Below are 115,343 nucleotides of genomic sequence, written 5' to 3' on the forward strand. Positions count from 1 at the left end.
AGTGTTATCTAAGTATCCGGTCGTTTGACATCGGCCTCAACCTCGTGATAAGGTCTAACCAATTTCAAACTAAAGAAATTAAACAGGATTTTGTTAGAATCTCAAACTATTGATTTGTCTAGGTTCTGACTCGATTCGGTTACGGTGTTCGCCGCTCCCGTCTCAAGCGCTTTACTAATATAGCGAGCTATTCGTCACTGGTCAACTCCTTTCTTGAAGTTTTTTCGGAAAGCCGCAAAACGCCTTAGAACAAGGCGTCGAAGCGAGTTTTGGCCATGCCCATCGTGACTATGACACAACTTTCTTTAGAATTTAGATGAAGCTTTTAGGTGTTTTGGTCACAGCTTTATTGCTGAAGCTGGCTTACTTACCAATCGATGGCAACTATTACTAGCGTGAGTTGTGTTGTTGACTTGAAGCTAGCTAGTAGACAGTGCAATCGTTTGTCTCTATCTCTATTTAAATAGGGTGAGCTTGAGCAGAAAAAATACTGTGAATATCAACTGGATCGGCTTAGATGATCAGCTAAAGCAATGGCTGCAAGAAGATATTGGTCGTGGAGATCAGACCACTTTAGGTTTAGACACCACAGGTGTAAGACAGGGAAGTGGGTATTGGATAGCAAAAGCATCGGGCGTCATCTGTGGACTTCTGATCGCTCGTAGAGTGTTTGCAATCCTGTCTGATTTAGACGGCACATCGGTTAATCAAATAGAGTTTGAGCCCTGTGTTGTTGAGGGCACATGGGTAGAAGCAGGCACGACCATTGCTCAAATGAGCGGTTCCTTCGCTCATTTGCTCACGGGTGAACGAGTCGCCCTGAATTTAGCAATGCATCTTAGTGGTATTGCGACTGCTACCCGGCAATATGTCGATGCAATTGCAGATCTGCCAGCTCAGCTCGTGGATACTCGCAAAACGACCCCAGGGCTTCGAGCCTTAGAAAAGTATGCAACTCGCATGGGCGGTGCGAAAAACCACCGTATGGGCCTTGATGACGCCTTGATGGTTAAAGACAACCATATTGCTGCTGCGGGTGGAATTGCGCAGGCAATTAAAGCTGTAAGGTTAGCTATGCCTTATCCGCTCAATATAGAGGTAGAGACAGAGAATTTAGAACAGGTTGAGGAGGCATTGAACCATGGTGCCGACATTATTATGTTGGACAACATGACTCCAAGTGTGATGGAGCAAGCAGTCTACTTAATTCGACAGCATAGTTCTCGGATCAAGATTGAGGGATCCGGCAACGTTACTCTCGAAACCATTCGTGAGATTGCATTAACGGGTGTTGACTATATATCAAGTAGCGCGCCAATAACTCGCTCATCCTGGCTGGATTTGAGCATGCGCTTAAAATGCGAGTGAAATTTAGCGAATTGTCCGTTTGCAAACGTTTGCAAACGGACAATTGCAAAATAACAAAGCTTCAAGCATTTTCTATTTGAGGAAGGCACAATTGAAAAGACTCAAAGAGTATGTGGGGTGTTGACCACCGTGAGCCATAGATCCAGCCAAGAAGTCAAAATCGTCAAGTTGGATATATTAGACACCGACTATGCTGCCATGGTTGCTGGTGAACCAATTGCTGATGAACGCAAGCAGCGGTTAGAATCTACCGACCCCCAGGCATTCAAATATATTAGTCGGCAAATCTCAAGATATCGCTACGGTTGTCACACTCAAGAGGAACGAGATGATGCTCTTTATAATATAGGAGCCATAGTTGGGTTGATGACACCTTCAGATATAGAAGACGTCAACGATCGCCTACGTCATACGGGCCATCTGTATCTCACTCAGGGAGAACGATTGCAAATCCTAAATTGGTTAGAAGATGAGTTGGCGGTTTCATTCGAACGTGGAGTTCATGAATAGGTAACCAAAGAGTTTAGTGGGAGAGTTAATCTAGGGTTATCTTTTCTATAAGGGTGGTTTATTTTAAAGCCCGTACCTGGGACACTAGGGATAGAAAATAATCCACCTTTTAATACTCTCCAAGTATATGTCTGCTGCTGTATCTCCCCCAGCTACCTATGATCAAACACTCCCTATGCTTTGTGGCTGGGAGTCATCTATTGAGGAGTTGAGTAGTTTCGACGAGCCAGTTTTTCTGGAACGCAGTAATCTCGATCTCAACAGCCTGTCGGCAGGGTTTGCGATCGCACTTCACATGCACCAGCCGACGATCCCAGCGGGGCCAGAGGGCAAGCTTATCGGCCATTTGCAATATATGTTTGAACACCACTATGAAGGTGACAATCATAATGCTGGACCATTTGCCTATTGCTATGCCCGCATGGGTGATTTTATCCCTGAGCTTGTGAGTCAGGGTTGCAACCCACGGGTCATGCTGGACTATTCAGGGAATTTGCTGTGGGGCCTCCAGGAAATGGGGCGTGACGACATTCTCGATAAGCTCAGAGGGATCACCTGCGATCCTCGGTACCAAACCCATGTGGAATGGTTAGGTACATTTTGGGGACATGCCGTTGCCGCTGCCACGCCACTACCCGATATCAAGTTACATATTCGAGCTTGGCAGCACCAGTTTGCCAGCATTTTTGGATTAGAAGCACTCAAGCGAGTTCGAGGATTCTCATTACCTGAAATGCAACTGCCGAATCATCCCGATGCTCTGTACACGTTGGTTAAAACTCTCAAAGAGACAGGTTATCGCTGGGTCATGGTCCAAGAGCATACCGTGGAAATACTGACAGGTGAGGGAATTCAGCAACCACATCTGCCTCATCGTTTGGTGGCTCGCAATAGTCATGGCGACACAGTGTCGATCACAGCCTTAATCAAAACCCAAGGTTCTGATACTAAGTTGATTGGTCAAATGCAGCCGTACTACGAAGCCAAGACTTTAGGTAAGATGCCCCTTGGAAATAAGTCAATCCCGCCTCTAGTGAGCCAAATCTCTGACGGTGAAAATGGTGGCGTCATGATGAATGAATTTCCAGGAGCCTTTAAACGAGCCTGGCATGAATCTCGCCATGAGCATACAGTTACCGGAATTAACGGTACCGAGTATCTGGAACTGTTAGCGGCAGCCGGAATCACAGAAAGTGATTTTCCTAACTGTCAGGCGAAAGATCAACATAAACTGTGGCAGGCTCTGGATGGCAACATTACACCAGAACAGGTGGGTGATGCGATCTCAAATCTAGCGGAGCAAAACACTAGATTTACAGGAGGCTCATGGACTAACGATCGCAGTTGGGTCGATGGATATGCCAATGTCATTGACCCCATAGAACGCCTAAGTGCTAGCTTTCACCAGGCCATTAATGCAGTGCCAGCAAGCAAGCAAGCCTACTTAGCATTAAATGCCAACTATCGCCAGGCACTCCTGCACAACCTAATTCTACAAACCAGCTGCTTCCGGTACTGGGGTCAAGGGCAGTGGACAGATTATGCCCAGACAATTTATCAGCGGGGCTGTGAATTTGTTGATCGAGGTTTTGTCTAAAAGGCTTTGACCTAGTTTTGACCTAAACTGTTATCCCATTCATACGACTGAGAAATGTCTGTAAACGCTCACTCTGAGGGTTCTGCAACACGTCTCGAGGAGCACCAGTTTCTTCGACTACACCTTGATTGAGAAATAGGACACGACTCGCGACTTCCCGAGCGAACTGCATTTCATGGGTCACTACGGCCATGGTCATACCATCTTCAGCCAGGGTGCGCATCACCTGAAGCACTTCGCCCACCAGTTCAGGATCTAGAGCGCTTGTGGGTTCATCAAATAGCAAAATGTCAGGTTGCATACAGAGGGAACGCGCGATCGCAACGCGTTGTTTTTGTCCACCTGAAAGCTGATCAGGATAAGCTGAGGCCTTTTCAGCTAAACCAACTTTATTTAAATAGACGTGTGCTCGCTCTTCCGCTTCCTTAGTAGAAAGCCGAAGCACCTTACGGGGGGACAGCGTCAGATTGTCCAAAACACTCATGTGAGGATAAAGGTTGAACTGCTGAAAAACCATCCCTACTTTTGCTCGCAACTGCTGTAACGCCTTAGCACTCAGATTAGGGGCTGATAAATTAATATTATCTACAACCAACTGACCACCACTGATGGTTTCTAAGCGATTAAAACAGCGTAGTAGCGTGCTTTTACCACATCCCGAAGAACCAATGATGGCAACAACTTCACCACGTTCAATTTGGCCATTAATGCCTCGCAGCACCGATAGGTCGCCATAGCTCTTCTGCAGGTTTGCAAAATAAATTGCGGCTTCTGTCACAACACACCTATCAGTAACATCTTGAAAGGCATCATACCGCTGACATTGTGCTGACGCTACGAATCACAATGTTTTTTAAGTCATGAATGTTTAACAGTAATCACTTACCCGCAGAAATTACGTATCATCGTCGGACAGGTAAGAGGTTTTATTGCTCGGGAATACTCCATGCCATCTCCAGAAACCATGGCTTTCAAAGATAGAATCGTTCACCAATTGAATCAGGTGGCACCTGTTACTGCCCGCTCTATGTTTGGTGGCTATGGTCTCTACGCAGACGGGATCATGTTTGCTCTGATTGCTTATGAAACGCTCTATTTCAAAGTTGATGATGACAATTTAGTCGACTATCTAGAAGCCGACATGGGGCCGTTTCACTATGAACGCCACGGTAAAACCATTCAAATGTCTTACTATCAACTACCCAAAACAGTCCTAGAAGAACCAGTAGAACTTTTGAACTGGATAGAGAAAGCTCAGGCAGCAGCTCGGCGCAGCAAAAAACCGAAGAAGGTAAAGAAACGTAAGCAACCATGACGCTACAAACAACACCGTTTTTTAATTCCTGGTAGTTTAAACTACACGTTTGAGTCAGATATCAGGGTGATTCAGCCCTAGCGTCTTATCTTCTGCGGTAGATCAGTGACGTCATAACAATAAGGAGCCGATTAAGCATTATGAAACGGTCTCAATTCATAAGAAACGCGTGTTTAAGTCTGGGAGCAGCTGTCGTACTGGCGGCCTGCGGTAGTGGTGGTGATGTCTCCACAACCCCCAGCGCTGATGGTGGCGATGCTGCTGGTCTATGGCTAGTGGGTACTGAGCCCGCCTTCCCTCCCTTTGAGTCTCAGGATGACAGCGGTGAACTTGTAGGGTTTGATATTGACTTGATGAAGGCCATTGGTGAGCAGGCTGGTGTCGAAGTTCAGTTTGAAAGCTTACCCTTTGATGGTCTAATTCCCGCTCTACAGGCTGGCACCATCGAAGCAGCCATTAGCGGCATGACCATTACTGAAGAACGGGCTCAGACAGTGGACTTCTCTCGCCCCTACTTCCGAGCTGGTCTAGCGATCGCAGTAGCTGAAGATGATACTGAAACCACATCATTCGAGAGTCTAGAAGGAAAAACCATCGCTGTACAGCTGGGTACTACAGGTGCAGAGATGGCCGGTACGATTAAGGATGCTAAAATCAGCACCTTTGATTCAGCGCCATTAGCACTACAAGAACTCTCTAATGGCAATGCTGATGCTGTGATTAACGATGCGCCGGTAACGTTGGATGCGATCGCGACTGGCAATATTGGCGGCGTCAAGGTTGTAGGTGAATTGATAACCGAAGAATTCTATGGCATCGCGATGCCCAAAGATTCGCCAAACCTTGAGGCTTTAAATACAGCCTTAGCCGAACTGATTGAAAACGGCACCTATGATGCCCTCTATGAAAAGTGGTTTGGCACCACTCCTGTCGGCACCTTACCGGAAGCTGGCTTTTAGAGGAGAGCTTGAACCTTAAAATTCCATGGAAGACACGGATCTTCCATGGAATTTGAGCAAGAATCTTAGCCTCACCCCAATATTCAGGTCCTAGCACTACTCCTTAACAGGTCCTCACAAGGGAACCTATCGACGTGGAATATATTATTAATGCTCTGCCCGCCCTACTGCGGGGTGCCTTAACGACCATACAGTTGACAGCCCTAGCCATCTTCTTTGGCTTTATTGGTGGCACATTGCTCGGCACCGCCAGACTCTCCAAGTTCTGGCCCATACGTTTGGCCACCCGTGCTTACATTGAATTTTTTCGAGGCACGCCGCTGCTGGTCCAAATCTTCTGGATTTACTTTGGCTTTCCAGCACTCTTCAAAAGCCTGGGATTAAGCTTTACCTTTGACCGGTGGTCCGCTGGCGTTCTTGCCCTGAGCCTGAATTCAGCGGCCTATGTAGCTGAAATTGTCCGAGGTGGCATTCAATCAATTGATCGCGGGCAGTGGGAAGCAGCTTCATCCATGGGTCTAGATGCGATTCAAACCCTACGCTACATTGTTTTACCCCAAGCCCTGCGACGCATGATCCCACCTTTAGGGAATGAGTTCACCACATTACTCAAGGACACGAGCTTGGTCGCTGTTATTGGCTTGGAAGAACTCTTTCGTCGCGGTCAGCTGACTGTAGCCACCAACTTTCGCGCATTTGAAATTTATACAGCTGTTGGTCTGACCTATTTGGCATTAAACCTGATGTTCTCCCAAGGATTTACATGGTTAGAGCATTGGACAGATCCGACCGAGAAAGCAAAACGCAACGCTTAACTCTCCCATCCACTATTTTCGCCGCCTTGATGACCGATGCTTACTCCCCGGCGGCGTCCGATGAGCACCAAAATATTTTTCGCTGCGATATCGCAACCAGACTCGTAGTTGCTGTGGCACTTTTTCCTTCTGCACCTTAGTAAGTTGGCTATACAACTTTAAGGCGCGCTCCCGCTCCCGACGACAGGCGGCATTATTGTGAGCATCCCAAAGTTTTTTAGCAAGACGAATGCGGCGATTAGTTTCCTTGATCAGAGCATCGCCTTGGAGGGGTTGGTCGGGCATATTGTCACAAGGTTAATTGTTGGTTTTGGTTAGGTGTGGCACCCTCATATAGTAAACACCCTGATGCATCAGGATGTTTGCGTGTCACATTGGCGGGACAACAAAACGCTTTCATCAGACACGCTTTGGCATAAGCAATGTGACCAATATCAAGTATGCATAATCATGGTTTTGGGGCTTGCGACTGCCCCGCAGAGACGTCGCCAGAGAAACTTAGAGTATTGGCCATTGCCCTCGTGATGGTGGCAATTTTTTCAGCGGTGGAACTGCGGGTGAGTCACCACAGCCACAGTTTATCGCTGGTGGCAGATGCAGGCCATATGATTGCTGACGTGTTTGCGATCGCAATGACCCTACTCGCTGCCTGGATCGCCCGCTGGCCCACGTCATCCCATGCGCCTTTTGGTTACCGTCGCGTGGAAATCTTAGCCGCCCTGGTGAATGGCATTGGTCTTTTATTAATTGCAGGTTGGATTGGCCAAGAATCCATTGCGCAACTACAGACACCGCCCAGTGAGATTTTAACAAAACCCATGGCGCTGACGGCGTTAGGAGGTTTAGGTGTTCATGGCATCAACGCCGTTTTACTCCATCACCACACTGATGATGATTTGAATTTGCGGGGGGCATTTCTACATACCCTGGCCGATGCACTCAGCTGTTTGGGGGTTTTATGTGTAGCGGCAGTTGTGCAGTGGTTTGGGTGGCAATGGACAGATGGGTTGGTAAGCATTGCGATCGCGCTGCTCATCTTTGCCGGAGCGATCCCACTGATCCGCCAGAGCCTCAGCATTTTGCTAGAGCAAACACCCAACAACATTAGTCTGCAAGAGATTGAGCAAAATTTGCTTATCTTTAAAGACATCACCAAAGTAGAGCAGCTTAAGGTTTGGACCATCGCACCGGGTCAAATTCATTTGACGGCAAACCTCACTGTAAATACGGCTAGTGCTGGTCGACGCGATGTCTTGTTGAATCGCCTCCAAACTTCACTGTTCAAGGACTTTGAGATTACTGAAGCAACGCTACAAATGACGTCTACAGCATCGGTTGCTCTATCAACGCTGCCCAATACTAAAATACGAGAGCTAATTCAGACGACATCTGATGTATCGGCCACCCCCAAGGGGAGCCCCTACCCAATGACGGAGCTGGATAGCGTTGTCTCTGCTGAAACCGAATCGAATGCAAGTCGCTTCTTGGAACGTTAACTCTGTTCGCACTCGTCTTGGCCATGTCACTGATTGGCTCAAGGCAAATTCAGACGTAGATGTGCTGTGTCTCCAAGAGACAAAAGTCGTTGATGCTGACTTTCCCAAAACCCCCTTTGAGGAACTTAACTATCACACTTACATATACGGACAAAAAGCCTATAACGGTGTAGCCCTCATCAGTAAAACGCCCTTAGACGATGTGCGCATGGGATTTGGAGCAATCCTTGATGAGGATACCGTTGGCCATCTGGACGATCAAAAACGAGTTATTAGTGCTGTGTTAGATGGCGTGCGCATTCTTAACTTATATGTGCCCAATGGATCTTCCATCGGTAGTGAAAAGTATGACTATAAGATGCGTTGGCTCGCTTTACTCAAACTGTATCTGACCAAAACTCTTGAGGAAACTGCCAAGCTCAATGTCTGTGGTGACTTCAATATCGCCCTAGAAAACAAGGATATTTATACCGATGAGAAGCGGGATAAGCACATCATGTCTTCTCCATTAGAGCGTAAAACTCTACAAGACCTGCTCACCGTAGGATTAGCGGACGCTTTTCGTAAATTTACCGATGAAGGTGGTCACTTCAGCTGGTGGGATTATCGAGCTGCTTCGTTCAGGCGCAATCTGGGATGGCGCATTGACCACCATTACTTATCGCCTGAACTGTATAAGCAAGCCAAACGCTGCTGGATTGATGTCGAACCACGCAAGCTGGAAAAACCTAGCGATCATGCCCCTGTAATTGTTGAGTATTAACCGATCAAACACGGGTACTTGATATAACGACCTACCCGGAAGCCAAGTAATACAATAGGTGCTAGGCTTTAAATGAGGGTAAAGCTTCTCCCTCATCCTGGGTATCTTGTTTTAAAAACAATCTGCGTAGCCCCTTAGCAGAAAGGCCCAAATCGTCTATGCAGTTTTCAGGTACCTTGTGAATACTTTTTTAGCTGGCCCAGATTGCCCAATTCTCGATCCACCCGAGTTAGAGACTGCCCTACACTTCTTAGAAATTTTTACAAATCTAGAAGACGAATTTAATCGGATAGATCTGGTCAATACTGGTTTATTTGATTTAGAGCATCCGGAAACTGCGCAACAACTGGACCTGACTGGTGCTATCAGAGCAATTAAAAGCAAAAGCCGACTTGCCAAAAACGTTCTCCGTTGGGTTGAGGACAATCATTATAATCTTGATAGTGAAGAGCTTACAGGAACAGAAGTTCTTACCAGTTAGACATCTTAGTCAAGGTAGTAAGCTTTAGTTTATCCATAAATAGTGTTTCTCTCTCTAAATCTCACAGATGCCGTCTTTAGCGAGCAATGAGATTTTTTAAAATATCTTTCCTTTACGGCCTACACCAGTGGTTTGAAGCAATGCAACGGCTGCTGCACTTGTTGAGGCTAGGAGCTTTATCTAAAATACAACAATCTCTTGAGTAAATGTAACAACAACAGAAAACAAAACAGAGATTATTGTTAGTGATACCAAGTCCGAGTGGGTATTGATGTTCATGTATATCCCTTAGCGCTGGCATTCCCTCCTAAGTCCCTTTAGGGTCGATGAATAATTCGCTCTAACACTCGTCGCTTACTGTTGGGATCAATACCAATCAAACGCACATAATCCTGGCCATGATCAACTAAGCACTGTGCAATTGCCTGAAGTGCCTGTCCTTCACTACCACCATTAATCACCGGGCAACTCTGCCAAGCATTGGTCCGAAAGCGACGCTTATCCACATATTCCATGCCGACCTGATAGCCCTGAGTCATTAGATTACGCACATTCTGCTGCACCTCATCAGGCAGAGAACTAGCAGCAACCACTGACTGCGACTGGGGTGTAGCAGGAGTGTTGTGTGAAGCACCGTTAGGTTCTTCTACCGGCTGTAACGGCACCGAGGGCGCAGGCTGATAAGCACGATAGTAGTTACCGTTGCCGTTGCTGCGATTCTCCCCGACCTTGTTCAGAGCCTGGTTATATTCCTGCACTAATCTCATTTCCTGAAGGCGACGCTGTTCGCGGACCAAACGCTGACCCACTTCAATCAGATGGCCAATACGGAAATCAGGCTTTTTGAAGCTGGGGGGAGTTTTCGTATTCACCACATTACGAGAAACATTTTCCACCCCTACACGATGAATAAAATCAATGATTTGCTCATCGTAGATTTGCGATCGCAGTGCCCCATAGAAATCAATTGCCTGGTTCGGAAACGTATCCACCAGGGTCTCAATATCATTACGACTTAGACCATCGGGTGCAAAGATTCCTCCCACAATTCCCAAACGATCGTCTCGGTTCGGCTCCCAGTAAAATTTCTGCATGCGCCCATCGCGAACTAAGGGAGCATAGAGCGTGGCAAAGTCATTACCCGTCACCACAATCGGAATACGCGGTAGCGGCGTTTCGTCATAGCTACCCGGCAGCTGCACATTGGTCGGATTATCCGCAATATTCATCAGGGTGTTATTCACCAGTTGCGTATTCACGGTGTACTGAGTCATGCCATCAAAGCGACCAGCTCCAGCATCCAGGTCATTGATCATCAGCACGGCCATTTCGCCGCGAATTTTGACCAGCTCAGCGGCTTCGCGGTAGCGCAAACGAATTAAACGAGCTGGGTCTCCCGCATCTGGGCTCTCTAGTTCGCCACCAGAAACATGAACTACATTCACTCCCATACGCTTGTACACCAGCTCACACTGAAAGGTTTTACCCTCCCCTTTGCGGCCATGGATACCGAAAATCAGCGGCAGCTTCACCTGGGGTAACTCCAAAAAGTTCTTAGTAATGTGAACTGCCAAAGCGTTAAGAAAACGGGGTGAGATGTAGTAAGCCACGGGGATAGAGAGTTCTTAGTTCTTGGTTCTAGGTTTTGAGTGGGTTGGAGGTCTTGACAATCAGCTCTGAATCCTGGCACTTAATCGAGGCCTCTCTCACGCAAAACTTAGAACTAATCCAGTATCTCGCCTGTAGGGGATTCATGTATAGGGATCAAGGCATTAAAACGATAGACGCTAAAAGAGGTATAGCCCTTCGTTTTCTCTGGAGCTATACCTCTTTGCTATTTGATGCTCTAGTTTTGAACTTACCTAACGATGTGTCGCTGGAATACGCTTCACTTTCTTAGCCCAGCCCAGACGCTCAAACAGCAGAATGGTGTACCAGGTAACATCGATCTCCCACCATTTCCAGCCGGTCTGAGCAGCACGAGGATAGGTGTGGTGATTATTGTGCCAGCCTTCACCGTAGGTGACTAGAGACACCCACCATAGATTACGAGCATTATCATCTGTATGAAATGTACGATAGCCCCAAGTATGGGTAGCAGAATTAACTAGCCAAGTTGCATGCCACAAACAGACTGCTCGGACAAAAACACCGTAGATAACAAAGGACCAGCCGCCAATAGCGTAGAGCAATAGTGCAAGCAGCACTTGAAATAATAGAAAATAGTTATTCAAAAAGCGGTAGAATGGCTGACGCATGAGGTCAGGCGCATACTTACCGTAGTAATTTTTATCAAAGTTTTCACGGTGGGGATACAGAATCCAAAGCATATGACTCCACCAAAAGCCGCGCTTGGCTGAATAAGGGTCTTTATGCACATCTTCTGTAAACGCATGGTGTTTACGGTGACCGCTGACCCAAAAGATAGGGCCCCCTTCCATTGCCAGTGTTCCTAGCACAGCGATGGGGTATTCCAACCAGCGAGGCACCTGAAAGCTACGATGGCTCAGCAATCGATGGAAACCCAGGCAAATGCCTACACCGCCACATAACCAGTGCAATAAAATGGCGACACCCAGTGCAGACCAGGAGAAAAACCAGGGTGCCAGCAGGGCAACACCGTGAAATACGGCAAAGAAACCAAACGTGACCCAATCCATAGGTGGGCGTTTAACCTCAGGTTGAGGATCCAGCCGCGGTTGGGTTAATTGTGCAGTCATACAGTCCTCACTGTCGTTGATATTGGCAAATTCTTAGAGGGTTTCAGCTGACAGCCGCTACTCTCTGAACACTTTGCAAGTATCGCTTGCATTAAACTTAGAGTAGCAATGATTCCTTTAAGTTGCAAGTAGCACTTGCAAGTCGTCCATGTCTCCGACTTCAACTCGCCATCGACTCACTCAGGCAGCGTTTGAACTTTTCTTGTCTCAAGGCATTAGCCACACGACAACTCGACAGATAGCCAATATGGCTGAGGTGAATGAGGCTACCTTATTTCGCAATTTTGGCAATAAGTACGGTCTGCTCCTGGCCATCTTGCAAGAGTCACCTGCATTAAATGCCCAGCCCCCGCTCCACGGCGAATATTCACCGGATGTCCTGCAGCTTTATTTGGATGAACACCTACAGCTACTGGAGCGATATCCCAACTTTGTACGCTCTCTCATTGGTGAGTCTGACCAGTATCCACCTGAACATCGCGCCGCTTTACAGCTACGGCTGGGGGAAATTCAACAAGCCATTGCTAACCATCTAGGGCAAATGTTGGATACATCATCTCTCCCAGCAGCAGAACTCACGCGGTTGATCGGTGCTGCTTTAGTGGGCTACACGGTGATTGAAACCACTAGCGGAGATTCTCTCTGGGAGGATCGAAGTCATTTTTTGGAGTGTTTGACTAAATTAATTAGCACTCCAAACAACGAGTCAATGGCAACTGTCTCTGAGTCAGCACCAGCCCTAGTGGTTGATTTGCCCACCAGCTGGGTACATCAGTTGATGAAGCAGACTCGAAGTATTGGGTTCCAGGATCATGCGATCGCACTTCTTCTCTTCGGTGCCGGGCTCCTACCGATAGAAATTACTCGATTGCAGCGCTCGCACCAAATTTGCGATAAATCCCAACACATTTTGCAGGTGACGGGGACCAACGGCCCTCGCCAGGTCACGGTTAACCAATGGATTTTAGGTAAACGCTACGGTTCTTACACCAGCAATCCCCTGACCAAATGGCTCAAAAACCGCAAAGACGATGCCAGCGCCATGTTTATTGATGAAGCGGGCAACCCTATGACCGTGACAGAGCTGCAAGAACGCTGGGAATTTTGGTGGCAAGGCCTGAATATGGTTGTGGAAATGCCTAAACTGATTCAAGCGCGACAAACTTGGTGTGTGGAAATGCTTATGCGGGGTATTAGCCTTGAAAATCTCAGCATTTTGACGGGATGTGAGGCCGCTACACTACAACCCTATGCTCAGCGGGCTAAGGAAAAGGGTGCGATCGCTGCCGCCGCCCAACTCGATCGAAAAGCACCGCCATCGTAATCAACCATTGCGCAACGCTCTAGTCTGGGTAAACTACACCACATACTAACCCATCAAATTTAATTGAATTTATGGCATCTTTCTACGATTGCGTCGTTGTAGGCGGTGGCCCAGCTGGTGCCACAGCAGCCTACCATCTAGCAAAAAATGGCCATTCTGTACTGATATTAGAAAAAAGCAAACTGCCTCGTTACAAACCCTGCGGCGGTGGCGTTTGCCCCAAGGTAGCTGAATGGTTTGATTATGACTTTGAACCAGTGATTTCGCAAAAAGTCACCCAGGTTCGCTACACCTACAACATGGAAGATGAAGTCATTTCTGAACTATCGGAACCCATTTGGATGGTGCGCCGCGACGAGTTTGACCATTACATGGTGCAGCAGGCCCAAAAGCAGGGAGCTGTTCTACAGGAAGCCACCAAAGCCACAGGCATCGAGTTTAAGGATGGTTGCTGGCATATCAGTACATCTGCTGAGCCAGTGGTAGGGCGATATCTCATCGCCGCAGACGGTGCTAAAGGTCCAATGGCAAAATGGCTGGGCTTTAAGCAACGCAAAACGGTTATGGCCGGGGCGATTGAAACGGAGCCTCGACTGCCAGTTCACGATGGCCACATCGTCCATTTTGAATTTGGCCTACTTAAAAATGGCTATGTCTGGAATTTTCCGAAGGCAGATGGCTATTCCTTAGGTAGTGGAGCATTTGTCTCAGCTAAACGCAAATCTCGTGATCTAGTGCAGCCTCTCGCCGACTACTCCAAACAATTTGGAGTGGAGATCGATGAGGAAACCAAACATGGACATCCTATTTTTCTTTGGGATGGTGATCAGACACTGCATACCACCCAAGCTGTATTAGCTGGGGAAGCCGCTTGCGTGGTAGATCCATTTACTGCCGAGGGTATTCGGCCCTCTATCTTTAGTGGCCTCAAGGCCTCTGAAGCAGTTCACAGCGCCCTCAGCGGCAACGAACAGGCTCTGGCTAACTATACCCAAACCATGATTGATGAATGGGGCAATGAAATGCGTTGGGCCGCTCGTCTGGCTAAGGCATTTTATTTGGCACCTAACGTTGGCTATCGCGTTGGCGTCAAACAACCCAAAGGCACGCAGATCATGGGCGATGTCTTCCTAGGGAAACTACGCTATTCCGATGTGGTGACACGGGGATTAAAGCGCATTAGCACAGGATTATTTTCAGCGTAAGCCAACAGTACTGCTGGAGTGCCATTACATGCAACGTCTGCACACCCAAAAGTTGGAGTCTAATTACACTTTGGAGTTCTTAGTTTTGAGTTCATGCCGGTGCCAATATCGAGCACGGAATTCAAAACTCAAAATTTATAACTAAGAACTCGTCACTGCCTACAAAATTCTTTCCCCGTACCATTATTGCGATTTCCGCTCCAGCGTGTTACTACAATAAGCAAATGCTGCGTTACATTAGTCGCAAACGCTCTGCCTCTGCCAAAGAGTACGCTCTATTGCTTTGATGATTTCAATACTTTTGGTTGCGTCTTGCCGACAGGCTTGGGAGGATTTTGGTTGCTAGGTTACCTATGCCGCCAAGTCAGGATGCTGGTTCCGCTACACCAGCATCTACTCTTCAGTGGACATCAACTGCATCCTCCTGGTCACTTGAGCAAACGAGACCAGATCAAATTATTCAGGACAGTACACTTTTTACCTTTCTGCGCTGTCAACGGCGGGCATATTTGGATGCCTATGGCGATGCAGACCTACAATCAGAGCCCAGCGATTATCTAGTCAAGCTGAAAAGCGATAGTGCCGTCCATCGACAAACTGTCTTAGCAGACTTTCACCCCGTTAATCGCCCCCCTCGCCATGCAGGTAATGTTGCTGCTACAGCCCAGGAAACATTTACCCTAATGCAGCAAGGGGTGGAACATATTTTTCGAGGAACTGTAGCCGCCATCAATGCAGATGGCTCCATTGGCTATGTTAGCCAGCCAGATCTTTGGATTAAACAACCAGGTGTTTCATGGCTGGGCAATTGGTACTACGTTCCCTTAGACATCAAGTTAGGTAAAAAGCCTAAGCAAGAATATCAGCTGACAGCCGCCTTCCATGCCTATGTATTGGCAGCCTGGCAAGGAGTCGTTCCAGCAGAGGCCCATCTACGCCTTAAAGAACGTCATTACGTTATCGATCTTGAGAAACAATGGCCAACGCTTCTGGAGCTTCTAGACACCTGTGAAACTGTATTGACATCAGGGGAGACACCGGATGTTTTTATCAGCCGGAGTCGATGTGACATGTGCGTGTGGCTCAATCATTGTTATGAAGTCGCCCAGCAACAAAATCATTTGTCTCTCCTGCCTGGGGTCACCCTCAACCGCTATCGCCATTTAGAAAAGCTTGGACTCACAACGGTTGAAACCCTGGCACGAAACCAGCCCGCCACGTTGGCTCAGGCCTCAGGTTTTGAGTTGAAAGTGGCAGAAAAACTAGTGCATCAGGCCCAGGCAAAACTTTCGGGAGCTGCGATCGCACGTACCGACGCCAACAATAACTTCACTCTGTCTCCCCAGGAATTGCCCAGTGCCCCCATCGAACTATATTTCGACATTGAAGCCGCCCCCGACAAAGACCTGGTTTATCTCCACGGGATTTTGGTTGTCGACACCCAAACCCATAACGAAACCTTTATCCCACTCGTAGCCCGAGAGCCTGAGGGCGAAGCTAGTGCCTGGCATCAATTTCAACATGTGATTGCCCACTATCCAGACTCGCCGATCTACCATTTTTGTCCCTATGAAGCCCAGACCGTAAGACGCCTAGCCGAACGATATGGCAGCATTATCGATATCGATGAACTGCTTAGCCGATTTGTCGATATCCATAAACGCATCGTCGATTCCGTCACCTTACCGATCGAAAGCTATGCCCTTAAGCACATTGCCCGCTGGATTGGCTTTGAATGGCGAGACAGCAGTGCAAATGGAGCCCAGTCTATCTGCTGGTATGACAATTGGCTATCGAGCCAGAATGAACAATATCTCAATGATATTTTGAAGTATAACGAAGACGACTGCCGGGCCACATTTTGGGTCAAACAGTGGCTCGCTAACTTTGCAGCCCCTATTTGGAAAGACAACGCAGAAGCCGGATAATCTCTGTAGGGTCCCTATTTAGCTATAGGGTCCCTATTTGGAAAGACAACGCAGAAGCCGGATAATCCCCACTGCCTAAAAAAGTTGCACTAACTGTTTGACAAAGTACCCATAACTAAGCAAAATAGAGATCGCTCGTAAGGGCCTGTAGTTCAATTGGTTAGAGCACCGCCCTGTCACGGCGGAAGTTGCGGGTTCGAATCCCGTCAGGCCCGTTAAAATTAAGTTTAATTTTGTAGAGAAGCTCCATAGAACGTCTCTAATTTTTTAAATAACTACCAACACAACACTGATTAGAATCAGCGCTGCCAGCATTAGCCACCCGGAATATTTACGCCACCACGGAATTGTATAGATCTTCGAAGCTTCGGGCACTGGCTTTTGAGCAGTGTCTACATACAGGGTGCATGTAGTGGCTTGAGGCCGCTGTGGAAACGTGCAGCTATCATCTTGATGATACACACAGGTATCACACAGATAAGTGCCACCCTCAGAACGATGCAGGTCAATGCCAGGATGTCCATGGGCTTTCAGCTCTAACCCACAGTTAGAGCAAGTGACTGCATTAATGAATACGGACTGATGACATCGAGGACAGCTGGGCATATGCGTTTGCTCTAAACTACGGAGCCTTTGGACCTGGAACGATAAATTCTTTAGATTCCATTAGATCATAGTCAATGCCCAGGGCCGCATCAAAGCGCTGATTGATTTGTTCGAGCTCCTCTTCAGGAATTGATTTCCATTGCTCACGAGTAGCCCAAGCAATGACAAAAATTACTTCATCATCGTGGTTCGGGTCTAGCCAAGTGGTCTTATCTAAAAAACCGGGATAGGACTCGAGAGCTGTGGTCCAAATTTCCTCGTCAATTTCTAGATAACGACCACGCTGAGCAGGCTCTACTCTGAATTTTAGCCATTCAATCACCATAGACGGCTGAGGATTAAGGGTCGCTTCAGCATGGACGGGAGTACTGGCCCAGACAATCACCGTCCAGACAGCCATTAAACACCATAGAACTCTCTGAACCATACGGTTAACCGCCCGTCGAATACGTCAATAGTTTGCCAGAATAAGTTTATCTAAGCCGACAGCGCATCCAAAACTGTAGAAGGTGTGGGTTACATTTCGGGGTTTCCTACAAGTTTCCTACGACTGCCGGTTCGATAAGTCTCATCATCCATCACCTAGAGTTAAGCTATGGACTCATCCAATCTATTTCGGCAACTTCTAATGTTGGGCATTGGCACTACATCACTCGTTGCTGAACAGCTACGGCAGGTGACTGAAGATTGGGTCAAAGATGGCAAGCTTAATCCAGAACAAGCCCGCGGATTCGTCGATGACTTCATGTCTCAATTCAACATCGACCAGGCCGCTATCGATGAACAACTCCAGCGTCAGATTCGTAATATCATGCAAGACTTGGGTGTGCCACGCCAGACGGAAATGGATGAACTGCGGGGCCGCTTAGATCGCCTGGAGCGCCAACTTAGAGATTTAGAAAATAAACAATGGCGTTAGAGCCTAGTAATCTATTACCTGTACCGGCACTAAATGTGACATGAGTCCTACCTAATTTTTAGGAATCGTAACGTACAATTTGGATGCAGGTTACGAGCTGATGCATCAGCTCTTGCGCTATCGCACTGGGAGAACGAACTGTGAAAGAAGTTTTTATTAGCCTGGGGGTTTTCACCATTTGCTGTGTAGTTGCACTAGCTACTCAGCTACGAGGAAGTGAAGCTGTTGCCGGTAACTTGACCGTAGACATAGGCACGACCGATTCTGTCACGTCTACGCTTGTCGCCCAAGCAGAACCTGACCCACCCACCGAAGAAACAACCGAGGAACCTACGACCGATATGGCCGAAAATATGACAACTACGGACTCCGGCCTAATGTACGAAGACCTTGAGGTCGGTACTGGAGCTCTACCTACACAAGGTCAAGCCGTGACAGTGCATTACACTGGTACTTTAGAAAACGGTGAAAAGTTTGACAGTAGTCGCGATCGCAACCGTCCTTTCTCCTTTACCATCGGTGTTGGCCAGGTAATCAAAGGTTGGGATGAAGGTGTTGCTACTATGCGTGTGGGCGGTCGTCGTAAGCTAGTCATTCCCCCCGAACTAGGTTACGGTGCCCGTGGCGCAGGGGGTGTTATTCCCCCCAATGCCACACTCATCTTTGATGTAGAACTGATTCGCGTTGGTGGCTAAGAAATTAGCAAAAATCAAGTGAACGGCAAAAAGGGCTGCTCATATGAGCAGCCCTTTTTGCAGACACCGTATCTAAAAAATATTTGCCCCCTTGCCCAACCAATGGTCAGCAATCACCCATGAGGAAGCATCAACCATGGGTTCTGCAAAATAGTTGTTAACGTCTCTCCTAAAACTACGAGACTGTAAAGTTCGACGACTACTTTACCGTACAAGACCTGTATGCTTCACCTGAGCAGTGATTGAATTATTTCACGATGACTTCAAAACCCTGATTTTGAAGAGATTCCAACATATTATCCGACTGCAAGACTTCAGTGGACTCTTGATCAATGGCTGCGATCAGTTCTTGCTTATTGTCTGCAATACTTGCTCCTTGAATATTCACACGGTAGCGCATAGGAGAGAGAAAACTCTGAATTCCCAAGGCACGACATTGCAAATGCAATTTACTCAACGCCACATGAGGATCAAAGGCCATATTTGGATCGTTATCCAATGTTTTTAGATATCCTTGAAAGCCTAGGAATGCAATACGATAGATCATTGATTGGGTAAACTGTCCCTGGAAATAGCCTCCATGGACATCTCGTATTCCGAACACTCCATCCACCATCAACATTAGATAATCCCACCAATTCAGAGCTTTTCTACGGTTAGCACGGGTCAGAAGCCCCTTTGTCTCTTCACTAGTGGCATCTTCTTTTACTGAGAAGGTAAAGTCTTTATAATCAGTGCAGTCAAAGTAAGTAAAGAAATCAGCAATCGTAATTTGAGCAGTCGTTTGAGATGGAGAATTATTTATCGTCTCAGATTGACTAGCTTTGATACAATCCTGCGATATTTTAGCTAACGTATTGTAGCCATCTTTTTTACACCAGTTATAGGTAAGGAATAAATGCTCCATAATCTTGTAAGGATTACGAGCAATAGAATCCGCTAAAGACGAACCTGGGAAAAAACATTCATCTAAAGCTGACAAGTTAACAATGCCGTAATCCTTAGAGTTGTTATGATCAGCTTTCAACGAAACATTCCCTAAACGATAACCCATTGCTTCTGTCGTACTAGGAAACGTAAAGTAATTAGCTGTCGCCGAAGCAATCCGCAACGCCAAATCGCCTTCACTACTGAATAAATAGGACTCTGAAAATCGTCTTAAAGAAGATGAGAGAAAATTTACTCGGCTCGACACAATAGTCAAAATCGGAATATCCGGAGACGTTAAAATCAGCCGCTCTAACCGGAAAACAGATCCAATATCGGCTGGAGGTTTGTTACTAATGGAGCGCGTATCAAACACATCGGATAAAATCCGTACCACATTGGTAACCACAAAACCACCCATGCTGTGTCCTAAAAACGAGAGTTTTATTTTACGATGGGTTTGTTTCCAGAATTGGACTGCTTTGTCACAAGGATATTGCTCGTTGGGATTTTGTCGCTTGATATCAGCAGCTTTTAAGTTCACTAATTCCCGGTCAATTTGGCGCAGCAATTCAACGAGATCCAGAACTCCAAAGTTGTGAGCTCGGTAGCGATCGCGAAAATAAACCACCATGCGCAAAATAACCAGTGTAATAATTATGGTGGATAGGCCTAAGAACAAAAGCAATAGAGGTACTACTATTAGACCCGCCAGCGTTTTATCCCAGGCCATAAGTTCTACAATTAGCAGAATTAGCGCCCCACCAAACCCTAGAAACATCAAGGCTCGCGGTAAAGGAGGCAGCGCTTTGCAAGCTTCCCCTAAACGCCGAAACTCAATATTCTCTGACGGCCAGCGATAGCCGATGAAGACCTGGTTGCCTTGCCCTGGAATCACTGTGTCGTATCGGTTAATATATTGAAAAATATTCTTATACCAATCTCGAACAGAGCTGCGACCACTGTTATATCCGTGAACAGAAATCATGAGTTCAGGGTCAGGTCCCTCCTGTTTAGAACAGATATCGTAGAGATGCCGGGCAATTTCCTTCACACCCCGTGCCGCTGCCTGCATCTCTGACTCTTGCATGGCTTTGGCATTTTCAATATTTGGTGGTGCGCTACTCATCACAAAATAGCCAGGAATGGAAGCCCGCTTACGTTCAGGGGTCCCAATGTGCACAAGCCTGACCTGGGAAGCATCTTGACCTGCGTCAATATCTTGATCCACATGGGATTCATGGTCTTGTGATAGCTCGTCTCGAAAGACAAACTTTCGTAAGATCACTGGCAACGGTTTAGAGTCCATGGTGTTCCCCCTGACAGGAGTCTAGATATCTAGATAATTTTCAGCTCTAATGCACAGTTGTCTGCCGCAAGGTCATGGTGATGGGTAGAGCCGTACGTCCTTCAACACTCAGGCAATTACTTGAATCTACAAGTTCCATTTGATATTTTCCGTAGTGCGATGGGCTGGAATAATGTGCACTCTCAAAATTGCACTCAACGAGCGGTTAACTTACAGAGTATAAACTGCTCTAAAAAACGTACATCAAAGGCCACGTTGTTTAGATTAAATCATTCCAATGATCAGAAACCTCCGATTATTGCAGCCAAATTTCGTACACCGACAGCAGAATCTCCACCAAAATCAGGATAACAATGTACCATTCCACCCGATGACTGCTGCCCTGCTGCAATATGCTCAACGCAGTTTCTACACTACGGGAAATCAAAGCGAGCTTTTGCTCCAGAATCAAAAGTCGCTCCCGCAGTTCATATTCGTCCTCTAGACGCAGATAGAGCCGGTTTAAATCCGGGAAATCCCAAATCGGATCCGGTTTATCACCCACCTCTACAATGCCCAACATTTTTTGCTGAATTAGTAACGTTCCACCGATGTAGCATAGCAACTCTTTCTCTTTTGGTGCCCGTTCTTTAGGGTTTTGAATCGCTGTTGTAAACGGCTTAATTTGATTAAACAGATCAAAAACCCTTTGCTCGTAGTAGTCCAGGACAACGCTTTTTGCGAGGGCCTCTGCCACAATTTGCAAACGCTCTGCACTAGAGTCCCGCAGCCATAATGTATCTTGCTCTAACCGTTCTTTCGCTGTGGGATGAAATGCTAACAGCAGATCCTCAAATACATCTTCCGACGATGGTTCTTTGATTAACGGCTTGAGCGACTCTAAATATGCAGCTTCTTCGATAGCATTCAGATTAAATACGACAACCACACCGTAACGTAGCAGTACGGCACAGCCGGACTTCCCAGCCCTAACAATCAACGGATTGGTAGACAACGCATCCTTGGTTTCCAATGTTTTCACAATCAGGCGCTCACCGACTAAGTGGGCACGGGCCACGATGCGATCTTCTGTTGACCACCCTAAAGGGACGGGTGATAGCTGAGGTAGTGATGCATTCGATGATTGTGGAGTATTGAAATCAGCAGGTGGTGTGCTTAGAGAAACCATACAAAGGCTGAGCGTTTAAGAAATACACAGCTATATAATATGCCTGGCCACCTGTTTCAGTAGACTCGTGCCTGCTTTTTCAGATGATTCAATAGGGACCAAATATAAAGTTGGCCGGAGCAGAGGGCTCATTTATATAGAAAAAATCATGAATCAACGTCAGCACTTCATCCTGATTGAGAACTCCATCCTGATTCACATCTAGATTAAGAAATATGGACGATGCATAGATTGGCAGCACATTGAACACTGACAGCAGACTGATCCATTCCTGTTCGCTAATCTGACCATCGTTATCCTGATCAAAAGCGGCAAAGAGCAACGTTACTAGGGCAATCACTCGACTGGCATATTGCTTAATATCATTCAGAATCTGCTCGTAATAGGTTAACCATTCCCTCAAGGTAATCCGAGCATCACAATTTTGATCTGCTGCTGCACACAGGCAGGCCCAGTCCTGCTGGAAATGGGTCAAAATTTGCTCTTGATGGGATGCAGCTTGCACCTCCTGGCGCAGGTTTGCCAGGCGCTGAGCCAAGGCAATAAAATCCTGCTGCACCAGTACGCCATCGTCATTGGCATCGTACAGATGAAAGAGCTTAGTTAACTTACGCGTCTGAATATCGGTCAGCATGGGCTAGTAAGCATTGGTCAAACGATTCTAAACGCTAACAATGGATTTGTGGATTTCCTAGATATCTTAGAGATTGCATCTAAGCATGCATCATAAGATTAATCAGAGTTCTAACGGTTCAAAGGCCCCATGACCGCATCCGCATCTAAAACCAACAGCCAACGTTCTGGTAATACCCCCCAAGACATTGGCATTCCAGAACGGTTGCTTAAACATACGGTGCGGTACACCGACTATCAAGAGATCAAACGCGACGACCTGACGCCAATGATGCGTCACTACGCTGAGGTAAAGGATGCCTATCCCTATGCCCTTTTGCTCTATCGCGTTGGGGACTTTTTTGAGACGTTTTTTCAGGATGCGATCTCAATTGCCCGTGAACTAGAGCTCGTCCTGACCAGCAAAGATGCTGGCAAGGCTATCGGTAAAGTCCCTTTAGCAGGCATTCCTCATCATGCGCTAGATCGCTATTGCGCACTATTAGTGGAAAAAGGATTTGCGATCGCAATTTGCGACCAGGTAGAAGATCCAGCCCAGGCCCAGGGACTGGTCAAACGAGAGGTCACCCGCGTTATTACGCCTGGTACCATTCTTGAAGAGGGTATGCTCACCGCTAAACGCAACAACTTTTTAGCCGCCCTAGTCATTGCCGACAAACATTGGGGACTAGCCCATGCCGATGTCTCAACAGGAGAGTTTTTTACCACCCAGGGTACAGCCATTGATCAATTGTCTCAGGAATTGATGCGACTGCAGCCCGCAGAGGTACTTGTGCCCACCAACGCCCCTGATTTAGGTGCACTATTGCGGCCAGGAGAAACCTCGGACAACTTACCTGAAGGCTTACCAGCACAATTTTGCTATACCTTTCGTTCCCAAACACCGTTTACCCATGCTGAAGCAAAACAGCGTCTACTACAAAGCTACCGCGTACGCTCTTTAGAAGGTTTTGGTTGCGAACATTTACCGCTCGCAGCGAGAGCAGCTGGCGGTTTATTGCATTATGTCGAAGATACTCAAAAAGAGAGTTTGGCACCACTACAGCCTCTATCGACCTACACCACCACAGAATTTCTGGTGATTGATCATCAGACTCGACGTAATTTAGAGATGACTCAAACTGTACGGGATGGTATCTTTCACGGCTCATTGCTGTGGGCTTTAGACAAAACCACGACCGCCATGGGCAGTCGAGCGCTGCGACGCTGGTTATTGCAACCGCTTTTAAGCATCGAGAACATTCAGGAGCGCCAAGAAACGATCAGTGAACTGGTAGACAACGGCACGCTACGTCAGCAGCTACAGCTGATCCTCAAGCAAATTTATGATTTAGAGAGACTGGCCGGGCGCGCTGGCTCTGGTACTGCCAACGGTCGTGATTTAGTAGCCATGGCTGAGTCATTTGAAAAGTTACCAGATCTGGCGGCACTGATGGCCCACGCCCAGTCACCGCATTTAGTGAGACTACAGATTGTACCGTCAGAACTGGAGCAGATGGGACGCAAGCTCAGAGCTCATTTAGTGGAGAGCCCACCGCTCTACCTCACAGATGGTGGCCTGATCCGCGAAGGCGTTAATGCTCACCTTGATGGCCTACGAGATCAAGTCAGTAGCGACCAGCGCTGGATTGCCAATCTGGAAGTTACCGAACGGGAACGTACCGGTATTTCTAACTTAAAAGTCGGTTTCAATAAAGCCTTTGGATATTACATCAGTATCTCTCGGGCCAAGAGCAAACAGGCTCCTGACAACTACATTCGTAAACAAACGCTGACTAACGAAGAACGCTACATTACACCAGAACTAAAGGAGAGAGAAGCTCGCATCCTTAACGCAAAGGATGAGATTAATCAAATTGAATACGAGATTTTTCTAGAGCTACGGGAAGACGTTGGCCAACATGCTGAACTCATCCGCAAGGTGGCCGTAAATGTAGCGGCAGCAGACGTGCTTTGTGGCCTGGCGGAGCTGGCTATCTACCAGGGATATTGTCGCCCTGATATTGTGCAAGATCGGACTCTAGCGATTGAAGCTGGACGCCATCCAGTGGTAGAACAGTCGCTGCCTGCGGGCTTTTTTGTGCCGAATTCGACGGGTCTTGGTTATGGGGAAACACCCGATGGGAGGGGGGGCAAGGCCCATCCTCCGGACTTGATCATTTTGACGGGGCCAAATGCCAGCGGGAAAAGCTGCTATCTGCGACAGGTGGGGCTCATTCAGCTGATGGCCCAGGTAGGAAGCTTTGTACCAGCGAAGAGTGCAGTGCTGGGAGTGTGCGATCGCATCTTCACCCGCGTTGGTGCCGTAGACGACTTAGCCACCGGGCAATCCACATTTATGGTGGAAATGAATGAAACCGCCAATATTCTTAACCATGCCACCCCTCACTCCCTCGTCTTACTCGACGAAATTGGTCGAGGCACAGCCACATTTGACGGACTCTCCATTGCTTGGGCGGTGGCAGAACACCTGGCTAGTGATATTCAGGCCCGCACTATTTTTGCCACCCACTACCACGAGCTCAATGAGCTCGCTTCACTATTAGAAAATGTGGCCAACTTCCAGGTAACGGTGAAAGAAATGCCAGACCAGATTATCTTTCTACACCAGGTACAACCTGGCGGAGCCGATCGCTCTTATGGAATAGAAGCCGGTCGCCTAGCGGGATTGCCCCCCAGCGTCATCAAACGAGCCCAACAGGTCATGGGTCAAATTGAAAAACACAGTAAAATCGCCGTAGGCCTCCGCAAAGGGAGTGTAACCAAATCGTCTAAAAAATCAAAAGTTCGAGAAAGCAGCCCTGATTCTCAACTCAATATTTTTGGATAACAGTCTTTTCTGTAGCGCCCTGATATACCGTCATCCCAACTAAAATACAATGTACAGACATTTTATGGAACGCCTCCACCAAGCGTCTAGTATTAGTCAACCAGTTGAATTTTACCCAGACTCAGCTCATCAAAAATATGATGTACCTGCTCACGCTGTTTAGGGGTTAAATCCACAATGGACAGTAAAAAGGAAGACAATCTGACATGATCTTTACGAGTAAGTTTGTGGGTATTCCAAACCTGCTGCAATATAATCTCGGGTGTTCTTTCTGTCTTTCTAACGGCAACCATAGGACTGCTCTCGCGTTAACTGTTAGGGAACAACGTTTCTGTACTGCCATGATGGCTAGTCCGTGGTGATATTGGTCGCGCAAATGCGCGTAAATTACTCAGCAAAACCGTGAATTGTTCGTGAGTAGGCAACGTATAATCACTGACACTAGCCACACTGACCTCTACACTGTTATCTAGTTATCCCAGGAAAAGTTCCCGACATTGGAGCAAAATTAGACAAAAGTTTGACAAAGGTAGGGGAGCAGTCGGTCATGTGGAATGCACAGTGCGAAAAATCACATAATCTTCACAGCCTTCGGGTTGTCATCACAAAAAATTCATCTCCTGTTTCCTATGCAACAGTTATAGATGCCTGGCAAAAAGATAGTGGTTTTCGTAACTTTTTCATTGACCTATTGGCAAAATCTCCTTTTGCCAGCTTTCGTTGGGAAACACCACCAATAACGACAAAAACGGTTAATACTCCTTTTGAGTGTGTGTTAATAGACAGCCCGAGCCTGTCACGCCCCCCTGATCGGCAGACGTTTTCACCCTATTTCCCACCTGATCAACCGGTTGTTAATTTTTTGAATCTGGGCAAAGATGCTGTGCTAATTGTCCCCTGCCCTACAGATGCTGATGGCGATTACAGTCATCTCGGGGCGTTTGTACAAAATGCGCCGAGGCCTCAGCAACATGCCCTATGGACTTTAGTCGGTGATACTATGGCCCAACGCATTAGCGATCAGCCAGTATGGCTTAGTACAGCAGGTGGTGGAGTCGCCTGGCTACATGTGCGCCTTGATAACTATCCTAAGTACTATCACCATCATCCGTATCGTCAGATTCCTGAAAGCCTGTAATTTTACTCATCCTAGGGCTTATATCCGTTGCCCATAGAGGTACATCATGCATTACAGACTCCAACTCGCATCTACGGACAACCTGCAACAGCTATTGCCGCTGGTGGAGGCCTACCATGAGTTTGAACGCATCCATATGACGGGCAAGAACCGAAAACAGGCTATTCATGGCCTGCTATCCGACTCTTCACTCGGGGGAATTTGGTTAATTGTTGTAGATATTGCGATCGCAGGGTACATTGCCCTCACCTTCGGCTACAGTATCGAATTTGGCGGTAAAGATGCCTTTATCGATGAGTTTTATATCCGGCCCGAGTTTCGTGGCAAAGGTTTGGGAAAACAAACCCTGAGGCAGATTCAGCAAGAAGCAAAAGCCCTGGATATTCATGCGCTGCACTTAGAGGTGGCGGCATCCAATACTAGGGCACAGCACCTCTACGCCCAGACTCATTTCCAAGCCCGCAGCAAATACATGCTGATGTCTGCCTATTTAACAGAGACTAGCGTTTAAGCCACTTCAGCGGAAGACTTAAACAATGGTGTAATCCACACAGTCACTACATGGGATAAAAGTCCCATAGGTCCAGCAAACAAACATAGCGCCAGGGAATGACGAGTAAATAATTGTTTCTCTTGTCCGTGCAAGTAAATCCAGCGGCCCACAAAGAGATCCATCACTAAGAAGTGCACCCATCCCGTCGTCATCACCTTTTCATCTGAAAATAAGTTGGCCAACACCGCCAGGGTAGGGTTAGCAAACTCCTCGAGTTTGTCAGGATCAAGACTGGCAACAAAACAATAGACATAAAGCGCCGCCAACACCACAAATGGAATGTAGGATGCCATGATTTTGCGGGTGACGTCCCAATTGGGCAATAACACCATCAAGGCCCAAAATGGGAGCACAAACAAATTACCGAAGTTAAAAATATATTCAAATACCATCGCCTAACCTGCTCACCAATTAAAAGATACTGGAGCCATTGTAAAACGATGATATTTGAAAAGGAGGATCGAGGTGCTTGCTGATTAAGGGAAAGATTCGAACCGGCAAAATTGCCCTACATCGACATTTTTCAGATTTACTCTCCTCTGAATCAGCAAGGCCAAAGCATCTAAGCTACATCCAACAAATCCGAAGCTAGTGCTTTCACCAGACTCTAAATGAGAGTTCTAACCTTGCGCCCTAAGCGTGTAAAGATTGCCATCACGTTCAAGGATTTCTCCATCCCAAAGGCTCTATATATCTCAAGATGGTTTCAGACGATGCACCCAATTATGTGTCTTGTTCCAAGTATAGAGCAGATAAAGTAGAATTGTAGAGACGTCCAAAAACGAAATTATTTATAGTCTGTAAAAAATGTAGAAATTATCCAACCATTGCTCGGGAGGAACGTCTTAGGGACTGACCTCAATTAGCAACCCTCATAATAGTGATTATTCAGCACTTATTTTGCTGTCAGAGTTTGTTTTTGACTCAACATCTGTCAGGCTGTAACAGCGCCTATATTAAGATTTAGATAAATGCCAATGGATGTGGAATCGGCTCCAAGCTTTAGTGAGTTGTCTTTAAGTGAGCCGGTACTAAAGGCTTTGGAAGGTTTGGGCTATGAAAGTCCAACACCCATTCAAGCCCAGACTATTCCCCATGTATTGGCTGGTGTGGACCTGATTGGGCAAGCCCAAACAGGTACTGGCAAAACAGCGGCTTTTGCGCTGCCATTGTTATCCCGCGTCAATATTGAGCAGCGTTTGCCCCATACCCTAGTATTGACTCCCACCAGAGAATTAGCAATTCAGGTGGCAGAAGCCTTTCAAAGCTATGCATCTCATATGAAAGGCTTTCATGTGCTGCCCCTATATGGGGGGCAAAGCTATAGTATTCAACTTCGTAAACTAGAACGTTCGGTACATATTGTCGTGGGCACCCCTGGCAGGGTCATGGACCACATGAAACGCGGCACCTTGGACCTGAGCGCATTGCAGTGTCTCGTATTGGACGAAGCCGATGAAATGCTGCGCATGGGCTTTATCGACGATGTGGAATGGGTATTGGAGAAAACCCCAGCGTCTCGACAGGTCGCTCTCTTTTCTGCCACCTTACCCAAAGAAATTCGCCATATTGCCCAGCGACATCTCAATAATCCCACCGAGGTCCTGATTAAATCCAAAACATCCACCGCTGACACTATCCGACAGCGCTATTGGATGGTTAGTGGGTACCACAAGTTAGATGCCCTGACCCGCATTTTAGAAACAGAGACATTTGACGGCATGATCGTCTTTGTTAGAACCCGTCTGGCCACCGTGGAACTGGCGGAGAAGCTGGAAGCCCGAGGCTATGAAACTGCCCCGCTTAGTGGAGATGTTTCACAAATGCAGCGGGAGCGTACCGTCGAACAGCTTAAATCAGGCAAGCTGGATATCGTCGTCGCCACCGACGTAGCTGCCCGCGGCTTAGACGTGGATAGAATTAGCCATGTCATTAACTATGACATGCCCTATGATACCGAGACCTATGTCCATCGAGTAGGCCGTACAGGGCGAGCCGGGCGTAATGGTGAAGCAATTTTATTTGTAGCCCCTCGTGAGCGACGATTGCTGTATGCCATTGAGCGGGCAACCAAACAAAAAATCTCCAAAATGGAGATGCCAACGACCGAGATGGTCAATAACAAGCGCATTGCTCGGTTTAAACAGCAAATTACTGACACCATTGCTGAGGAGAATCTAGAGTTCTTCAACAATCTCATGGAGCAATATGAACAGGAGCATAATGTGCCTGCTATTGAGATTGCAGCGGCCTTAGCCAAGTTGGTGCAAGGCAACGAGCCCTTATTGTTGGAAGAACGCAAGCGCAGTCGCCCAGAGCGCGGCGACCGGCGCGAGCGACCCCAGCGACGTGAACGCAGGGCATCCCCACCTGAGCAAGGCATGGGACGCTATCGCATTGAGGTCGGTCATCGGCATCGGGTGAAACCTGGCCATATTGTGGGCGCGATCGCAAATGAAAGCGGTCTCGAAAGTCGCTACATTGGTCGCATTAATATCTACGACAGCCACAGCACCGTAGATTTGCCAGAGGGGATACCCAAAGAAATGATGCGACACCTTAAAAAGGTATCCGTTGCGGGCCACCCTTTGCGCATTAGCCGAGTAGAAGGGGAAATGACGGGCAAAGGCGGTGGCAAACGACGACGCCCCAAAACCAAATCTAAGGACAATTAAATCGATTTTGGTATTCGGCCTCAGTCAAAATGTCATCGGGATGCTCTACCCGGTCAAGAAAAACCTTGCCCTGTAGATGGTCGTATTCGTGTTGAAAAATTCGCGCCACAAAGTCTTGCAGATGCTGACGATGGTCATGGCCATCGCGATCCAGGTAAGTTACTTCGATCTCGCGGTACCGAGGAACAAATCCCCGCTTCCCTGGCACGCTGAGGCACCCTTCCCAGCCTTTGACTTGATCGTCACTGTGGTTAAGGATATGCGGATTAATCATGGCGACAGGCTCCATAGTCGGGGCCTCGGGGTAGCGTGGGTTCGGGCGTGAAGCCACAATAAACAGCTGTAGGCCTTCAGCAACCTGGGGTGCGGCAATACCCACACCATTTTTGGCCGCTGCGGTAGCTAACAGATCATCAATTAGCTGTTGCAGCTGGGGATCGTCTAAATGCTGAATGGGTTGGGCTTGCGATCGCAATCTCACATCACCCAATTGAATAACCGACCGTATGCCCATCTATCGTCGCTGCTGCGGTAACGCCTTTGTCATTACATCCAGAGCTATCTGACGACCACTCCGGTCAACCTCTATCCCAATCGACTCGCCTACGCCTAAATCTTGAACAATTTGCTGTACTTGCTCAGCCGCTGTGATCGATTTACCATTCATGGCCACAATCACATCACCCACTTCCAAACCAGCTTCTAAGGCTGGAGAATTACGCATCAGGCCCAAAATAATTACACCTTCGTCAGCAGATAACCTCAGATCATTACGAGGATCGCGATTGATTTGTTGGCGTAAATCAGTTGTCAGTGTACGCATTTGAATACCCAAATAGGCATGCTCCACCCGACCTTTCTCGATCAGTTCTTGAGCTAAACGCTGAGCTGAATTAATAGGAATCGCAAAGCCTAATCCCTGGGCACCTCCGATGATGGCCGTATTAATACCAATTACTTCACCGCGCTCATTTAGTAACGGCCCACCAGAATTTCCAGGATTAATTGCTGCATCAGTCTGAATAAACTGCACCCGTTTATCTGGCACTCGAATCTGAGCACTTGTGCGTCCCGTTGCACTGACAATGCCAGCCGTAACAGTATTGTCTAACCCCAGTGGATTGCCAATGGCAATAGCCCACTCCCCTGGACGCAACTGCTCTGAATTGCCAAGGGTTACTGTCGGCAAATCCTGAGCCTGAACTTTAATAACTGCCACATCCGTTAGCGGATCTTCACCCACCACCTCACCACTAAATTCACGGCCATCCCTAAGCGTGACCGTCACCGCATCGGCCCCTTCAACCACATGGGCATTAGTCCAAATCACACCATCTGACTCGACGACAAAGCCAGAACCCTGGCCACGCTCAACCCGAGACGATGGCTCCTCCCACATATCGCCAAAAAACTCTCGAAAGAACGGATCATCAAACGGTCCAGACCGACGAGTCACAGTTCGCGAGGAATCAATCCGAACCACAGCAGGTCCCACATCATCAGCCACGGATGCAATAAAGCTACTGTCCGTCAGCAAACGCCCAGACCCAGAGGTAGGCGATTGGGCCGTTGTTGGAACAAGTTGTGCTGTCGTGAACACAGCTGCCGTTGCACTACAGGCCGCAATAAACCCGTAAAGAGCTAACGACCTGGCAAAACGAACGGTTGAGGAGCGTAGTTTAGACATGGCATCAGGCATGGGAACTTTGCAATGACTCTGGTTGGACAGAACGCCTCACAAGCATCTACACATTGCCAGCGTTCTATTGACTAACCCTTATCTGTATAGCGTCTACAGCTAAATTCAACCATGTAACCTGTGCCAGTTCACCCTCGTCTCCATCAAGTTAGATCATTGCATCCTTTAAAGAAGGTTATATCTATGGTGCAGATTACTCTGGTGTGCTTGCTGGATATGTGAACAACAACAGGTTAGTGTATTAGAGCTCATTAGTTTTCAATGTACTAAAAGTTATACCTACGCATTTAAATATTCCTAGTCCTTTATGGGGAATAGCCCTCGTTAATGGGTGCTTGTAAGGGAAAACGTCGATAAAAGCCATACACTATCCATTCAATTCAGGTGTGTATCCCTAATCCAGGGTCGTTCAACCAAGAGCTCGCCTAAGAGTAGGTTGACATCCTGCTGAGATCGTCGATTAAGAGATGTTAGAGCACTGTGCCGTCATCAGCTTCAGTTTTTCAGCCTTAGCCATGGGGAATCGATTAATGTCTAATTTTGCGTGATTACTGATAAAACGGTTCTTAATACAGAACCTGTTGAAAACCATAGTTGATTATTCAATCAACTATGGTTTTTAGGACCTTATTAAATAGTGTTCCAAGTTCAGCACTGTCCAATTGTTTGGGGGTGTTTAATTTTGAGGTCCTTATTCTTGTAATGTTCCATTACGGAGCATTCAGAGAAAATACTGAGCTTGAGATTGCAGAGTTACTCACCGTTTGGAGGGTTAGTTGTGAACAAAGTGGATGGTCTCTGGAATGAAGTTCTCAATAAACTTCAGGACCAACTCAGTGGTCCCACGTTTGAAACGTGGATCAAACCCACACGACTTCAAACCCTAGCGGATAGTACTCTAACTATTTCCACACCGAATCCTTTTGCCCGTAATTGGGTGCAAAAGCACTACATTCAAGTCATTTCTGACGTAGCGCAAGAACTGTTGGGCCAAGACATTAACGTGGTCGTCACAGTGAGTGAACCAGTTGATGGTGATACGAATCGGACGGATAATGCTGCCGCCTGGCCTTCACCTCAAACCACAGAACGCATCACTACCAGTAAATCAAGTCCACCTGACCTCAACCCAAAAGCTGTTTTTTCCCGATTCGTTGTCGGGTCCAATAACCGCATGGCCCATGCTGCCGCCCTGGCCGTCGCCGAATCGCCTGGCCGTGAGTTTAATCCCCTATTTCTTTGTGGCGGGGTTGGTCTTGGCAAAACCCATTTAATGCAATCTATTGGTCATTACCGTCTAGATATCGATACCGCTGCTCGCATTGCCTATGTATCCACCGAGCAGTTTACGAATGACCTCATCACAGCTATTCGGCGGGACAGCATGCAACGCTTCCGTGAACAGTATCGAGAAGTCGACATCATCATGGTTGATGATATTCAGTTTATTGAAGGCAAAGAATATACCCAGGAAGAATTCTTCCATACCTTCAACACGCTTCATGAAGCAGGCAAGCAGATTGTCCTAGCATCCGATCGTCCGCCCAATAAAATCCCCAGGCTCCAGGAACGGCTATGCTCCAGATTTTCCATGGGATTGATTGCTGACATTCAACCGCCTGATTTTGAAACCAGGATGGCCATTCTACAGAAAAAGGCTGAATACGAGAGCGTGAATTTAAGCCGTGAGGTAACTGAGTATATTGCTTCTAGCTACACATCCAATATTCGTGAGCTAGAAGGTGCTCTCATTAGAGCTATTGCCTATACCTCTATCTCAGGACTGCCCATGACCATCGAGAATCTGAAGCCGGTTCTTGATGCCCCCACAGGCAAAATCGATGCGTCTCCCACATCGGTGATAGATATTATTTCCGAAGTCTTCAGTGTTTCCGTAGAAGACCTCAAAGGCAATTCTCGCCGCCGTGAAATCAGCCAAGCTCGACAGATCGCCATGTACTTAATGCGACGACATACGGATCTTAGTTTGCCCAAGATCGGCGAAGTTTTTGGTGGAAAAGACCACACTACAGTTCTTTACAGCTGCGATAAAATCGCTCAACTCATTAAAAAAGACTTGAACATGGCTCAAACGGTACGTGAGCTTAGCGATCGCATCAGCTTAAGCAATCGAGCATAGCTAGATCAAACAAATCATACAAAGTCGTCAATCTAGGGCTCAGACAAAAAAGAGGACATACGTGCTCTGCCCCAGGCATCCTGCGTAAAAGGATCAGGCAATAATAGTACAGAAACCGCACCAGGGATATGACCCTGGTGCGGTTTCTGTTGACTAGTACATTGAAAACTTTTGGCTGTGGAAAACAGTACTGACGATCTACTTAACAATCAAACCATTACGTCCGAAGGCTTTGAGAATATTAAGTTTGATACCAAAATCCAGAAATATCGCTTGTGGAAAACTCTACTTTAGCTGTGGAAAAGGTGGGGATTAACTGGGGATAATAGGACAGGCGATGGGGAAAAAGATTTAGCCTACTCAGATCTTGTGGAAAACGGCTCTGAATATCCACATTTTTTCCACAGGCCAAAAAAGATTCAATAGCCTGATAGAGAAGGGGTGTAAAGATGTTTTCCACAGTTTCCACAGGCCCTACTACTACTATTGTTTAAATTTAAAGAAAGAACTTATCTATAGAACAGAGCAAGAAAATTTGCTTAAAATAAACGCTTTCCATCGTTCTGTTGGGGTGTTACGATTGGCCAGCATTCTTGATAGACATATGTCAGCCATGAAGTTCGTGTGCTCCCAGGGGGATCTCAACACACATCTCTCAATTGTCAGCCGGGCAGTTCCTTCCAGGCCCAATAAGCCCGTATTGGCAAATATTTTGGTCAAGGTAGATGAAGATGCACAACGCATTACCCTAACGAGTTTTGATGAAACACTAGGGATCCAAACCAGCTTTTCTGCCCATGTTGAAGAGGGGGGGATGCTGACAGTTCCTGCCAAACTATTGGGAGATATTGTGGCTAAACTGCCTCCTGAAGATTTGGATTTTAGCCAATCAAATACCGAACCAGTGATTACCCTGACTTGCTCAGCTGGTGAATATCAAGTACGTGGCATGGAAGCCACTGACTATCCAAACCTTCCCTTAGTGGAAGATGGACAGGTAGCGAGTGTTTCGGCAGAATCCATTTTGGAAGGTCTACGGGGAGCTCTATTTGCTACCAGTTCTGATGAAACCAAACAAGTGCTCACAGGTGTTCATGTCGTGGCAGAACCCGAAAATTTAGAATTTGCTGCTACAGATGGCCATCGCTTAGCTGTAGTTCAGAGTGTGGATGATTCGGGCATGAACTTGGCCATTGATGTGACAGTTCCGGGCAAAGCCCTACGTGAGTTAGAACGGTTACTACAGTCTTATCAGGGAACAGAGCCAATTTCCCTAAGATTTGATCCGACTCAAGTCGTTTTTGAGTTAGGGCATCAGCGCATTACGACTCGTCTTTTAGAAGGGCAATACCCCAATTACCGCCAACTAATTCCTAAGCAGTTCGAGCGGCAGTTGACAATAGATCGAAAGCAGCTGATGTCTGCTTTAGAGCGCATCGGTGTACTAGCCGACCAACGCAATAATATTGTCAAACTTTCCATTGCTGGCTCAGCCCAAACCTTGGCTTTGTCAGTTGAGGCCCAGGAGGTGGGTAGTGGCCGAGAAGAGATGTCTGCCCAGGTGACAGGAGAGGATCTCGATATTGCCTTTAACGTGAGGTACTTACTAGAAGGCCTTCGTGCTCTACCGAGTCCTGAAGTGCAATTACAGTGCAATTCAGCCACTAGTCCAGCAATTCTGACTCCCGTTAGTGGTTTACAAATGACATACCTTGTGATGCCTGTGCAAATTCGTAGTTAAGCACATCAATAAAGTTCAAGGAAAATTTATCTAAATCCTCGCATTAGGCTTCAAGAAAGGGCAATCTGGTAATGGCCTAAAAAATTAAGCGAGGATTTAGATATGGATATCACATTAGCTGCTCTTGTTTTTGGAACAGTATTTGTCCTATTTAGCCGTGAAGTCCTGGGTGACTAGTACCCTGGGGCGTAAGTTTGCTCACTATCCAATCTGGATGAGTCGATGGGTGCATAGGTGCATGAAATTTCCGCCAAATTTTTGCCATTGGGTATACTAGCCAGAGGTAGAAATTATTTAAATCCTACAGTGAATGCTTGTGTTGCTTTGCTGATGTGATAGCAACACATAGTCCATCAAGCTTAAAGCCTAGTTTAAGTAGATATTTAGTACTCTGTCCTGGAAGTTGCTGTTCTAGCTAGAACAGAGGTTTTATCATTGCCAAACCAGTCTCTATACTTTGGTGCAATGGGTGCTCTTACAGGGGAGACTGCCTTGAAGGGCATCAGTTTGTAGTTCCAAAAAAATCAATACGATAATCGGTAATCTTCAGACCGGTACGTTGCTCAACTTCTTGAATAACGGCACGCGGTAGTTCGATATCAATATCAATTATTTTCTGAGTGTCTAGACAATTGACATGGCTATGAGAACTATTGAGATGGCCATATAGTCTGCCATCTGAGCGTTCAACACATTCAATTATGCCTTGATCAAAGAGTGCTTCTAAATTCTGGTAGACCGATGTGTGGCCAATTTTTTTGCCTCGACGGTTAAGTTCGTCATAAATTTCCCGTGCAGATAGATGCTCCTGCACATCCCAAAGCAACTCCAAAATATAGCGACGCTGACGACTGAGGCGCATACCTAATGCTTGACACCTTTCAATGGCGTCTGAGAGCGATGAAATTGGATAGGATGAGGGTTGCATGATCTTGACGCGGTCAGCCGACACCAGTCTCACTCTAGCTTGCTTTTTTTAATGTTGTCTATTTACTGATTCAAACTAACGTTTGTATGTAGAGCGATTAGCCAGCAATTTCCTCTGGATCTGATGTTGGAGCTATGGACAACCTTTGATCTTGAGAGTCATCTCCACGTTTTAAGGTGTCTTTTGCCTGAATGGCGTCAGTCTCATATGTCTTAGCTATGGGCACATCTCTGCTCTGAATTTCTCGACTCGAAGACTCCCAATCATCATGAATGCTGAATGCTAATGATGTTGAATCTGTGGGTTGAGTCACCAATAATTTCTTTTCTTGCGAGGTCTTATCTGTAGAAAAGAGGTTAGTTGAAGGTTCTGGAGCTAATGCTAATATGGGGGTCTTCAAGGTTTCTTCTGACGGGGTATTTAGATCGTCTCGCTGGGCTTGATAACTGTTGAAGGCTGTGGCAACAGCATCATGGCGACGGCGTTGATCTCTACGAATGCTGGTTAAGGTGTTGCCTAGTCCAGGAGCATTCCACCGCTGTGTATCTGGGTCTAAGTAAGAGTATGTTCTTGCCCAGACAATGGCATCGTTGTTTTTCATTCCTTTATGTCTAGCTTGGACAAGACGATCGACATAACCACCACGCTCTAAGGCCGCCCTAGGCGATTGATTTGCTAAGTCTAAACCATTAAGAACTTCCCCCAGGGTCATGGATAATTCTGCTTGATCAGCCTGGTTTGCAATGGTTTTCCCCTGTCTTTTGAGTCTTTTGAGTTGCTTCTTATCAGCTTCTTGAGGAGAACTTGCGCCGTGCTGATAGGAAAACGTTCCCATGTTCCACACACCGTTACCTGGGTCGGTGTGGCCGTAATAAGCTTGAGTGGGATTTCCGTTGGCAGTGCGTGTTCCTTCGGCGCTGCCAATAACCCGAGCGACTAATGAGTTGGAACCACCTTCATACATCCAATTGGGTAAAGCAGGCTGCTCCTGAGCTTTTGTTAAGGGTTGAGGTGGTGATGGCTCTGATGGCTCGAAGATAGATGCGTCCGGAGTAAAGTTTAAGGCAATAGCCTCCTTCTCTGATGAATCATGGGGTATGGGTGTAGATGGAATAGGGTTGGGTGAGAGTACCCGTGAGGTTGGCAAAGCGCTTGGCGGTGGTGGGGTTAATACCCGCGCAGATGCGATCACATGGCTCGGGAGCGTAGACTTTGATCTTGTAATCCGAAGCGGAGGCTGACTAGCTGTAGGTGGTATAGGCAGTGGCTTAAAAACTTTCACTGCACTGGGAGAGTCTGTCTCTGGTAAACCGGGTTGGCTGTCGGTACGTTCAGAACTGGAGGACGTCTGAGATCTTTTGGATGATGTCTCTAGGTCAAAGTTCAAACCCATGGCTTGGGCAGGACGATGACCTATGGTAGTAACCAAAAGAGAAAGGGCAAAAAGGTGGTGAAGCTTGAAGCGCAGCATAGTGATCAGGACTCCGAGGGCGGAAACACAAGGTGAGAGAGGTTGCCAGGAAACATTTGTTAGTTAACAGATTTTTTTCCTTGTAGTGTCTGAGATGATTTGACTTGATCCTGACTTGTCTCATCTTTAGTGGGAGATCTGGCAGGCTTATGTTGGGAAATGGCTCGTTCTAAAACTCCGGTAGAGGGTTCAACAATAATCCAAGTGCCATCGGGCTGACGGCGCAATGTGGCAAATTGTATGTGACTTCCTCCACCCATGGTTTGCCCGGCTTTAATGTTGCCAAATCTGGGCCTTTGCAAACCACAAAATCGAAACAGGTAAGCTGGAATTTCAGGGGTGGAATAAATTACGCACTGTTCGAATGTGCTGGGCTCCACTTTGCCTGGAAACGGTGCTCTTAAGGGTTGGCGCTTAAGCTGAATGGAAATATCGCCTAAACTGCCAACGACGAGATGGTCTGCAATCTTATCGCCGGGTTCCAGTTCCCACTGTTGTTGGATATTAATGACTCGTTTGGGGGGTGTTGCTTGGGATTGACAACTACTTAGTAATAAGCCAAAGAATAAAATCCAAACCCTGTGCTGAGACCTACTCAAAGCTGAAACGATAACCTGCATACTCATTATTTTCGTAGAGAATCACAAGGGTTGTACCAGGATCAAATGCGAGGGGATAGGCTTCTCGTTCCGCATCCACTCCAGATCGAACTCTTAGTGTGGGTAATGCACAATAGGGTTCGCTGACGACTTGTCGAACTCTCTCTTTGGCATCTCGTTCTGGGATGGTGAGGAGTTGGGCTAACTGTTCTCGAGATAGTTTGGCGTCATCACTTACTACATCATTACAATGGGCTTGTTGGCTAGCTGTACTAGCGGATGTAAAAAAGTTTTTGATGCCATTAAAATCGATCAGTAAAGCTGTGAGAATCATGGCTAGACTAGCTGCCACTAGAGGTTTGGGACCTAGACTTTGTGACCGAGGGCGATGGGGAACATTGTTGGGGTAAACCATGGGAGACCTCTTGGGAAAGAATGAAATGAGTAGGAAAGAAACTGCATGACAAAACTAACTACACTGCTTTTAGTGAAAATGTATAAAAGCTCTGATATCTGTTGTAGTGATTGTGGTTGTTGGGGTTAGGCAAAACGACCGCCGACCAGCAAACCGAGGATGATCATAAGTGTGCGATACCCTAATACTGGATCGGGGTGGGGGCTAAGAATAGCTCTGTAAAGACTGAGGGTAATGCCAGCAATGAGAATAAATGCTACTGGCGGCCATAGTGCTGGGTTAATTTGAAACAGTTGATTTAGAATCAGCCGGAAAATGGCTGCACCAATGCACCAAATTGCACTGTCTAGGAGGGTAAATTGTGAAACCCGTGTTTGTTGTCTAGAGTGTAGATAGCGGCGTGTCCATCGTTGGATAGATCCAGACAGTTGCTGATAAACACGCCTGAGGTCGCTCACAAAGCCTGTGCCATTGGTTTTGCGATAATCCTGATCGTCAAAACCATTAGAACGCCCTTGTTCTTGATGGAGCGGGTGTTTGAATAGTGACTGAGATCGCAACCTTAAGGTTTGTGCATTTGACGTAGCGTCGTGCTCAGCCTGGTGAAAATCGACCGTATGATAGATCAATTCTAAATATCCATCGGCATCACGTTGAACAGTGGGGATCTGAATGGCCTGGCATTCTGCTAAAAAGCGAGTGATGTCATCAATATCTGGCGATGTACCCGGTTGGATGTGTTGAATCAGGCTATCACCTACGGACTGTAATCGTCGCAAGGCTTGTCGTTGCTGCTGTGCCAGCTGCTCAACGGCACCAAGCGCAGCATCAAACTGCTGCAAACTAGAACCAGGAACTGGAGACGATGACAGTGTTTGACCTGAGCGTTGCCGTAGGGTCTCAATTGCCGTGGTCACCTGGGCTAAATTAGGGGAAGGCGCAGTCAATCGTGACGGGCTCCAAGGAGCTGCCATTGTTTCGGGAGGAGATGCTTTCAGGGTTTGTAGCTTCTGCCGAATCGTCTGAAGTTCCATATCTAAATCGTTCATATTGCAGAAGAGGACGAGGAACTAATAGAACATATGCCTCATCAACTAATACAAATGTATCATAAATCTCGTTTAAATGATCATATTTCAGGTTGATTTTAGGTGTGAATTTCCTGGCTATGTCTGCGATTGAGCTGGCTAACGGCTGCTTGATCCAATGTTCTATATTTCTAGGGTTTAGGGACGATTGTAGTGACCTGTATGGGGAATTCGGTGCCTCAAGTCTGCTGACATGTGGTTGCTTTTAAGCACAGCAGGGGCGGCGTGAGCGCAATTCTTTAATGAAGTAGGTTGTTTGAATACCCAATTCTCTTTCAATGAGCAAATAGATCAGCACCAACTACCGTGGCTGATCTACCATGCTTGAATTTATTACCTTGCCTGATGCACTACCTCCAGTTGCTCCTTACTCCCATGCTGTAAAGGCTGGAGATTTTCTCTTCGTGACAGGGCAGTTATCTGAAGATCCTGAGTCTGGTGAAGTCTTAAAGCTGGATGTTGAAGCGCAAACGCGGCAGGTGATGGAAAACCTGAAACGGGTGTTAACCCATGCGGGTACAAGCTTTCAAAATGTTGTGATGGTTCGAATTTTTGTCACGGACTTTCGCTACTACGAGATTGTTAATCAAGTCTATGCGTCTTACTTTGACCAGGCGCGGTTACCCAGTCGAACCACTGTGGGAATAACCGCTCTGGCCGGGTATGGCGATGTTGAAATTGATTTAATTGTTTACTGTGGTAGCTGATGTGTATCCTACTGCTTCTGTCTGTATCGGCCATGAATTCTCAATTTATTGGGTTTAGTGCTCGGATATAGTGTTGGGCGCAGTAATGTCAGTGACTAAGGAAGGACCTATATGCGAATTTCTGCTAGCTTGCTTTTAAGCTCTTTTGGTCAGCGCCTCTTCTCGGCCATTGGTCTCTTACTCCTCCTGGCTAGCCCGTTGGCAGCCCAGCCCAATCGTATTGAGCAAACTGAAAGCTGTGATGTCTTGGTGGTTGGTGGTGGCCTTGCGGGGGTGTCTACCGCCTACGAGAGTTTGCACGCTGGACGAACAGTTTGCCTGACAGAGATGACTGACTGGTTAGGGGGGCAGCTGACGTCTCAGGGGACAACGGCCTTAGATGAAGCTAGAATGCAGCGCCAACTTTTGTTTTATGCGTCAGGTTATAAAGACCTGCGGCAACGGGTACTGGATCTCTATGGTCGCCAGAATCCAGGGGACTGCTGGGTTAGTGCAGTTTGTTTTTTGCCCGCTGATGCCCACGATATTTTGGTGGATATGCTGAATGAGGCAGCCCGTGAGGGGGATGGAACCCTGAAGTGGTTTCCTTCAACAGTGGTGAAGGAGTTGGATATTGATGGCTCCATGATTGAAAGTGCGATCGCAATCCAACACAGCCCAGCACCGGGTACACCTCCCCTCAATACCGAGCCGTTATCTGCCTTCTACGAAGATGTCTATCGCTACGAAGATTCAGAGCGTTTAAGCAAAAACATTATTCGCTTTCAGCCTACTGGCAATGAAGGACCTGCTAATTGGTACGTGGTTGAGGCCACCGAAACGGGCGAATTGATTGCACTGTCGGGGGTGCCCTATCGGTTAGGCCTAGATCCAAAGTCCTATCTCAACCCGTCTTCGCCCACCTTGACGGGCGATGCCTACTGCACCCAGGGGTTTACCTATACGTTCGCAATGGAGCGGACTGAAGAGGCCCAAGTGCAGGAACGACCAGAGTATTACGACATTTACGCTCCATATTTCAGCTTTGAACGCGAGCGCGACAACACCAACTACATTGATTTTGTCTTTACTTATCGGCGGCTATGGGCACCGGGCAACCGACCCGAGCGCCGTATTTTTGGAGTTAGTGATATTAAGCCCGGCGATATCTCCATGCAAAATTGGACCTGGGGCAATGACTACCGACCAGGTACATTCGTAGACAACCTGATCTATTCCCATGAGCAGCTGGAAGCTACAGGCCAGCTAGAACCTGGCGGTTGGCTAGGTGGGTTGCGTGTAGATACTCTGCGCCGGGGTGAAGAAAATGCCTTCAGCTATTACCACTGGTTGATTGGTGGATTGTCAGATTCTCAGCTGGGCTATGGCATTAAAAGTGTGGATCTTCGTCATCGATTTCTCACCGGTTTTGATGCCCCTATGAATACAGCCCACGGCTTATCCAAGCATCCCTATATCCGCGAGGGTCGTCGAATTATAGGACGACCTGCTTATGGTCATCCGGAGGGATTCATGATCAATGAGATTGACATTTCCCGTGTGGACTATAGCGATGAGTATTACCAGACTCAGTTACCCGATGGTATGTATCTACAATTGCGCCGGGCATTGGCTGGTTTAGAAACCGCTGCCGCTATCGGAGAGAATAAGGCTGCAACAGATATCCCTCGCCGCACCCGTTCCACTATCTTTCCAGATTCATTGGGCATTGCTCAGTATGCCATCGACTTTCATCCTTGTATGGAGTTAGCACCGCCTGAGCTGCCAGGCAATACTGAACGGGCTGGTGTACGGCGAGCCCATGGGCAGAGTTATCCTGGTCAGATTCCCCTGCGGGCGCTGATTCCCCAGGAGATCGACAACATGCTGGTTGCGGGGAAGAGTATTGCCACCAGTACGATTGCTGCTGCCGCCTATCGTGTTCATTCGTTTGAGTGGTCGGTGGGCATCGCTGCTGGTGCAACCATTGACTATGCGCTGGAGAATCAACTGTTGCCCTATAGCTTGGTGGATGATTTACCTCGATTTGAGCCTGAGCTTTTGGAGCTACAGCAACGGTTGCAAGAACGTGGCAATCCTACCGCTTTTCCTGATACGTCTATCTTCAACCTTGATTGGGAAGACTGGCGAGTTTGGTAATACCAAATCCTATTTATTAGGACAAAGGGGCAGGCATAAGGTGCTGCCCCTACGCAGGGATGGGATTTTGAGTCCGTGTTAAGCGGCGTGGCTGTAGATGATTTGCGCCAGGTCAGGAACGGCAGCTTCTACGTCATTCTTAACGGATTTACGTAGTTTTTTATACGTTCCGCTAACGACGCCATTGCTGGTGTTTTGAATACGGGCATCGGTCACACTTAAGATGCTGTCAGCGGTGCGATCGCTATTTTCACTGAGGTATTTGACTGGGTCACCCGCTGCTGCACCTTCTTGCCAAATAGGTTCAAGGGCTTTGCATGCATCGGGGAGTAGTCGATTAATGGCACCAGGGATGTAACCTGCGCCAACTCCTTTGATCACACCGTAGGCAGTTTTCATGGCCATGCCAGTGAGGCCACCTTTAGCAGCTACTTGCTTATCAATTAATTTAGCGCAGTCATCGGCGATGCTTGCTCGTATAGCTGCATCTTGAATCTTTTCACTCAGCATAAAGCTTGGCCCTAAATATCAATATAAATCGGTCTAATTCTTAGAGAATTATTGACACTATCATTGTTCCAACTTGGTGTTCTTTCTCAGACAACTTTGCGGGATCTTTAAGCAGTCTAAGTGAGTAGTCGTGCAAATAAACCATATAGTGCAATGACATCAAAGACCCCTGCTCCGCCAATGCTGAGATCACCAAGGGACAGGCATTCCATATCCCTTAGGTGTAATAGCTCTGCACGCACCAGTGTGCCCAAAATACCACCTCTAAAAGTAATGCTAGGAGGAGCTACAGCACCCAATAACCAGGCACAGATCACTGCTGTAAACGGTGCAACCTCTACAGGCTGCCATATAGTACGCTGATAGACCTAGCTGTTTCGTTTTTGGCACTATCAACCATGTCTGTTCGCGTTCGGATTGCTCCGAGTCCCACTGGCAATCTCCACATTGGGACAGCCAGAACCGCAGTTTTTAACTGGCTTTTTGCTCGTGCCCAGGGCGGTACGTTTATTCTGCGAGTAGAAGACACCGATCTAGAGCGTTCTAAGCCTGAGTACACCCAGAACATTATGGATGGCTTGCAATGGCTAGGTCTGACCTGGGATGAGGAGCCCGTGTATCAAACCCAGCGCATGGGTCTCTATCAGCCAAAAATTCAGGAGTTGCTAGATCAAGGACTGGCCTATCGTGCTTACGAAACTCCCGAAGAACTGAATGAGATGCGCGAGCGGCAAAAAGCCCGTAGTGAAGCACCCCGTTATAACAATCAGCATCGCGATCTCACCCCTGAGCAAATTGCTGCTTTTGAAGCAGAGGGACGTCAGGCGGTGATTCGTTTCAAAATTGATGACGACCGCGACATTACCTGGAACGACATGGTGCGTGGTCCAGTCAATTGGAAAGGTCGTGATTTGGGGGGCGACATGGTGATTGCTCGCGCCTCCTCAAGTACAGAAATTGGTCAGCCCCTTTATAACTTTGTAGTGGTGGTCGATGATGCCGATATGGGCATTACCCACGTCATTCGTGGTGAAGATCATGTGGGCAATACTCCGAAGCAAATCTTGCTATACGAGGCCATGGGGATGCCTGTGCCCCAGTTTGCCCACACACCGCTGATTTTGAATGAAAAGGGTGCCAAGCTGTCCAAGCGTGATGGAGTCACCTCTATTTCTGACTTTCAGACGATGGGCTTTACTGCTGCAGCGCTGGCCAACTATATGACGTTACTGGGTTGGTCTGCCCCTGATGCCCAAGAGCTATTCACCTTAGATGAGGCTGCAAAGCTGTTTAGCTTTGACCGGGTCAATAAGGCTGGCGCTAAATTTGACTGGGATAAGCTGGACTGGATCAATAGCCAGTACCTGCATCAGAAATCCCCAGAGAGTTTGTTAGCACTGATGACTCCTTATCTAAAAGATGCGGGGTATGAATTTGATACAGAGGCTGATCAAGACTGGTTGCTCAAGTTAGCTGCCTTAGCAGGGCCGAGTCTGACTCGCTTAAAAGATTGTGTTGACCTGAGCCGCTTTTTCTTTATGCCGACCATGGAGTTCTCTGAGGCAGCGGTAGCGCAGCTTAAAAAAGATGGTGTGGCGGATGCAATGCAGGCTGTTTTAGATACCCTTAAAGCCCATGCAGGCCTAAATGAGGTGGGTGATGCCAAAGGTCTGATTAATCAGGTGACTAAGGCATTGGGGGTGAAAAAAGGTCTGATTATGAGATCCCTGAGAGCAGCCCTAATGGGGGATATGCAAGGACCAGACCTAGTGGAGTCCTGGGTGATTTTGCACCAGCGTGGTTTTGATCAGGGGCGTCTGGAACGTGCGATCGCAATAGCTACTAGTTAATGGTTTTAGACCGACTAAACAGCTAGCTTGTGATCACCCGGTAACATAGTGACTACGTAACGGATTGCCCGTATCTGAGAAATTACGTTACATTTAGTAAACAATGTAGTTAATTAAACCTAATCGACTTAAGAAAATGCCATTGGCAGGCTTTTAGTCAACTCACAGGTTTTTATAGCTTGCTTTAGAACTTGCTTTTCAATCTGCTTAGGCAGTTAGGACTGTTAATCAAAACGAGGCCACCGAGATATGAAGCTTTCTTGGAGAGTCATTTTGCTCTGGACATTGCCAGCCCTGTTAATTGGGTTTTTCTTCTGGCAAGGTTCCATGGGCGGAGACCCCGCAAACATGAGTCGTAATACGGCAAGTACCCGTATGACCTACGGCCGGTTTTTAGACTATATAGATGCTGGTCGAGTGACAGCGGTTGACCTCTATGATGGTGGCCGAACAGCCATTATTGAAGCGGTTGATCCACAACTAGATAACCGCGTTATGCGCTGGCGTGTGGACCTACCCGGTAGTGCGCCTGAGCTCGTTGAGCGTCTCCGCGATTCTGACATCAGTTTGGATTCCCACCCACCTCGTAACGACGGTGCTTTGGTTGGTATTCTGGGCAATCTGCTATTCCCGTTCTTGCTAATTGCAGGTTTATTTTTCCTATTCCGTCGCTCCAACGGTGGCGTTGGCGGTGGTCCCGGTCAGGCCATGAACTTTGGTAAATCAAAGGCTCGTTTCATGATGGAAGCCAAGACCGGCATCATGTTCGATGATGTGGCAGGTATTGATGAAGCCAAGGAAGAGCTGCAAGAGGTGGTGACTTTCTTGAAGAAACCTGAGCGCTTTACAGCTGTGGGTGCTCGCATCCCCAAAGGTGTTTTGCTTGTTGGCCCTCCTGGAACTGGTAAAACGCTGCTAGCCAAAGCAATCGCTGGTGAAGCGGGTGTGCCGTTCTTCAGCATCTCTGGTTCTGAATTTGTAGAGATGTTTGTGGGTGTTGGTGCGTCTCGTGTTCGCGACCTGTTTAAGAAAGCGAAGGAAAATGCTCCTTGCATCATCTTTATTGATGAGATTGACGCCGTTGGTCGCTCCCGTGGTTCTGGTATCGGGGGTGGTAACGATGAGCGCGAGCAAACCCTCAACCAAATGCTGACCGAGATGGACGGTTTTGAGGGCAACAGCGGCATTATCGTGATTGCAGCGACTAACCGTGTCGATGTACTTGACTCGGCGCTGTTACGTCCCGGTCGCTTTGACCGTCAGGTATCGGTTGATCCACCTGATGTTAAGGGCCGTATTGCGGTTCTGGAAGTCCATGCCCGCAATAAGAAGCTGGCGGATGAGATTTCCTTGGATGCGATCGCACGTCGCACACCTGGTTTCACAGGTGCTGACTTAGCCAACTTGCTGAACGAGGCGGCTATTCTTACCGCTCGTCGTCGTAAGGAAGCCATTACGATGCTGGAAATTGATGATGCCGTTGATCGCGTCATCGCCGGTATGGAAGGCACACCTTTAGTCGACGGTAAGAGCAAGCGTTTGATTGCATACCACGAAGTTGGCCACGCACTGATTGGTACCCTGGTTAAGGCCCATGATCCTGTGCAGAAGGTGACTTTGATTCCCCGGGGCCAGGCTCAAGGTTTAACTTGGTTTACCCCCAGCGAAGACCAGATGTTGATTTCCCGTGCCCAGCTTTTGGCTCGAATTACCGGTGCCCTTGGGGGTCGTGCCGCTGAGGACATCATCTTTGGTGAGGCTGAGGTTACCACGGGAGCGGGGAACGACTTGCAACAGGTGACGTCCATGGCCCGTCAAATGGTTACCCGCTTTGGTATGTCTGCTGAGTTGGGGGCGTTGGCTCTAGAGAATCCTCAGGGTGAGGTTTTCCTTGGCGGCAGCTGGGGTAATCGTTCTGAATATTCTGAAACCGTCTCTCAGCGCATCGATGAACAAGTTCGCACCATTGTTGAGCAGTGCTACGACGATGCTAAGCGCATGGTTCAAGATAATCGTGCAGCTGTGGACCGCGTGGTCGATATTCTCATTGAGAAAGAGACTCTTGACGGAGATGAGTTCCGTCAGATTGTGGCTGAGTATACTACAGTCCCTGAGAAAGAGCAGTTTGTACCTGTTTTGTAATAAGCTACTGCTGGCCAATTCATTGTCAGAACTGGCCATAGAGGCTCTCGTTACATAAATCTGTGAGTGGTGAGGTCGTTTAACGACCTCACCATTTCTGTTTTTATGGATTGTCCATTGGCCTAGAACAGAAAAGCGGTTTGGTTCTGGAAGAACTTGGTTCAGGTTTAATGAACTCGAAGTTGGTATTACTCAAGTGTTGGTTATTGTGCTCCTGAGACCGGTGGTTCAGTCGCCATAGACGTGGCCATTGCGATCGCATCCTCAAACGACAGTATATCTGTACTGTAGTTCAATATATAGAGCGTGCCATCCTGCATCCATTCCACAGATGCAAAGCCCATGGCTTCAGCGATATAGCCTTGAATACCGTTGCCTAAGACAACGGGTGTCAGAGGCGTTAAACGATTTTCCTCTGGAGTTGGCCAGGTGTTGGGCTCTGGGATGGTCACAATGTTAAAGGCCAGACAACGCTCACCTGAACATTCAGGTGAGGTACCAACAGTGAGGATATGGAACCCAGGATGTTTGTTTCGAGTAAAGGGATGTAGTTCCACGTCGGTGGGTACAGACGTGGGAAGGCGTACAGCAAAGTTTGAAGTGGTAAGTTCATCAAGAACCGGCTCAAATATAGGTGCAGGAGATGCTAAAGCAGGCATCACCGCGACAATATTATATATGCCTACTCCTAGGCCTAGTAATCCAAGCTGAAAGAGTTGCTTGCCATCTATTTTCTTTAAAGACATCATTCGCGCTTTCTTGAGAAGACACCTCTAGCATGGCTTTTGAAATCACAGCTCGCATCACCCAGTTGGGCATATTCTCAGATCAGAAGTTTGAGGAACTTGGTCAGTGTATAATTGATACAATCCGAAATACATACACCAGTCAGGAATTTATAGCCTTAAGTAGCAATCCCAATCCAGGTGTGATGGATGCTGCAATGCTGAGGATCGCTGAGCCATGTGTGTATAAAGCCTATGCTTATCATTAAGGGATCTCCTGTCAGCGCATACGGTTTGACAAAATTCCAAGAGAAATTATCATCGAGAATCAGACTCTTCCAAGAAGATGATTCTCGATGACGATGATTAGCACTAATTTGTAGTATGAGAAGTGTCAACTTAAGCCAGGAGATCCTGGCTAGGTAAAGTATCAGATGTCAGCATCCAAAACCTCACTAACGCAATACTGGAGCCTTTATTTATTTGTTTGCAACTTCCCAAATGCCTGTGTTACACAACCACTTCGTCGATTTCAGTAACAAAGATGTCGTTAATGTTGTTTTCAAAGACACTGGCAGATTGCCAGCTAACGGTCGCTAGTAGGTTATTGCCTTGATAGATTTTAGCGCCGTCACTGCTCCCTTGAACGTTTAAGTTCTCAAGGTCATTAACAACAAAAGTAGTCCGACCTAGTTGAAAGTTCTTGATGATGTCGTACTTACTATTGTTTGCATCGAGAACAACAGTCTCGTCACCACTGAGCCAGATTGTATCAATACCATCACCACCGTCAATCAGATCGTCACCACCGTTGGCGTAAATCGTATCTTTGCCGCTGCCACCCAGGATGATGTCAGCTTGATTGCTGCCGTAAATTTTGTCAGCACCACGACCAGCCGCGATAAAGTCTCCACCGCCGTTGGCATAAATGATATCTCTACCGCTGCCACCCAGGATGAAGTCTGATTGGTTACTGCCATGTATGCGATCAGCACCAGGACCACCGATGAGGATATTCCAACCACCGTTGGCATAAATAGTGTCTCTACCAGGACCGCCAAAGATAAAATTGCTTTCAGATCCACCTGCAATGGTGTCGTTGCCGCGATTGCCAAACAGTAGGTCAAAACCACCGTTGCTGTTAATTGTATCAGCGCCACGAAGGCCGATAATCACTTCGTTATTTTCAGTACCATTGAGCTGTTCACTGGCTGGTGTTCCTATAATCAATTCAAATTCATCAAATTCAAAAAACTCATTAAGTTCAAACAAGTTACCCAATTCAACAAAAGCGCTGCTCATGAGATTCTAAATATTACGGTTTGATGGACAGTGAATGCGATCAGCAGTCAACAGATTTGTCTCTACTGTTGTTACTAAATTTTGTCCCCGATGATAATTATCTTGATTGATTTCTAACGTTAAGGAGATGGCAATCCATACATTTCACTAATACTTAAAGGTTTTAGAGGTTTTTATGAGTTGTTCTCTAGGGGTTAAACAATTGTCACAATGCTCTTTCTGTAATTCTTGCAGGGTAAGGAGGATAGGTCACCCTAGTTACAAGCTTGAGTTAGCCTAAAATGATGATGGCGGTCTTTTAAACTTACGAAGATAATATGTGGTGTAAGGCTGAATTGTTAAATGTTAATAGAAAGAACAAAAGTTTATGCCTAAGCTTTATCTCGCAGTTACTAACCATGGGTTTGGCCATGCTACCCGTGCTGCCTCCATGGCAGCAACATTGCAACAGAGTCGACCCGATGTAGAGATTATTCTGGCAACGACGGCTCCCCAATGGTTATTGCAATCTTATCTACAGCCTGAGCAAGTGACCTATCGAGCGGTGAGTTTTGATATTGGTGTATTACAAAGTGACAGCTTGACAATGGATAAGGTTGCCACCTTGGAGAAACTTAAATGGATTTATGAGCATCAGGATGAGATTCTGGCACCAGAAGTTGAGTTTATTAGAAACACAGGCATTGACCTGATTATGGGGGATATTCCTCCTTTATTAACTCAGCTGGCTAAGGCTGTGAATTTACCCTGCTGGATGATGGGGAATTTTGGTTGGGACTTTATTTATCGGCCCTGGGGAGGTGAATTTGAGGCAATTGCAGACTGGATTGCAGACTGCTTTGGGGATTGCGATCGCCTTTTTCGTCTCCCTTTCCATGAAGATATGGTCGCTTTCCCTAACATCACTGATGTCGGTCTCACGGGGGGAAATCCTAAGCTGTCAGCCAATGTAATCAGAGAGAAATTTGGCATTACGGTTCCTATCGATCGCACCATTCTGCTGACGTTTGGTGGGCTAGGGTTATCTCAAATTCCCTATGAGACAGCATTACGGGCCTATCCCCATTGGCAGTTTCTCACCTTTGATCGCAATGCACCAGAGTTACCGAACCTGATTAAGATTGCGGAGATTGGGCTGCGGCCTGCGGACATCATGGTGGTGTGCGATCGCATCGTTTCTAAACCCGGATATAGCACCTTTGCCGAAGCCTGTCGTCTAGATCGCGGTGTCGTGACGCTGCCCCGTGAGGGCTTTGCCGAAGCCCCCTTGCTGATGACTGGTATCCAACGCCATGCCTATCACCAAATTTTAGATAGCCATACTTTCTTTAAGGGGGACTGGTCGTTTTTAGAGCAACCCCTGGTACCCCCTACAGGCGAGAAACTGGCCACGGATGGTAATGGTGCGATCTCAAATGCAATTAGTGATTATTTGAGTTAACCCTAAGCCACCTGCCTATTACAGGACTCTGTTTCGCTCACGGAATACTGGGTTGGCTCATACCCTTTGGGTAATTGCGTGCCAGCTAAAATAGCATGACTTAAATCGGCACCCGTTAAATCAGTATGGCGTAGATCAACGTGGCTCAGGTTGGTATGTTTCAATTTGGCATCTTTTAAGCAACCGCCTTGTAATGCAGCCTTGCTCAAATTGGCTCCACTCAGGTCAGCTCCTTGCAAATTTACGTTTTCCAGATTGGCTTCACTAAAGAGGGTATTGCGGCAGTCTGTTTGAGCCATGTTGCTATTTTGCAACTGCGCCTGGCAGAGTGTTGCACCCACAAGACTGGCCTCCGTCAAAACGGCATTTTGCACCTGGGCATTGCTGAGATTAGCCTTATTGAGGATGGTGAGCTTTAAATTAGCCATCGTCAGGTTAGCGTCTGCTAGCAAAGCTCCCGTTAGAATTGCCCGGTCTAAAATTGCCCTGGCAAAGCTGGTGTGACAGGCATTGATATCTTCTAAAATTGCCTGGGTTAAATTGGCTTCACGGAAGTCAGCTGAGGTGAGCTTGGCTTGTCGCAAGTTAGCCTGTTGCAGATCAGCAGTATAAAAAAGGCTGTTCTGCAAGTCTGTATGGCTCAGATTACATTGACTCATTTGCGCCATGCAGCCATCAACGCCTGCTAAGGATGCTTTGCAAAAGTTACTGTCGGTTAAGATGGCTTCCCTGAGGTTGCTACCGTGTAGATCCGCCATGGCAAAATTGGTGTGCTGTCCGTCCACTCTAATCAAGCTGGCATCCCTGAGGTTAGCTTCCCGCATGTCCACGCCTGTCAATCTGGCCCAATCCAACTTGGCCTGGGATAAATTTGCGGTGTAGAAAATTGCTTGCGAAAGGTTGGCTTGAAATAAATTAGCACCAGAGAAATTACTGATACAGCCGTCCACTTGACTGAGGTTAACCCTAGGTAACTCGGCTCGGATCAACAGTGCCTCTCTCAGTTGAGGTGCCTCTGTGTCAGGTGCTTGCATGCGACGCCAATGATTCCATGCAGCAACTCCCTGCATAATGACAATGATCGGGCTTGGAGGCAGCATTTAGGCTCAAGGTAGATGCGATGTCAAGGTCTTAAAAACACCCGGTATCTGTAAGCTCAAGATTCCCTACTCGGTAATTGATACAACGTTTATAGGTGGAAACTTTAGGTGTTAGGTAGCAAACCCATGTACCCTGGACTAGGCTTTGTTCTTGTCCAAAATGCTTGGCGTACCTTAAAAGAAATTACAGATTGCAACTTGGACGTGACTGTAAGTCCTGCTCTATGCTGAAAAGCATGATGAGTCTTTATTTCAGAGGGCATCACCATGATTCCTACCACGTCAACGTCCGTGCATTATCAGACTGTGCTAACCTTACAAACCCGTCCTAAATCATTGCAGCGATTTACGATGCAGGTGCAAGATGCTGTCCGTGAATCTCGGGTGAGAACCGGGCTTTGCTGTTTGTTTTTACGCCACACTTCAGCCAGTTTGGTGATCCAAGAAAATACAGATCCGGATGTGCTGGTTGATATGGAAAACTTTTTGGCCAAGTTAATACCTGAGGGTAATTACTATAACCACAGTGCTGAGGGACCAGATGATATGCCTGCCCATTTGCGGACGGCCTTGACCCATACATCGGAGCAGATTCCTATCATGAATGGTCGGTTGGCGTTGGGTACCTGGCAGGGAATTTACCTGTGGGAACATCGTAGCCATGGTTATCACCGAGATGTTGTAGTTCACATTACGGGTGAAACGTAAGGTGGTCTGCTGCCCACTGGGTAATGGAAAAGAGTTAATAGTTAGAGTTATAGAATAAGTATGGCCATTGATCTGGGGGGAGCCCCAACACCTCCACCGGGGTTTCGTTCCGGATTTGTTGGGATCGTGGGACGTCCCAATGTGGGAAAGTCAACGCTAATGAATACGATGGTGGGGCAAAAGATTGCCATTACTTCGCCCATTGCCCAGACGACGCGCAATCGCCTGCGTGGGGTGATGACGTTGCCGGAGGCGCAGGTCATTTTTGTGGATACCCCTGGTATTCACAAACCCCACCATGAGTTGGGCAAAGTGCTGGTCAAAAATGCCCGCATTGCCATCAACTCTGTGGATGTGACGTTGTTCGTGGTGGATGGTACCAGCGAGTTAGGTCGTGGTGATTTGTTTATTGCAGATTTGCTGAAGCGTAGTGAGGTGCCGGTTGTTCTAGGTATCAATAAAGCTGATCTACAGTCTGAGACTAAGGCCCAGATGATTGATATTAGTTATCAAGCACTGGCTGATGAGAATGGCTGGCCTGTGTGTAAATTTTCAGCGGTGACAGAGACAGGGCTGGCGGCTTTGAAATCAAGCTTGATCGAACGACTAGATGCTGGCCCTTATTACTATCCACCTGATTTAGTCACCGATCAGCCTGAGCGTTTTATCATGGGCGAGTTAATTCGTGAGCAGGTGTTGTTGCATACCCGTGAAGAAATTCCCCATTCTGTTGCTGTAACGATTGAAACAGTTGAGGAAACGCCTAAGATTACCAATGTGCTGGCGACAGTTTATGTAGAGCGCAAGTCTCAAAAAGGAATTCTCATTGGCAAAAAAGGGTCGATGATGAAGACAATTAATACAGCTGCCCGTGAGCAAATGCAAAAGCTCATTGCTGGCAAGGTGTACTTAGAGGTGTTTGTGAAAGTGCAGGATCGATGGCGGCAGTCGCGATCGCACCTGGCGGAACTTGGCTATCGAGTTGAAGAGTAAGTGAGGAAGTTCTCCTATGAATTTGGTTTAGCAAGGTTTCTAAAGAGAGTATATTGGGGTTCAAATAACAATTTTATGGTTCCTGTAGGACCATTACGGTGCTTAGCGATGATGACTTCTGCGAGACCTCGATCAGGGGTGTCAGGGTCGTAGTATTCTTCTCGATACAGCATCATAATTAAATCTGCATCCTGCTCGATAGATCCACTTTCACGAAGATCGGACATCATGGGGCGTTTGTTGGTACGCGACTCTACGCCACGACTGAGCTGGGAGAGAGAGATAATTGGCACATTGAGTTCTCTGGCAAGCCCTTTTAGCGATCGCGTGATTTTAGAGAGTTCTTGGACTCGGTTATCGCTACTGCCTTCCATCAGCTGGAGGTAGTCGATCAGGATAAGTCCTAAGGCACCACCATTTTCAGCTTTAAGACGACGACATTTAGAGCGCATCTCAGTTACTGAAATATTGGGGGTGTCATCGATAAAAATGGGGATTTGAGACAGAGAACTAATGGCATGTCCCAAAGGTTCCCACTCATGCTGCCCAATGCGCCCAGTGCGTAGGCGACCACTTTCAATTCTGGCCTCTGCCGATAGCAGACGATACACGAGCTGCTGTTTGGACATCTCCAAACTGAATATAGCGATGGGTTGCTTGTGTCCGCCTGCGATATTGCGAGCCACGTTCAGGACAAAGCTTGTTTTGCCCATGGCCGGACGTCCAGCAGCGATGATCAGATCAGATCGCTGAAACCCCTGAGTCATGGCGTCTAAATCGTAAAACCCACAAGATAGACCAGGCAGCACCATGCCCATGGAGCGCTGTTCGATATCGTCGAAGGTTTCAGTCAGGATGTCAGATGTCGCAGTGAGCCCTTGCTGGGGACGCTCTTGGGTAATGCCGAAGATCTTTTGCTCAGACTGGTCGAGGACCATTTCGATGGCAGTTTCAGTTTCATAGCCGAGCTGGGCAATTTCACCCCCGATTTGGATCAGTTTACGGCGGGTGTATTTATCCATGACCAGTTTGGCGTACTGGTCAATGTTAGCGGCACTGATGGTGCGGTCAAACAGCTGGGCCAAGCGGGCTTGCCCGCCAGCTTTTTCAAGCAAGTTGTGATCTTTGAGCCAGGAGGCAACGGTCATCAGGTCAGTGGGTTTGCCCTTAGCCTGTAGTTCAAGGGTAGCTCGATAGATTTCGCGGTGACTGGCAATATAAAAGGCATCGGGGACCAAAATTTCAGTAACACGACCCATGGCCTCTGGGTCCAATAAAATACCGCCTAAGATAGCCTCTTCAGCGTCGATGTTCTGAGGTGGTAGGCGATCAAAATCTGCTTGAAACTTATGTTCTTTAGCCATGATGACCTTCAGGCAATATGGTGAGGGGAGCTAAAAGAGGGGAGCGGCAAGCGGCATGAAAATATTTGAAGCGCATGCCGGATAGTTACGTAGCAGTCTATGCCACTCCCTGTTTATCAGTATCTTAGCCATCCACATCTAGCGTCAAGGGTGATTACAAAACGCTATAGATAGAGAAGATAACAGGGAAAACGAGTATTTATAACCTGGCTACAGGTTTTTTAGTTCATTTGTATTATATGCGCTTTGCCCTGACATGATCTAGTGTGTCAGAGTTCTCAGGGGGCTTTTGCAAAGCATTCATCCCCTTTCATAGTTAGTTCGCGTACGTTGGTTGCCCATAAGGAAGCCCTAGATTTGATGAGCAACCTAGGGCTTGATCGAATGATGAGTGCATTGTATTGCAGGCATTTAAGCGCAATGCTTGCAGTGGGTTAGATAACCTAAGCAACCCGTAGCCGTAGTTCTGCAGTGACTTCAGCGTGGAGCTTAACCAGCACAGTGTACTCACCCAGCTTATTGATGGGGGGAACATCAATATCGCGCTTGTCGATGTCTTTACCAGTGTTGGTCTTGATCAGCTCGGCAACTTCATCAGCAGTGACTGTACCGAAGATTGCCTCATTTTCGCCCACCTCTTTCTTGATGGTGAAGAGACCGATGGTTGCGATCGCAGTCTTCATGGCTTCAGCATCTTGCTTAATCTGCTCAAGGCGCTGACGCTCCTCTTCACGGCGGCGCTCTACCTGTTTGAGCACACCGGGAGTTGCCCGATACCCCAAACCACGAGGCAATAAATAGTTGCGAGCATAGCCAGGAGCTACTTCGACGAGGTCGCCCGTCTTACCTAGCTTGCTAATATCTTGACTTAGAACTAACTGAACCCGTTTTGCCATAATGATTCTGCTCGAGCCCAGATAAAGCGCGCTTTGAGTACGTTTTGGATGCAATCCTTCAACGTAAAAACGGTTTATGTGGCCCAGTCTCCTTCTTTGACCCGTAATAAAACTAGTGCAGTCTAACATTCTATAGACTCAGGTCCGCCTGAGGCAACTTTAAAATACGAAGTGACGAGCCTGGCACTTTTTGAGGTGTGGAGTTATTAGTCAATTGGTTATTAATACCTGACTTGGATCAGCTCTAGGGTGGTACAGGCGTTTGTTCATGACCAGCCTTTGGTAGAAGACTGTATTCCAATCAACAAGCACTGGCTCAATCACCCGATTGGGTGAACCGGTTGGGCGTAGTGATCATTAGAGTCTCAAAACTAATCTATAGAAACGTTAGGTAGCCCGATGTTCCGACCGACTAGTTTTGGAGACTAACTTTATGAGTATGCATAGATCTCGATTGATCCGTCGTCTAATGATGGAAAGTGTGATTGCCTTGAGTGCTATAGGAGCTGTGGGCATGCTGCCTGGCATGCCGGTTGCTGCCTTTGAACCTGTGGCTCCATGGCAACTTGCCCAAAGTTCTTTATATTCATCATCACCAGGACGTTTTGAGATCGCATTTCCCACACCTCCAGACGTCACCACTGAAGATGATGACATTGAAGGGGATCCGGTTGAAATCCATATCTTTGAAACGTCTAGTTCTAACAGTCAATATATGGTTGCGTATTCTGATTTGCCCACCACTTTTCTGAGCCAAGGGTCAGAGGTTGTTCTCAATAATCTAAGAGACTCATTTGAAGATATTGACCCTGCAGTTTTAAAGGCTGTAGAAGTGAACGTTCAGCTGGGGGGGCACCCAGGTCGGCGCTATCGCTATCGCCATGATGAAGGAACCATTGACATGCGTTTCTATCTTGTCAATGAGCGTGCCTATTTGCTATTTGCTATTGACGATAATGAGACAGATGTCGATCGGTTTATCAGCTCATTCGCGCTGCTATAAGTTGTTGGCTCAAGGGGGATGAAATGCATGACATTTGAAGTATGCTGTGGGCGTTGCTGAGCCTTGAGAGGAGTTAATCTGACAATGCTGATTCAGGGTTATTTTGTCCTCGCTTCATCCCTTCAATTAGAACGGTATGCTGTGAATTTCATGCCTGGATACGTTAGGTTGAGTTTGATTTGAGAAAATAGGCGTTAGTCGTTTTTGGATGCCATGTTACATTATGCGCGCGCTTGGTGGCGTCACTACTTTCCTCCACACGTTGAGTCACCTAGTGTATTGAGCGTTTATAAACAGTGGCGACAACAATTTTTCCATCAACGTCTGAGACTGTTGATTTGGCTATTGGTATTTGTGCTGGTCAGTTTTGTCTTATTTGAGACTTGGGTCTGGTTAACGGTGCCGGACTATATGGAACGGAATGACTTTGTGATTAATGGTGTGATTGGATTCGTGTTTGCCGTAGCACTGGGTCTACAGACGCTCCCATGGGGGAAACAACATCCAGGGTTAATCTTCTGGGGAATGTCAGCTGGAGTAACGCTTTCATTGCTGACTGCGTCCTTGATTGGCGGTAATATAGATGATTCTGACATCATCCTGTGGACCATGGTGTTTTTAGCTCAGTCGACCGTGGTGCCCGTGCGATGGCAACTGCATTTGCGATCGCAACTAACGCTTTTAATTCCCCTAACGTTGCTGATCACAGTTGCCTTTTTCAATGTAGAAAACGCAGCGGAGCGCTCTAACTTAATTCTGGGCTCGGTGGCCGCTTACATTTATTTGTTATGGGTGTGTTTTGTGGCAGACTTGTCTGTCTACCTCTACGAGCGATTACGCTACAAAGAGTTTGAAGCGCGGCAAGAAATACAAACCTTTTTGCATGCCGTTTCCCATGACTTACGTAATCCTGTAACGGGTACTCAGCTATTGCTCAAAAGCTTGTTAGCCCAGCCCGGAGACACAATTGCGATGCCTCGCACTTTGCTAGAGCAGATGCTGCAGGGGGGAGATCGTCAGCTGGTCCTAATCAATAGCCTGTTGGAGGCTCACAATAACAATTTAAAAGGTCTGGTGCTACAGCGACAGAATGTCTCGCTATGTTCTCTCGTTGATGCAGTTTGTCAGGAGGTGGCTCCACAACTACAAGAATCGAATATTATGGTGGCTAATCAGCTGTCTCCTGAGTTGCCAACCATTGCTGGTGATATGACTCAGCTGTGGAGGGTGTTTCATAATCTGATTATCAATGCCTTAAACCATAATCCACCAGGTATTTCCATATGGATTAAGGCTTCGGTGGAGTCTCAGCCTCAGCCCCATATACGTTGTTCTGTGCGGGATAATGGTGTGGGCATGACAACTGACCAATGCACCCATCTTTTTAGCTTATATTCCCAGGGACATCGTCGGCGTCATTTGAGCATTGGCTTAGGATTACACATTGCACAGCAGATTGTTGCTGCCCATGGTGGCACCATCGGTGTGGAATCTGACTTGGGGGCAGGCAGTACTTTTTGGCTAACGTTGCCCTTAACTAACCCAACCCCTTCTTAGGGCTAATACGGCTGCTTGCACTCGATCATTGACTACCAGTTTGTTCATAATGCCCTTCACATAGGTTTTAACCGTGTTGGTACTCAGAAACAACTTCTCGCCGATTTCTGGATTGCTATACCCTTCAACAATTAACTTGAGCACTTCCAGTTCGCGTGCCGATAGGGGATGATCTGGAATCGGAGCTGGTGGCTGGTGGGTTAAGCAGGTCACCACCTGCTGGGCAATTTGAGGATCTAGATAAATCCCTCCGCTGGCGGCAACGTTGATGGCCTGCATCAGGGTATCGATATTGGTTCCCTTAATGCAGTAGGCGTCGGCTCCGCTAGAGAGAGCGGCGATCACTTCAGTTTGATCGGTATGGGAGGTGAAAACCACAACCCGAATGTTGGGGAATCGCTGTTTAATTTCTTGTGTAGCTGCGATGCCATCCATGCGGGGCATGCCTACATCCATGAGGACAACATGGGGCTGTTCTGATGCGGCCATGGCCACACCTTGATAACCATCACTGGCTTCACCAATGATGGTTATCGTCTCCTTGTGCGCAAGGGAATGGGTGAGACCCAGACGCATCATGGGATCATCTTCGACAATCAAAATATTGAGCGGCATAGGACCATGTCACCTTGGTCGTGTGGGTTGAGAGTGGTCTGGCCTCTGAAAGGCTTAAGCTTAGCTACCAAGTATAGATGAGGGATGTTCCCGTGCTGAAATAGCGGCTGTGTAGGGAGACGCTAAATATTTTGGGCGAGAAGGGTGATGTGGATTGAGATCGCACCCCATTCACTACAGAGTTTGAAGTGTCAGGCTCTGTCGCGTCCATACCTGTCATACCGACAGCTGTAGTGGCAGTGGGTTGCCAAGTAGCCAACTGCCACAGGGAAGATTCAGCACGGGAGATGTGCAGGGGAACAAGCCAAAACGCAGTGAGGGCTATGCCACCCAGCATTTTGATAGCAAGGGAGGGGGCCAATGTCATAGGGAAGTGTGTCTACGCATTATGTCCCTAATGTATAAATTGGCGTCCGGCCTGACATCCCCCAACTAGATCACCCGATTGGGTGATGTGCTAGAACATATCTTTCATGCCACGAATACGCCCAAAAACGCGAGCAGGCTCTTTCATCTTAGCGGTTGCCTGGAGTGCGGGTTGGTCCCAGCGCAAAAAGGGATTAGTTTTTTTCTCAATACCTAGCCATGAGGGGACTGTGGCCTCCTGACGTTTGCGAGCTACTTGTACCTGTTGATAACGGTCTTGCAAATCTGCGTTTTGCCCATCTACGGTCACTGCAAATTTGAGATTGCTGAGGGTATATTCATGGGCGCACCAAACGCGCGTATTGTCTGGCAGCTGCCGTAATTTGCTCAGGGAATTGACCATTTGGGCTGGGGTGCCTTCAAATAGTCGTCCACAGCCACCGGCAAATAGGGTATCACCGCAGAATAATTCTCCCGGCTGATGCGCTTCAACCGGGGCAAAATAATAGGCAATGTGGCCTTTGGTGTGACCAGGCACAAAGAAGACTTGGCCGGTGCGTCCACCAAATGTGACGGTGTCACCTTCGTGGAGGAATACTGTTTGGCCAGGAATGCGATCGCGATCAGCTTCACTAGCGTAAACCGTTGTGTTAGGAAATTTAGCCAGTAGTTCACGATTACCCCCCACATGGTCACCATGGTGATGGGTGTTGAAAATAGCGATGAGTTCAGCACCCAATTCCTCAAGCTTACTTAAGACAGACTGCGCTTCAGTTGGATCAACAACGGCTGCCCTAGGTCCATCCTGAAGCAAAAAAATATAATTATCTGACCAGGCGTTGAGGCGATGGATTTGCATACTAGAAGTGGAAGCGCTACCACCTCTAGTATGACGGAAAGCTTCTCTATTGACCCAGGCTACCTAGCTGCCGCTCTCGCATATATAGAAAGAGGGGTAGAGAGCAGGACAAACCCACACCCAAGGTGCAACCTAAATAGAGCCATAGCCAACGTCGGGATAGGCCAATTCGCGATAGTTCGAACCAGGCGAAACAGAAAAAGACCAGACAAGAAATAGATAAGTCAACGGTGAGGGCGATACCCACTGGTGTAGAAAATGCTTGGGCAAAAAACTTTGAGGCTGAGGCAGTCCCTGAGAAGAGAAACTGATCCAGAAATATCCAAGGCAGGATGCTACCGATAACAGTTAGCGTCAGATACAGTTTGCACCTTAGAGGTCTGGATTGCTGGATAGAGATAGTGCTCATCATGAGTTTCCGTAGCGGTGATTGCACCGATTATGGCCTGCCCACATAATAGAAACAATTACCTTTGAGGTAATCGAATTAGTGAAACTTTGAAACTGATGTCAGCAGCGCCGTTCACAACATTGCTGAAATCCTGGCGGAAGCAGCGTGGCTTTAGTCAGCTAGCGCTAGCGCTAGCCAGTGATGTATCCCAGCGGCATCTAAGCTTTTTAGAATCGGGGCGTTCCCAGCCCAGTCGAGAGATGATTTTGCGACTGGGAACGGTTTTAGAAATACCGTTTCGTGATCAAAATACGTTGCTAACGGCAGCAGGGTTTGCCCCTGTTTTTGTAGAGAGCGACTTATCTGCACCGGAGTTAGCACCGATTCGGCAGGCACTGGATTTTATGCTGCGCCAGCAGGAGCCTTATCCGGCGATCGTGATGGATCGCTATTGGAATCAATTGGAGAGTAACCAATCGGCGCAACGTTTGTTGACATATCTGATTAAACCGGAGCAGCTGATGAACTGTTGCTCGGCCAGTGGGCAGATAAATTTAATGAAGGCGATGCTCCGCCCGGATGTGTTGCGGCCAATAGTGACTAATTGGGAAGCTGTGGCTGCTGTGTCAATCCGTCGGATCCATCGTGAGGCAGTGGCCGCTGGTGAAAATAGTCTGTCTGAGCGTCTGTTCCAGGAAATGTTGAAATTCCCTGACATCAAAACTCTTTGGCAATCAAACGATTATGAATCTTGGCAGGTGCCGTTGTTAACGGTCAAGTTTGAGAAAGAAGGCACTACCCTGGCATTCTTTTCCACTCTGGCTACGTTAGGCACACCCTACGATATCACCCTACAAGAGTTACGCATTGAGTGCCTGTTTCCAGCTGATGAAATCACAGCAGAGAAGATGCATGGCCTGGCAAAGGAGCAGGCAAATAAATAACCTAAGCGTTACTGATCCTCCTCTAAAGCAACAACGGCATCACTTAAATGGTGGCCAATTATCACTTTGGCTCATCATAGGTGTCATTTCTTTTTAGAGTGGATATAATTGTTGCTGAGCTGCTCATGGAGGTAGAGCTGCTAAGTACTTGGTCGTAAGTGTTAGAACATAGGCTGTTTAGCACTTTTGAAAATATTAAGGAACGTCACTGCTAGAAAGTGTGGCGACCTATGCTCTGAGGTTGCCCCTTAGCATAGCGTTATAACGCTTGAGAGTTGGCTGAGAGTTTGTGTTTAAAATTTTGTTCATTTTGTTGAGCACTGCTTACTACAGCGATAGCTTATGTTGCCATCTTGTCGGAAATTGTTTGGAGGATAGTGGCTACTGTCTATCCAATGTCAACTGTTGTCAATAATTTGGAGGTTTAGTTTATGTTTGAGCGGTTTACAGAAAAGTCCCGTGCCATTATTGTTCAGGCTCAGGATGAGGCTAGGAGAATGGGACACAACTTTGTTGGTACAGAGCAGATACTGTTAGGGATGTTGGCAGACGGTGACAATGCAGCTGCGCATGTTCTCTCAGAACGAGCGATAACCCTGGAAGATGCACGCCAAGAGGTGGAACAGATTATTGGTCTTGGGACAGGATTTATAGATACGCAAATTCCATTCACCCCTAGGGCAAAGCGTGTGCTAGAGATCGGTCTTGAAGAAGCTAAAAAGCTAGGTGATGAGCACATTGAGCCCAATCACCTATTGCTGGGCATCATCCTTGAGGATGGGGGTGTTGCAGCTTTAGTTGTTAAAAAGCTAACCAATGCCTCAGATAGTCTGGTTAAAAGTATTTACAGGCAGCTTTCTGGTCCAGGTTGATACTCTTAGATAACTCATTTTTTAAAACACAACAGCACCCAAAACAATCGACTGAAGAATTCTTCTAAATTCAACAAGACTTCTTAGAGTTGTCGTATGTAGGGTGAACCTACTATAAACAAAACTCTCTAGTGCCAGTAAGAAGAGATATCAGTGATTTGTTTGGGTGCTGTCTTTGATCCGTCAAACGATTCTATCGAGATATCTATCGTTAGACCTCCTTTCGTTTGGACCATGGGCCTTTCAGCTCATGTCCTTAGAGTATGTCGGCAGTGCTTCAATATCTCTGCTTTGATACAAACGTTAATGTTGTTTTTGTCACTGTTATCCTGATTAAGCAGTGACATAACTCTATGGAGACTGGGGTTGATGCCATGGTGAGCGGTGGAGCCATCATCTTTGCAGGAAGATTCTCAGCTGTCGAGAGAAATGATATTGCTGTAGCTACGCTTTATTCTGCCAATTCACGAGCATGATACCGGATAAGACAATCACACCACCTACCAATGAAACCAGGCTCGGTATCTCTCGTAACCATAGCCAAGCAATAAACAGAGCCGCTACAGGAATGAGCGATAGGTAACTGCCAGCTTGGGATGCCGGAATCTTAGAAAGCACATAGGACCAAGCAATGTAAGCAACTACCCCTGGAAACAACCCCATGTAAACAACCGATAGCGTTGGCCCAAAGGGCGCATGCAGTGTAGAAAACACAGCATGGGGTGCCAATAACACTAAGACTAGAGTACCTGCCCAGATAGCATAGGTCGTAAATTGAATTGCAGTGTAGCGCTGTAATAACGGTTTTTGGATGACTGAGTAAACGCTGATGCAAAGCGTGGCCATAAACACCAACAATGCTCCAAGGGAGAACTGTAAACTGCCGCTACTGGCAAGAGAAATGGTGGCTACACCAGCTACACAAAGGCTAATCCCGCACCAGCCTGCTTGAGTAAGCTTTTCACGATAAAACAGTGATGCCAGTAAAGCGATAATGCCAATTTCTGACGAGATAATAAAACTGGCCATGCCAGCAGACACTGTTAGTTGACCCGCATTTAAAAACACATTGTAAAGAGTAAATCCTGTGATCCCACAGAGACTGAGCAGCGGCCAGTCTTGTCGACGTGGTAATGGCATTCGTTTGAGAAGGGCATAAACTAACAGGATTGCAGATGCGACTAGGTAGCGTAAAACAGCTACCTCTAATGGGCTGTAGGCTGTTAACGCAACACTAATGGCGGGAAAAGCTGAGGCCCAAAGCAATATCGCGCTGAAAAGGGCTGCCATGACTAATGCACTGGGACGTTTAACAGGTTCACTCGCCTGAGGGCGAGGAGTCGCATGATAGAGCGGCTGTGATAGCACCATGAAGGAATTAACTCTTACGGTCAGAACAGCAATAGCTTAAATGCAATGTCCGTCACAAAACAATCTATAACTTTCATCGCATTGCTTTTAAGTTTTTATTAGCTAAAGACATCGGGAGCAGACGTTCTTGTGTTAACTCAGACGGCGTAGTTCGATGACCTATCCTAGCTAAGGCTCTATGGAGGTTGTTAGTGACTGACTCTGCCAAAAACTAGCTTGATGCAATTGTAGGATAATTGTGCAATTCAAAGTAGGGCGTTAGTCGTTGGATGATGCGTTGTTGGTGTTGTGCCACTGTTGGTATTAACTGGGTAGGTCGCTTTTTGATCAGTGAATCATAGTCGATAGCCACGTCTGGTTTGACGTCTAGAAAGTCAAAAATCTTTTTCAGTGTGGCTTGGGGCTGTTCACAAAGATCTTCAAATCGGATAGACATATAGACCGAGTCTGGCAGACTCTGAATGTTCTTCATAAAATAAGACGTAGACATCAAAGATTGTTGCAAGACTTTATTGAGTCCGATACCCAAGTATGGAAAATACATGATGCGGTAAATAAGTCGAAAAAGTGGATTTTTGAAGATCTTGTTGTATCGCTTGGAAACAAGTCCTGTGTAGGCATTCCATTCAGAGAGGACTTTATCCACTGTTTTGAGCTTTGAGTTGATTACATGGATGGGATTGCGGTGGATAAAGATAAATCTTGCATTGGGTATGGCCTGGCGAATATAGAGAAAGTGAGGATAGCACCAGGGATTTTTGAGCAGAATGGGTTTACCAGGATCGGAGATGCTCTGGATCTTGCGACAGGCTTCTAAAAACTTGGGTAAGCTTGCATCGTTGATATAAAGCTCGTGTCCGGCATTGCGAATAATGAAACCATATTCTTCGGGTAGTTCTGGAGAAACGGGGACTGCATCGAATTCGCGATCGCTAATCCCTAATTGCCTAAACTCTGTCTGTAGTTCTTGATATTTTTGTTTTTCAAGATGATTGAAATGGTTATGTAAGATCTCGTTGTACTTGATAATGTGATAGGCCGTCACCACATTAAAGTATTGTGTCGATGCTAGAGTCTGGTAAAGCAGAGTTGTTCCTGAGCGATGATCGCCAAGAATAAAAATTGGCTGAAAATTAATCTCCTGTATCTGATTGAGATAAGGCTGATCTAAAGGATTCATGAGTGATGCCCCCAGATAAATGTGTCCCCAGATTATATTGAAGAGGGTTAAGATTTTTGCTTCGTTAAAAGGGCTTTGCTCAGAGCCTATGGTGTAGTTTCACAAGATTATTAAAAATGACAATGACCTGAAGACTGGCTCAACACTAGCCTACAGGTGTTTCTAAATCTGTGATTTGAAATACGTGTGACAGAAGAAAATCAATAAATAATGTCGCTCTAAAAGCTTGATTTTATGCGGATATGCCGCATGGAGGCAATAGATCGCTGCAAACCTCCAATGCCTGAAGGATGTATAGAATGTTGTTTTTGATGTTTAAGCTCTTACCACGAGATCCTGTTGAAATATATATTTCAACACATTATGATTAACCTGTAATAAAGGAAATACCACTAGTATTTCAGCAATCTTCGTTTTTAATAATATATATCCTTTTGCTAAATTGATTTGCCTTAGATTTTCTTAATTAAACTAACGGAAGTAGATTGACCTCTTTTTATGGGTTGATGCGGGTGCTGCATGTTACAAAAACATGAAGAATTATGGCTGCTACTTTGAATGCATCAACTACAGTGGATATGCTTGCAAACAATAAGTGGTTTTATTAGAGCAGCATCTTTATTAAGTTTTATTGGCTCACGGCGATGCTGGTGAGCTGGCTTTTCGGTAACTTTCTCTGTTGTTGTTGAGTTGAGTTTATGTCAGATGTGATTGGCCAAGGTCGCTTGGTGGTGACAAATCCTGCTGCGCCAGAGAGTGCCAGGCATTTTGGGGTTCAAATCAGTCAGCTGCAAATTCAGTTTTATGATCTATCTGACAACACTCAATTGACCGCATTAGAGTGGTGGGCGCTGGTTCAGGAAAGTTTGGGCGGAGCTGCCAATGTGCAAGTGCCAGGGCATATTGTCTTGACGGGATTGCCAGCCACTCCCAGCCCAGCTTTCGTAGATATTTCTGTAGGGGTTAGTGATGTTGCAGGGCAGTCAGTATTTACATTAACGGTGCGTCAGGCAGCTCCGTTTGGTGTGAGCCCAAGTGGTCATGTAACGTTTCAAGATTTAGATCTCACCTTCACTCAAATGGCTGCTGATGTTGCAGTATCTGGAGGTCTTAAGGTTATATTGTTGTTCCATCTTTTGGAACAACCAGTGGCTCTGATTCCTGCATGGGACGATGGCCAATTAGTTTTCAATGCGACGGGTCCCAAGGTTTCAGTGGGCCAGGTTGGGGTGATTGAAGAGACTGAAATTACGGTGAAAACCCTTGCCCATCCGTGGCCATCTTTGCAGACGTTATATTCATTTGAAGCTGTTTCTGGGAATATCATTCGTGATGCGTCGGGCCAGGTGGCGATTGATTTGACGGTGTATACCCCTGATTTGGTCACCCTTGAACGGGGTGCTTTGCTTACCCAGGCAGATACTGAGATCGCAACCGCTCCCCGTGATGCGAGACAACCATTGCCTGCTCCTCGACCTGTGAGGCGACTGATTCAGGCCTGTCAAGATACCCAAGAAATTTCTGTGGTGCTGTGGTTTAAGCCAGCGCTGCAAAATCAAAGCGGTCCAGATCGTCTGATTACATTATCGTCAGATTTTTCCGAGCATAATTTTCTAGTTGGCCAACAAAAAGATCATTATGTGGTGCGTCTGCGGACAACTGTGACTGATAAAAATGGTCGCATAAATAAAGAAGATGTGCTGCACTCCCCAAATAAATCTGTTCAACTGCGGCCTACATGTCTAGTGTTTACTCGTTCTATGCCGGTAGCAGGAGAGCCTAACGCGTATCTATATCTTGATGGCAAGCCGGTTGACTCGGCTACTGTCGGTGGTGATTTTAGTACTTGGGGAGATTTTGAACTTGCGATCGCAAACGAATTCAAAGATCCCAATCGTTCCTGGCAAGGAGAATTTTATCGCATTGCTGTTTACAACAAAGCGCTGACTCCAGAGCAGGTACGCCAACTTTACTATCCCCAGGTACTGACAACAGGGGCCCTCAGGTTAACCGATATGCCAGCACCATTAGATCAGCCCCTGGCAACGGAAATCGTATATGAAGATGAGTTCAGTTTGATTCAATCAAAGGCAACGACACCTCGGTTGGCAACCCCCCAATTTCAGTTTGATCGCATTACCCTCTCCTGGAAAAAGGTCGGTCCCAATCCTTGGGCATTAGAGCAAAATAGCAGTGCCGTAGAAGCCACACTTTGGCAACAGAATAAGTTCACCCTAGGTACCAAGGATAATTCGGGCCAACCAGAACAGTTTTTACCCTTAATTCCGCAGCCTAATCAGCCACTCACATTTATTTTGCAGGATTTAGGAGAAATCACCGTTGAGAACTTTGAGCTACAGCCCAGTAGTTTTGACAATCGACCTCAGTGGGAGCTGATTGCTGATGTGCGGGAGTCTGAGATCAACTTGCCAAGCATTAACCGGCCCTTTGATTTCAAAACAGACTTTAAGCTTACCGATTTAGATCTTGTCATTGAATACGTGGAGGACCCGCTGCGAGCTGTTGCGGAAGATCGGGTGTTGCTAACGGGCAATTCTCTTAACCGCGCCTTTAATTTCTATGGACACTCTATCGAAGATCAGTTTGTCCTACGTAGTGCCATCCTCTACCAGTTACCCTTTAGTCTGACGCTGGGTCCCATCCATGAGCCATGCACAACCGTAGTCGTGGCTGATCAGGTGAAGGTCTGCCCGACACCAGGTTGCCGTCAAATCATGAGTTTGGATACTCTGATCGAACTCAGTGGTGCCGGATTTTTGGCTACTGTCAACGGTACGTTTCCCTGGGAAGATGAGTTTGGGCGACGTCAGGTACTCTCGGTACCGGAGTTTACAACATTTACCATTCCCACTACGCCCAATGCTTTACTTGCTGAGGCCACAGCACAGCTCAGTCGCTATGCCAACGAGGTTTTTGCTCCAGTTGTTCAATCTAAAGAAGATTTTTATATCATTGATGTTTCAGGTCAGTCGGTACTAATTTATGGGTCACAGGCAAGGTTCCCGGAAACTCAGACAACCATTTTGCCCACTGTCTTGCGTGGCGTCGAAACTATTAAGTCTGCCCGTGGACTATTTGAACTGATTCAGTCTGAGCAGAATGCACAATTGATATTGTCCTTATCCGGACGGTCTGACAGTGAGATTGCTAGCGACTACGATAACTTTCTAGGGCAGCTATCGAATCGTTCTGTGCGGCCCTCTAGTTTTGAACAGGTTAGACGACGACTGGCCAAACTGTTACCTGTGCCCATCACTCAGGCCCTGCAATATGTTTATAGTTACGATGCGCAGACAGTAGATCTAGTAGGCGGTATGCGTCTACGGGTTGAATACCAGAATTATCAGTTTGTGCATCCTGTGGATAGAACAGCTGACACGGGTTTTGTTAGTAGTGGGACAGCTTATTACACCCTGCATTTTGAAACGGACGGTGCACAGGATTTTTTAGGGTTTGATCCGTTTTTGTCAGCTGTGCCAACGGCGGTGGAGTCTACCAGTCAAGCGACCAGTGGTTTAGTAGATCTGTTGCGACCAGGGAATCGTAAGGCCTTCTATCGGTTGATGTATCCGGATGAGTTTCTACCGTCCCAGGGACGCATTGGGGCAGAGCGAGTGGCGTTGTTGATTGGGGCGAATGATTTCAACACGTTAGAAGAGGCAACAACCTATTATCGCAATCCCAGTGCTGCCAGGAGTCAACCGCCAACGAATATTGCATTGGTCTACTTCCGGGGGCGAGCCACCGTGGTGCCTGAGATTGCTATTTTTGTGCAAGAACAGCCAGCCTATGTGCCGGTGGGCACCACCTTGCGGCAAGTGGCGGAGCGCTATGGCCAGGCGGCTTTACGAGCCAGACCTCAACGGTTGGTTTATGAAGGGGTCGAGAATACACCAGACTATCGGTTTATAAATCTGGGAAATAATACGAATGCGTTGGATCTACCGCTGTTGCAGGGCGATCGCATCTACTTTTAGGGGGAAACATCATGGCAATTCCCCGTTTTGATGGGTTAGGGACTGGCTTTTATCGTCTGGTTAATGTGGCGGCTGACACTGGAGTGGTGACTACTCCTGCGGGTGTTGATGTGCTGTTCACGGATTTAGCACTCAATTTTGCCAATGGTGATGCGCAGGCTGACAATCTGGATTTATTAACTACCTGGTCGAGAACTGCTGGGATATATCTGTTTCTGCCGACCCAGGTGATAGATGTCGAGACCTTTGATTTTGTGACGTTGCGATCGCAACTCCTAGAACTGCGTCAATCTCCTGCCTATCGCCAAGTACGCTTTTTGTGGGTCAACAATCCCAGTGAGTCTCTTTCTCAATGGCAGTTACAAAGTCTCTCCATAGATGATGGGCGTGTTAGTCGTCAATCAACCTTTGACTTAGGGGGGTATGCACTGACGTTACCCAGGGGCACCACAATTGTCCCAAGCTCAGCCGGGTTTACAGGCACCACAGCCCTGGCCTATTTGACCACCGATTATGGTGCCCATCAGTTAAGGGGCGTCGGAGAACAAATCCAACTGCCGCTAGTCGGCCCGCGCATTGGTGCTTGGCAGTTTGACTTGACCTTAGCCCGATCTGCTAACTCTACCTATGCCGAACTGGCCTCTTTGGATATTGGTTTTCGGGTCTTTTTTGCGGACCCGTTACTTTCTAGCGATCCAGCTTTGTTTGGCTCAGCAGCATTTTACCAATCGCTGCGCTATCCTCTCTTTGATGAAACCGCAGCGGCGCAAGAGCGCTACCCAGCCGATTTGAAATTGCAAGGCTCATGGGATCCTTTGGATTGCGATCGCAGTTCCTTCACATTTGTACCACTATCAGGCAACACACTGCCCAGCCTACCTTCTGGCTATCGCAGTAACCTTGGTTATACCGTCTATCTGACGCCTCAAGCTAGCAGCCAGCTCGTGTTTGCAGCTAAGCCAGCCTCCAGTCTGGGGCCAGCAGAGGGGCTATATTTGACCCCCCAGGGTGAGTTTGGGCTGACCATCCCTCGCCATGACGACAACCCGGCTCGGCAACTGCCCGACTATGGCAACAATCTGATGTGTGGTCTCTCCGGGGTGGAGTATATCAAGCTGCTAGAAGCGGGCACCTATACCATTGGCTTTGTCCCTGGTCACCCTGCCTTTGCACCCCGCTATACTCCCAGTCAGGGGGTAACTCAGCGACTGCGAGATTTGGTCAATATCCTAACCCAGCGGTCAGTCAATGACTTGAACCAGCGAGAGACCCTGAGTAGTCTGTTTGACCCTAACCGAGCTGAGGAGATCTTATTCATTCGCGATACTCTGCTCGGGGAGTTTTTCCCGTTGGACTATCAGCTACCGTTAGAGGCAACGGAGGCATTACAACAACTCTCTAGTTCTGATCTGTCTACCTTAGGAGATTTTGAACAGTGGTTTCAAAATGCTTTACGGGCCAGCCGTGCAAAAGATGATGAGACAGGGATGACTGCAGCTGCTTTAACCACACAAGCTAGTGCAACGACAGCTTGGGCCTATGTGCGGCGCACTGACGGTTCTCCTACTTACTATGCTCAACCGGATCAGTCCATTCTCTATCAACCGTCTCGCCAGACATCTCTCATGAACTTTTTGGAGGTGCCAGCCACTGATTTAGAGAACGTATCCGCTACAAATCTTGCTGTAGCCAATGATGTCACTGTAGAGACCATACCCGATACGTTTCCGATCTTTCCCTATGGGAGTTTGGCTACCGCGATTACAGATTGTCGTGAATTAGAACTTCAAGTGGTGAACCCACTACGGCGGGCTAAGATCCAGCAGCATTATGAGCAACAAAGTGTGTCAGAGGCCCCGGTCGCTAACGTCAGAACGGCTGCTGTGAGTGCTGTGGGGAGTTCCTTTAGAACAGCGGCCAGCACTGCCGCTATCACGAGTTCAAACCTTGTCAGTGCTGCCGACACTACGACCGAAACTATTAGTGGTACAACGCCCCAAGGGCTATTGGCTCGTTTTACCACCGATTACAGTCTTATGAGAGAGCTGGTGCTGGCTCGGTCGACCAAGAATGAGCAGACTCAGTTTTTGAAATTCACCAACATTGAGAGAAGCTCGGCCCTTTGGAGTGCGTTCCAGGCTAATCAGTTATTGCTCGTCATTGACAAGGCTGAGGCACTGAAGTCTTCTTTTAATGACCCTGATGATCCCAATCAAACCATTACTCAACTCACCATTGATGGTTGGACATTTTATCTGGATACGGTGGATGATGCCGGAAACATACTCTGGCGTCCAGAAAGTATTCTGATCTTTAAGTACTACAACAAATCGCTGCTAGAGCTAATTGAGCAGCCGAGTCTCTGGTCTCAGGCGGCCACATTTGTGGGGGATGAGGCGAAGATTGCTGAGGTGCGGCAGCGGGTGCGGGCGAGTTTGGAGAGTGCGATCGCAAATGATACCGAAGACATCCCTTTGAAAACCCGTAAACGCTACGCTCCCTTAGCTAATATTGCCCGAAACCCCAACTGGTCCGGCATCATCGGCCTCAACATTCCCGTGCCCCCCGCCGAGGGGTTACCCCCAGAACTGGTGGCCCTAGCTGGCGGCATCAAAGAAGAAAACTTCTTTGCCCAGTATGTTGGCATTGATAGTACTCCTATTCATCCTGATGACAATGGCGCACTGGTGGTGGAACCATCGTCTCTGTTTGGCTTAATTGACTATGAAGACGATCAGCCACCTGAGCCCCACCCCTCTGGCTATAACTTTCAGGTACTGAATCTGCGGGTATTGTTTCAAAATTCTCGGGTAACAGACTTTGCCAGTCAAATTGCCGTTACCCTAGATAAATTATTTGAAGAACGGACTCAGCTCCAAGAAGACTTTAGCGTTAGTAGTCTTACCAATGTCTCTGGACGTAATTTGGTCAATCTCCAGGGGAGTGCTGAAAATCATAATGGTCGTACGACTTATGCGTTTAGCTTTAGCGGCAATAACCGCTTTTTAATGCCCAATAGTGCGATTTTTAACTATATCGATATTGTCAAAGCCCAGTTTTCCTCCGATCCAATTCCTGCTGGGGATAATCCTACTATTACAGGGCGATTCTCCTTCTGGACAAAATTCAACTTTCGTAAGTTGGAAAAATTCGATATTTTCTCCTTTGGCCCTGATGGTGACTTTCCTACCCAAACTGATGCACAGCAGTTTCTCAGTGCGGCAAATCTGGTGGTCACCTTATCGTTTCCCAGAGATGATGCTAATCAACGGTCCTTTGCGTTTGTTCCTGATGACCTCAGCTTTAATCTAAAGAGCAGTGACTTCCGCAACAACAGCCTCTATGCCAAATTTCCCATCACCTTGACCGGGTTTATCCAAGGTCAAGACAAACCCAAAGGCTTTTTACCGATAAAAACTGCCCTGGGCAATGCGTCGTTATCGACAGATGTTACCTGGTATGGTCTATCCTTTGATTTAGACCTAGGGAATCTTGGTGCCCTGGCTAGTGTATCCAAGTTTGTGTCTGACTTAGTGGTGCTCTGGTTGCCCAACCCCAATCCTGAGGCAGATACGCGCCCAGAGCCCCAAGTCTATGTGGGAATGAAACTACCAGGACTGTCTGGGGATGTCCTGGGTTTCCCACTGCAAAGTGTAATCAAACTCTCATTTAAGACGGCTGAACTCTTATTTGATCCAGCCGATGGGCCTGACAACTCCACCTACTTGTTAAAACTTAAAGCTATTGTCTTAAAGCTATTGGTGTTGTCGCTGCCCCCCAATGGTCAAACCGAACTGCTGATCTTTGGTAATAGTCAAGGTCGCGATCATCCCATCGGCTGGTATGCTGCCTACGCTAAAGAACCAGCCCAGAGACCACCTTAGGTTCTGCTCTATGGGTGATATGTACCCATCTTCCCCAAGATATCTCAACGTTTTTACTTCTATGAAAAATGGCTGAAGAAAATATCCTCAATGCTAATACTATTTCCGCCTTGATCACGGCTGTTAACGACCATTATCAAACTAACTTTCCTGCTCTATTTCCTTCAAACAGCCCCATAACACCAATTTGGAATACAAATATCAATGTCAAGGCAGGTAATGGGGAGGGTACCGATTTTTCTGCTGAAGGTGAACTTGTTACGTTTCCCTTTGATTTTGCAGATCAAGTGGAAGATCAAACCTTTGCTATCAAGGCCAAGATCAAAATTATTAACCAAGGTAATGAGGTCTAGACCGTTTGATAGCCATGTCTCATGGATACTGATAAGTATCTTGTTATAGCCCACTCAATCATCATCTCTTAAGGAGTCTTAATTGTATGTCTGGTATCACCCCCGCTCCATCAGGTGCCAATGCAGCAGAGTCTAAAGTATTTTTTGGTGTTGTTTTAGAACTCGATGGTGAAGAAATTTCTCTACAGCCCCAAAATGCCATTACAGAAATTAAAGAAAAAGGCATTGAAGTGGGCCTTCCGGCAGGAGAACGAGTTGTTTTAGGTACTGTCGGTGAACGTCTGAAAGGGATTCTGCAAGCGCTTGGCGTTGATGACATCTCTTTCTTAAAAGATGATGGCACGTTGGATGAGACACAGCTACCGAGCATTCCTGCCATTCAAACTGCTGTCAATCTGCTGACCCAAGCCAACTTAGCCATTGAAGATTTCCATTTACGAATTCCTCCAACCGGAACTAGCACCAGCGCCCCTGCCAAATCAGAAACGGCTTACACAGTGGGACTGTCCGCTACATGGACTGGAGATGCAGGCACGCTGATCGATAGTTTAGATCTAAAGCTGAAAGGTCTTTATTTCAAGGTGAGTAACGAGGAGGGTTAAGAGAGTTACCTAAAGACAATTTCAGAATGCTTGTTTAATTTAGGCATTCTGAAATTGCCGTTGCTGAGCTACAGGATGAACTAGTCTGTTAGAAACGCCGTATATCAATATCTTACAGATAAAATCATACCGAGGATCAGCAACGCCATTCCTGTTAGAGTTTCAAATTAACCTCCAAGGTTTATGTCACATCAGTTGAGGCACTGCAAGTACGTCTTATGAGTTCATCCTTAACTAAACAGACAACAGTCAGCTTTGGCTTTGTGGCAGAACTGACGGCAGGGGGCGAAACTGTCAACCTTCAGCTGGAAAACACACAAGAAGGAGGAACGTCTGTATTTCGTGGCGGCATGCTGCCAGGGCAGCGATTATTGCTAGTGGCGCTGTTACAGAAAATAATTCCTGAGCTGCCACCGTTAGATTCCATGAGCGGGTTAGCCATTACTGAGCTAACGTTGGAGGCTCGCCCTACGCTTGAAACCTATGCTTTTAGCCTGGGCTTGGCAGATGTCTGGGCTGTAGAAATTCCCACGAACGATCCTAGTGCTCCTTTAAACTTCAGCATTGATCGGATACTCATTGCTCTCAAACAATCACCCCAAGAGAAATCCTTCTTTCTACAAGGAGATTTTAGCCTTTTTGGTGGCCAGTTTTCTGTCTTGGTGAGCCGCATTGTGACAACGGCTACCAGTTCAGGAGAGTGGATCTTTTTAGCACGGGCTGAGCGTATTCAGTTAGCATCGCTGGTTAATAAACTATTAGGTGCAGGAAACTTAACATCAGATTTTGAACTTGAGAATTTAAGTATCGATTTACTTGAGTTAGAACTTGCTCAAAAGAAAGTTGGCACCATTACCCAATCTCGGTATCGCTTTCTAGGGGCAATCGATTGGGCTTTTACTATTGCTAGTGAGCCTTTTGTTGTCAGAGCCAGTGCTGAGATTAAAAACTATAGAGAAGATGTCAGGGCTGGCAAAACTGTCAAAACAATTACTGATAAAGCTAGCGGTAAAGTAGCTGGGCTGATTGAGCTGTTTGATAAGACATTAACAGCGTCCATCTTTTATGAATTTTCGCTAACTGAAAAGCGAGTTGGATTTGAGATTACATTTAAATCATTTACGCTGACGGGACGCTACAGCAATACTAACAATATAGAAAAAATTGACTTCAGTTTTTCCGGGATAGTCAATATTGGCGATATTATTAGCTATGTTGTTAATCTCTTTGATCCAAGTTTAGAAGATTTTGAGCTAGACGCTCCTTGGGATGTTTTAGGTAAAGAAAGTATTGATTTCAGTAAGCTGAGGGTTAGCATCAATCTCACCAATAAGCAGTTTACCTTTAGCTATGCTGAAAGTCTGAATCTAGGTCTCTTCAAAATTTCAAATCTGAACCTCTCCTATGATGAAACTTCCCGAGGATCTAAACAATACCGTTCTCGCATTAGTCTAGATCTGACAATTCCTGGTCAGCCGCGCCAACAGGTTGGTTGGGATCCAGTCAATGAGAACCCACCTAATATTCCGGGTAAAGGTATCCAGGTCTTTGACTTACAGTTTTTAGCCGTTGGCCAACGGGTGACATTTCATCCCGCTATTGTGTCGCAAGCCCGCAATATCACCCAAGTCATGACGGTGCTGCGACAAACCATGGGGGTATTACCTCCAGCAAAACGTCGTGGCAATCCATTGCTAGCCTTGCAGGCCCAGTTACCCTCACCTGCCCCGGTCAGCATTGATCCAACGGCAACGATCACGATTCCTGAGGGTAGCAGTCCGATTCAATTTGACCCTAACAGTGGCATTTTGTTAGGGGCGCAATTCTCCATCATGGACACCATAGATATGAGCGTGATCTTTAATGATCCGCTGATCTATGGCCTGCGCATTAGTCTCTATGGTGCTAAGGCAAAGCTATTTGCGGGACTACAGTTTGAGATTCTCTATCGGCGCGTTAGCGATACGGTGGGTGTGTATCACTTGGAGCTGGCTCTGCCAGATGCCATGCGCCAGTTTGATGTGGGCGCAGTGTCAGTAACGCTGCCGATTGTGGTGGTAGATATCTACACCAATGGAGACTTTGCCCTGGATTTTGGTTTCCCCTGGAAAGGAGACTTTTCTCGATCCTTTGCTATTCAAGGGTTTGCCGGTCCTTTCCCCGTACTAGGGGCCGGTGGTTTCTACTTTGCCAAGCTGAGTGCGGAGACAGCGACCAGTACCCCTGCCATTGTCAATGGTACCTTTAGCCCGGTGTATGAGTTTGGTCTGGGTCTGAAAATTGGCTTAGGCCGCACCTTCAACAAAGGAATTCTTAAGGCTGAAATTAGCATCACGGTTCAAGGCGTCATTCAAGGTGTAGTTGCCCGGTTTAACCCCAGTGAAGCGAATGTTGCCAGTGATGATTACTTCAAGATTCAGGGCGGCGTCTCTCTGGTGGGGCGTCTCTATGGTGTTGTTGACTTTGGAGTAATTAGTGTTGACGTAGAAGTGGTGCTGCGGGCAACTGTCTTATTTGTGGTAGAAGCCTATCAGCCAACCCAGCTAGCTCTGGAGGCTGAGGTTTCAGTACGGGCCTCTATCAAGATTGCGTTTGTGCGTATCCGGTTCTCGTTTAGGGTGACCGTGCGTCAGTCCTTTACCCTGGGCTCTGCTAAACCAACTCCCTGGAAGCTGGGTTCACCACCCACCAGCTCGACCAATGCCATTGGCGCTACCAGCCGCCGAGCCGCTCGCTTTGCTCCAGCGGCCTTCAGCATGCCAGTTGCGTTTGAAACGGCAGCTTTTGAGGCAGCGGCCTTTGAGGCGATAGAACCAACGACTGTTGAACCACCAGACTTCACAACGTTAGATGTGTCAGCGTTGTCTGTTGAGTCGGCACCAGCATCAACAGTGCCAGACGCTCTGGTCTCAGAGTCAGTTGTATCAGCTGCAGTAGAGGCTGAATTATCGTTCACCACATTAGACGCTGATACCTCAGGTGCTGATACCGCTGAGACTTGGTTGCCGGTGAAGCTATCATTGCCTGATGGTTTGCCTGCTGATCAAATAGATAGAGATCGCATCCGCATCGACCTATATTTTCAACCCGGTTTCACCCAGGTTGGCGGGCAGGTGAAAGGGGTTGCCCTATTATTTATTGAAAACTCGGTACGCCATGATGACCCAGAGCAGATAGGTGATGCTGCAGCAACTGTTAACACCGACTTTGATGAGCTAGTGAAGGCGCTGCTGAGATGGACGCTTCACAGCTATCGCCGCATCAGTTCCACGGATCAGCCACTTACCTTGGTAGATTGGCAAACTCTCTATGATCGCTTCACAACAGAATTTGCAACAGCCAATAATTTGCCTGCGTTCTTGCGTCAGCTCTATCAATTCTTAGAGACCAATTTTGTCTTTGATATTTCTGATCGCATGCTCAACGACCTGCAACAGAATCAAGAGCTAAGTGGCACTTTCTTCCCCATGGTGCCGTTAATAAGCATGGCCTTAGATCAGCAATCGCCCATTGATTTCCAGGTAGATAGTTTTAAGCGCAGCCTGGATGATCTGCAAAAAATTAAGGACTACTTTAAGCAACTACAGGTACGTCCCGGTAGCGCTGTTGAAAATTCGGCAATTGGCGGCAGCCCATCGGACCTCGTTACTTCCGGAACAGATCTGCTTTCGTTAACAGATTATCTGTTTGCAGATTATTTCTTGCTCTTGATTCGTTCTGGTCTACAGAGTGCCATTGACTATTTAGAAGATCTAGAAGACCAAACAGCGTTTGCTGCACCTTCCATAGAAACAGTCTTATCGACTTTGAATAGTAATGGCGCATTTAACCATCTATCAGGTACCGCGTCTCGCTATTTTCTCCATGGGTTGCGATTACCCACGCCCACAGCCGCACCCATGACAGCCTGGGCAACAAACCCTTTATATGAGGCAACGGGGCAGCAGTTTGATGTGTCGATTACCACTCAGACCGTTGGTGTGGGAGATGATGCCAGAGAAGTGACTACGGTCAACTTGGATCAAATTGTACTGAGTAAACCCGCTACCTTGAACTGGATACGGTTTATTGACTATGACCGTGCCAATCTGAATAATCCACCTACTCGCAATGCGGCATCACTGGTCTATGGATTAACGACTGAACAGAAAAATGACTTACTAGCCCTGCAGACAGCGACTCCTAATCTAGATCATCAGTCAACAACACCGCCTCTGCTGCCTTTCTATCGATCTGTAGAACGTCAATATACCCTACGTCAGCGGAGCCCAATGACAGTAGGCGAGTTGCGAGAATTACCGTCAGATTTGCGGGCCTATCTAGCCGATCCGTTGACCTATAGGCAAGGTTTATTACCTGACTCTGCTCCTCTATCAACTATCCCCTTCATTCTGGCCGATGCGACAGACAAAACAGCCACTCCGCTACCACGCGATAGGGTCAAGTGGTCAACCAAGGTGAAGGTAACCGTACGTCGCCTGGCAGGAGATAACATTTATCAGCTAGAAGGCACTGATGAAGTGGGGAAAGATTTGCTGGAAGCAATTCGGGTCACAGGGGCATCTCCCAGCCTCGATTTGTTTTATCTAGACGCTGACACGGCGCAACTCGTGCAACCGACTCGTGATGTGTTGTTATTAAAAGCTAATCTTTCCACCCGCAGTCAAGCGGCGGGAACAAGTTCAACAGCTAGAAGCTTCAGTACAGCGTCAACGAGAACCACCTATCAAGCCACCTTACCTGCGAACAGTGACAGTGATGGCGCTGACTTTTTACAAATTCTGTGGGAATGCAGCACGGTTAATTCAGGGGGCTATTACCTGGTTTATGGACCTTTGGGTGCCGCTGGGCTACCAGAAAACTTGTTTACAGATGGGGTAACAGCGGATTTGGTGTTGGTGATCCGTGTGACGGGTTTCACACAAGAGGCTGCTCGTTTCCACAACTGTGTGGACATTACCGCCGCCCAATCAGTAGATTTGTTGGCCATCCGTAATGATGAGCACGATCCCATACCGGTATTGCAAATACCCGCAGGTCATTTAGGGATACAGCTGACACGTCCGAATGTGTCAGTGCAACCCAATAATGGTACTGCCAATGATGAATTGGAAAATCTCTACCAGCTCTTGGGCTATCGATTATTAGAACAACCGGGACAATTTGTGGCAACACCGGAGGCATTACCCATTGGCCCCAGTGATGATCCTGAAGATGCCAACCACCCATGGCAATATGAACGGGTGCTGCCAGTCTATACCCTGTCTACTGATCAGGGCGGGACTGCCAATCCGTCACTGCCATCTCCTGAGATGAATCCCTATCGAGGTGTCTCAGCCCAGGCAGTGGTACAACCACAGTTAGAGTGGCGCGATCTCTATGGCAACATTTTCAAACAGTTTAAATTCACTGAGTTGCCTGTCCGTTATTTTGATCCACTGTTGGGGCTGAATCAGTGGCCATCGCTAGTGGAACGTTATCGATTTAAGGCGGTTTCTCAGCAAAAAGCTCGCCTGGATTTATCGCTACAGCTAGACTCTAGTCCTTATATTTCCACCCCCGGTAATTTGTTTGAAGAGGTCAGGCGCAAGACGATCGCAGCGCGTGAGACCTACCAACAGATTTACTATCAGATTCATCAAGCTGATGTGACAGCAACAGCGGCAACGTCTGTGCTACTACAAGGTACAAATGTTGTTCAAAAATCTGTGGATAAAGCAGTGCTGACCAGCTTTGTGGAGATGGCTTATGGCTATCTCATTACTTTGGAAAGCTTGACGCTGCAGTCCCACAATGTCAGTGCCAATGAAACCTTTGCAACTGTGGCTAACACGTTCCGATTGTCAGTAGATGATTTAGCCGAAGAAAATCAGCAGCTGAGCGGCTTGTGGACAGCAGGTACTCGATTAGAGATTCCCGTCGAGCGCGATATTGTTGTTAACGATAGTCTTCGGAAAATTGCACAAGAGGCTCTAAAAGCTGAGGCACTGCTGCGAGATTTTGATAATGTGATCGAGATCGCAACCGCTCCCCTGCCCAACATTACTGAAGCGGCCACTGCTGCCAAAGTGGTTCAAATTGCCCAACGTCATCGTGATACACCGGGTTTAGTCCGAGACGGTCTGTCGATTAGTAGCCAGGCCAACACCTATGAAACCCTGCCAGGAGATACGCTAGCAGAAATTGCGGGTGCTCTTGGTATCACCGTTGAGGCCTTGATCCCGATTTTAGAGGCCAAGGGTGATTATCTCGATGATCAGGTTATCCTTGCCGTACCCCTGACGTATGACTGGCGAAGCACCGACTCATTAGCCCACGCCCGAGACAAAGTCCAAGCTGTCTTTAAGAATACAACGCTCAATATTGGCTTAGATGCCGAGCTGCTAACAGTGACGGACATTGCTCTGGCCACAAATGCTTTCTTCGGGACAACAACAACTCTGACGATTCCTGCTCAACTTACCTTTGCTCCAAATGCGTCTGTATCAACTAGTGGCTCAATCACTGAGCCCACCCTGGACGCAGTTGTGCGTAACCTGCAGCCATCCCCCAGCACCCATCGGCAGATTGATCTAGCGGCATTCGTCACGACCAACCAGACATTATCTGGATTAATTCAGCCTGGGCAGTCGCTATTACCAGCTTTCCAATCATGGTCTGTCTTGGTTGAGAATACGACTCCTGAACTTCAGACCTATGTGCAGCCGTTTCTGAATGCGGCCTTGCAGCCATTTCACAGCCAGTCTAATGTGCCAGTAACCCGTGACCATGAGACGTTCCACAGTCTCACACAGCTGTTTGAGCAGGTGCGAGTATCCTTGGTGGCAGCCTTGGCGAGTGCCCCTGACCCCGCAAATGCCCAGCTTAAAACTCAGGTGCAGCAGCTGAGAGAACGGTTAGATCGCACTGTGTCTCTGGCGGAGGTTGCGATCGCAATTCAAACCCTTCCCATTCTCCAAATAGGTGCCCCATTCATTAAGCCGCCTTACATCCAACAAATTCCCATAACGCTAGATTTACCCACGGATAACAATACTGTTATCTATCCCGAGAAGCTAATCTTTCCAGTCACTGTCAACGTGACTCTGCAACGGGATGATAATTTAGTTGCCAATGACCTACCTGACCGTACCCTGGTGCAGCGGTCCACCGCCTATCTATCTCCCCATACCATCAATGGTGATACCCGGTCAGCCTCTCTTCAAGGATTTGCCCAAGATTTCCAAGCCGCATTTTCTGGTTTGCGTCTTGCCACCAGCGATAACCGTAACCCCGGCTTCCCTGGCGATCCCAATAATGCCAGCAGTCAATCAATTTGGGCCGTGCGTCTAGGCCAGGGAGGACTCACTTATACAATTCAGCCTCTGAATCTAGACCAACAGACTTTACCTGCTGGCGAAGACCGCAATCCTCTATTCTTTGCTCCTGCCCCGTTGGCCAATACCCTGATGGCGGGCACCGTTGATCTCAAAATCAGTACAGAGGCAGACCGGAACCGTGCCGATTATCAGCCTGATAACAAACGCTTTGATGCCATTGACTTGAACCTGTTGGGGCAAAGCTGTTTGCAAGCAGTGGAAGACTTTTTAGCACCCGAAGTGTCTGTCCCAGCGGTTCGTTTAGGCAATACGGTTGCGGACAACGTTGATGGGATTTTAGCTGCCAAAGAGACATTGGCGGATGCTATCAGTGCTCAAGTTGTTTCTCTATTACAGCCATCACGCCCCGATAATGATGCACGTCAACGCCGTGCTGCTGAGGCTCTCAACCAAGAGCTACGTATTAATTTAGCAGAGGCCTATGCCATTGAAACCATTGTCCAGTACGGTGTATCTGTGAAAAATGATTTGCCCGATGATGGGGATTTCCCAGTGCGTTTAGCCGGGCAGCCCACGTTGATAAGTGCCCGTGATGCGACTACCCAAGCCGAGATTACCGATCTCTCCACCCTTGACTTCACCCTGTCTCCAGCTAAAGTCTCTTTAGAAGAAACAACTTATCTAACGTTTTTCTTTAATACTCAAAATCCTGAAAAGTATGAAGATATTGAACTCAATCTGACCTTCAACCGGAATGAGTTGGAATACAACATCAAAACTGTTCGCGGTATAGCAGGGTATCAGTCGTCTGATTGGCTCAGCTTTATTGAACCCGATGAGCCGGATACCCTTGGTCATGTCCAGATTCCAATTCCTCTACGCACCTACCCCATCCCGCCATCTCTGGTGTTGCAACAGGCTGAGTTAGATCCGGATGCCATCGGCAATGAGTTAGCGAAAGTGCGTGAATGGCAGTATGTCTATACCTATGAGCACTTGGATGTGGCTCAGGATAGTCTAGAAAGTGATGTGCGCTATAACCTGCAAGGGTTACCTAGTCCGGCACAGTTAGGTTTACCAGAGGACAGTAGTGAAGAGACTTTATTTGATGCGTTGGTGCGGTTTAATCAAAAATACCCAGCCCTTAAAGCCACGTTTGATCAGCTAGCTGAAGCTGATACCTCTGCAAAATTGACAGCATTAGCCGAAGAGACAACTCAAGCAGTGGATGACTTTACTAAATTAGTGGGCCAGGTGGCTGTTACTTGGAGAGAGTGGCAGCCCGTGCAGCGCAGCATTGTGGCAACAGGTGTGGACTACACCATTAATGAAGAAGAGCCTCCGGTACCTGTTGGTCAACCTGCCATCAAGGAGATGACCATTGTGGCACCTGATGCAGCGCTGCTGCCCCAGGTGCTGCTGCCGGGCTATCGACAGCTTGATGATTCACCTCAACGGCAAGACTCTGCGCCTGGTTTCCAGAAGCAGCTCTATCGGTTTGAAGAAAAATCTCCGGAGGAAGCCGCCCTCGATCCGGTCTATGGAGAATCCTCGATTCCTGATCGCACCCTGATCATTCAGGATCGCGATATTTTAGCCCAGCAAAATGCCTGGAGCGGTATCTGGCTAACCCGTAACCGTCAACTGGTGCCCTATGCTCAAACTAATCCTGTCTTTGTGTTCCAGACGCCCCAGGTACGCTTTAGTAACTGGGTGACACCGCTGTTGGTGAATAATCGTCCTTGGAACATTGCGGACCTCTCGGATACGCCCGAACAGCCGGTGTTGACTCATTTGCAGCGGTTATTTGAGACGGTACTACCGGATTCAGCCCCCCAGCCCTATGGTTTGCGGCTAGATTGTCGCTACAGTTTTGCCATGGCGACGGTGGGTGATGAGCAGCTGTTGTCGGCAGTACCGGTGTTGTTGACACCGAGGGTTGCGATCGCAAGAAATACAACCATCACCTCACAACTAGTCACAGACCTCGCCACCGAAATCGAACGCTGGCGACAGGATAATCGCCCTGTTGAAGATCAAGGACGCTATCAGTTCACATTGAATCTGTTCTCAGGCATTGATGATGATGCCACCTTGCCGCTGTTGAAGATTGAGAACCTGTATGTGCAACAGATAGATATTCAATGGCCTTCACCATAGTGCATGGATATCGTGCATGGGTTAGGTAGGGGTTGGTCTATCGTGCATGGGTTAGGTAGGGGTTGGCCTTGTGCTTGCCTGGGGGCGAACGTGCTTAAACGCCTTTGAATCCACCAGATTCGCTCATTTCCTTAGTGCTGGGTCGCTGAGAAGGACGCATTATATTTAATCGCTGTACGCCAATTTGGTTTAATCCAATGCCGCACAGAATGACACCACCTCCCAAGTACTGTCCAAGGGTGGGCACCTCACCTAGCAGGATAAATGCAGACAGAATGCCTACAATCGGATTAAATGCAGTGGCAAATGAGACCTCGCTGGCCGTACTACGTTTCAGACCGTTAAACCAAAATGACTGACCCGCCACAACAATGATAGCGGCATAGAACAGCATCCACTGCCACAAAAAAGGTGAACCTACATCCATAAAATGCTCAGGACCGTAGAGAACCACGGTGGCTCCAAAGAAGAAAACAGTTCCAACAAACATTCTAAAAACGCTGAAAATTCCCAATGGAATCTCACGCAGACTAATTTTGCTGATCAGGTTTGCCACGGCTTTGATCACAGCGGCTATCAATGTAAACAGAGCGCCACGGCCTAAAACCATGCCCATGCCCATGGAAACCATTTCAGTGCCAGGAGGCTGAATCAATACGGTTAGAGCAACCCCAATAAAAGAAACAACGGCTCCAGCAACCACCCATTTATTCACCCGATCGCCCAACACCCAAACCGATAATGCCAGCACCAGCGGTGTATCAATCTGACTGATAAGAATCACATTGTTAACCGGAGTAATCTCGAGTGCCGTAAAGATGAGCGTTGGTACAATGGCTGCTCCTAAGATTGCGACGACAGCCATGGAGAGCCAGTCTTGCCAATTAATTTTTTGCAATGCTGGTTTCCGCCACTCCCGACCATAGGTAATGGCTAACAGAATGAGGGCGCATAAATTACCAACGAACAATACATTGCAAAATGAGATCGGGTTACGTTCATCAATTAGGTTCATCGCCCCCAGTTCAGTCAGCTTGCGAGTGACTGCATTGGCCGCACCAAAGATGGCAATGGCCATGAGAAGATAAACCCTTCCTGAGGGTTGAAAGCCTAATTTACTTGTGGTCTGCATGGAAGAGGCTCCTAGCCATAGTGGGTCAGTAATGCTGCTAGGTCGAATCTTGACTAGTTGGCCGATAGGCTCAAATCAAAGCAGTTCCCTTGAAAAGGAATTATCAGCGCTTATTAAAGGTTGAGTAAGTAAGACGTTCAGGTTGAAGCTGCGAGCGGTCTAGCTTGATGTTCATTTTATAAGACCAGCGTTATTTCGCAAGCGTCTAATCCCTGCAATATCAGTAATAATCGCGTCTTGAGTCACCTACTTAATTGCTTGCGACCTCTGAGAATGGTACAACTAGCACCCATGGGCCACGTGTTTGTGTCTGCTATTAAGGCCAGGGATAGACAACTGTGGTCGGCTAGCGTATCGGAGATCCTCTATGTCGGTTCAGTTTTTGAGTGAGCGTGGTTGGCCAAGACCACTGCGCTCACTGGGTTACTACATTGGCCTTTTTAGCCTATGTCTGATTATGGCCGTTGCCTGTGGGGGTAATGGTGGTGAGCAAGCAACTGGTCCCACCACTTCAGATGGCCGTGTTGCCATGGGGACTACCCTGAAGGCCCGTACCCTGGATCCTGCCGATGCCTATGAAATTTTCCCTGGCATTCTGCTTTATAACCTGGGGGATCGTCTCTACACCTACGCCCCAGGCACCACCACCCTAGAACCTCAGCTGGCGACAGATATGCCCACCGTCAGCGACGATGCCCTGACCTATACGGTTCCTCTGCGAGAAGGGGTGACGCTGCACGATGGCTCTGCCTTTAATGCAGAAGTGATGGCGTTTTCCATTCAGCGTTTTATGGATAATGGCGGCCGTCCCGCGTTCTTGCTGTCAGAAAAAATTGATACGGTCGAAGCGACTGGTGAATACGAACTGACGATGACGCTTAAGCAGCCTTTTGCGGCGTTTACATCGTTGCTGACATTTTGGGGGGTGACGCCTGTACCGCTAGAAACCTACACCATTGGGGATGGTCAGTTTAAGCCGGAAGAATTTATTGGCTCTGGTCCCTATAAGCTGGCTTCCTTTAGTAGTGATGTGATTAAGCTAGATGCCAATCCAGATTATTGGGGAACAGCACCGGGTAACGAGGGCATTGATATTCAGATTTTCACAAGCCCAGCCAATCTCTACAATACTTTTCGCTCCGGCGGTTTGGATGTGGCTTATCAAACACTGGATCCCGACCAAATTGCAGCCTTAGAACGAGAAGCAGGACAGGGTGGCTGGAATGTGATTGAGGCGGGGTCAACCGTCGTTAACTATATGTCGCTGAACCAAAAGATTGCGCCTTTTGATGATTTGAATGTGCGCAAAGCGGTGGCCGCTATGATTGACCGTAATCTCATTAACGACCGCGCTTTTCAAGGCCAGGCAGAGCCTCTTTATAGCTTGATCCCCAAGAGTTTTGACGTACATGAGCCGGTGTTTGAAACCGCCTATGGCGATGGTAACTATGAGCAGGCGAAGGTATTTCTTGAAGAGGCGGGGATTACGGCGGCGAATCCGCTTGAATTTGAGATTTGGTATCCAACTGCTTCTACCACCCGTAGTGTGGTGGCTAACACCTTAAAAGAAGCGATTGAGTCTAATTTGCCAGGGCTGGTGACTGTGCAAGTGAGTACGGCTGAGTCAGCGACGCTGTGGGAAAACGTGGAGAAAGGGGTTTATCCCAGTGTCTTATCTAACTGGTATCCAGACTATTTTGACCCGGATAATTTTGTGCAGCCTTTTCTCAGCTGTAATGAGGGGTCTGAAGAAACGCTCTGTGAAAAAGGTGCAACCCAGGGGAACGGCTCGTTTTATTACAGTACTAGGACCAACGATCTGCTGGCTAAGCAACGTGCAGAGCAGGATGAATCGGTTCGTAGTGACGTATTTAAAGACTTACAGCAGGTGATGGTAGAGGATGTGCCTTATATTCCACTCTGGCAAAACAAAGATTATGTCTTTGCTGCGTCAGGTGTGGATGGTGTGGCGATCGAGCCAAACCAGCAATTTTTGCTATGGCAAATCAACAAATAAATGGTTTTGGCGAATTCTTGTGTAGGGGTGTTCCATGGAACGCCCCTACAGGGGAATTGGTTGGGTTAGATATGGGGGAAATACATGGCATCTCGGGCTAATGCGCTGCGTTATTATGTGCTGTCGCGGTTGATGCTGGCACCGTTGATGATCTGGACGATCACAACGGTGGTATTTTTGCTGATGCGGGCAACGCCGGGCGATCCGGTGGACGCGCTGTTGGGACCCAGGGCACCGATTGAGGCGAAAGAGGCATTGCGATCGCAACTTGGCCTCGACAAGCCCCTATTTTTTCAATACTTAGATTACCTGGGTCACCTGCTGCGCTTTGACTTAGGTAGCTCTATTGCAAGCCAGGGCCAAACCGTCTGGCAAATCATCGGCGATCATTTCCCTGCCACCGTGGAACTCACATTTTGTGGCTTGACCATAGCCGCCATCGTGGGGATCACCGTAGGTTCGATCGCGGCATCACGTCCTAATACGCCCATTGATGCAGGTGGCAGGCTATTTGGCATTCTCACCTATGCCACACCCATGTATTGGTTCGGCATGATTCTACAGCTGGTATTTGCCGTGCAGTTGCGCTGGTTTCCCATTGGCACTCGGTTTCCCCTTCTACAAACCCCTCCCGATGGGCCTACGGGCCTCTATCTGTTGGATAGCTTACTCCATGGCAATCTGTCTCAGTTTGGGACAGCTCTATATCACTTAGCCTTACCCAGCCTGACCCTCGGTATTTTGATTAGCGGTGTTTTTGAGCGCATGGTGCGAGTCAACCTCAAGCAGACTCTACGGGCCGATTATGTGGAAGCGGCTCGTGCCCGTGGCATTCCCGAATTTCGCATTATCACTGTCCATGCCCTCAGGAATGCCTTGATTCCTGTGATTACCATTCTGGGGCTGACCTTTGCGTCCCTATTGGGGGGTACCGTCCTGACCGAAGTCACCTTCTCCTGGCCTGGCCTGGCCAATCGATTTTTTGAAGCTATTTCTCAACGAGATTATGAAGTCGTGCAAGGGTTGATGACATTCTTTGGCACCATCGTAGCCCTCGTCAGTATTGCCATTGACATCCTCAATGCCTATGTCGATCCCAGGATTCGATATTGACGCAGTTCCATAACTTTATGCAAGTTTATAATTCAAAACATTGAATTTTGTAATAGTCTTGATAGAGCCCTACAGTTCCAGTCACTATTTGCTCGCTCATCAGCATCTTTGTTTTGAATAGCTTGATAAAGTCATGTCCCCATTAATAGACCAGAAGGCGTCGTGGCTGGCCTTTTTTCGACATTCGTGGCTGGACAAAGTACTCCAGTCCTTCACTATGGGGATAGTGGTTTTGGTATTTGCCGCAGGGGTGAGTAACGGAATGGCTAAGGTGCCACCAACGGTCAAACCCCAACCCTCGGAACCTCAAGCAGTGATATCCTCCCTACTGCTCCCTACACAAGCGAGAACTCGTTTGCGGCATCGGCGGCTGACCGCAGCATTGATGACAAGTCATCACCTGACCGCAGCCCATGTCTTTAGCCCCAAACCATCCGGCAAATTATCGGCAGAAACCCGTGAAATGTCTAAACAGGGATAGTTTGCCCCCTCCGAATATGAAGCATGGTTGCTTCTGCAGGATTTTTATAGAAGTGAGGACACCTGATGTGGTTATTATTTAGGTGTTTCTTAGCTTTGGTGATACAGGCTTGAACAGTTTTCAAAAGTTCATGTGTTGTTTGACGACAGCAAGCACATTTATGATGCTGTCGGTTGGTGGTGTATCGGCTCAATCTGAGGATTGTGACTTTTTAGTCTCTCCCCAAGAGTTCAATACCTTTGAGAATGACGACAGAATTGTGATTGGCCATGTTACAAGTCGGCCCTATATTGTGCTGCTAACCCATGATCTTGAAGAAAGCTTGCCTACGATTCGTGCCTGTATTCCTGACGCGTTTTTGACATCCTCAAGGTTAGGTAGCTATGTTCATGTTGCATCTTTTGACAACTACAGAGATGCAAAAGAACTGGTTGACTCCATTGATGAGTCTTTATCGCTCGATGTACGCGTCATTCATCGTGCCCGATTAGGTCGATAAACGTTATTCCTGGTGGTGTTTCTAGTGGCAGGCGGCTTATGCCTTTTAATAGCAACTGTTTCGGCCAAATGGCCTGAATCCACAGGCCATTGGCATGACCTTTAAGATTACGGCAAAACAGTCGTGCCATGATTTGTTTGTTGGTAATCTGTGCACACATCATGTATAGAAGGACCTAACAGGATGAAGGGGCTCAATCGCAACATGTTATCTCGTTATTTACGCCCACGTCGCCTGGTAATACTTACCGGTCTCGCCGTGGTCGCCGCGAGTATTTCCCTAAAAACAGATGCTCGCCCTCTCTCGGTACGCGTAAACCGCTGGCTAGAATTACGTAGCTTTAGCGGTACCGTCGATGTTCGACAGAGTAGTCAATGGGGACGTGCTCAATCCGGTCAGCGTTTGGGGGCAGTGGGTGATGGTATACGTACAGGAGCCGGTTCCCTCGCCCGACTCGCCGTCGATACTCAAGTGGGTTTTGTTAGTGTCTCTGAAAATACATTGCTGAGTATTATAGAGTTCTACACTACTCCACGGGGCGGTAAAGTTACAGAACTGGATGTCAGTCGCGGCCAAGCCAGAGTCTTTGTCAGACCGTTTACTAATCCTGATTCTCGTTTAGAGATTCGCACCCCAGCCGGTATCAATGGAGTGCGGGGTACAAATTTTGGTATTGCAATTCAACCCAGTGGCCGGTCGTCACTTGTTGTTGAAGAGGGTAGTGTGGCTTCTGAAGCTCAAGGGGTATCGGTACCCGTAAATGCTGGATTTCAAAATTTTACGATTCCGGGAGAACCCCCTTCTGAACCAGTACCTATTACTGAGGAGCCTAATTTTAACCTTTTAAGGTTAGAACGTCAGCGGCGTGAGGATGAATCAATTGTTGTCGTAGAAGGAAATACCTTTCCTGTCAATTTATTGGTGATTGATGAAGAAACTCAAGAGATCGATACTGAGGGGAACTTCGCATTAGAATTGCCTCTGTCTGCTAATCGACGTATTGAGGCGACTGTTGTTACTCCCCTTGGCAAAACGCAAGTCTATGAGTTGGTGGTCCCCTAACTGGCTGAGACTCTTGCGGCGATGTGAGCCATTGTTGCCAGGGTTATTTGTCAGTAGTTTTGTTGTCTCATTGTCCTACCTAGGGCTGATCAAGCCGCTTGATAATATTTCAAGTGATGTGCTAATTCGATTACGTGGATCAAGGGCGTGGAGTGATGAACTCATCGTCATTGGCATTGACGATCGAACGTTAAAGAAACTAGGAAGCCACCCACTACCACGCTCTAACTATGTTGAACTGTTAGAATTTTTGTTGGAAAGTAATAATCGGGTGGCTGCTTTTGATGTGTTGATGCCAGACAAGACTAAGGATGATGCTGCCTTGGCTGAGGTAATGGCAGCGCATCAGGGCGTTGTTTTGGCTGAGACAGTTGATGAGGAAGGGGAAATACTACAAGCGCATGATTTGCTTTATAAAAATGCGATCGCAAGTGGCCATATTGATGACTACAGTGATGACTTTGATGGTGTAACACGACGCCACAAAATTCACATTAATAACAGTCGTTCCTTTGCAAAAGCAACAGCTGAAGCCTACAGCCTGACAACGGATATTCTAGATGTTCCCTCGTTTGACAATGGGGTGATGCTGCTTAATTGGCCAGCCCCTGTTGCAGATCTTCCCTTTAGAAGTTTTATCGATGTTTTAGAGAGAAAGATTCCTGTAGAGGACTTCAATAATAAGATTGTCATCATCGGTGATATGGCCACTGGTCGAGACCGATGGATTCGCACACCGTTTGATAAAGATACTCCTGTCGAAGGTGCCTTTGTTTATGCCGCTGCTTTACATAATCTCTTACAGGAAAATTGGCTAAGAACAATCAATCCACATTTCGTCGCCGCTATGCTGCTGCTGGTCGGCCCCATCATCAGTTGGCGATTGCAGGGACGATCTTTTGTACCTCAGTTAGGTATCTGGATTATTGGTACAGGTAGCTGGTTTATTATTTGTTGGCTAGCCATATACCAAAACTATGCCCTGCCAGTGGTAGCGCCTATGCTGGTGCTTGGTTTAACCGAAAGTTTTATTGTATTTACCGATCGCTTGCGTAGTAGTGCCATTTTGCAAGCTCGTAATGAGTTCCTCGGCACCATGAGCCATGAGTTGCGTACACCACTTAATGCCATTATCGGTGTCTCTGAAATGATGCAAGAAACTAACCTGGATCCTAGACAGCGAGAGTTTAGTGAGACTATTCAGAATAGCAGTCAAGCCCTGTTGGCGTTGATCAACGATGTGCTCGATTTTTCTAAAATTGAAGCTGGGCGACTTGTGCTTGAAGAACATCCAGTCAATCTTCGCAATTCCGTGGAAGAGAGTTTGGACATAGTAGCTACCCGTGCTGCTAACAAACCCTTAGATCTTGTCTATATGGTGGATCCTGAAACACCACCTGTGATTATTAGCGACCCCATTCGACTCCGACAAATTTTACTTAATTTACTAAGTAACGCAGTTAAATTTACCGACAAGGGTGAGGTGGCTGTGATGGTGCAGTTAGCCCCTAGCGATGATCTGGGTGTCCCGGTTATCCGTCGTGCCCATCCTGCTACTCAATCCGTACTGTTGCTATTTACTGTGCGAGATACTGGTATTGGTATTCCGGCGGATCGACTGGCCCAGATTTTTGAGCCATTTCGTCAGGCAAGCACATCGACTACTCGTAAATATGGCGGTACTGGTCTAGGGTTGACCATTAGCCAGCGTCTGGCGGAAACCATGGGTGGTCGTCTGTGGGTTGAGAGTGAGATTAACAAAGGGAGTTCGTTTTTCTTCACGATTCGAGCCCATGTTGATCCTGTTACGGTTCAATCAGAGCGACCTGAAGCCCTAGCTAATTGGGCTGATCAACGTATTTTAGTGATTGACAAAAACATCACTCGCCGTACCAGTTTGAGGTGGCAATTAGAGGTTTTAGATATGGAAGTTGTCTTTTGCCGCAGCGTTGCTGAAGCCTTACTACTAGTTCAGCAAGGACAACAATTTGACAGCCTGATTTTAGATGCTGCAATTACTAAAATTGATAGGTTTAGTGCCATCGAATCGTTGCGGCAGGCCATGGATAAACCTAACATGCCTCTGATTTTGCTGGCAGATCTCAAGGAGAATCTCAGTCAAGAAGAACAACCTGACATAGCAATTGTTTGGAAACCTATCAAACAGGCAGCCTTATATCGTGCACTGATGCATATTCATCCTAAATCGGTTCCTGCACCTGTGATTAATTCTGCCTCAGAGTGTATTGAGGATGGTGATCAATCGTTAATGAGACTGAAGGTTCTGATTGCAGACGATAATCCAGTAAACCAGCGTGTTGCTCAACACATGTTGCAATTATTAGGACACCAGGCTGATACTGTCGCCACTGGTGGAGCAGCCATTGAAGCGGTGGAACAAGGAGACTATGATGTCATCCTGATGGATATGCGCATGCCACAAATGAGTGGTGTAGAAGCCACTCGTCGCATTCGCCAGCTGGGCCAGAAAATTCTTCAGCCTTGGATTATTGCAATGACGGCTAATGCCAGTTCTGAAGACCGTGATTACTGTCTCAAGGTAGGTATGAATGACTATTTAAGTAAGCCAATTCGTCGTGACAGCCTTGCTCGTACGTTTATGAATATTAATTCTAGGAATTTACCAACTGACTAGAACGCTGTTTAATTTTATGTTGTTCTACCGTTGCTGCAGCGTCGTGAATCGGGCGTATGCGCAGCATGTTATTGAATACATTGAACTGGTAAACCATCGAGCCATCCATATCTAGTGCTGTGAGCCAGCCACTTTTAGGATGATAAGCCCCTGTGTCAATGTCCAACCAACCAGGACCTCTAGCAATTTCTCCCGGTTCGACACCCGGTAAAGTAAAGGTGATCGTGTGGCCCGTAATAATTAGCTTATCTGGAAAATAAGGTTGTTTATGGCTATGGAAACCATCGCGAATCCAGCAATATTCATGGCTTGTTTGTTCTTCTAGGGTGCGTTGGGGATTTAATCCTGCATGTACAAGCCAGATATCTCCCAGGTCCATATAGAGCGGTAGGTCTTGAATCCAGTGGACGTGGTCAAATAAGTCGTCAACGCTGGTGTAGCTAGAAAGCGTAGATTGTCCGCCGCTGTAAAGCCATCCCTGGAATGCGGGCATATGGGCTTCTCCGTTGGGAAAGGCTTCTAGCAGTAATTGCTCATGGTTACCCATCACACACCGATAACCATTGTCACGCACGTAATTAACGACTTGACGGCTCTGAGGCCCCCGATCAATTAGGTCTCCGACAAAGTAAACCTCATCTTGGAGATTTAGATCCACGGCTTCCAGCAGTCGCATTAGACCGTCATAGTGGCCATGAATATCACCAATAAAAATACGACGAGGCATAGCAGTTGTGCTTATGTTTGATGTGAGTAGTTTGTTTGCCTACCGAACTATTGCCGGAGTGTGACATTTAAGCGCTGAAAACAACGCTGTAGATCAACTACCAGCAGATGCATTGCTCTAGTATGCCTCTTCCATACCTGTAGACAACACATGAATTGGCAGTATTTTCCAATGCTTTAAGTAAGGTTTATGGCAGCAACAGAAGTTGTTTGAAATAGGTTGCAGTGACTGTATTTAGGAATCTCTATGTTATCCATAGATTCATTGACGGGCTAATGAATTCTTGGATAAGGCTCAGTGTATTTTCTGGTACATCATTTTTTCATGTTTACCGACTTTCTTCAACTAACGTTCATGCAATATTTTCTGGCAGTGGACTGCCGTCCGGCGATTCTAGGACAAAGCCTGCATCCCTGACCATGGCATAGTCTTGTGTGGCACTTTGGCCTGCTGTGGTTAGATAATCACCGACAAAAATAGAATTGGCTGGATATAAGGCAAGGGGTTGCTGCGATCGCAAATGCACTTCCCGCCCTCCGGCAATCCGAATTTCCTGGGCTGGCAGTAAAAACCTGAACAAACACAGGATTCGCAAACAACGTTGAGGCGTAAGCTCGCTGCGACTAGCAAACGGAGTACCTTCGATGGGAATCAAAAAATTCACTGGCACGCTGGTCACATCCAGCTCTCGGAGGGATTTTGCCAGATTGATAATATCTTCATCCGATTCACCCATACCTAAAATGCCGCCTGAGCAGGTGGTTAGCCCAGCAGCTTGTACCGCTTTTACAGTGTCTAGACGATCTTGATAGCCATGGGTTGTGCAGATATCGTCATGGTGGGCTTCAGCCGTATTCAGGTTATGGTTAATGCGATCAACTCCGGCGGCCTTGAGTTGATGGGCTTGTTCCTCATTCAATAGCCCCAACGTGGTGCATACCCGCATTGGGTAGTCAGCTTTAACCGCTTGTACTGCATCTAAAATTTTCTCAAACGTCTGAGGTGAGGGCGTGCGGCCTGAAATAGCCATACAAAAAGTACCAGCCTTGAGCTGGTGGGCGCGATCGGCAGCAGCCAAGATCCGCTCTTTTGCCATCAGTGGATATTTTTCAATGTCTGCGGATGAGATTTTTGATTGTGAACAGTAGTGACAGTCTTCAGGGCAGAGACCACTTTGGGCATTGAGCAAAAAGTGGAGTCGTACTTGATTGCCCCAGTAGTGGTGACGTACCCGGTATGCCGCTGCCAACTGTGCCAAAATTTCTGTGTCATCAGCCCGTAGCACCCTCAATGCATCTTGGTGGTCAATTATCTGACCAGCCAGGGCCTGCTCGGCTAGCTGGTTCCAATCAACTGAGGTGCGTACAGATTGAATCATCCTATGGACTCCTTGTGACAACGGCATACGTGGGCCACCCTCTACGTTAATACGAGATGGGATTTTGGGGGGAGAACAATGCGAGAAGGACTTAGGACAAAGTTGAGAGAGTTATGAATTTTGAATTTTAAGTTCAGCCCTGCATCAGTTTCGTGATTATCCAAGGTGGTTCAACCATAATTCAGCATAACCTTCGGGAAGCTGCTAAAGCGTCTACAAAACTCATAACTCTCATCCCTAGGCTGCAATCTTTTGTGCCACAGTGACCACACGTTGTCCGTATAGGCGAGCTGATTCTAGATCACCGGGTTCTACGTTTGCAGGTGAACCACTCATATCCAAATAGCTTTGCCCCATAGACCCCATAAAAGAGCCTAAGCGATTCACACCAGTCTCAGGATTGGGTAGTTCTGCGTTGCCGACCCAAATCATGCCGTGCTGTGCCGCATTGATCGCGAGGTAGAGCAATGTGCCTTGCTTGTCACCACTGGGGGAAGCCGAATGGGTAAATCCCCCTGCAACTTTATCTTTCCAGCCCTGTTGAAACCAGGTAGCACTAGCGGCATCAATAAAACACTTAAACTGCCCAGCTACACCTCCCATGTACGTAGGAGTGCCAAAGACAATGCCGTCGGCTGCAGTGAGGGTGGTTAAGATGGCGTCATCCTGCCATCGACCATTCACAATTTGCTCACCCGTAATGCGCAGCAGGTGAGCTGTTTCACCAGTGGCTTCTACGCCTTTGGCAAGTGATTCAGCCATCAGATGGGTGTGACCTTGGCCAGAGAAATAGACTATTGCAATGGCAACCATAATCAAATAGAAAGACAACTAACCCAAATTTTAAGTTCAAAAAACTCGAACTAGTGATTGGGAATGGTTAACTTTCTTTGACAAAAGTTGCATCTCAAGAATCGCTATAGAATCCGAATGTGGTCTGCGTAGGCCTTGCCTTCAGTAATATGGGCGGTAACCTCAACATCCATGCCCCGCTCTAGTTGGCAAAATACTTCGTTGCCAATATATTTTTGATGGAAAATAATGTCGCTGGAACCGTCATGGGGTGCGATATAACCATGGTGGTTGTTCTTTTTAAGTTTGAATAATAGTTTTACAATCCCCGTTTTTGTAATGGCTCTTGGGTCAGCAGTAGGTGTTGACGTAGATTTTGGCGTGGCTTTCTCGGGCTGTGGCAGCTGTTTAGTATTTAGCTGTTTAGCAGCATCTATGGCGAGTAATGATGGGGATGGTTGCGTTTTGTTGGTGTCGATGTCTGTGTCGCGGAGTAATGCAATCTCTGAAGAAAAGTGCTCTAAATTTCTGATGTGTTCGTGAGGTAAACTCTCTTCTTTTGGTGTCTCTGTTGAAACGACTCGGGGTTCTGGCTGGTCTCTTCTAATCTTATTTTGAGTGAAAAATGTTTTTGCTGAATCTAACGTTTGCTTTGGTTGTTCCTGCACCCGATTTAGTTGAGTCGTTGGGTTGGATAGTTGCTTGCTTAAACTTTGTACTGCTGAACAAGGAGAGTACTGATAGTCACTGAGTAATATTCTGAAATTAGAAGAGTTGGCTGCCCTGTTGGCGGCTGGGTTGGGTGATGGAGCTTGGTGTTGTTGTTTTATGGGCGATGTTGTATCTGTTAGCCCCTGTTCTGGCTGATTTTCCTGCACAGGCATCTGGGGCGGGAGTTGCTTTGATGACGTTAGTCGCTGTGGGGGTGAGGGATAATGACGGCGATTTTGTTCTCCTTTAAACTGAGTTAATATTCTTCTCAGCCAGTTTAAAAAAATCCGTATAAGTCGCCGTCCCATGGGCACCTAAGCAGTAAAGTGACACCCTATCTTACCTCTGCTTCGAGCTTTTCTAAGGTAGAGCGCTACTGGTTGGCTGCAAAGTCAGCTACGCTCAGCGTAGCCCCTAAACTTCGCCCCAACCTGGCTGCAAACGTTTCATGATGGGGTTATACACCTTAAAGTAAGCAACTGAACCTACTTGCCGCACGAATGCTTTTTGGGATGTGTCCGCTCCCATGCAACGTTGACACACGGGATTGGTGACTTGGAAACGGTTAAATCCCTGGCGGAGGCCGCAGGCTGGCTGCTGTGTATCCAAAATATCGCTTAGGGAGTGATCTTGCAGATTGCCTAGCGGAATCTGACCATCGTAGTCTTTACAGCAGGGCACAACGGTGCCGTTGTACAGAATGCCTGCCTGGTCTGACGTACCGTTGCAATAACCAAACTTGGCGGGGATGACCTCTGTGCTCTCCACATTTCCCCAGCTATCCAGGGGGAATGTTTCTAGGGCAAGTTTGGGAGTAAGTTCGATAACCTGCCACCGACCTGGCTTATGGCGGGCAATACGTTGACGCAGGTCATTATCGCTAGGCCGTTGATCGCAACCGTCCAGTAATCGATCGGCCCAAGCGGTTAGTTCTTGTTGCATCTGGGCCTTGCCTTCGACCACATGCATCTGTTTGTGCGGTACCAAAAATGGGTGTGGTGTAGTGTCTAAGAATTTTAGGTGTACCCGGGTTTTAGATGTGGAGTCGGCGAGGTTAGCCCTGACATATTGGATAATGCCATCAAAATATTGCTCAGGTTTGAGCTTGGGGGGCGCACCCCGAATAATGAACGTGACTGGATCGGGAGTTTGTAGCGAGATGGTAACTTTCGGAATGCCGGAGGCAATTAGCTGCTGACGATGTTTAGGAAAGATGTGAAACGTGCTGCCATTGGTGGTGAGATGTAGGTTTAATCCTCGTGCCAATGCCATATCGATGGCTTTAAAAATGTGGGGATAGATTAAGGGTTCGCCCATCAGGTGAAAAGCAACGATTTTGGCCAGGTTCCGTTCAGCAATCTCATCTAGTGCTTTTTCAAGCAGGTTCAGGTCCATATGGCCACGCTTACGTTCCATGATGGCGTCTGGGCAAAAGTCACATTTAAAGTTGCAAACGTTAGTAACTTCAAGGTGGATGCGCTCAAGACGGTAGCTGACCATTGCAAAGATGATTAATTTATAAGGTCGCCCCAGCTTAACAAGGTCGTGTGAAAGCAGGCTGAGAATTTTGTAGGGATGTAAACCGAATAGGTCTGATATGACGGGGATCGGCCATTTATCTTGCTGAGAGATTAAGCTTTTTGGGAGAGTCACTTGCCTACTGGAAAGTTGGCTCTAGCCTGATAAGGAATCTTTTTATGCTCAGGGAAATTATGACCGTATCGACATCAACTGATGATTTGATTAGGCTTTCGGAAGTAGAGCGCATTGATCTACTCAAGGGCTATGCAGAGCAAGATGCTATTTTTGGTAGCCCCAATCCACGCTATAAGCAATGTAAGGTGTATTGCGATCGCTACCTCGATATCCGCATCCAATTAGTAGGTACCGATGGCTTAACCGATGCTGACTGGGATTTGACCATTTTCTAGAAAACGGGCTTGTCAAAACGTTCAATTTCTAAGTCAGGGGTAAAATTGGCAACGCAGCTCCTAGCTAAACAAAATGAACGAGAGTGCAGCCGTTTTAGACCAAGCCGCAGGAGCGCAGAGAAAATCATCTGCTGCGCTCCCCCCAGCTACAGACTTAGTAGCAGCATTACAAACCACAGAAAAGCGCATTAAGCATAGCTATTCCTTAACTGACTTAGTTGGCACTTGGCGACTATGCTTTATCACAGGCACCAAAAAAACACGTCAGAAGAAAACAGGGGTCGCTCTAGGGGCAGGCCGATATCTGCCTAAAATCATCAAGATTCAGCTCAACTATCAAGCCACGGCAGATGATCAAGGTCTGGTGAAAAATTCGGTCAGCCTAGGCCAGTTGAAGCTGGAACTGACCGGCCCTGTCAAATTTTGGCATAAAGCTCGGTGCTTAGCATTTGACTTTACCCAGATCCAGATTGTGTTAGGTGGCCTCACTTTATATAAAGGTCGAATGAGACCTGAGGCAGCTGATCAGGAGTTTTTCCAGCAATCTCTCAAAGAACAAGCCTTCTTTAAGTACTTTTGGGTAACTGAGACGGGCATTGCGGCCCGTGGCCGAGGCGGTGGCTTAGCCCTGTGGTATCGGGAGGATGGATAGCAAAAAAAACAAACAGCCGGGCCTTTTTGCAAAAAGGCCCGGCTGTTAACGTTGAAGCAACTGTTATCTAGCGAATAACGCCACGGGTAGTTGCCATATCGATGGGCTTCATGAAGTAAAGCTGAACCATTTTCACACCGATTTTTGCGATGTGAGGCAGCTGACGTAGAAGCTTCACAGGCTTAGGCTGATTGCTCTTGCCAATCTCAGCGACCTTCAAGCTGGCATCAGACGCTGTATCCATATGCTTGAAGAAGTCGGGGTGCTCTACATTCAGCATCACAGGGAAGACCTTAGCAGCTGACTCATTGGTCTTTTTGATGACGTGAATATCGTACTCACGTGCATCTAGACCTAAAGATGCGTAGAAGCCACTGCGCTGAATATCATTCAAGAACATCGTGGCAAATACCGACAGCAGGAAGAAACGGCACCATAGCTTAGCCTGCCAGTCATTGAGAATCTGGGGCTGCGCCTTCATGATGGCGGAGAAGAAGTCACCATGGCGGTTCTCATCCTGACACCAGTTCTCAAAGAACTGGAAGATAGGATAAATCCGATTCTCAGGATGAGAATCTAAGTGACGGAAAATAGTGATGTAGCGCCAGTAGCCAATCTTCTCAGACAGATATGTGGCATAGAAGATGAACTTAGGCTTGAAGAAAGTGTAGCTCTTGCTCTTGGTCAAGAAACCAAGGTCTAACTGGAGGTTGAAGTCCGACATCGCCTTGTTGAGGAAGCCTGCATGGCGAGCTTCATCGCGGGACATCAGGGTAAAACCTTCAGCTAGAAGGGGGTTTTTGTCCTTAAGACGACGACCTAACTCCTTATAAAGCAGGAATCCAGAGAATTCAGCTGTACAGGAGCGCTCTAGAAATTCAATAAATAGAGCTCGAGTGTCACCATCAATGTGCTCCCACGACTGGTCAAACACATCGGTCCGCACGAAGTGATGGCGGTTATAGTCAGCACGAAACTCTTCTATGATGGCGCGTACCTCATCTTCATTGACGGATAGGTCCATCTCGGCCATTTCGTCAAAGTCAGTGGTATAAAAGCGAGGGGTGAGGATCGTGTCTTTAGAAGGTGCCTTAACCCCAGGCCGTAGCTCATCAAATCGAGTATTTTCCTGAGGTTTCCTTAGGGAATCTACCATGAGTCCTCTATCAAGATATTTATGGTTAAAGCGCTATGAAACCGCATTAAGGTGTCGGGCCAGTAAATTGATAAAAAACTGGCATCGTACGTGGATTCTAGTCTACCAAGGTCATTGACTTGGAGCAGCCCGCAGGTAACAAATAGGTTACATTTCGCAATAAACCCATACTTATCAGTGCGTCTAGTGAATGGGGATAATAATAAAAACCTATAGTCGTTCAGGTGTGGGTAAGGGTTGATCACCCCGCAGACGTCGCCAAAGAGGGCTGCAAATCCATATCAATACAAACGGCAATAGGGCAAACCAAAGGGTTTGGTAGCTGAGTAAACCAAATAGGCCAAAAACCTGACGAGGCATGGGCGTGGTATTCCAAAGTAGGCCAACTAGTAACGCTGAGCCCATTGACCCTGCTGCCAACAGTGATGATGGCAGTTTGTTTAAGCATTGGAGTCTTAAAACTTTGGGATAAAACCGTTCATACAGCTTTTGCCAATCTGGAAAAGCGGCATACATGCTGAGCACCGATGTGAATGGAATGCCCAATAACAGTGTGTTGAAACTATGGAAAATAGGGGCTAGTCGAAAGAGCAGAGCTTGGGAAAACCGATTAAAGAGAACTAGAACAAAGCAGGTTTCAAATAGCAGCACCACATATTGTGAGGGAATTGACAACGCAGCAGTACGGCCTATGTGTGGTCCCAATGGATGAATGGGAAACCCATTGGTGAGATGGCTTTTAACTCCCTTTGCGAGGATAAAATCGCCCACTAGCCGGGGTTCAACCAGCCAAGCCACCTCCATCAATTTCACCGCCGCCGCCGACAGAAATAAGATGGATAAAATTACCATGAGCCCGCGTGCTGGCCATATGTAACGCCAGGAAGATGAATGAGGTGAGGTGGCGGGGTGCCCATGCTTTTGTTTTAGTAACGCATCAATGGAGTAGGTCTCGCCCCATCTAGAAAACAGCATGAACAAGGGGACATAAAACACCGTGAGTACAATGGTACGTTCTTGAATGAGAAAGCCAGTGCGAAACCCTGCTAACCCAAATCCCATGAGTAAAACACCTAGGGTGGCTAGACGGGTTCTATACCCTAGCAATAGCAACACTAATGCCATCACCAAAAGTGTTTCCATGGCAGCGTAGCCGCCGTCTGGTAGTGGCGATAGTCCACTCAATAAAATAGTTGGGTCCCAGCGACTTGCGGGCACCAGGTTCAGCTCAGAGAAGTTTAAGGGGCTGAGAAACCAGAGATAGAACAAGCTATAAACAATGCGATAGAGGCCCATGCGTCCAGCCGCATTTTGGGCAGGGCGTGTGAGCCACTGAACATAGCGACGTTCAATCCGCTGAAAAAATCTCATAGGGGCTTAGACAGGCTTAGACAATTTCAGTCTGTGGGATGGGCAGCAAAACGATCAATCAGAACAGTCTGGGCAGGTTGATGAATGTCCATGGGAGGCTGTTGGTCAAAGTCGACTTGCCAAAAGTAACGCCAAGCCTCAACCTGCTCAATTTTGGTGTCAAGGGCAAATTCTATTTGTTGAATCAGGTAAGGGCGATAGATCGCCTGCTGTTCAGCGTTGCCTTCTATGGCATTTTGCACCAGCTGGTGCCCAGGGGTTTGGTTAGAGGTGTCGTTATCCAAGGTGTAGAGATCCATGGGGCGTAAGACATGCTGTTGCCCAGAACTGTCTACAACGTGGAGTTCAAGACGACTCACTTCAGTGGGGGGGCTATAGCCATCACCAGTGGAATACATGTCCCACCAGGTGAATGGCCAAAGACTTCCTCCCAGGGCTAGTAGCAAAAAGGATATGCCTGCCGTGAAATATTTGGCTAATCGTAATTCCTGAGCTTCCATGAGCGTCAGTTTATCCCATGGCTGATGTGAGGTGAAGTAGGCCAGCTTGGAAACTAATAGACCCTATTCTGCTGCCTCATCTGTCGTGACAGGCTCTGTTTCAGCATCCATGGCTTCTTCTTGCTCTTGTTGAACGTCCTCAACGGCTTCTTCGATTTCGTCATCGTCGGCAACCGTTTCATCTTCAACGGTTTCGCCGTTTTCATCTTCATAGGCAGCGAGTTCTACCTCGGCCCTGGCTTGCTGCGCTTCGTGACCCAGTACACCCTCGTAGGCATAGCGGTTGTAGCCGCCATTTTCGACAATGGCTTGTAGATAATCCACGCGGTCCTGGGGGGCTGGGTGGGATGCAAGCCAGGGGACAACTTGACGGTCTCCGTAGCGCTCTTCTAAGGCAAGCATGAGACCATGCATGCCATCGGCGGCATAACCGCTGGAGGCCAGGATTTGAGTGCCGACGATATCTGCTTGTCGCTCCATGCTGCGAGAATAGCCCGAGACAATCGCGTTGGTGACTAGGCCTGGCAATGGTAAGTACTGGGTGAGGCTGGCGGTGAGGTTGCCCTTGGTCACCATTTGAAACCCGTGGGAGAGGACGGCGTGGGAGATTTCATGGCCCAGCAGTCCAGCAAGCTCAGCTTCGCTATCGGTGTCGAGAATGGCCCCAGCATTGACGAAGATTTTGCCGCCAGGTAGGGCAAATGCATTCAATTCTCGGTCAAGAATGACATCGAAGGTGTAGTCAAAATCATCGCGACCGGCTACGGAAGCTAACTGATTTCCAATGCCACGGACATAGGCTAAAAGCTCTTCATCTTCGGAGAGGGGAAGCTGCTCGCGGGCTGAGTTAGCGACTGATTCTCCTAACGATTTTTCGCCCTGCAGCAGGATCAGGCTGGAGTTGAGGGCGGTAAAGGGACCGTATAGACCGCCAGTGAGGATATAACCAGCGGCTCCAGTGAAAATGTTTGCGATCGCATTATTCCGAATTTTGGCATTCGTGGCTGACTTAAACCGATCCAAGTTTTCATCAGCTAGATTGGCATAGTGTTCTGCGTCAGGATGCTCTTCATTCAATAATGCAAATTGACGTGACGCAATCGATGCTTCAATCCATTCTTCTTGCTTCATCATCAACTCAATCTGAGCACTGAGTAAATCAGGATCGTATGGATATAGTGTCAGTGCCTTTTCCAGAACTATTTCGGCATCCTCTGGACGCTCGTAGGTTTGGAGTAGCTCGGCATAACGCAGATGACCTGGGATAAAGGCTGGAACTTCTTCTGTGAGTAAGCCTAAGGGAACCAGGGTTTGCGACTCTCTGCCCGCCTCTATGCCACGGGCAGACTCGCGCCAATAGACGGCTCCACCGGGGGAAAGCTGCTCAGGATTGCGAAAAGGTTCGGCTGGAATATTTTCTAAATCATCATCATCGCGCCAACCAAACGTTTTGGCTTCACGATAGTACTCTTCGGCAGTGGCAATATCACCGGCCAGATATAGTCGGTCTGCCTCTATAATCAGCTCTCGCTGAAACCAGGTTTCTTGTTCCAGGGCGGCAGCTTCAGCATCGTATTCAACCTCATCTTCCGCTACAGTTTCAGCGTCTGAGGCCTCGTCACTAGTTTCGTCAGCGGTATCCTCTTCAACCTCATTTTCCGCTGTAGTCTCAGCGTCTGAGGCGGCGTCGTTAGTTTCCTCGCCCGTCGGTTCTACACTCTGCTCTGGGGTGTCACTACTACCACTATTTTGGAGAATGATATGACCAGGGCGTTCTGATGCTCGACCTGGCAACACTGGGCTCAGCAGTAGTGTAAGGCTCAACCCCACTGCTAAGAGCAGCGCAAAACGTTTATTGACCTTCATCATGGCTCGGAATAACGAAGCGATTGGATCTCAGAATGATGCTCGGACATCCCTAATGGGACTATTTTGCCAAATCTGCCCTGGAATAACCTGAGCGATCGTGCTTGTTTGAGGGTCTTGGCTGCAAATGTATGGGTGACATGCAGGTTTTTTCTCGGTGAAAGTCGCTTCAATACGACGGCAGAATGGAAATGAGCGCAATATACTAAGTTTTATGACGCGTTAAGAGGTTACCCACCATGACTCCTGAGACCCTTGAAACTATTAAGCCTTATCTGAATTTTTTCCATCCGATGTTGATGTGGGTCCTGTTTGGCCTCACTGTATATGCCATGTATTTGGGCTTCCAGAGCCGAAAGGTCCGTTACGCCAGTGGTGAAGCAAAGAAAGAACTCATCAAAGGCAAATTTGCCCTTAAGCACCACCAGATCGGGTCAATCATTTTGGCACTGATGGTACTCGGTACCATCGGCGGTATGGCTGTTACCTATATCAACAACGGCAAGCTATTTGTCGGTCCCCATCTATTGGCTGGTCTAGGGATGACGGGTTTAATTGCGATCGCAGCATCCCTTGTGCCCTACATGCAGCGTGGTAGCGAAACTGCTCGCTTGACCCACATTAGCCTCAACGTAATTCTTGTGGGTTTGTTTGGCTGGCAGGCGGTTACCGGTGTGCAAATCATGCAGCGCATTTTGGATAACGTTTTTGGAATCACGTTTTAGTCAGTGATTTTGTGTTTTTCACCTAAATAATTTTGAAAAGGGAGCGGCTAATGGGGCGGCTCCTTTTTTGATCAGAGGTGCCATTGCGTTTTAACCTGATCGCTAGACCCCACGAACTCTACTGGATGATGGCCAACGCAAAAACAATGACTACGCCTCCTGTGCTGATGCAGCTGGCGATGGCACTGAGTGGTTTAGTGGCCTATGGTTACAACTTCTCAAAAGAGAATGTTTTTAATCAGATGCCTGCGGTGATGGCTCTGGTAGACCCCACACTCTACAGTCAGGACTTCTATGTGCAGGAGATGCTCCAGTTCACACCGAGGTCCTACTATTACTATGCTTTAGCGCTACCGGTGAAGCTGGGCTTGAGTGTGCCGATGGTCTGCTTTATTTACTTTGCGATCGCATTTGCAGGCTTGAGTTTGGGGCTATATGCCATTGGTCGAGAGTTGGGGCAGTCTAAACTGGCTGCCGCGGCTTTACCCTTTCTGGGCTTAGCTGTTGTGGATGGCACTGTGGGGGTTACGGATTTGTTTCGGCGCTCTCCGAACCCCAGTGTTTATGCCATTGCGATCGCGGTTTGGGGGATTTACTTCTGTTTGAGGCAGCAGTGGATACGGGGCTATGTCTTATTTGGCATCAGCTGTCTACTACAGTTTCTGGTTGGTTTGTTGCCAGGGGTTTTATTCACTCCGGCGTTGATTTTTTATTGCCTCAGGCACAAACGACCCAAACAGCTTTTAGGGGCATGGGGAGCCCTGCTGGTTTTGGCAGGCATGGTTTACAGTCCCATGGTGCTGAGTGGTAATACGAGTAGTGATTTGCTCAGCAATTCAGACTTTATTTGGCTCTATGGCTATGTGCGACACCCCCACCACATCATCATGTCCCACTTTTCCGTCAAGAGCTGGTGGCGGTTTGTTCACTTTTTGGTGGCAGGTTTGGCGTGTTTATATGGCTCTCGACAGTTAAAGCCCAATCACAAAATGACCATTGGCTCTGCCATGGTGATGGGCTGTGGGCTCTTAGCTCTTGGCTATTGGTTTGTGGAGGTTTATCCCATCGCGACTGTGGCTAAACTACAGTTTGCGCGAACAACACCGTTTATTTTGCTAATGGCGCTGACGGCTATTGCTGTGTATGCCAGCGAACACTATCGCCGAGGGAATCAGGCGCTGGCATTACTCTTAATTGCTGCGCCTGTTGTCGACAACTATGGTGGACTGACTACTCTGGTGGTGGTGGTTTTAAGCCTGATTAAGCCGGGCGGAGACACCTTTTGGAAGCATGTGAACCAACGGGTTAACCGCTTTCCGGTCCTGAATTATGCACTCTTTTTGATTGTGCTGACGGTGACCTATTCCTTCCATTTGGCACTGTTTTTAAGCTTTGCGTATCCGTTTTTGTTAGAGGAGTTCCCTGCCCAGGTGAAACGGTTGCGTCCAGCGGCTTATGTGATCACTGCTGTATGTGTTGTGTTTGTCGGTCTCAATCTGGGTGGTGTGATTGTTCATCGCAGTTTGGGGCCTGTTCATCGGGCGATTAAATTTGCTCCGTTATATGATCACCCGGTGAAAAAGCTGGGGGTAACCTTTCGCGATCGCACCCCCACTGACGCTCTGGTGCTGGTACCTCCCGCAGATCGGATCTTTCGTTTCTATAGCCAGCGCTCTGTAGTGGCTACTTTTAAGGCATTTCCTTTTACAGATGCTGGTATTGTTACCTGGCAACAGCGGCTAGAGGCGATGGTGGGCACATTGCCAGCCCCTGCGGAAGATAAGTTAGATGCAATATTTATGCAGCGCACGGCGGCGGAATTAGTCGATGTGGCAAAGCAGTTTGGTGCAGGCTATATCCTGACTCGACAAGAATGGCACCCAGATATGCCCGGCACCTTAATAGGCGAACAAGAAGGCTGGACAATTTGGGATGTGAATAGCGCCCCTAATTAAGCCGGAAAAGCTTCTCATCCTAAACGTCCCGCTTCATACTATTTGAGAGCTAATAATCCCTGTTCTTTGAGCTTGGGATTGAACTTAATAGGGATCTGAGCACCTCGGTCGGCAACTTTGGCTTTGACGTCGGCTTCAACGCGGCGGGCTAACTGTTTGAGTAGTTTATTGGTTTGGGAGGGTTCGGCATTTGCGATCTCATCCCGTTCCACCTCTGTCATAAAGGCTTTAGCATCAATGGGTTTTTCCCACATAGTTTGCTGGTCAGCGTTACCAGGTGGGATGGTGCCATATTCTGAGATCCAGGACTTCCGAATTTCCTCTAGCAGTGTGCGGCTAGGGCGCGTTACTGTGTGGACCTTAAACCAGTGGCACTGCTGCGGACAGCGCACTAAATGCTGCGTGAGCCCCACACTGACATCTCTTGAGTAGCCAACATATTGCAGCGTTTTAGCCTCATCAAAAATGGCATAGATACCCACTTTGCTAGCTAATCCTGGTGGTAACTCACCCTCCACTAAATAGGGATGCATATCTAAATCAGCCAAAGTCGGTGTGGTGTCAGCCATGAATTACGTTAGAGCTCACTACGTCCCTCATCCTAGTGTTGACGGTCAAAAGATCGGTATTCTTTCCAATAAACTCAACGATTGCCGTCCCACGTGTTTCAAAAAGAAACACTATAGTGAAGAAAAATTCCGCCATTTCGCCATGAGTACCCCTACCCCAAAAGACTGGACCAATCGGATCATCTTCGTTTTACTCATAGCCTTTATTGGCTGGCAACTATTCCGAGTGGGCTTAATTGTGGGCGTCGCCAATGGTTGGCTGTAGCCAAAAGGTGTTTGAAATAATGGGCTGCGAGAAGCTGTGCTTCCCTTAATCAGTGTGCTCCTGAATCGGGTCTGGTTGCTTGGCTACAAAGGCCAAAATATCGCGAACAACACCAGTGACACCGCGACTATTGGGAATCAGGATGCTGCCTTTGAGGGCTCCTTTGTCCCGTAGGTGGTTTAGGGATTTAGTCAGTGAATGATTGGAATATCCAACAATCGAAACCACCAGATCGCAATCAGCTAGCTTATCTTTGAGTTGCTTCTGAGACGTACTCACCTCTCGATGGGATGGAATTTCTACCGGTGTATGGATCAGCCCATGGCTAGTGTGTAATGTGTCGATTACGAAACGTCGAGTGGCTTGGTGTCCCCCGACAAAAGCAATTTTCCAATTGGCTAAATTAGTTTCTGGTGTCGTATCTGGTTGAGAATTTGATAAAGGCGCTGTTGCTGGAACCTCGGTTGCCTGGAACCGTTGAACAGCCACTAAATTGGAATGACAATTGCTCAGGGCTGATGTTTGGTTAGCGAGTTCTCGTTTTAACGTTTGAAGTTCAGTATCATTTTCAGCGATTAATACATCTAGCTCTTCCCATAGCTCATGGACCTGCTGGTTTTTATTTTCTAAGGCCTGTTGCAGGTCCAAACATTGAGCTTGGGCTTGGGTCAGTTGCTGGGTTAGATCTGCTTCATTCTGTTGCGAGACTGCTAAGGCTGTCCGTAATTGCCTGACGCGGCGATATTCATTGCCACTAATGCCATCCCAAAGCCTTATGCACCAATGGCTCAAACGCCTGATCGGTTTTTTGATGGGATAGATAACGTTTGGGGACTTCATAGGGGCGGTCTCCTTGCGCCGAAATTGCCTTAGCCCTTTGCTTTAGAAATAACGCTATCGTAACCACGCTCGATTGTGTCCATGTTATAGCGATTCTTTGTAGTATCTATTCCCTATTCCCCACTCCCCCTATAAAATGCTGATTGCTGTTTTTGACGGTAATTTATGCCTGGCCCTGAAATTCCCTCTGTTGCTTGGACTTGGCCCATCGGTGCGCAATGGGAAACGCCCTATATCGTTCGCTACGCTAGCAACTTAGATGATGGCCCTGAGCACGGCATGCCACTGGGGGGGCTGGGGGCTGGCTGCATTGGCCGGGCACCCAACGGCACCTTCAACCTGTGGCATTTAGACGGTGGCGAGCATATCTTTGATCATTTTCCGGCCTGTCAGTTTGCCGTCTATGAGGAAGCAGCTGGTGCCTCGCAGACCTATGCCATGGCAACGACTGGTGATGGGTTAGAGCGTTGGCAATGGTACCCGGCGGGGCAGACAGGAAATGACGATGCCAAGGGAGGCACCTATAAAGCTCTATATCCCCGTAGCTGGTATTCCTATCAAGATGTTTTTAACGCAAACCTGACTTGCGAACAGTTTTCGCCCATATGGCCCGATAACTATCAAGAGAGTAGCTACCCGGTGGCGGTGTTTGTGTGGACAGCCCATAATCCCACTGATCAACCGATTACCTTGAGCATTTTGCTGAGCTGGCAGAACATGGTGGGCTGGTTTACGAACTCTGAGTCTTCGCCAGAAATTCAGCAGCGGGAGGATGGCAGCCCGTTTTATGACTATGTGCCACCGCTGCGACAGAGTGCTGGCAATTTTAATCTGCTAGTCAGCGGTGAGCGGGCCACGGGCATTGTCATGGATGGGGCTTGGACGGAGAGTCCTGGTGAAGGAGATGGCCAATTTTGTATTGCGGTGCCAACCACGGAGGGGATGACTTATCACACCCGTTGGAACCCGGCTGGGGATGGCGGTGATCTGTGGGACAGCTTCGCTGGCCATGGGACGTTAAGTAATGTTGCTGATACAACGTCTGCTGTTAAAGACGAACAGGTGGGTGGTGCGATCGCAATCAAATTCACCCTGGCTCCTGGCGAAACTCAAGAACTGCCCTTTGTCCTGACCTGGGATTTACCCGTAACCGAGTTTGCAAAAGGCAAACTGGCCTATCGACGATATACAGACTTTTTAGGTAGCGACAGCACTGACTTATCAGGTCGCTCTGGCCGCAATGCCTGGCAGTTAGCCCAGGAGGCGTTAGCCAATTACCCAACCTGGCGACAAAACATTATCGACTGGCAGCAGCCAATTCTCGATCGGCCCGATCTGCCCGATTGGTTCAAGATGGCTCTGTTTAATGAGCTTTATGACATGGCCAGCGGCGGTACGTTATGGTCAGCCGCGAGCGATATTGATCCGGTGGGTCAATTTGGGGTGCTGGAGTGCATAGATTACCGCTGGTATGAAAGTCTGGATGTACGGCTGTACGGTGGTTTCTCAACGCTAATGCTATGGCCCGAACTCGAAAAGGCCATTATCCGAGCTTTTGCCCGGGCTATCCCCACAGAAGATCCCCAAAAGCGCATCATTGGCTATTACTACACGATGGGTGAATCCGAGCATTTGGCTCCACGCAAACTGAAAGGTGCCACCCCTCACGACTTGGGTGCTCCCAATGAGAATCCTTGGATAGCCACAAACTACACCAGCTACCAAGACTGCAATCAGTGGAAGGACTTACCCAGTGACTTTGTACTACAGGTATACCGCGCCTTTGTGCTCACCGGGGGCGATGACCTTGAGTTTCTGGCGGAATGCTGGCCCGCCGTGACTCAGACATTGCAATATCTCAAGCTGTTTGACCTGGATGGTGACGGTGTCCCTGAAAATGGAGGGGCTCCGGATCAAACCTTTGATGACTGGCAGCTTAAGGGCTTGAGCGCCTACTGTGGCGGACTGTGGCTGGCGGCCCTGGAAGCCGCGATCAAAATGGGTGACCTTTTGCAGCAGCATCGAAAAATTTCTGGCAGCTTTGCCATTGTTAAATCCCAGTATCAGCGCTGGATTAAGCAGGGCAAAATTGTTTATCAAAACAAGCTGTGGACAGGCAGTTTCTATCGTTTAGACTCCGAAAGCAACTCTGACGTGGTGATGGCCGATCAGCTGTGCGGCCAATTTTGTGCACGCCTGATGGATTTGCCGGACATTGTGGACCAAGAGTTTATCAATATTGCCCTCGACACGATTTACGATGCCTGTTTTGTGAAGTTCAATGAGTATGCAGCTAAGCATTCGACACCACAAAATCAAAAATTTGCAGGTTCCCAAACGGGTTTCTTTAGTGCGGCCCAGTTAGGGATGGCCATCGGCGCAGCCAACGGCGTCAAGCCCGATGGTTCGCCAGAAAACCCGGACGACACTCACCAGTTAGAGGTTTGGACTGGCATTAACTTTGGGTTGGCGGCATTTTTGGCTCAGATGGGCAAACGCGATCAAGCCATGGCGATAACAGAAGCGGTGGTGCAGCAAATTTATAACTATGGCTTGCAGTTTCGCACCCCAGAGGCAATTACGGCTATGGGAACGTTTCGGGCCTGTCACTATCTGCGCCCCATGGCTATTTGGGGATTATATGCTCAGCTCTAATTGCGATGGAGCTGGAACCTTAGTAATCTGACTGTGCATCAAGCTTAGGTCTGCTGGAAATTTGTGGATACCTATTGGATTTTTACGGCGGACCCTATTTAAACCAATAAAAGGCCAATAAAAGGAGGATTGTATGGGCGCTTTTTCAGGAGCTAATAACCACAGCACCAGCGGCAATGTAGGTGTGGCCATTATCGCTGGCGTTGGTGGCGATCTGGCATTTCAAGACTTTGCAACAGATGCCGATGGTGAGCTACAGGGATACTTAACCATCGGTGGTGATTTAGCCAAGCAGACGGTTGACTTGGGCACATTGCCTGCAACTGAGGGGGCATTTAATGTGTCATTTCCTGGAGACACCGATATTAGTTTATTTGACACGGTTGTTGTCACGGTGGGCGACGTCAGCGTCGGTACGGCTAGAGTCCCTTAAGTTGACGCATACGTTTCTGACCATAAAGCGGGGCGAAACTTGAGCCATGAGTTGATGGGTGGTGATGCTATTCAAACCCATGGGATACTGGCTGCTGGTGTTTTCCCCGTACTGTTGAAACAGATGAAACAGATAAATTGAAACAGAGAAATCTGTCGATTGTTATTAATTGTTGAACAGAGAAAGTTGTTTTTCTTGGCTTTTCTGTTTGAGTTGAGTGATGTCGAGACCTTCATGCTCTAGGAGCCAGCGTTTACGATCTAATCCGCCTGCGTAGCCTGTTAAATTGCCGTTTGCACCAATGACACGGTGACATGGCAACACAATGGAAATAGGATTCAAACCGTTGGTGGTGCCCACTGCCCTGACTGCCGCTGGATTGCCTAACTGTCGTGCCAGCTCTCCGTAGGACATTACAGTGCCAGCGGGGATAGAGCGTAAAGCTTGCCAAACCTTTGTCTGAAATTTAGTGCCACCAGGGTTAACTGGAATAGGGTCAATGGCAGTGAGATCCCCTGCTAGATAATGACGAATGGGGGTTAATAAATCACGTTCAAGCAGGTTGTAGCATGCACTGCCGAGTTGTAGTTCAACTAAATCAAAGGTGCCATAGCGCTTAGCCAATAGCCGCATCATTCGTTGCTCATATCCCTCGTAGTCAAGGGATACAACTACATTGGCATCGGTGACTAATAAAATAGTGCCAATGGGAGATGCGACTTTGGTGAGGTCTAAGGATTTAGGTGACATGGGAGAGCTACGATGAAAAATCGTATAGACCCACCATAGCACCTGGATATTGTTTCCGTTCTAACGGTGATCCTAATCGGTTCAGCTGCTCTACAATCGCTTCTTCCGATTCGGCTCGTTTGCGTGCCAACAGAATCCACACCCTCTTTTTGTTTTGTAACTCTGTTGTTTTGAGGGTCCTTAATTCCCTATAGTGCTGTTCTAAATCCTCATCAGATACTTTCCAAATGCCAATGTTTTGTAACTGGCTGAGGACAATGTCAGATGTCGGCAGTTCAAAGCGGCGATTATAAAATTTAAACTGTAGCTGTGCTCCTGGCAAAACATAGAGCTTATCCCCTGATTGCCAATGCGTATCAATATATTCAATCGTTGGTCTCACGTGATCAAAATGCAAACCTGTAGGCACTATCGTAACGCGTAGACCTCGCTGTAACGGCATGAATATCATGGTTATTGCCATGATCAGGCTGATAACGCCCAGTATTCTAGGCTTTTTTTTCCATCGCTCCAACCAAAAAACAATTCCTTCTGACAGAAGGATAAGCGCAAATGGGGTTAAAAATAAGATCAGTCGTTCTCTAAACGGATATTTATGGAGAAAAGCAGCTATTAGAGAAATGATGAATGGGCTGCCAAGGTATAGTAGTCGCCGTTTAGATCTCTGATACAACAAAATACAACCAGTCACAAAGGCCACCATGGCAACACCATCTGTGGGACTGGGAAACCCCAGGGGGCGATAAAAGAATCGGCCAAAGGAATCTAACAGCCATACAATATCCCAGAAATTATCGGGGTAGCGGCCTGCCCAGCTATTGGCTAACTCTGTCTCTGACAATGCTTTGCTGATCACCCCAAAGTATAGGCCGACGAAGCTAGCTATCCAGGCACCATAGAGAGGAATCCGTCGTAGTAAAAATTCTTTTAGAGATTGCCAGGATATTTTCCAGGGTTGAAGTGTGAGGATGTTAGCGCCTTCAACACCTGCCAGGATAAAAATACTGGGAAATGAAAGCCAGATGCTGACTATACCCAGCATGCCAGCCATAGATAATTTTCTGAGGCTGGGTTTAAGGGTATCCATGGATATCAGCACCATGAATAACAATAATGCGATCGCAACATCCCAGCTATAGGGTTTGGTTTCAGTCGAAAAGTAGGCGATGTAGCCCAGCACTGAAAATAGCAAAATTGCAATGGGTCGCCCCCATCCTTGCGTAAACTGTTGGGTAAACCGATAAAACAATCCCAGGGACAACAACCCACCCAACAACGGGAATAGCCGTAAAGCAAACTCATGGCTGCCCAATGTATCAATGGCAAATTTCTCAACCCACAGAAACAGGGGTGGGGCGGCCTGGTTGTAATCCAGGGCCTCTAGCAATTCCAGATAGTTGCGGTCCAATAGGTTAAGCCCGAGGGCAACTTCGTCGAACCATAGGGACCGATTGCTAAAGTACTGGCTAAGTCGCATTAAAATCCCTATCCCAAGGCCGAGCAAGGAGGTTACCTCTAGCCAACGTTCCTGGGATAAGGATTTTAGGGTTTTGGTGAGCACGGTGCGTGGTGGATAGATAGTGATCTTTGTACTGGTTTACCACGGATATCCTACGCACTGAACTCAACCCACTGAGACTGGACTACAGACTTTGCAGATGGCTTCAATGTGACGGTGGTCGGTACCACAACAGCCCCCCAATACCGTTAGATGCGGTAGCTGTTGCTTCAGCATGTAGAACCGTTCGCCCAGATCTTGGGGATTGCCTTCATCCAGGGTTTCGGTCTCGTTTAGCTCAGCGTGGCTCATCATGGAGGCATTGGCACGGATGCCGCGAATGCGCTCTACCCAGGCACCTTGATTCAGAATGGCACGGTCAAAGTGAATGGGGTGAGCACAGTTGATCATGTAATAGGCGGGAGCGCTATCAGTGGCTGCATCAACCGTGTGAATCGCATCCCGTAGCCCCATGCCATTGGGTAGTGTGCCGTCGGTTTCCACCGTAAAGGAAATGACCACGGGCATCTGAGCGTTTTGGGCCGCGCGGGCGATGCCGATGGCTTCCTCAGGGTAGGTCATGGTGATGGCTGAAACCAGATCCGCTGTAGTGTCGCGGAAACTATCCACCTGGTCCTGATGATAGGACGCAGCCTCAGCCGCACTCATCATGACGTCAAGGCTGTAGCCGTCGGCCCGGGGACCAATGCAGCCGCTAATGATGATGGGGCTTTGGGCAGTGGCGTAGTCATGGCGAGTGGTTTCGAGCAGTGCGATCGCACGTCGATTCACATCTGCTAGCTCAGCAGCACCATAGCCCTGGCGATGACCCCAGTCAGCGTTTGCCCGCCAGGTGGGGCTCTCTAAAACTAAACCCAGGCCATAGGTTTGAGCCAGTTTTCCGTAGATGCTGAAATAGGTCTGCAACGCCTCAGTTCCAAGGGGACGATCCAACAACGTAAATGCTGCAAAGTCTGGCAAATCCCAGCCCTGCTGAAAAATCAGCACGGTTTCGATGCCCCCATCCGTAATAAAGACATCGTCAGACAGCTGGGGCAATGGGTGTCTGTAATAAGCCATAGGGGTTGGCTCCTTAAGTGTGTGCAAGGTTCGGTTAAATTTGATACAAACCTCAGATCGTTATTCCCCAGCGCATTTTGTGATTCTGGTCACGTTCTAGTGGCTGAGCAAAGCGCCATCGCCAGACAACCGTGGCAAAATAGGCAGTGACCCACAGTGACCCACGCCCAATTTCTGTCCATGCTGCGTCTTTCTGAGATCAAGCTGCCCCTCGACCATACGGACGAGGAGCTACAGGCCACTATTCTGAAAAAACTGCGTCTTAAAGCAGCTGACATGGCTAGCTACAAAGTTTTCAAACGTAGCTATGACGCCCGCAGGCGTAGTGAAATTCGGCTGGTGTACATCGTTGACATTGAGACACCAAAACAAAAGCAACTGCTGAACCGATTCAAGAAAGATCCCCATGTGAATCCCACACCGGACACTAGCTATCACTATGTCGCTTCAGCCCCTCAGGGGTTAGAGCATCGACCTGTGGTGATTGGCAATGGACCCTGTGGTATGTTTGCCGGGCTATTGCTGGCCCAGATGGGGTTTAAGCCCATCATTCTGGAGCGGGGCAAGGCGGTGCACGAACGCTCTGTGGATACCTTTGGCTTTTGGAGTAAGGGCAAGTTCAAACCCGAGTCCAATGTTCAGTTTGGCGAAGGTGGGGCAGGTACGTTTTCTGATGGCAAGCTCTACAGCCGGATTAAAGACACAAATCACCATGGTCGTAAAGTCTTGCAAGAGTTGGTGAATGCTGGCGCTGTGCCAGAAATTCTGTACATCAATAAGCCCCACATCGGCACCTATCGGCTAGTCAAGATTGTGGAGAATCTGCGCAATACTATTCTCTCTCTTGGTGGAGACGTGCGATTTGAGACCCGCGTAGACGATTTTGATATCGAAGACCGTCAGATGCGGGGGGTGATCCTGGCCAATGGTCACTATATTCGTACTGACCATGTTGTCCTGGCGGTGGGACACAGTGCGCGTGACACCTTTGAAATGCTGCATCGACGCGGTGTCTATATTGAACCTAAGCCGTTCTCCATTGGTTTTCGTGTAGAGCATCCTCAGCCGCTGATTGATGAATGTCGTTTTGGTGAACAGGCTGGCCATCCAATCCTGGGGGCTGCCGACTATAAGCTGGTGCATCACTGCAGCAATGGTCGTTC

Annotated in this window: 96 protein-coding genes, 1 tRNA gene and 1 pseudogene (1 of these 98 running past the window's edge); 52 read left to right on the top strand and 46 right to left on the bottom strand. The window is 47.7% G+C overall.

The features are described from left to right. Positions 1-492: 492 nt before the first annotated feature. From nadC to QGP82_RS13575, 3 genes are all read left to right on the top strand, one after another. On the top strand, positions 493-1,368 hold the full coding sequence (gene nadC / locus QGP82_RS13565) for a carboxylating nicotinate-nucleotide diphosphorylase (RefSeq protein WP_348917853.1): 876 nt from the start codon (positions 493-495) through the stop codon (positions 1,366-1,368). Between the two features lie 129 nt (positions 1,369-1,497). Continuing rightward, the gene (locus tag QGP82_RS13570; protein WP_348917854.1) at positions 1,498-1,878 is read left to right on the top strand and encodes a hypothetical protein; all 381 of its coding nucleotides are present in this window, start codon (positions 1,498-1,500) and stop codon (positions 1,876-1,878) included. Between the two features lie 127 nt (positions 1,879-2,005). Next, on the top strand, positions 2,006-3,475 hold the full coding sequence (locus QGP82_RS13575) for a polysaccharide deacetylase family protein (protein ID WP_499059654.1): 1,470 nt from the start codon (positions 2,006-2,008) through the stop codon (positions 3,473-3,475). A 22-nt stretch (positions 3,476-3,497) separates the two neighbouring features. Here the strand turns inward: QGP82_RS13575 and QGP82_RS13580 are convergent, their stop codons facing one another. Then, positions 3,498-4,253 carry an amino acid ABC transporter ATP-binding protein gene (locus QGP82_RS13580; RefSeq protein WP_348917855.1) on the bottom strand — a complete coding sequence of 252 codons (756 nt, stop codon included), beginning with the start codon at positions 4,251-4,253 and terminating at the stop codon, positions 3,498-3,500. Positions 4,254-4,421: 168 nt separating this feature from the next. On the opposite strand from QGP82_RS13580, the gene QGP82_RS13585 reads away from it, so the two are divergent. The 3 genes from QGP82_RS13585 (at position 4,422) to QGP82_RS13595 (ending at position 6,564) form a co-directional block, all read left to right on the top strand. Then, positions 4,422-4,790: a TfoX/Sxy family protein gene (locus QGP82_RS13585; RefSeq protein ID WP_163659103.1), complete on the top strand. Its 369-nt coding sequence runs from the start codon at positions 4,422-4,424 to the stop codon at positions 4,788-4,790. A gap of 140 nt (positions 4,791-4,930) precedes the next feature. Next, positions 4,931-5,749: a basic amino acid ABC transporter substrate-binding protein gene (locus tag QGP82_RS13590; RefSeq protein WP_490795730.1), complete on the top strand. Its 819-nt coding sequence runs from the start codon at positions 4,931-4,933 to the stop codon at positions 5,747-5,749. Positions 5,750-5,883: 134 nt separating this feature from the next. Next, on the top strand, positions 5,884-6,564 hold the full coding sequence (locus tag QGP82_RS13595; protein ID WP_006517019.1) for an amino acid ABC transporter permease: 681 nt from the start codon (positions 5,884-5,886) through the stop codon (positions 6,562-6,564). A gap of 12 nt (positions 6,565-6,576) precedes the next feature. Here the strand turns inward: QGP82_RS13595 and QGP82_RS13600 are convergent, their stop codons facing one another. Then, a complete protein-coding gene (locus tag QGP82_RS13600) occupies positions 6,577-6,849 on the bottom strand; it encodes a hypothetical protein (protein ID WP_006517020.1) in 273 nt (90 codons plus the stop codon). Positions 6,850-7,004: 155 nt separating this feature from the next. Between QGP82_RS13600 and QGP82_RS13605 the strand changes: the two genes are divergently transcribed. The 3 genes from QGP82_RS13605 (at position 7,005) to QGP82_RS13615 (ending at position 9,304) form a co-directional block, all read left to right on the top strand. Continuing rightward, positions 7,005-8,060 (top strand): cation diffusion facilitator family transporter, encoded by a 1,056-nt coding sequence (locus QGP82_RS13605; protein WP_499059655.1) that lies wholly within the window; start codon positions 7,005-7,007, stop codon positions 8,058-8,060. Beyond that, positions 8,035-8,823 carry an exodeoxyribonuclease III gene (gene xth / locus QGP82_RS13610; RefSeq protein WP_499059656.1) on the top strand — a complete coding sequence of 263 codons (789 nt, stop codon included), beginning with the start codon at positions 8,035-8,037 and terminating at the stop codon, positions 8,821-8,823. The genes QGP82_RS13605 and xth overlap by 26 nt, the downstream gene beginning before the upstream one ends. 178 nt (positions 8,824-9,001) lie before the next feature. Continuing rightward, positions 9,002-9,304 carry a hypothetical protein gene (locus QGP82_RS13615; RefSeq protein WP_006517023.1) on the top strand — a complete coding sequence of 101 codons (303 nt, stop codon included), beginning with the start codon at positions 9,002-9,004 and terminating at the stop codon, positions 9,302-9,304. Between the two features lie 317 nt (positions 9,305-9,621). Here QGP82_RS13615 and QGP82_RS13620 read toward each other — a convergent pair whose 3' ends face one another. Next, positions 9,622-10,914 carry a RuBisCO small subunit-like domain-containing protein gene (locus QGP82_RS13620; protein ID WP_499059657.1) on the bottom strand — a complete coding sequence of 431 codons (1,293 nt, stop codon included), beginning with the start codon at positions 10,912-10,914 and terminating at the stop codon, positions 9,622-9,624. 252 nt (positions 10,915-11,166) lie between these two features. Then, positions 11,167-12,024 (bottom strand): acyl-CoA desaturase, encoded by an 858-nt coding sequence (locus QGP82_RS13625; RefSeq protein WP_163659108.1) that lies wholly within the window; start codon positions 12,022-12,024, stop codon positions 11,167-11,169. A 148-nt stretch (positions 12,025-12,172) separates the two neighbouring features. Here QGP82_RS13625 and QGP82_RS13630 point away from each other — a divergent pair, with 148 nt between their 5' ends. The 4 genes from QGP82_RS13630 (at position 12,173) to QGP82_RS13645 (ending at position 16,696) form a co-directional block, all read left to right on the top strand. Further along, positions 12,173-13,348, top strand: a complete 1,176-nt coding sequence (locus QGP82_RS13630; protein ID WP_499059658.1) for a TetR/AcrR family transcriptional regulator — start codon at positions 12,173-12,175, stop codon at positions 13,346-13,348. Positions 13,349-13,419: 71 nt separating this feature from the next. Next, positions 13,420-14,553 (top strand): geranylgeranyl reductase family protein, encoded by a 1,134-nt coding sequence (locus QGP82_RS13635; protein WP_163659110.1) that lies wholly within the window; start codon positions 13,420-13,422, stop codon positions 14,551-14,553. A gap of 353 nt (positions 14,554-14,906) precedes the next feature. Beyond that, on the top strand, positions 14,907-16,481 hold the full coding sequence (locus QGP82_RS13640; RefSeq protein WP_499059659.1) for a TM0106 family RecB-like putative nuclease: 1,575 nt from the start codon (positions 14,907-14,909) through the stop codon (positions 16,479-16,481). Positions 16,482-16,622: 141 nt separating this feature from the next. Next, positions 16,623-16,696 (top strand) — tRNA-Asp (locus tag QGP82_RS13645). A 52-nt stretch (positions 16,697-16,748) separates the two neighbouring features. Here the strand turns inward: QGP82_RS13645 and QGP82_RS13650 are convergent. After that, positions 16,749-17,087, bottom strand: coding sequence for a zinc ribbon domain-containing protein (locus QGP82_RS13650; RefSeq protein WP_163659112.1), 339 nt, complete (start codon positions 17,085-17,087; stop codon positions 16,749-16,751). Positions 17,088-17,103: 16 nt separating this feature from the next. After that, complete coding sequence (locus QGP82_RS13655; RefSeq protein ID WP_348917857.1) at positions 17,104-17,514, bottom strand: TIGR03792 family protein; 411 nt, start codon at positions 17,512-17,514, stop codon at positions 17,104-17,106. Between the two features lie 168 nt (positions 17,515-17,682). Between QGP82_RS13655 and QGP82_RS13660 the strand changes: the two genes are divergently transcribed. After that, entirely contained in the window at positions 17,683-18,006 is a 324-nt protein-coding gene (locus QGP82_RS13660) for a phasin family protein (RefSeq protein ID WP_163659113.1), read from the top strand. A gap of 140 nt (positions 18,007-18,146) precedes the next feature. Then, positions 18,147-18,701, top strand: coding sequence for an FKBP-type peptidyl-prolyl cis-trans isomerase (locus QGP82_RS13665; RefSeq protein ID WP_163659114.1), 555 nt, complete (start codon positions 18,147-18,149; stop codon positions 18,699-18,701). A gap of 247 nt (positions 18,702-18,948) precedes the next feature. On the opposite strand, the gene QGP82_RS13670 is transcribed toward QGP82_RS13665, so the two are convergent. From QGP82_RS13670 to QGP82_RS13680, 3 genes are all read right to left on the bottom strand, one after another. Next, a complete protein-coding gene (locus QGP82_RS13670) occupies positions 18,949-20,937 on the bottom strand; it encodes an alpha/beta hydrolase (RefSeq protein WP_499059660.1) in 1,989 nt (662 codons plus the stop codon). A 295-nt stretch (positions 20,938-21,232) separates the two neighbouring features. Continuing rightward, on the bottom strand, positions 21,233-22,105 hold the full coding sequence (locus QGP82_RS13675; RefSeq protein WP_499059661.1) for an RMD1 family protein: 873 nt from the start codon (positions 22,103-22,105) through the stop codon (positions 21,233-21,235). A gap of 88 nt (positions 22,106-22,193) precedes the next feature. After that, complete coding sequence (locus tag QGP82_RS13680; RefSeq protein WP_163659116.1) at positions 22,194-22,739, bottom strand: EF-hand domain-containing protein; 546 nt, start codon at positions 22,737-22,739, stop codon at positions 22,194-22,196. Between the two features lie 129 nt (positions 22,740-22,868). Between QGP82_RS13680 and mutS the strand changes: the two genes are divergently transcribed. Further along, positions 22,869-25,568: a DNA mismatch repair protein MutS gene (gene mutS, locus QGP82_RS13685; RefSeq protein ID WP_499059662.1), complete on the top strand. Its 2,700-nt coding sequence runs from the start codon at positions 22,869-22,871 to the stop codon at positions 25,566-25,568. A 92-nt stretch (positions 25,569-25,660) separates the two neighbouring features. Here mutS and QGP82_RS13690 read toward each other — a convergent pair whose 3' ends face one another. After that, positions 25,661-25,861: a hypothetical protein gene (locus QGP82_RS13690; protein ID WP_163659118.1), complete on the bottom strand. Its 201-nt coding sequence runs from the start codon at positions 25,859-25,861 to the stop codon at positions 25,661-25,663. Between the two features lie 254 nt (positions 25,862-26,115). Between QGP82_RS13690 and QGP82_RS13695 the strand changes: the two genes are divergently transcribed. Then, positions 26,116-26,706 (top strand): DUF6940 family protein, encoded by a 591-nt coding sequence (locus QGP82_RS13695; RefSeq protein ID WP_499059663.1) that lies wholly within the window; start codon positions 26,116-26,118, stop codon positions 26,704-26,706. 46 nt (positions 26,707-26,752) lie between these two features. Beyond that, positions 26,753-27,217 carry a GNAT family N-acetyltransferase gene (locus QGP82_RS13700; RefSeq protein WP_163659120.1) on the top strand — a complete coding sequence of 155 codons (465 nt, stop codon included), beginning with the start codon at positions 26,753-26,755 and terminating at the stop codon, positions 27,215-27,217. On the opposite strand, the gene QGP82_RS13705 is transcribed toward QGP82_RS13700, so the two are convergent. Then, positions 27,214-27,651, bottom strand: a complete 438-nt coding sequence (locus QGP82_RS13705; protein ID WP_163659121.1) for an ABA4-like family protein — start codon at positions 27,649-27,651, stop codon at positions 27,214-27,216. The genes QGP82_RS13700 and QGP82_RS13705 overlap by 4 nt on opposite strands. 579 nt (positions 27,652-28,230) lie before the next feature. On the opposite strand from QGP82_RS13705, the gene QGP82_RS13710 reads away from it, so the two are divergent. Further along, a complete protein-coding gene (locus QGP82_RS13710) occupies positions 28,231-29,934 on the top strand; it encodes a DEAD/DEAH box helicase (RefSeq protein ID WP_250565803.1) in 1,704 nt (567 codons plus the stop codon). Here QGP82_RS13710 and def read toward each other — a convergent pair. Beyond that, on the bottom strand, positions 29,921-30,448 hold the full coding sequence (gene def / locus QGP82_RS13715; protein WP_163699566.1) for a peptide deformylase: 528 nt from the start codon (positions 30,446-30,448) through the stop codon (positions 29,921-29,923). The genes QGP82_RS13710 and def overlap by 14 nt on opposite strands. Further along, a complete protein-coding gene (locus QGP82_RS13720; protein WP_499059665.1) occupies positions 30,449-31,621 on the bottom strand; it encodes an HhoA/HhoB/HtrA family serine endopeptidase in 1,173 nt (390 codons plus the stop codon). Between the two features lie 790 nt (positions 31,622-32,411). Between QGP82_RS13720 and dnaA the strand changes: the two genes are divergently transcribed. Beyond that, a complete protein-coding gene (gene dnaA / locus QGP82_RS13725) occupies positions 32,412-33,773 on the top strand; it encodes a chromosomal replication initiator protein DnaA (RefSeq protein WP_163659124.1) in 1,362 nt (453 codons plus the stop codon). Positions 33,774-34,386: 613 nt separating this feature from the next. After that, positions 34,387-35,514 carry a DNA polymerase III subunit beta gene (gene dnaN / locus QGP82_RS13730; RefSeq protein ID WP_163659126.1) on the top strand — a complete coding sequence of 376 codons (1,128 nt, stop codon included), beginning with the start codon at positions 34,387-34,389 and terminating at the stop codon, positions 35,512-35,514. A 502-nt stretch (positions 35,515-36,016) separates the two neighbouring features. On the opposite strand, the gene QGP82_RS13735 is transcribed toward dnaN, so the two are convergent. The 5 genes from QGP82_RS13735 to QGP82_RS13755 form a co-directional block, all read right to left on the bottom strand. Beyond that, positions 36,017-36,442 (bottom strand): Fur family transcriptional regulator, encoded by a 426-nt coding sequence (locus QGP82_RS13735; RefSeq protein ID WP_163659127.1) that lies wholly within the window; start codon positions 36,440-36,442, stop codon positions 36,017-36,019. 97 nt (positions 36,443-36,539) lie between these two features. Continuing rightward, on the bottom strand, positions 36,540-37,913 hold the full coding sequence (locus QGP82_RS13740) for a hypothetical protein (RefSeq protein WP_163659128.1): 1,374 nt from the start codon (positions 37,911-37,913) through the stop codon (positions 36,540-36,542). Between the two features lie 59 nt (positions 37,914-37,972). Beyond that, the gene (locus QGP82_RS13745) at positions 37,973-38,539 is read right to left on the bottom strand and encodes a hypothetical protein (RefSeq protein WP_163659129.1); all 567 of its coding nucleotides are present in this window, start codon (positions 38,537-38,539) and stop codon (positions 37,973-37,975) included. Further along, on the bottom strand, positions 38,505-38,927 hold the full coding sequence (locus QGP82_RS13750) for a hypothetical protein (RefSeq protein WP_163659130.1): 423 nt from the start codon (positions 38,925-38,927) through the stop codon (positions 38,505-38,507). The genes QGP82_RS13745 and QGP82_RS13750 overlap by 35 nt, the downstream gene beginning before the upstream one ends. Positions 38,928-39,052: 125 nt before the next feature. Then, positions 39,053-39,976 (bottom strand): hypothetical protein, encoded by a 924-nt coding sequence (locus tag QGP82_RS13755; RefSeq protein ID WP_163659131.1) that lies wholly within the window; start codon positions 39,974-39,976, stop codon positions 39,053-39,055. A gap of 359 nt (positions 39,977-40,335) precedes the next feature. On the opposite strand from QGP82_RS13755, the gene QGP82_RS13760 reads away from it, so the two are divergent. Together QGP82_RS13760 and QGP82_RS13765 are read left to right on the top strand one after the other, a co-directional pair. Beyond that, the gene (locus tag QGP82_RS13760) at positions 40,336-40,722 is read left to right on the top strand and encodes a RidA family protein (RefSeq protein WP_163659132.1); all 387 of its coding nucleotides are present in this window, start codon (positions 40,336-40,338) and stop codon (positions 40,720-40,722) included. 111 nt (positions 40,723-40,833) lie between these two features. After that, entirely contained in the window at positions 40,834-42,861 is a 2,028-nt protein-coding gene (locus tag QGP82_RS13765; protein ID WP_499059669.1) for an FAD-dependent oxidoreductase, read from the top strand. A 78-nt stretch (positions 42,862-42,939) separates the two neighbouring features. On the opposite strand, the gene QGP82_RS13770 is transcribed toward QGP82_RS13765, so the two are convergent. Then, positions 42,940-43,371, bottom strand: a complete 432-nt coding sequence (locus QGP82_RS13770) for a DUF6918 family protein (RefSeq protein ID WP_163659134.1) — start codon at positions 43,369-43,371, stop codon at positions 42,940-42,942. 116 nt (positions 43,372-43,487) lie between these two features. Beyond that, on the bottom strand, positions 43,488-43,724 hold the full coding sequence (locus QGP82_RS13775; protein ID WP_499059745.1) for a DUF1614 domain-containing protein: 237 nt from the start codon (positions 43,722-43,724) through the stop codon (positions 43,488-43,490). Positions 43,725-43,769: 45 nt separating this feature from the next. On the opposite strand from QGP82_RS13775, the gene gltX reads away from it, so the two are divergent. Continuing rightward, on the top strand, positions 43,770-45,221 hold the full coding sequence (gene gltX, locus QGP82_RS13780; RefSeq protein ID WP_499059670.1) for a glutamate--tRNA ligase: 1,452 nt from the start codon (positions 43,770-43,772) through the stop codon (positions 45,219-45,221). Between the two features lie 249 nt (positions 45,222-45,470). Then, positions 45,471-47,363, top strand: coding sequence for an ATP-dependent zinc metalloprotease FtsH2 (gene ftsH2 / locus QGP82_RS13785; RefSeq protein ID WP_163659136.1), 1,893 nt, complete (start codon positions 45,471-45,473; stop codon positions 47,361-47,363). Between the two features lie 203 nt (positions 47,364-47,566). Here ftsH2 and QGP82_RS13790 read toward each other — a convergent pair whose 3' ends face one another. Next, positions 47,567-48,112: a hypothetical protein gene (locus QGP82_RS13790; protein ID WP_499059672.1), complete on the bottom strand. Its 546-nt coding sequence runs from the start codon at positions 48,110-48,112 to the stop codon at positions 47,567-47,569. A 29-nt stretch (positions 48,113-48,141) separates the two neighbouring features. On the opposite strand from QGP82_RS13790, the gene QGP82_RS13795 reads away from it, so the two are divergent. Beyond that, entirely contained in the window at positions 48,142-48,357 is a 216-nt protein-coding gene (locus QGP82_RS13795; protein WP_163659138.1) for a hypothetical protein, read from the top strand. A gap of 241 nt (positions 48,358-48,598) precedes the next feature. Here the strand turns inward: QGP82_RS13795 and QGP82_RS13800 are convergent, their stop codons facing one another. After that, a complete protein-coding gene (locus tag QGP82_RS13800; protein ID WP_163659139.1) occupies positions 48,599-49,390 on the bottom strand; it encodes a calcium-binding protein in 792 nt (263 codons plus the stop codon). Positions 49,391-49,757: 367 nt separating this feature from the next. Between QGP82_RS13800 and QGP82_RS13805 the strand changes: the two genes are divergently transcribed. After that, positions 49,758-50,831 carry a glycosyl transferase gene (locus QGP82_RS13805; protein ID WP_499059674.1) on the top strand — a complete coding sequence of 358 codons (1,074 nt, stop codon included), beginning with the start codon at positions 49,758-49,760 and terminating at the stop codon, positions 50,829-50,831. Positions 50,832-50,833: 2 nt separating this feature from the next. On the opposite strand, the gene QGP82_RS13810 is transcribed toward QGP82_RS13805, so the two are convergent. Continuing rightward, positions 50,834-51,931 (bottom strand): pentapeptide repeat-containing protein, encoded by a 1,098-nt coding sequence (locus tag QGP82_RS13810; protein ID WP_163696431.1) that lies wholly within the window; start codon positions 51,929-51,931, stop codon positions 50,834-50,836. A gap of 267 nt (positions 51,932-52,198) precedes the next feature. Between QGP82_RS13810 and QGP82_RS13815 the strand changes: the two genes are divergently transcribed. After that, positions 52,199-52,639 carry a secondary thiamine-phosphate synthase enzyme YjbQ gene (locus QGP82_RS13815; protein ID WP_499059676.1) on the top strand — a complete coding sequence of 147 codons (441 nt, stop codon included), beginning with the start codon at positions 52,199-52,201 and terminating at the stop codon, positions 52,637-52,639. A gap of 60 nt (positions 52,640-52,699) precedes the next feature. Beyond that, entirely contained in the window at positions 52,700-53,632 is a 933-nt protein-coding gene (era, locus tag QGP82_RS13820) for a GTPase Era (protein WP_163659143.1), read from the top strand. A gap of 14 nt (positions 53,633-53,646) precedes the next feature. Here era and dnaB read toward each other — a convergent pair whose 3' ends face one another. Further along, complete coding sequence (gene dnaB, locus QGP82_RS13825) at positions 53,647-54,996, bottom strand: replicative DNA helicase (protein ID WP_163659144.1); 1,350 nt, start codon at positions 54,994-54,996, stop codon at positions 53,647-53,649. Positions 54,997-55,439: 443 nt separating this feature from the next. Next, positions 55,440-55,892, bottom strand: coding sequence for a 50S ribosomal protein L9 (gene rplI / locus QGP82_RS13830; protein WP_163659145.1), 453 nt, complete (start codon positions 55,890-55,892; stop codon positions 55,440-55,442). A gap of 433 nt (positions 55,893-56,325) precedes the next feature. Here rplI and QGP82_RS13835 point away from each other — a divergent pair, with 433 nt between their 5' ends. Beyond that, a complete protein-coding gene (locus QGP82_RS13835) occupies positions 56,326-56,895 on the top strand; it encodes a hypothetical protein (protein WP_499059679.1) in 570 nt (189 codons plus the stop codon). 279 nt (positions 56,896-57,174) lie between these two features. After that, positions 57,175-58,452 carry a sensor histidine kinase gene (locus tag QGP82_RS13840; RefSeq protein WP_499059681.1) on the top strand — a complete coding sequence of 426 codons (1,278 nt, stop codon included), beginning with the start codon at positions 57,175-57,177 and terminating at the stop codon, positions 58,450-58,452. Here the strand turns inward: QGP82_RS13840 and QGP82_RS13845 are convergent. The 4 genes from QGP82_RS13845 to QGP82_RS13860 form a co-directional block, all read right to left on the bottom strand. Next, the gene (locus tag QGP82_RS13845; protein WP_163659148.1) at positions 58,429-59,067 is read right to left on the bottom strand and encodes a response regulator; all 639 of its coding nucleotides are present in this window, start codon (positions 59,065-59,067) and stop codon (positions 58,429-58,431) included. The two genes, QGP82_RS13840 and QGP82_RS13845, sit on opposite strands and share 24 nt — an antisense overlap. Positions 59,068-59,131: 64 nt before the next feature. Further along, the gene (locus tag QGP82_RS13850; RefSeq protein WP_499059684.1) at positions 59,132-59,434 is read right to left on the bottom strand and encodes a hypothetical protein; all 303 of its coding nucleotides are present in this window, start codon (positions 59,432-59,434) and stop codon (positions 59,132-59,134) included. Positions 59,435-59,524: 90 nt separating this feature from the next. Beyond that, a complete protein-coding gene (gene gloB / locus QGP82_RS13855; protein ID WP_163696424.1) occupies positions 59,525-60,292 on the bottom strand; it encodes a hydroxyacylglutathione hydrolase in 768 nt (255 codons plus the stop codon). A gap of 46 nt (positions 60,293-60,338) precedes the next feature. Beyond that, complete coding sequence (locus tag QGP82_RS13860) at positions 60,339-60,704, bottom strand: DUF2834 domain-containing protein (protein ID WP_250565580.1); 366 nt, start codon at positions 60,702-60,704, stop codon at positions 60,339-60,341. Positions 60,705-60,799: 95 nt separating this feature from the next. On the opposite strand from QGP82_RS13860, the gene QGP82_RS13865 reads away from it, so the two are divergent. Further along, positions 60,800-61,627, top strand: coding sequence for a helix-turn-helix domain-containing protein (locus QGP82_RS13865; RefSeq protein WP_163696421.1), 828 nt, complete (start codon positions 60,800-60,802; stop codon positions 61,625-61,627). A 431-nt stretch (positions 61,628-62,058) separates the two neighbouring features. Further along, a pseudogene (locus QGP82_RS13870) lies at positions 62,059-62,439 on the top strand (Clp protease N-terminal domain-containing protein); the annotation flags it as partial. A gap of 504 nt (positions 62,440-62,943) precedes the next feature. Here the strand turns inward: QGP82_RS13870 and QGP82_RS13875 are convergent. Together QGP82_RS13875 and QGP82_RS13880 are read right to left on the bottom strand one after the other, a co-directional pair. Next, positions 62,944-63,870: a DMT family transporter gene (locus tag QGP82_RS13875; protein WP_499059687.1), complete on the bottom strand. Its 927-nt coding sequence runs from the start codon at positions 63,868-63,870 to the stop codon at positions 62,944-62,946. A gap of 211 nt (positions 63,871-64,081) precedes the next feature. Continuing rightward, positions 64,082-65,050: a sulfotransferase family protein gene (locus tag QGP82_RS13880; protein ID WP_499059689.1), complete on the bottom strand. Its 969-nt coding sequence runs from the start codon at positions 65,048-65,050 to the stop codon at positions 64,082-64,084. 698 nt (positions 65,051-65,748) lie between these two features. Between QGP82_RS13880 and QGP82_RS13885 the strand changes: the two genes are divergently transcribed. From QGP82_RS13885 to QGP82_RS13905, 5 genes are all read left to right on the top strand, one after another. Then, entirely contained in the window at positions 65,749-69,048 is a 3,300-nt protein-coding gene (locus tag QGP82_RS13885) for a LamG-like jellyroll fold domain-containing protein (RefSeq protein WP_499059691.1), read from the top strand. Positions 69,049-69,059: 11 nt separating this feature from the next. Further along, entirely contained in the window at positions 69,060-72,932 is a 3,873-nt protein-coding gene (locus QGP82_RS13890; protein WP_499059693.1) for a hypothetical protein, read from the top strand. 68 nt (positions 72,933-73,000) lie between these two features. Then, a complete protein-coding gene (locus QGP82_RS13895; RefSeq protein WP_163696409.1) occupies positions 73,001-73,285 on the top strand; it encodes a hypothetical protein in 285 nt (94 codons plus the stop codon). An 86-nt stretch (positions 73,286-73,371) separates the two neighbouring features. Next, the gene (locus QGP82_RS13900) at positions 73,372-73,887 is read left to right on the top strand and encodes a hypothetical protein (RefSeq protein WP_023077127.1); all 516 of its coding nucleotides are present in this window, start codon (positions 73,372-73,374) and stop codon (positions 73,885-73,887) included. Between the two features lie 218 nt (positions 73,888-74,105). Continuing rightward, a complete protein-coding gene (locus tag QGP82_RS13905) occupies positions 74,106-83,366 on the top strand; it encodes a hypothetical protein (protein WP_499059696.1) in 9,261 nt (3,086 codons plus the stop codon). A gap of 94 nt (positions 83,367-83,460) precedes the next feature. Here QGP82_RS13905 and QGP82_RS13910 read toward each other — a convergent pair whose 3' ends face one another. Next, the gene (locus QGP82_RS13910) at positions 83,461-84,498 is read right to left on the bottom strand and encodes a DMT family transporter (RefSeq protein ID WP_499059698.1); all 1,038 of its coding nucleotides are present in this window, start codon (positions 84,496-84,498) and stop codon (positions 83,461-83,463) included. Between the two features lie 367 nt (positions 84,499-84,865). Here QGP82_RS13910 and QGP82_RS13915 point away from each other — a divergent pair, with 367 nt between their 5' ends. The 6 genes from QGP82_RS13915 to QGP82_RS13940 all read left to right on the top strand — a co-directional run bounded on the left by QGP82_RS13915 (position 84,866) and on the right by QGP82_RS13940 (position 92,326). Beyond that, positions 84,866-86,515 (top strand): ABC transporter substrate-binding protein, encoded by a 1,650-nt coding sequence (locus QGP82_RS13915; RefSeq protein ID WP_499059700.1) that lies wholly within the window; start codon positions 84,866-84,868, stop codon positions 86,513-86,515. An 84-nt stretch (positions 86,516-86,599) separates the two neighbouring features. Next, positions 86,600-87,628, top strand: a complete 1,029-nt coding sequence (locus QGP82_RS13920; protein ID WP_490794003.1) for an ABC transporter permease — start codon at positions 86,600-86,602, stop codon at positions 87,626-87,628. Positions 87,629-87,845: 217 nt separating this feature from the next. Next, positions 87,846-88,109 carry a hypothetical protein gene (locus QGP82_RS13925; protein WP_163659162.1) on the top strand — a complete coding sequence of 88 codons (264 nt, stop codon included), beginning with the start codon at positions 87,846-87,848 and terminating at the stop codon, positions 88,107-88,109. A gap of 160 nt (positions 88,110-88,269) precedes the next feature. Further along, complete coding sequence (locus QGP82_RS13930; RefSeq protein ID WP_163659163.1) at positions 88,270-88,608, top strand: hypothetical protein; 339 nt, start codon at positions 88,270-88,272, stop codon at positions 88,606-88,608. Positions 88,609-88,791: 183 nt separating this feature from the next. After that, the gene (locus tag QGP82_RS13935; protein ID WP_499059703.1) at positions 88,792-89,670 is read left to right on the top strand and encodes a FecR family protein; all 879 of its coding nucleotides are present in this window, start codon (positions 88,792-88,794) and stop codon (positions 89,668-89,670) included. After that, positions 89,651-92,326, top strand: coding sequence for a CHASE2 domain-containing protein (locus QGP82_RS13940; protein ID WP_499059705.1), 2,676 nt, complete (start codon positions 89,651-89,653; stop codon positions 92,324-92,326). The genes QGP82_RS13935 and QGP82_RS13940 overlap by 20 nt, the downstream gene beginning before the upstream one ends. On the opposite strand, the gene QGP82_RS13945 is transcribed toward QGP82_RS13940, so the two are convergent. The 5 genes from QGP82_RS13945 to QGP82_RS13965 form a co-directional block, all read right to left on the bottom strand. Next, entirely contained in the window at positions 92,304-93,053 is a 750-nt protein-coding gene (locus QGP82_RS13945) for a metallophosphoesterase (protein ID WP_163659166.1), read from the bottom strand. The two genes, QGP82_RS13940 and QGP82_RS13945, sit on opposite strands and share 23 nt — an antisense overlap. Before the next feature lie 352 nt (positions 93,054-93,405). Further along, complete coding sequence (bioB, locus tag QGP82_RS13950; protein WP_163659167.1) at positions 93,406-94,431, bottom strand: biotin synthase BioB; 1,026 nt, start codon at positions 94,429-94,431, stop codon at positions 93,406-93,408. Positions 94,432-94,668: 237 nt separating this feature from the next. Continuing rightward, entirely contained in the window at positions 94,669-95,244 is a 576-nt protein-coding gene (locus tag QGP82_RS13955) for a flavodoxin family protein (RefSeq protein ID WP_163696394.1), read from the bottom strand. A gap of 104 nt (positions 95,245-95,348) precedes the next feature. Continuing rightward, positions 95,349-96,242 carry a cold shock domain-containing protein gene (locus QGP82_RS13960; RefSeq protein ID WP_499059707.1) on the bottom strand — a complete coding sequence of 298 codons (894 nt, stop codon included), beginning with the start codon at positions 96,240-96,242 and terminating at the stop codon, positions 95,349-95,351. A 106-nt stretch (positions 96,243-96,348) separates the two neighbouring features. Continuing rightward, a complete protein-coding gene (locus QGP82_RS13965; protein WP_499059709.1) occupies positions 96,349-97,434 on the bottom strand; it encodes a radical SAM/SPASM domain-containing protein in 1,086 nt (361 codons plus the stop codon). A gap of 197 nt (positions 97,435-97,631) precedes the next feature. Between QGP82_RS13965 and QGP82_RS13970 the strand changes: the two genes are divergently transcribed. Both QGP82_RS13970 and QGP82_RS13975 read left to right on the top strand, forming a co-directional pair. Then, on the top strand, positions 97,632-97,865 hold the full coding sequence (locus tag QGP82_RS13970; protein WP_163666077.1) for a hypothetical protein: 234 nt from the start codon (positions 97,632-97,634) through the stop codon (positions 97,863-97,865). 73 nt (positions 97,866-97,938) lie between these two features. After that, complete coding sequence (locus QGP82_RS13975) at positions 97,939-98,517, top strand: hypothetical protein (RefSeq protein ID WP_499059711.1); 579 nt, start codon at positions 97,939-97,941, stop codon at positions 98,515-98,517. Between the two features lie 67 nt (positions 98,518-98,584). On the opposite strand, the gene acsF is transcribed toward QGP82_RS13975, so the two are convergent. The 4 genes from acsF to QGP82_RS13995 all read right to left on the bottom strand — a co-directional run bounded on the left by acsF (position 98,585) and on the right by QGP82_RS13995 (position 103,413). After that, the gene (gene acsF, locus QGP82_RS13980; RefSeq protein ID WP_499059713.1) at positions 98,585-99,673 is read right to left on the bottom strand and encodes a magnesium-protoporphyrin IX monomethyl ester (oxidative) cyclase; all 1,089 of its coding nucleotides are present in this window, start codon (positions 99,671-99,673) and stop codon (positions 98,585-98,587) included. 210 nt (positions 99,674-99,883) lie between these two features. Then, entirely contained in the window at positions 99,884-101,044 is a 1,161-nt protein-coding gene (locus QGP82_RS13985) for a hypothetical protein (protein WP_499059715.1), read from the bottom strand. A gap of 26 nt (positions 101,045-101,070) precedes the next feature. After that, the gene (locus tag QGP82_RS13990; protein WP_163696386.1) at positions 101,071-101,544 is read right to left on the bottom strand and encodes a hypothetical protein; all 474 of its coding nucleotides are present in this window, start codon (positions 101,542-101,544) and stop codon (positions 101,071-101,073) included. A gap of 63 nt (positions 101,545-101,607) precedes the next feature. Further along, on the bottom strand, positions 101,608-103,413 hold the full coding sequence (locus QGP82_RS13995) for a M48 family metallopeptidase (RefSeq protein WP_499059717.1): 1,806 nt from the start codon (positions 103,411-103,413) through the stop codon (positions 101,608-101,610). A gap of 236 nt (positions 103,414-103,649) precedes the next feature. Between QGP82_RS13995 and QGP82_RS14000 the strand changes: the two genes are divergently transcribed. Together QGP82_RS14000 and QGP82_RS14005 are read left to right on the top strand one after the other, a co-directional pair. Beyond that, positions 103,650-104,135 (top strand): DUF4079 domain-containing protein, encoded by a 486-nt coding sequence (locus tag QGP82_RS14000; protein ID WP_499059719.1) that lies wholly within the window; start codon positions 103,650-103,652, stop codon positions 104,133-104,135. A 77-nt stretch (positions 104,136-104,212) separates the two neighbouring features. Next, the gene (locus tag QGP82_RS14005) at positions 104,213-106,090 is read left to right on the top strand and encodes a DUF6798 domain-containing protein (RefSeq protein WP_499059720.1); all 1,878 of its coding nucleotides are present in this window, start codon (positions 104,213-104,215) and stop codon (positions 106,088-106,090) included. Between the two features lie 38 nt (positions 106,091-106,128). Here QGP82_RS14005 and QGP82_RS14010 read toward each other — a convergent pair whose 3' ends face one another. After that, positions 106,129-106,659: a GIY-YIG nuclease family protein gene (locus tag QGP82_RS14010; RefSeq protein ID WP_163666092.1), complete on the bottom strand. Its 531-nt coding sequence runs from the start codon at positions 106,657-106,659 to the stop codon at positions 106,129-106,131. On the opposite strand from QGP82_RS14010, the gene QGP82_RS14015 reads away from it, so the two are divergent. Then, entirely contained in the window at positions 106,658-106,924 is a 267-nt protein-coding gene (locus QGP82_RS14015) for a hypothetical protein (protein WP_499059722.1), read from the top strand. The two genes, QGP82_RS14010 and QGP82_RS14015, sit on opposite strands and share 2 nt — an antisense overlap. 45 nt (positions 106,925-106,969) lie before the next feature. Here QGP82_RS14015 and QGP82_RS14020 read toward each other — a convergent pair whose 3' ends face one another. Next, the gene (locus QGP82_RS14020) at positions 106,970-107,764 is read right to left on the bottom strand and encodes a hypothetical protein (protein ID WP_163701171.1); all 795 of its coding nucleotides are present in this window, start codon (positions 107,762-107,764) and stop codon (positions 106,970-106,972) included. Positions 107,765-107,929: 165 nt separating this feature from the next. On the opposite strand from QGP82_RS14020, the gene QGP82_RS14025 reads away from it, so the two are divergent. Continuing rightward, a complete protein-coding gene (locus tag QGP82_RS14025) occupies positions 107,930-110,419 on the top strand; it encodes a GH116 family glycosyl hydrolase (RefSeq protein WP_499059724.1) in 2,490 nt (829 codons plus the stop codon). Between the two features lie 133 nt (positions 110,420-110,552). After that, complete coding sequence (locus tag QGP82_RS14030; RefSeq protein ID WP_163666098.1) at positions 110,553-110,852, top strand: hypothetical protein; 300 nt, start codon at positions 110,553-110,555, stop codon at positions 110,850-110,852. Between the two features lie 165 nt (positions 110,853-111,017). Here the strand turns inward: QGP82_RS14030 and QGP82_RS14035 are convergent, their stop codons facing one another. The 3 genes from QGP82_RS14035 to QGP82_RS14045 form a co-directional block, all read right to left on the bottom strand. Then, on the bottom strand, positions 111,018-111,602 hold the full coding sequence (locus QGP82_RS14035) for a methylated-DNA--[protein]-cysteine S-methyltransferase (RefSeq protein ID WP_163666100.1): 585 nt from the start codon (positions 111,600-111,602) through the stop codon (positions 111,018-111,020). A gap of 7 nt (positions 111,603-111,609) precedes the next feature. After that, positions 111,610-113,163, bottom strand: a complete 1,554-nt coding sequence (locus tag QGP82_RS14040; protein WP_499059727.1) for a glycosyltransferase family 39 protein — start codon at positions 113,161-113,163, stop codon at positions 111,610-111,612. Positions 113,164-113,226: 63 nt separating this feature from the next. Then, positions 113,227-114,180: a homocysteine S-methyltransferase family protein gene (locus QGP82_RS14045; RefSeq protein ID WP_499059730.1), complete on the bottom strand. Its 954-nt coding sequence runs from the start codon at positions 114,178-114,180 to the stop codon at positions 113,227-113,229. Between the two features lie 180 nt (positions 114,181-114,360). Between QGP82_RS14045 and QGP82_RS14050 the strand changes: the two genes are divergently transcribed. Next, positions 114,361-115,343: the 5' portion of an NAD(P)/FAD-dependent oxidoreductase gene (locus QGP82_RS14050; RefSeq protein WP_499059732.1), read on the top strand. 646 nt of this gene lie beyond the right edge of the window; 983 of the gene's 1,629 nt are visible here — the first part of the coding sequence; the start codon lies at positions 114,361-114,363; its stop codon lies beyond the right edge, outside the window.

Source organism: Leptothoe sp. LEGE 181152, assembly GCF_032906605.1.
GTDB classification, from domain to species: Bacteria; Cyanobacteriota; Cyanobacteriia; order Phormidesmidales; family Phormidesmidaceae; genus Leptothoe; species Leptothoe turfae.

Bases quoted from the DNA above. Each gene is read 5' to 3' on its own strand.
- QGP82_RS13575 (WP_499059654.1), top strand. From the start codon at position 2,006: ATGTCTGCTGCTGTATCTCCCCCAGCTACCTATGATCAAACACTCCCT.
- QGP82_RS13585 (WP_163659103.1), top strand. From the start codon at position 4,422: ATGCCATCTCCAGAAACCATGGCTTTCAAAGATAGAATCGTTCACCAA.
- QGP82_RS13590 (WP_490795730.1), top strand. From the start codon at position 4,931: ATGAAACGGTCTCAATTCATAAGAAACGCGTGTTTAAGTCTGGGAGCA.
- QGP82_RS13600 (WP_006517020.1), bottom strand. From the start codon at position 6,849: ATGCCCGACCAACCCCTCCAAGGCGATGCTCTGATCAAGGAAACTAAT.
- QGP82_RS13605 (WP_499059655.1), top strand. From the start codon at position 7,005: ATGCATAATCATGGTTTTGGGGCTTGCGACTGCCCCGCAGAGACGTCG.
- xth (WP_499059656.1), top strand. From the start codon at position 8,035: ATGCAAGTCGCTTCTTGGAACGTTAACTCTGTTCGCACTCGTCTTGGC.
- QGP82_RS13625 (WP_163659108.1), bottom strand. From the start codon at position 12,024: ATGACTGCACAATTAACCCAACCGCGGCTGGATCCTCAACCTGAGGTT.
- QGP82_RS13630 (WP_499059658.1), top strand. From the start codon at position 12,173: ATGTCTCCGACTTCAACTCGCCATCGACTCACTCAGGCAGCGTTTGAA.
- QGP82_RS13635 (WP_163659110.1), top strand. From the start codon at position 13,420: ATGGCATCTTTCTACGATTGCGTCGTTGTAGGCGGTGGCCCAGCTGGT.
- QGP82_RS13640 (WP_499059659.1), top strand. From the start codon at position 14,907: ATGCCGCCAAGTCAGGATGCTGGTTCCGCTACACCAGCATCTACTCTT.
- QGP82_RS13650 (WP_163659112.1), bottom strand. From the start codon at position 17,087: ATGCCCAGCTGTCCTCGATGTCATCAGTCCGTATTCATTAATGCAGTC.
- QGP82_RS13655 (WP_348917857.1), bottom strand. From the start codon at position 17,514: ATGGTTCAGAGAGTTCTATGGTGTTTAATGGCTGTCTGGACGGTGATT.
- QGP82_RS13660 (WP_163659113.1), top strand. From the start codon at position 17,683: ATGGACTCATCCAATCTATTTCGGCAACTTCTAATGTTGGGCATTGGC.
- QGP82_RS13670 (WP_499059660.1), bottom strand. From the start codon at position 20,937: ATGGACTCTAAACCGTTGCCAGTGATCTTACGAAAGTTTGTCTTTCGA.
- QGP82_RS13675 (WP_499059661.1), bottom strand. From the start codon at position 22,105: ATGGTTTCTCTAAGCACACCACCTGCTGATTTCAATACTCCACAATCA.
- QGP82_RS13680 (WP_163659116.1), bottom strand. From the start codon at position 22,739: ATGCTGACCGATATTCAGACGCGTAAGTTAACTAAGCTCTTTCATCTG.
- mutS (WP_499059662.1), top strand. From the start codon at position 22,869: ATGACCGCATCCGCATCTAAAACCAACAGCCAACGTTCTGGTAATACC.
- QGP82_RS13690 (WP_163659118.1), bottom strand. From the start codon at position 25,861: ATGGTTGCCGTTAGAAAGACAGAAAGAACACCCGAGATTATATTGCAG.
- QGP82_RS13695 (WP_499059663.1), top strand. From the start codon at position 26,116: ATGTGGAATGCACAGTGCGAAAAATCACATAATCTTCACAGCCTTCGG.
- QGP82_RS13700 (WP_163659120.1), top strand. From the start codon at position 26,753: ATGCATTACAGACTCCAACTCGCATCTACGGACAACCTGCAACAGCTA.
- QGP82_RS13705 (WP_163659121.1), bottom strand. From the start codon at position 27,651: ATGGTATTTGAATATATTTTTAACTTCGGTAATTTGTTTGTGCTCCCA.
- QGP82_RS13710 (WP_250565803.1), top strand. From the start codon at position 28,231: ATGCCAATGGATGTGGAATCGGCTCCAAGCTTTAGTGAGTTGTCTTTA.
- def (WP_163699566.1), bottom strand. From the start codon at position 30,448: ATGGGCATACGGTCGGTTATTCAATTGGGTGATGTGAGATTGCGATCG.
- QGP82_RS13720 (WP_499059665.1), bottom strand. From the start codon at position 31,621: ATGTCTAAACTACGCTCCTCAACCGTTCGTTTTGCCAGGTCGTTAGCT.
- dnaN (WP_163659126.1), top strand. From the start codon at position 34,387: ATGAAGTTCGTGTGCTCCCAGGGGGATCTCAACACACATCTCTCAATT.
- QGP82_RS13735 (WP_163659127.1), bottom strand. From the start codon at position 36,442: ATGCAACCCTCATCCTATCCAATTTCATCGCTCTCAGACGCCATTGAA.
- QGP82_RS13740 (WP_163659128.1), bottom strand. From the start codon at position 37,913: ATGCTGCGCTTCAAGCTTCACCACCTTTTTGCCCTTTCTCTTTTGGTT.
- QGP82_RS13745 (WP_163659129.1), bottom strand. From the start codon at position 38,539: ATGAGTATGCAGGTTATCGTTTCAGCTTTGAGTAGGTCTCAGCACAGG.
- QGP82_RS13750 (WP_163659130.1), bottom strand. From the start codon at position 38,927: ATGGTTTACCCCAACAATGTTCCCCATCGCCCTCGGTCACAAAGTCTA.
- QGP82_RS13755 (WP_163659131.1), bottom strand. From the start codon at position 39,976: ATGAACGATTTAGATATGGAACTTCAGACGATTCGGCAGAAGCTACAA.
- QGP82_RS13760 (WP_163659132.1), top strand. From the start codon at position 40,336: ATGCTTGAATTTATTACCTTGCCTGATGCACTACCTCCAGTTGCTCCT.
- QGP82_RS13765 (WP_499059669.1), top strand. From the start codon at position 40,834: ATGCGAATTTCTGCTAGCTTGCTTTTAAGCTCTTTTGGTCAGCGCCTC.
- QGP82_RS13770 (WP_163659134.1), bottom strand. From the start codon at position 43,371: ATGCTGAGTGAAAAGATTCAAGATGCAGCTATACGAGCAAGCATCGCC.
- gltX (WP_499059670.1), top strand. From the start codon at position 43,770: ATGTCTGTTCGCGTTCGGATTGCTCCGAGTCCCACTGGCAATCTCCAC.
- ftsH2 (WP_163659136.1), top strand. From the start codon at position 45,471: ATGAAGCTTTCTTGGAGAGTCATTTTGCTCTGGACATTGCCAGCCCTG.
- QGP82_RS13790 (WP_499059672.1), bottom strand. From the start codon at position 48,112: ATGATGTCTTTAAAGAAAATAGATGGCAAGCAACTCTTTCAGCTTGGA.
- QGP82_RS13795 (WP_163659138.1), top strand. From the start codon at position 48,142: ATGGCTTTTGAAATCACAGCTCGCATCACCCAGTTGGGCATATTCTCA.
- QGP82_RS13800 (WP_163659139.1), bottom strand. From the start codon at position 49,390: ATGAGCAGCGCTTTTGTTGAATTGGGTAACTTGTTTGAACTTAATGAG.
- QGP82_RS13805 (WP_499059674.1), top strand. From the start codon at position 49,758: ATGCCTAAGCTTTATCTCGCAGTTACTAACCATGGGTTTGGCCATGCT.
- QGP82_RS13810 (WP_163696431.1), bottom strand. From the start codon at position 51,931: ATGCTGCCTCCAAGCCCGATCATTGTCATTATGCAGGGAGTTGCTGCA.
- QGP82_RS13815 (WP_499059676.1), top strand. From the start codon at position 52,199: ATGATTCCTACCACGTCAACGTCCGTGCATTATCAGACTGTGCTAACC.
- era (WP_163659143.1), top strand. From the start codon at position 52,700: ATGGCCATTGATCTGGGGGGAGCCCCAACACCTCCACCGGGGTTTCGT.
- dnaB (WP_163659144.1), bottom strand. From the start codon at position 54,996: ATGGCTAAAGAACATAAGTTTCAAGCAGATTTTGATCGCCTACCACCT.
- rplI (WP_163659145.1), bottom strand. From the start codon at position 55,892: ATGGCAAAACGGGTTCAGTTAGTTCTAAGTCAAGATATTAGCAAGCTA.
- QGP82_RS13835 (WP_499059679.1), top strand. From the start codon at position 56,326: ATGAGTATGCATAGATCTCGATTGATCCGTCGTCTAATGATGGAAAGT.
- QGP82_RS13845 (WP_163659148.1), bottom strand. From the start codon at position 59,067: ATGCCGCTCAATATTTTGATTGTCGAAGATGATCCCATGATGCGTCTG.
- QGP82_RS13850 (WP_499059684.1), bottom strand. From the start codon at position 59,434: ATGACATTGGCCCCCTCCCTTGCTATCAAAATGCTGGGTGGCATAGCC.
- gloB (WP_163696424.1), bottom strand. From the start codon at position 60,292: ATGCAAATCCATCGCCTCAACGCCTGGTCAGATAATTATATTTTTTTG.
- QGP82_RS13860 (WP_250565580.1), bottom strand. From the start codon at position 60,704: ATGATGAGCACTATCTCTATCCAGCAATCCAGACCTCTAAGGTGCAAA.
- QGP82_RS13865 (WP_163696421.1), top strand. From the start codon at position 60,800: ATGTCAGCAGCGCCGTTCACAACATTGCTGAAATCCTGGCGGAAGCAG.
- QGP82_RS13875 (WP_499059687.1), bottom strand. From the start codon at position 63,870: ATGGTGCTATCACAGCCGCTCTATCATGCGACTCCTCGCCCTCAGGCG.
- QGP82_RS13880 (WP_499059689.1), bottom strand. From the start codon at position 65,050: ATGAATCCTTTAGATCAGCCTTATCTCAATCAGATACAGGAGATTAAT.
- QGP82_RS13885 (WP_499059691.1), top strand. From the start codon at position 65,749: ATGTCAGATGTGATTGGCCAAGGTCGCTTGGTGGTGACAAATCCTGCT.
- QGP82_RS13890 (WP_499059693.1), top strand. From the start codon at position 69,060: ATGGCAATTCCCCGTTTTGATGGGTTAGGGACTGGCTTTTATCGTCTG.
- QGP82_RS13895 (WP_163696409.1), top strand. From the start codon at position 73,001: ATGGCTGAAGAAAATATCCTCAATGCTAATACTATTTCCGCCTTGATC.
- QGP82_RS13900 (WP_023077127.1), top strand. From the start codon at position 73,372: ATGTCTGGTATCACCCCCGCTCCATCAGGTGCCAATGCAGCAGAGTCT.
- QGP82_RS13905 (WP_499059696.1), top strand. From the start codon at position 74,106: ATGAGTTCATCCTTAACTAAACAGACAACAGTCAGCTTTGGCTTTGTG.
- QGP82_RS13910 (WP_499059698.1), bottom strand. From the start codon at position 84,498: ATGCAGACCACAAGTAAATTAGGCTTTCAACCCTCAGGAAGGGTTTAT.
- QGP82_RS13915 (WP_499059700.1), top strand. From the start codon at position 84,866: ATGTCGGTTCAGTTTTTGAGTGAGCGTGGTTGGCCAAGACCACTGCGC.
- QGP82_RS13920 (WP_490794003.1), top strand. From the start codon at position 86,600: ATGGCATCTCGGGCTAATGCGCTGCGTTATTATGTGCTGTCGCGGTTG.
- QGP82_RS13925 (WP_163659162.1), top strand. From the start codon at position 87,846: ATGGGGATAGTGGTTTTGGTATTTGCCGCAGGGGTGAGTAACGGAATG.
- QGP82_RS13930 (WP_163659163.1), top strand. From the start codon at position 88,270: ATGATGCTGTCGGTTGGTGGTGTATCGGCTCAATCTGAGGATTGTGAC.
- QGP82_RS13935 (WP_499059703.1), top strand. From the start codon at position 88,792: ATGAAGGGGCTCAATCGCAACATGTTATCTCGTTATTTACGCCCACGT.
- QGP82_RS13940 (WP_499059705.1), top strand. From the start codon at position 89,651: ATGAGTTGGTGGTCCCCTAACTGGCTGAGACTCTTGCGGCGATGTGAG.
- QGP82_RS13945 (WP_163659166.1), bottom strand. From the start codon at position 93,053: ATGCCTCGTCGTATTTTTATTGGTGATATTCATGGCCACTATGACGGT.
- bioB (WP_163659167.1), bottom strand. From the start codon at position 94,431: ATGATTCAATCTGTACGCACCTCAGTTGATTGGAACCAGCTAGCCGAG.
- QGP82_RS13955 (WP_163696394.1), bottom strand. From the start codon at position 95,244: ATGGTTGCCATTGCAATAGTCTATTTCTCTGGCCAAGGTCACACCCAT.
- QGP82_RS13960 (WP_499059707.1), bottom strand. From the start codon at position 96,242: ATGGGACGGCGACTTATACGGATTTTTTTAAACTGGCTGAGAAGAATA.
- QGP82_RS13965 (WP_499059709.1), bottom strand. From the start codon at position 97,434: ATGGTCAGCTACCGTCTTGAGCGCATCCACCTTGAAGTTACTAACGTT.
- QGP82_RS13970 (WP_163666077.1), top strand. From the start codon at position 97,632: ATGCTCAGGGAAATTATGACCGTATCGACATCAACTGATGATTTGATT.
- QGP82_RS13975 (WP_499059711.1), top strand. From the start codon at position 97,939: ATGAACGAGAGTGCAGCCGTTTTAGACCAAGCCGCAGGAGCGCAGAGA.
- acsF (WP_499059713.1), bottom strand. From the start codon at position 99,673: ATGGTAGATTCCCTAAGGAAACCTCAGGAAAATACTCGATTTGATGAG.
- QGP82_RS13985 (WP_499059715.1), bottom strand. From the start codon at position 101,044: ATGAGATTTTTTCAGCGGATTGAACGTCGCTATGTTCAGTGGCTCACA.
- QGP82_RS13990 (WP_163696386.1), bottom strand. From the start codon at position 101,544: ATGGAAGCTCAGGAATTACGATTAGCCAAATATTTCACGGCAGGCATA.
- QGP82_RS13995 (WP_499059717.1), bottom strand. From the start codon at position 103,413: ATGATGAAGGTCAATAAACGTTTTGCGCTGCTCTTAGCAGTGGGGTTG.
- QGP82_RS14000 (WP_499059719.1), top strand. From the start codon at position 103,650: ATGACTCCTGAGACCCTTGAAACTATTAAGCCTTATCTGAATTTTTTC.
- QGP82_RS14015 (WP_499059722.1), top strand. From the start codon at position 106,658: ATGAATTACGTTAGAGCTCACTACGTCCCTCATCCTAGTGTTGACGGT.
- QGP82_RS14010 (WP_163666092.1), bottom strand. From the start codon at position 106,659: ATGGCTGACACCACACCGACTTTGGCTGATTTAGATATGCATCCCTAT.
- QGP82_RS14020 (WP_163701171.1), bottom strand. From the start codon at position 107,764: ATGAAGTCCCCAAACGTTATCTATCCCATCAAAAAACCGATCAGGCGT.
- QGP82_RS14025 (WP_499059724.1), top strand. From the start codon at position 107,930: ATGCCTGGCCCTGAAATTCCCTCTGTTGCTTGGACTTGGCCCATCGGT.
- QGP82_RS14030 (WP_163666098.1), top strand. From the start codon at position 110,553: ATGGGCGCTTTTTCAGGAGCTAATAACCACAGCACCAGCGGCAATGTA.
- QGP82_RS14035 (WP_163666100.1), bottom strand. From the start codon at position 111,602: ATGTCACCTAAATCCTTAGACCTCACCAAAGTCGCATCTCCCATTGGC.
- QGP82_RS14045 (WP_499059730.1), bottom strand. From the start codon at position 114,180: ATGGCTTATTACAGACACCCATTGCCCCAGCTGTCTGACGATGTCTTT.